The sequence below is a fragment of the Ensifer adhaerens genome, from assembly GCF_002007205.1.
Lineage (GTDB): Bacteria > Pseudomonadota > Alphaproteobacteria > Rhizobiales > Rhizobiaceae > Ensifer > Ensifer adhaerens_D.
Map to the genome: position 1 here is coordinate 564,777 of NZ_LAZS01000006.1, position 113,595 is coordinate 678,371.

Consider the following 113,595-nt stretch of genomic DNA (forward strand, 5'->3'; position numbering starts at 1 on the left):
CATCCGGAACTCGGACTGGAGGAGACGCGAACTGCCGCCTTCATTGCGAGACACCTGGAAAGCCTCGGCTACGAGGTGACGACAGGGCTTGCGAAAACCGGTGCCGTCGCAACGCTCAGGAACGGAACCGGCACACGCTCGATCGGTATCCGCGCCGACATCGATGCGCTTCCGATCCTCGAGGAGACCGGGCTCGACTATGCCAGCAAGACCTCCGGGCTGATGCATGCCTGCGGCCATGACGGACACACGACGATGCTGCTCGGTGCTGCCCGCGCGCTTGCCGAGCGCCGCAATTTCGACGGCACGATCCACCTGATCTTCCAGCCGGCCGAGGAGAATTTCGGCGGCGCCAAGATCATGATGGACGAGGGCCTGTTCGATCAGTTTCCTTGCGACGCCGTGTTCGCGCTTCACAACGAGCCCGGCCTGCCCTTTGGCCAGTTCGCCCTGAGAGAAGGCCCGATCATGGCCGCCGTCGACGAGGCGCGCATCACCGTGCATGGACGCGGCGGGCATGGCGCGGAGCCGCAGGAAACAGCAGATCCCATCGTCTGCGGCGCCTCGATCGTCATGGCGCTGCAATCGATCGTCTCGCGCAACATCCATCCGATGGACCCGACCGTCGTCACCGTCGGTGCCTTCCATGCGGGCTCGGCCAGCAACATCATCCCGGAGCGCGCCGAGATCGTCGTCGGCATCCGCTCGTTCGAACCTGATGTCCGCGACGAGCTCGAGCGTCGCATCCGCATGATCGCCGAAGCGCAGGCGACCAGCTTCGGCATGCGCGCAACCGTCGACTATCAGCGCAGCTACGACGCGACGATCAACCACAAGGACGAGACGGATTTCGTCCGCGAGCTTGCGGTTCGGTTTGCCGGCGCCGACAAGGTGGTCGATCTTGTCCGTCCCTTCATGGGCAGCGAAGACTTCGCCTATATGCTCAAGGAACGGCCGGGGACCTACTTCTTCCTCGGTTCGAAGGTCAGCGACGACGACAAGCCGCTGCATCACCCCGGCTACGACTTCAACGACGACCTGCTGCCGATCGGCGCCGCCTTCTGGACGGAGCTGGCGGAAACCTATCTCGCGCGCCGCTGATATCCCCTTCGTCCTTCGCCAATATGCCGCAGCGCAACATTGCCGCAGTGTGACAACGTGGCGGACGCGCCGTCATTGACGTTTGGCAATTTTGGCGCAGATTCAAGCGCATGCTGAAAAGCCGCTGCAATCCAGGGATTTGCTGCGGCCGGAGGCCAAGAAACGTCCCGAGGTCGGACCCCGACCGAAGAACGATTATGCAGCAGCCAAAGCGCTACGGTCCGCGTGTCGTCCTGACAGGCCGCGCCCGTATGTCTGAAAGGATTGCGCCCGTGTTTGAGAGTTTCGATGCGACCCTGCTCGCTCGCTTCCAGTTTGCCTTCACCGTCTCGTTCCACATCATCTTCCCCGCCTTTTCCATCGGGCTTGCCAGTTACCTGGCGGTGCTGGAAGGCCTCTGGCTCTGGAAGAAGGACGAGGTCTATCTCGAGCTCTTCAATTTCTGGAAGACGATCTTTGCGGTCGCCTTCGGCATGGGCGTCGTCTCCGGCATCGTGATGTCCTACCAGTTCGGCACCAACTGGAGCGTCTTTTCCGACAAGGCCGGGCCGATCATCGGACCGCTGATGGGCTACGAGGTGCTGACCGCCTTCTTCCTCGAGGCGGGTTTCCTCGGCGTCATGCTTTTCGGCCTTAACCGCGTCGGGCCGAAGCTGCACTTCTTGGCAACGCTGATGGTCGCCATCGGCACGCTGATTTCGGCCACCTGGATCCTTTCGGCGAACTCCTGGATGCAGACGCCGACCGGGTTTGCCATGAACGAAGCGGGCCAGTTCGTCCCGGTCGACTGGTGGGCGATCGTCTTCAACCCCTCCTTCCCCTACCGCCTCACGCATATGGTGCTGGCGGCCTATCTCACGACGGCCTTCGTCGTCGGCGCCTGCGGTGCCTGGCACCTGATCCGCAAGACCGCACCGCGGCGGGCGCGAAAGATGTTTTCCATGGCGATGTGGATGGCGGCGATCGTCGCACCGATCCAGATCTTCGCCGGCGACATGCATGGCCTCAACACGCTGGAGCACCAGCCGGCCAAGGTGATGGCGATGGAAGGCCACTACCAGAGCCATCCGGATGGCGCGCCGCTGATCCTCTTCGGCATCCCGAACTCGCCGGAAAAGCGCGTCGACTATGCGATCGAGATCCCGAAGCTCTCCAGCCTCATCCTGAAGCATGATCTGAACGCGCCTCTCGCCGGGCTCGATACGATCCCGGAGGAACTGCACCCGCCCGTCGGTATCGTGTTCTGGTCATTCCGGGTGATGGTCGGCCTCGGCTTCGCCATGCTCGGCATCGGGCTCTGGTCGCTCTGGTGTCGCTATCGCGGCACGCTCGACAGCAATGTCTGGCTGCACCGCGCCGCGATCGCCATGGGGCCTGCAGGCTTCGTCGCCGTGCTTGCCGGCTGGGTCACCACCGAAGTCGGCCGCCAGCCCTACACGGTCTATGGCCACCTGCTGACCGCAAACTCGGTGGCGCCAATCGCGGCACCCGCGGTCGCCGCCTCGCTGATCGCCTTCATCATCGTCTATTTCTTCGTCTTCGGTGCCGGCACCTTCTACATCCTCCGGCTGATGGCGCGATTGCCGCGCGATCCGATGCCGGAGCTCGGCGAAGGACCATTGCGCAGTTCCGGCATCATGCCGGGCCCCGCCATCCACAGCAGCCATGCAAACATTAAGGGAGGCCACCATGGAGCTTGATCTGCCGTTCATCTGGGCCGGCATCATCGCCTTTGCGGTGCTCGCCTATGTCATTCTCGACGGCTTCGACCTCGGTGTCGGCATCCTCTTCCCGTTCTTCCCGGAGAAGCACGACCGCGACGTGATGATGAATTCCGTCGCCCCGGTCTGGGACGGCAACGAGACCTGGCTGGTGCTCGGCGGCGGCGGCCTGATGGCCGTGTTTCCGCTGGCCTATGCGACCATCCTGCCAGCACTCTATGCACCCATCATCGCCATGGTGATCGGCCTCATCTTCCGCGGCGTCGCCTTCGAGTATCGCTGGCGCACGCGGCGGGCCGAGTATCTCTGGAACTGGGCCTTTTCCGGCGGTTCGATGCTTGCGGCGCTTGCCCAAGGGATTACGCTCGGCGCGCTCGTCCAGGGCATTCCGGTCGAGAACCGTGCCTATGTCGGCGGTTGGTGGGACTGGCTGACGCCATTCTCGATCATGACAGGCATCGCTGTCGTCGTCGGCTATGCGCTGCTCGGCGCCACCTGGCTGGTCATGAAGACCCATGGCGATCTTGCCGATCGGGCCCGCGACCTCGCGCTCAAATGTTCCTTCGGCACCGTCGCCGCCATGGGCATCGTCAGTCTCTGGACGCCGTTCCTGGAGCCGCAATATCTGGAACGCTGGTTCGGTTTTCCGACGGCGATCTTCAGCGTCATCGTGCCGGCCCTCGTTCTCGGCTGCCTCTATGCCCTGATCACGGGCATTCGCAGCCGGCACGACAGCCGCCCCTTCATCGCCGCCCTCGGTCTCTTCGTGCTCGGTTATGCCGGCATCGGCATCAGCTTCTACCCCTATATGGTGCCGCCTTCGATGACGATCTGGGACGCGGCCGCGCCTGAGGAAAGCCTCTCCTTCCTGCTTGCCGGCGCGCTGGTGCTGGTGCCGATCATTCTCGCCTACACCGCCTATTCCTACTGGGTGTTCCGCGGGAAGGTCGATCCGGAGGAGGGCTACCATTGACTGGTGAAACGGGAACCGGCCGCAAGCTTCTCTGGTTCGTTGGCCTCTGGTGCGCCGGGGTGGCGACCGTCACCGTCGTCGGCCTCGCCATCAAGCTGATGATCGGAACGTGATGGGTTTCCGAGCGAGATCAAGGGGAAAGCGATACATGCTTCCTCCTTGGTCCGCTCTAACTAGCCTCGCTCAAGCTTGGCCGGCTAAGTTCTCTCAACACGTCAGCAGGCGATCGCCGCAGACGGAGACAGGACCGCACCCTCCTCCCCTGCAGAGCGATCGCCTGCTGAGGTGACCACAGGACCGTCGCCTTGCTGCGACCCTGTTGCCCCTTCCAAGAGAGCTCGCCGTTTGTTAGCAGTGCGCCACAAGAGCGCCCCGCTTGCTGAGAGCCGAGGGACGCTCGAACATCCTGGATCGGCCGGAAGGCCGCGCTTCGGGCAATCGGACGAGACAGATGCAGAAGACCCCCGCACAATGCACCACCATGGCCGACGTGCGTGCCGAGATCGACCGGCTCGACCAGGCGCTGATGTCGCTGTTTGCCGAACGCTGGGGCTATATCGACCGGGCGGCCGAGATCAAGGCGCCGCTGAAGCTGAAGGCCGACATTCCGGCGCGGGTGATGGAAGTGCGCGAGAACGCGCGCAAGAACGCTCAGAACTTCAATCTGGACCCCGATTTTTACGAGGATATCTGGGCGCGGCTGATCGGTCATGCGATCGCCCATGAGCAGAAACTGCTCGGCGAGACCGGCGACGAATAACGTCGCCAAGTCCGATCTTGCCGTCTGTGGCCGTCAGCGCCCGAGGATGTAACCCTGCAGGCGGTCCGCCGCTTCCTTCACCTGGCCCGGATCGCGCAGGAAACAGGCGCGCATGAACAGCGAGCCGCCGTCCCCAAACGCGGTTCCCGGCGCCAGGCCGACACCGGTCTTGTCGACGATGTCGATCGCGGCAGCGCGCGAATCGGTGACGCCGTCGATCTTCAGGAACGCATAGAGCGCACCGTCGGGTTTGAGCGTTTCCACCCGGTTGGTGGCGATCAGCGCGTCGCAGAAAACGTCACGGTTCGTGGCCGCCTTAGCGACATTAGCGTCGACGAAGGCATCGCCCTCATCGAGCGCCACGACGGCGCCGCGCTGCATGAACTGAGCGACGCCCGAGGTCGAATATTGCACGAGATTTTCGAGCACCTGGCCGATCTCGGGCGGAGCGACGATCCAGCCGACGCGCCAGCCGGTCATCGACCAGTTCTTAGAGAAGGAATTGACGAAGAGGATCCGGTCGCCTTCCTCCATCACGTCGAGGAAGGACGGCGCCCGTGCGCCGCCATAATAGTAAAGCGCATAGATCTCGTCGGCGATGATCCAGAGCCCGTGCCTGCGCGCCAGCGCCAGGATCGCGGCCAGCTCTTCGCGGGTCGCGGACCAGCCGGTCGGGTTCGACGGCGTGTTGATGAACAGCGCCCTGGTCTTCGGCCCGATCGCGGCTTCGAGCCGCTCAAGGTCGAGCTGCCATTTGCCGTGTTCGAAGCGGAGCTCGACAGAAACCGGCCGGACGCCGGAGAGATCGGCGGCGGCGGCAAAGTTCGGCCAGGCCGGCGTCAGGAGCACCATTTCGTCCCCCGGTGACGCGATTGCCTCGATCGAGAGCTTGATCGCCTGCATGCCGGAGCCGACGACGTAGAAATTTTCAGGCGCGAGGGTCTTATGGAAACGGCGCTGATAATAGCGCGACAGCGCCTCGCGCAGGGGCGGGATGCCGCGCTGCCAAGTGTAGAAGGTCTCTCCGGCGGCAAGCGCGTCGCGCGCGACATCGCTGATGAAGGCCGGCGTCGGCAGGTCGCCTTCGCCGACCCAGAGCGGAATCAGGCCATCGCGCCCGCGGGCATAGTTGACCACCTCGACGATGCCGCTTTCGGGTGCCGAAAGCGCGCGGGGGCTGATCGTGCTGAGGATGGTCATCGGCGGGCTCCGGAGGCACGACACACCTGGGCCGGATCACCCGAGATCATCGCGAAGAATTCCAATGGATTGGAGCGGAAATCAACCGCTCCAGCTTGCCCGTCGCTTCTAGCCGCTTTCGCTTGCCCGATCACGCGACTTTATCTGACCGGTTTATCGATTTCTGTGATGTTTCGCGGCCCCGGCGAAGCCAGGGCCGCGAGGAAAATCACGCGCGCTGCTTCAGCAAGTCGCGGATTTCACCGAGAAGCAGAATGTCTTCCGGCGGCGGAGCGGCCGGCGCCTCGTCCTTCTTTTTCTCGATCGACGCGCGCATGCGGTTCACGGCCTTGATCATCAGGAAGATGATCCAGGCAAGGATCAGGAAGTTGATGAACACGGTGATGAAGTTGCCATAGGCAAAGACCGCGCCCTGCTGACGGGCAGCGGCGAGAGACGTCGCCGTCACGTTGGCCGAGAGCGGCAGGAAATAATTGGAGAAATCGAAACCGCCGCCGGTGAGCGCACCGACGACCGGCATCACCAGGTCTTCAACGACCGACGTCACGATCTTGTTGAAGGCGGCGCCGATGATGACACCGACCGCGAGATCCATCACGTTCCCGCGGGCAATAAACTCCTTGAACTCATTCAGCATAAATCTCTCCGTATTATCCCCGTTTGAAAACGGCCGGCGGCGCTGTCCCGCGCTGCAAGCGTTTACGGAAACTAAACCAAAGCGGGCAACGAGAAAACCTTTCTTTGCCTTTGGTCAATTAGCAGCGGATGGAGCAGGAACGAGGAAAGGGCGTGCGACGCATGCCGATTTCTCGTGTCGAGTTTCTCGTGTCGGGCCTTGAACTTAAGACTCATGCGTGGGCAATTCTCAACCCGGTGGACTTGTCCTATGCTCCGCCCTGGAGGAGTGAGGCATGCTTTCGGGTTCGGTCATCTTTGCCTCGGCCTTCGCCTATCTGCTGCTGCTCTTTGCAGTGGCAAGCTATGGCGACCGGCGGGCCAGGAGGAACAGCGCTGCGCTGAAGGGCAGACCGCTCGTCTATGCGCTCAGCCTCGCCATCTATTGCACCTCCTGGACCTATTTCGGCGGCATCGGGCTTGCGGCCGAACGCGGGCTTGAATTCACAGGCATCTATATCGGCCCGATCCTGATGTTTACGCTCGGCATGCCGCTGATCCGCAAGATCATCCGCCTTGCCAAGACCGAGAAGCTGACATCGGTGGCCGACTTCATCGCTGCGCGCTACGGCAAGAACCCAGCCGTGGCCGCGATCGTCGCGCTGATTTCGCTGGTCGGCGCCATTCCCTATATCGCGCTGCAGCTGAAGGCGATTTCGAGTTCGGTCGCCGCCATGATCAACACCAGCGACTACGGCATCGGCGCGGGGCAGAGCTTCATCGATCTCCCCCTGCTCGTCACCCTGTTCCTCGCATGTTTCGCCATCGTCTTCGGCACACGCCACACCGATGCGACGGAGCACCAGGACGGGCTGATCCTCGCGATCGCAATGGAATCGGTGGTCAAGCTCGTGGCGCTCGTGACCGCCGGCTTCTACATCGTCTTCGTCATTTTCAACGGCCCCGCCCATCTCTGGTCGCTGGCGGCAGAAAGCCCGGCTGTGCAGTCGGCGCTTTCCTACGAGACCCCGATCGCCCGCTGGGTGCTCTTGATCGTCACCTCGGCCTTCGCGATCATCATGCTGCCTCGGCAGTTCCATGTGACCGTCGTCGAGAACCGCACTGAAGGCGAGCTTCGCACCGCCGGCATTCTCTTTCCGCTCTATCTGATCGGCATCAATCTCTTCGTGCTGCCGATTGCGATAGCCGGCATCCTCACCTTCTCCGGCTCCGGCGACGCGGATCTCTATCTCCTGACGCTGCCGCTGGCCAACGGGCTGCCGGTGCTGACGCTGATCACCTTCATCGGCGGCTTTTCGGCGGCGACCGCGATGGTGATCGTCGCATCCGTGGCGCTGTCGATCATGATCTCCAACGATATCGTCATGCCGGTATTCCTGCGCCGCAATCTCAGCCAGCGCGGCGGCCTGCAGGAGAACCTGGCCGGCACGCTGCTCAACATCCGCCGCTCGGCGATCTTCGTCGTGCTTCTGCTTGGCTATGGCTACTACCGCTCCGCCGATATCAGCGCCGGTCTCGCCTCGCTCGGGCTTCTCTCCTTCGTCGCCATCTCGCAGATGGCGCCGGCGCTGCTCGGCGGTCTCGTCTGGCGACAGGCCAATGCCCGCGGCGCCATCACCGGCATGGTCTCGGGCTTCCTCGTCTGGGCCTATCTGCTCTTCCTGCCGAGCCTCGGCGGGCCCGACAACTCCCATGTGGCGACGACGGTCTTAAGCTTTCTTCTGCCCTTCACCGATATGTTCTCGGGCCCCAACGCCGATCCGCTGGTCAACGCCACGGCACTCAGCCTGCTCGTCAACTGCGCCACCTATGTTCTCGGATCGCTGACGCGCACGCCGAAACCGATCGAGCGCTTCCAGGCCGGCGTGTTCATCACCCGGCGATCGCGAACCGAAGGCGCCTTTCGCGGCCGCAAGACCAAGGTCACCGTGCGCGACCTCAAGGCGACGATCGCGCGCTACATGGGCGCCGAACGCATGCAGCGCTCCTTCCATACCTATGAGCGCCAGACCGGCCGCTGGCTGGACGACAATGCGCCTGCCGACATGGCGGTCGTGCACTTCTCCGAGCAACTGCTCGGCAGCGCCATCGGCTCGTCCTCGGCCCGGCTGGTGCTTTCCCTGACGCTGCAGCGCGGCGACGACACATCGTCCGAAACGGCCTGGCTGCTCGACCAGGCAAGCGAGGCACTGCAATACAACCAGGATATGCTCAACACCGCGCTTGCGCAGATGGACCAGGGCATCGCCGTCTTCGACAATGCCAACAACCTGATCATCTGGAACCGGCGCTTCCGCCAGCTTCTCGACCTGCCGGAGGCCGCCGGCCAGGTCGGCTTCCCGCTTGCCGACATCGTCGCCACCCTCACCAGGCGCGGCGACATCCGCAAGGAACAGGAAAAGGGGCTGATCGCCAACTTCCTAACACTCGACAAGCCTTTCCTGCTCGAACTCGGCAATGGTGAGCGCATCATCGAAGTGCGCACCAACGCCATGCCCGACAAGGGCATCGTCACCACCTATACCGACATCACCCAGCGGGTCGCCGCCGACATGGCGCTGAAGCAGGCGAACGAGACGCTGGAACTGCGCGTCGCCGAACGCACCGGCGAACTCACCCGCGTGAACCGGGAGCTTGCCGAAGCGCGCGCAGCCGCGGAAGAGGCAAACATAGGCAAGACGCGGTTCTTCGCCGCCGCCGGCCACGACATCCTGCAGCCGCTCAACGCGGCGCGGCTTTACTCCTCGTCGCTGGTCGAACGGCTCGGGGAGTCCGACAACAGCACGCTGGTCGAAAACATCGATTCCTCGCTGGAATCGGTCGAAGCCATTCTCGGCGCCGTGCTCGATATTTCGCGCCTCGACACCGGCGCCATGAAGGCGCGGATACAATCCGTCCCCCTCAACGACCTGCTCAGAAGGATCGAGACCGACTTTGCGCCGATGGCGCGTGCCAAGGACCTCGAACTCGTAATCATGCCGACATCGCTCGTCGTGCGCAGCGATCCCAATCTGCTTCGCCGCGTGGTGCAGAACCTCGTCTCGAACGCGATCAAGTACACTCTGGCCGGCAAGGTGCTGGTCGGGGTGCGCAGGCGCGGTGCGATGGCGACGATCGAGGTGCTCGATTCCGGCATCGGCATTCCGTCTTCCAAGTTCCGCACCGTCTTCAAGGAGTTCGCCCGGCTCGACGAAGGCGCCCGCACGGCTTCCGGCCTTGGCCTCGGCCTCTCGATCGTCGATCGCATCTCGCGCGTGCTCAACCATCCGGTCAGCCTGCAATCGACGCCCGGCAAGGGTACGGCCTTCAAGGTGACGCTGCCCCTCGACGCGAGCGCCGGCGAACGGGTCGCTGTCCGTCCGGTGCCGCAAAACAAGGCGAGCGAGGCACTCTCCGGCCTGCGCGTGCTGTGCATCGACAACGAACCCCGGATCCTCGAGGGCATGCGGGTGCTGCTTTCCGGCTGGGGCTGCATCGTCAGCACGGCGGAATCGCTTTCTGCCTGTTCCGAATTCGGCATGCAGCCCGGCGAGAAGCCACACGCCGTCATCGCCGATTATCACCTCGACGACGGAACCGGCATCGAGGCGGTCGCCCGCATTCGGGCATCGACCGGCGAAGCGACGCCGGCGCTGCTCGTGACGGCCGACCGCTCGCCGGAAGTGCGCGCCGCGGCCGAACGCGACGGCATCGCGATCCAGAACAAGCCGGTGCGCCCGGCGGCGATGCGCGCCTGGCTGACGCAACTTTCGACGGCGGCACGAACGGCTGCGGAATGAACGGCTCCCACGTTGTGGGGCCGCCTGGGACGAGAGAAAATCACAAAGCCAAGGCTGGCCGCATCAGGCGGCGGCGACGGTGCCGATCTTCGAAAGCTGGATGACCGCCTGGGTGCGGCTGTCGACATTGAGCTTCAACAGGATCGCCGAGACATGCGCCTTGATCGTCGCCTCGGACACGCCGAGTTCATAGGCGATCTGCTTGTTGAGCAGGCCCTCGCCCAGCATGCTCAGCACGCGCGACTGCTGCGGCGTCAACGTCTGCAGGCGCTGGAGCAGGTCGGCGACCTCAGGCTCGTATTCCTGTGCTTGGTCGTAGCCGGCGGGAACGAAGACCTCGCCGGCCATCACCTTCTCGATACCCTCGCGGATTTCCTCGATGCCGGCCGATTTCGAAAGAAAACCTGACGCGCCAAGGTCGAGCGCGCGATGGATCGTCGCCGGATCGTCATGGGCGGACACCACCATGACAGGCAGGCTCGGAAATTCGGCGCGAAGCGCAATCAGGCCGGAAAGCCCGCTGACGCCGGGCATGGTCAGGTCGAGCAGCATAAGATCGGCATCCGGACAATCGGCCGCTGCCTTGCGGGCGGCTGCGAAATCGCCTGCCTCGACGATTGCGGGTGCGCCGTCCATGCCACTGAGCGCCTGGCGCATCGCGCCGCGAAACAGCGGATGGTCGTCCGCGATGATGATGGTCATGTCCGGTGTCATGCTGCTCCCTCCCAAGAGCCCGGGCTGAAATCTGCGCGCCCCCACGCGCCGACCTGCATCCCGCATGGTCGATCCGGCAGCTCAGGTCTTCTGCGGCTCCTGAGCGGGGTCGCTGCCTTCGAGATCCTTCACGATATCCATGAACCTACGCATCATTCTTTCCATGATGCCCATTGCGCGGTCAATCTCTTCCTCAGGCGGAAGGTCCTGTTTTGCGACACTTTCACCGGCTTTGACCGCCTTTTCCAAGACCTCGACCCGCTTGCTCAGAAGGTCCAATTCCTGTTCGAAGGCGGCGCGTTCGTCGGCCGCCATGCGGCAGACAAGCTGCCCGTCCTTTTCCTGGCAAAGCGATACTTCGCCCGTCTGTGTGTCGAGCCGGGCGATGCCGGTCTCGGACTTCTGCATGCTGTAGCGCCCGGGCGCCGGGTCCTGCGCGCTGGCGCCGCCGGCGAGTGCCAGTCCGGTACCCAACAGAAGTATGGCAGCAGCGTTTTTCATGACATCTTCTCCGTTACGATCCTTGTCGGAACATCACATGTGCGCGAACGAGAAGAGCGAAATCGGTCTTCACCGCGGATTATGCGCGAATCGTCGTCCTTCCGCGATGGACAATCGCCGATATTTACGGCAAGGCCACGACAGAAAATTACGGGGACAGACGGGCACCATGGGTTCCATCATCTACAAGATCGTTCCGGCCTCGCTGTGGCAGGAAGCCAAGCGTAGCGGACGCTTCGACGGAGCACCCGTCGATCTCGCCGACGGTTACGTCCATTTTTCGACGGCCGAGCAGGTCGTCGAGACGGCGGCGCGCTATTTCGAGGGACAGGAAGGCCTGCTTTTGGTCGCCGTCGACGGCGACGCACTTGGCGAAGAGCTGGTCTATGAACCGTCGCGCGGCGGCGCCCTCTTCCCGCACCTCTATGCCCCGCTTTTCCTCTCGGCCGTGGTCTGGGAAAAACCGCTGCCGCTCGGCGCCGACGGCGCGCATGTCTTCCCGGAACTTGACGCATGAATCCGCTTGCCAGTCTTGCCCGCCGCGGCCTCTTCCTCTTCGATCCCGAGGCAGCACACGGCCTGTCGATCAAGGCCTTGAAGACCGGGCTGGTGCCGAACTGTCCCGCCAAGGCCGACAAGCGGCTTTTCCAGACAGTTGCCGGCATAGAATTTCCGAACCCGATCGGCATGGCGGCAGGCTACGACAAGAACGCCGAGGTGCCGGAAGCGCTTTTGAAGATCGGCTTCGGTTTTACCGAGATCGGCACCGTGACGCCGAAGCCGCAAGCGGGCAACGACAAGCCGCGCATCTTCCGCCTGGTCGAGGACGAGGCCGTCATCAACCGGCTCGGTTTCAACAATGAAGGCCATGGCGCAGCGCTGGCACGGCTGAAAGCCTGCTCGCGCCATGCGCTGATCGGCGTCAATATCGGCGCCAACAAGGACAGTGCCGATCGCATCGCCGACTATGTCGGCGGCATCCATACGTTCTATTCGGTCGCCCGCTATTTCACCGCCAACATTTCCTCGCCGAACACGCCCGGCCTGCGCGACCTGCAGGCGCGCGAAAGCCTCGCAGCGCTGCTGTCCGCCGTGCTTGCCGCGCGCGACGAAGAAGCGCGGCGCAGCAACCGGCGCGTTCCCGTGTTCCTGAAGATCGCGCCGGACCTCACCGAAGAGGGCATGGACGACATCGCTGCCGAAGTGCTGGCCCACGATCTCGACGGCCTGATCGTCTCCAACACGACGCTGTCGCGCGACGGTCTCAAGGACCAGCGCCAGGCAAAGGAGACCGGTGGCCTCTCGGGCAAGCCGCTCTTTGAAAAGTCGACGGCGGTGCTTGCCCGCATGCGCAAGCGCGTCGGCCCGAAGCTGCCGATCATCGGCGTCGGCGGCGTCAGCTCGGCGGAAACGGCGGCAGAGAAGATCCGCGCGGGCGCCGACCTGGTGCAGCTCTATTCCTGCATGGTCTATGAGGGCCCGTCCCTTCCCGGCCGCATCGTGCGCGGCCTCTCGGGCCTCTGTGACCGCGAACGGCTGACCTCGATCCGCGATATCAGAGACAGCCGCCTCGACTACTGGGCCGGCCGGAACGTCTGACGCGCCTTCACAGGGATCCGCGACAGCAGGAACAGGCCGCGCATCAACAGAAAGAGATTGAGACCCGCCCACAGGCCGTGATTGCCGAAGGCGGGGACCAGCACGGCGAGCGCTGCAACATAGGCGACAAAGGCAGCGACCATCATGTTGCGCATCTCGCGCGACCAGGTGGCGCCGATGAAGACGCCGTCCATCAGGAAGGCAAGCGCGCCGGTCATCGCCGTAACCGCCGCCCAGGGCAGGTACTCATAGGCCGCCGCACGAACATCCGGCGCCGTCGTCAGGAGATCGATGAGCCCGCCACCAAACAGCAGGAAGGCAGCGGTCGTCACCAGAGCGAGCCCCAGCGACCAGGCGGCCGTGAGCCGCAGCGCTCGATCGAAGGCCGGGCGGTAGTGAGCGCCGATCGAGCGGCCGATCAGCTGTTCGGCAGCATTGGCGAGACCGTCGAGATAGTAGCCGGCAACGAGGAAGATCGTCATCAGCACGGCGTTCGCCGCAAGCGTCACCGGCCCGAAGGCCGTGCCGATGCGTGTCATCAGCGTGAAGGCGGCCAGAAGCACGAAGGAACGGATCATGATGTCGCGGTTGAGGCCGAAGAGCGGCTTAAGCCGTTCGCGATCGAAGATCTCTGCCCAACTCGGCGCATCCTTGCGGTCGAAGCGGCCATAGACGATGGCAAAGCCGGCGAGCGCACCGACGATCTCGCCGGTGACGGTGGCAAGCGCGACGCCGATCACGCCCCAGCCTAAGACCAAACCGAGCAGGATCGAGAGCACGATATTGATGCCGTTGATCAGCGTCTGCAGCATCAGCCCGATCGTGCCCTCGCCGCGGCCGAGCACGAAGCCGAGGATGGCGTAGTTGGCAAGCGCCGCCGGTGCCGAAATGATGCGACAGAGAAAATAGGTGCTGGTGACATCCGCCACCTCCGGCTCCGGCCCCATCAGCCAGAGGCCGCCGGACAAGAGAAGCGGTGAAACGAGAAGGCTGACCGTGCCGCAAATGAGCGCGATGATCAGCGATCGCCAGAACACCGCCTGCTGCTCGCGCCGGTCGCCGCGGCCATAGGCCTGGGCAACCAGGCCCGTGGTCGCTGCCCGCAGGAAATTGAAGGTGGTGAAGATCAGGTCGAACAGGATCGCGCCGACGGCAAGACCCGCGAGAAGCGTTGCCTGCCCCATGCGACCGACGACGGCGGTATCGACCAGGCCGAGCAAAGGCGTCGTCAGGAAGCCGAGCGTCATCGGTAGCGCAATCGCCAGGATCAGCCGGTGGGTGACGTGAAAGGGGCCGGCGGGATCGCCCGGCGAGACGGAAGAGGCGGTCATCGAACGGTCCGGGCGTGATGGGCGGGCGACGATCGTTTTAGGGAATAAGCATAGGCCGATGCAAGTGCGCCGTGCAGCCGTGGCGATAAACGCCTCAGTGCGGCAGAGCCCCTCACCCTAACCCTCTCCCCGCCTGCGGGGAGGGGGGACGAGCCAAGCCGCAACGCCGTACCCCGAGCTGCGATCGGATTAGCCGTCTAGGAGCAGCCGTCCAAACGAACGGTAGTTGCGGGAAGGTGCGGCTGCGGCAAGCCACCTTCTCCCCGCCTGCGGGGAGAAGGTCCCGGCAGGGGGATGAGGGGCCAAACCAAACTGTAAGCTGAACCGAGCGCTTAGCCCGAAAGTACCATCGCCCAGAAGGGGCGGTTTCCCGAAGCGGCGTTCTGGGCGACGGCAACGCCGAGGCCACGGTAGTTGCCGAGCATGTTTTCGAGATGCTTCGGCGACTTGTACCAGGCGTCATAGGCGCGCTCGGCATCGTCCTGGCCCATGGCGATGTTTTCGGCGGCCGGAAGCGTCACGCCCTGGCCCTTCATGCGATCGTAAAAACTGTCGTTCCAGCCGATCAGGTGCTGCATCTTGCCAGCCTTGGCCATGCGTGCCGCCTGGTTCATGGCGGCGACCGAGGCCGCGTGGTCGGCAACGAGTTCCGTCAGCCCCTTGCCCTTGCGAAGCTTGTTGACATAGCCGAGGCTCGGCTCGGTCTGGTCGCTGCCGGTGCCGCTCGCGGGTGTCAGCACCTGGGACGTGGTACAGCCGGCGAGCGCGCCGAGCGAGAGGATGGCGGTGGCGTGCAGAAGGCCGCGGCGCTCGATCAGAAGAAAACGATCCTGCATCATCAGCGCCGGTAGTTCAGGACACGCAGGATGACGAAGGCCGGCACGACGATCACGGCACCGAGCAGCAGGTAGTCGCCGACGCGGCCAAGGGCTGCAAAGCCCGTGTACCAGAGGTCGAGCAGGAAGTTGCGGACGGCGAAGTAGATATCGGTCGGATACCAGCCGAACATCCTCATCACGAAGCCGACGAGGATCGACACGACGATGAGCTTGACCAGCACGCGCAGCGGCGAGTCACCCAAGAACCTGTTCATTCCGTCCGACATCCGCGAACTTCTCCTGTTTGTCTTCACATAAGCCGCGATCGGCAGCGTCGCAAGTCACCGACCCCTGGCGAGCGGGGCCCACTCTTTCGATCGCGCCAGATTCCGCTTGTGTTTTGCGGCATCCGGCGTCAGAAGCGCTGATCGCAAACAACATCTCACATTGATGACGCTCAACCAGCTCTCCTCCGGCGACCTGATCGCCGACCGCCGCGCCGACTACGCAAAAATGCTTGCCGAGGGCGGTGAGCCCGCAAGTGCGGCCGAACTCATGGCGCAAGCGCTGGAACAGGCACCCAACTGGGCAGCCGGCTGGTTTCGGCTCGCGGACTATGAAGAAAAATCTGGCCGTAAAGAGGCGGCGATCGACGCGCTTCGAAAAACACTGGCACTCAACCCCGAAGACATCTTCGGCGCCGGTCTGAAACTGGCGCTGCTTGGCGCGGCCGCCATGCCGGAGCAGCCGCCGAGCCTCTATGTCGAGCGGCTCTTCGACGACTATGCCGACCGCTTCGACAAGGCCCTGGTGGAGAAGCTCGGCTATACCGTGCCGCAGAAGCTCGCGGCGCTCATTCAAAGTCATATGGGGCAAAGCCATACGGGAGGCCTCATCTTCGAGCATGTGACGGATCTCGGCTGCGGCACCGGCCTCTTCGGCGAACGCATCCGGGATCAGGCACAGTTCCTCGAAGGTTTCGACATCTCCATCAACATGCTCGCCAAGGCCGAGGCGAAATCCACCTACGATCGGCTGGCCCGCGCCGATCTTTCGCTTTCCCCTGATGCCTCCGGCATCTTCGGCAATTTCGCCCCTGCCCGGGCCGATCTCGTCAGCGCCGCCGACGTTCTCATGTATCTCGGCAATCTCGACAGCGTCTTCGACATTACCCTCCGCCTGCTTGCCCCCGGCGGTCATTTCGCCTTCTCGGTCGAGGAAGCGGGCGATGACCTGGATTTCCTGCTGCGCCCTTCACTGCGCTACGCCCACAGTGAAGCCTATATCCGCGGACTGTGCTCCGCGCATGGGCTCACTCTGCTTTCCATCGAGCGCACGGCCATCCGCATGGATGCCGGTGAACCGGTTTTCGGCATCCTGTTCCTGGCGCGCAAGCCTGCATAAAACGCAAGGCAGAGTCGCAAAAATAGGTCAGCATAACTGACATATTTTTCTTGATTGTTGTTGTGCGTTGCAGCATTGCTCAGGCCATCGCAATCGAGGTTTTGCCATGGCTCAGATCAGCAGCGTTTTCGGTCTCTGGAATACCAGCCCAACCCGGCACTCGGCCGTCGAGGACCTGCAGGGCATCTTCACCGGCAGCCTGATTGCAGCACTCGGTCTCTATTTCCTCGCAAGCGCCGGCTTTTTGACCGGCAGCACCGCAGGCGTCGCCTTCCTCCTGCACTACGCGTTCGGCGTCAACTTCGGCCTCGCATTCTTCCTGCTCAACCTGCCGTTCTTCTATCTGTCGCTGAAACGGCTCGGCACGGCCTTCACGGTGAAGACCTTCATCGCCATCGGCCTGACCTCGTTCCTCACCGACATCCAGTCACGCCTCTTCCAGATCGGCACGATCCAGCCCGCCTGGGCGGCACTGCTCGGCGGCCTGCTGCTTGGCTACGGCTTGCTTGCGCTTTACCGCCACCGCGCCAGCCTCGGCGGCGTCGGCATTCTCGGCATTTATCTGCAGGAACGCTTCGGCATTCGCGCCGGTCTCGTGCAGCTGGCGATCGACATGGTCGTGCTCGTCTTCGCCTTCGGCGTAACCTCGCCCGAGGTCGTCGCCTGGTCGGTGCTCGGCGCGGTCGTGCTCAACCTGTTCGTTGCCATCAACCACCGCGCAGACCGCTACATCGCGCTCTAGAGCGCCGTGCGTTCATAGGAACGCAAAGGACCCTCCAGCGCGACGCAGATAGCCCCGAAGCGGACCTCGGGGCTATCTGGACTTTCACTCACGCGACGTTCAGGCAGCCATGACCGGCTGATCGACCGGGTGCTGCGACCGCAGGCCGACGGCGACGCGGTTCCAGACGTTGATGACGCCGATCGCCATGGTGATCTTGGTGATCTCGGCCTCGCTGAAATGCTCGCGCAGCGGCTCGAAGTCCGCGTCGGGCGCGCCGGTCTGGGCAAGGTTGGTCAGCGATTCCGTCCATGCGAGCACCGCACGTTCGCGGGCGTCATAGATCGGCGATTCCCGCCAGGCGCAGATCAGGTGGATCCACTGTTCGCTCATGCCGGTATGGCGCGCCTCTTTCACATGCATGTCGATGCAATAGGCGCAGCCGTTGATCTGCGAGGCCCTGAGCTTGATCAGGTGGATCAGGCGCGGCTCCAGGCCCGATTCCTTGATGATGTAGCTATCGAAGGCAGCGGCCGCCTTATAGGCATCGGGAGCGGCTTTGACGAAGTTGAAACGCGGCTGCATGGACTTCTCCTTGGGTTGAACGAGGGTGATTGATCAGACGCTGGCGGACGACTTGCGTTCGTTGATCGCCAGAAAAGCTTCGGTTCGTGCCGATACGCTGCCGTCATCCTTGGCATTGAGATCGTCCAGGATGCTGGCGATGGTCACGCGCCGGAGTTCGGCGCGGTAGGCCTGCTCGGCCTTCAGCATCGCGACATTGATGGTGCAGGGCGCGGTCGGCTTGCAGGCATAAGGATTGGGACCGCGAAGCCGGATTTCGTTGCAGCGGAACGCCGGTTCAGGGCCCTCGACCGCAAGCACGATGTCGAGCAGGGTGATCTTCTCCGGCGTGCGCGCAAGACGATAGCCGCCCTTGGGGCCAGGCACGGCCTCCAGCAATCCGGCTCCGGACATCGCCTGCAGGTGCTTCAAGAGGTAGCTGGTGGAAACGCCATGGAACTCGGCAAGCGCTGCCGCCGACAGGGTGCTGCCCGGCTGCAGACAGCTCAGCATCGTCACGCTGTGAATGGCCTGCTCGACCCCGTCACCGAGTTTCATGGGCGCCTCCCTAATCGTGGATATTTTTTATCTACGATATGAACAGGAGTCAATAGGCGCTGGCGTGGGTTGCAGGCGGGCTTCTCTTTTGCCGGATTTGATCTACCTTTGTTCTCCGTGAACAGGATCGATTCCAGAGAGCCGCAGGGCGATGCCCTGACCCTGCCCGCTCCCTTTCTGCGCTGGTTCGGCGAGAAGGGCTGGCGGCCGCGTGCGCACCAGCTGGAGCTGCTCGCCCGCGCCGAGGCCGGGGAAAGCACGCTGCTGATCGCGCCGACCGGCGCCGGCAAGACGCTTGCCGGCTTCCTGCCGTCTCTGGTCGATCTCACCCGACGCGGCAAGATCCCGCCGGGCGCAGCCTTCGTCGGCATCCACACGCTCTACATCTCGCCTCTGAAGGCGCTCGCCGTCGATATCGAGCGCAACCTGATGAAGCCGGTCGGGGAAATGGGGCTTCCGGTGCGGATCGAAAACCGCACCGGCGATACGCCCACGGCCAAGCGCCAGCGGCAGAAGCTCAATCCGCCTGACATTCTGCTGACGACGCCAGAACAGCTGGCGCTGCTGCTGGCCAACGGCGAGGCGCAACGCTTCTTCAAAGACCTGCGCTATGTCGTTTTCGACGAGCTGCATTCGCTGGTCACCTCCAAGCGCGGCCATCTTCTTTCCCTCGGTCTGGCGCGGCTGCGCCGGCTGGCGCCCGGCCTGCAGACGATCGGCCTTTCGGCGACCGTCGCCGACCCGATGGATCTGCAGCGATGGCTGGCGCCGCAACAGCCGGACGCGCGCAATCATGCCGGCCTCGTCCAGGTCCAGGGCGGCGCCAAGCCGCAGATCTCCATTCTCAAGACCGAGGAGCATGTGCCCTGGGCCGGACACTCGGCGCGCTATGCGATCGCCGACGTCTACGAGGCGATCAAGGAGCACGGCACCACCCTGCTCTTCGTCAATACCCGCAGCCAGGCGGAGCTGCTTTTCCAGGAGCTCTGGACGATCAACGACGACAACCTACCGATCGCGTTGCATCACGGCTCGCTCGATGTCGCCCAGCGCCGCAAGGTCGAGGCGGCGATGGCGGAGAACCGACTGCGCGCGGTCGTTGCGACCTCGACGCTCGACCTCGGCATTGACTGGGGCGATGTCGACCTCGTCGTGCATGTGGGCGCGCCGAAGGGCGCGAGCCGTCTTGCCCAGCGCATCGGCCGCGCCAACCACCGCATGGACGAACCGTCGAAGGCGATCCTGGTGCCGGCCAACCGCTTCGAGGTGATGGAATGCCAGGCAGCACTCGACGCCAACTATATCGGCGCGCAGGACACGCCGCCCGTCGGCAAGGGCGCGCTCGACGTGCTCGCCCAGCATGTGCTCGGCATGGCCTGCGCAGCCCCGTTCGATCCGCTCGCGCTCTTCGATGAAATCACCACGGCCTCACCCTACGCGACGCTTGCCTGGGAGACCTTCGAGCGCGTCATCGATTTCGTCGCGACCGGCGGTTATGCGCTGAAGACCTATGAGCGCTATGCCCGCATCCGCAAGACCAAGGACGGGCTCTACCGCGTCTCCAATCCGCTGGTGGCGCAGCAGTACCGGTTGAACGTCGGCACCATCGTCGAATCGCCGATGCTCAACGTGCGTTTGGTCAAGCGCAACGCCCGCGGGTCGCTCGGCCGCGGCGGCATGCCGCTTGGCAAGGTCGAGGAGTACTTCCTCGAAATGCTCTCGCAGGGCGACACCTTCATGTTCTCCGGCAAGGTGCTGCGCTTCGAGGGCATCCGCGAAAACGAATGCCTGGTCAGCCAGGCCTTCACCTTCGACCCGAAGGTGCCGAGCTATGCCGGCGGCAAGTTCCCGCTCTCGACCTATCTTGCCGAGCAGGTGCGCAGGATGCTCGCCGACCCGGCCCGCCGGGCAGCGCTGCCAGAACAGGTGCGCGACTGGCTGTCGCTGCAGAAGGACGTCTCGATGCTGCCGCGCGAGGACGAACTTCTGATCGAGACCTTTCCACGCGGCAGCCGCCATTACATGGTCATCTACGCTTTCGAGGGACGGCTGGCGCACCAGACGCTGGGCATGCTCTTGACCCGCCGGCTCGACCGCGCCGGGCTGAAACCGCTCGGCTTCGTCGCCACGGATTACTCGCTGGCGGTCTGGGCGCTCGACGACCTCGGCGCCACCTTCGAGCTCAGGCGCGGCGCGCTTGCCGATCTCTTCGACGAGGACATGCTCGGCGACGACCTGGAAGCGTGGCTGAATGAATCGTTCCTTTTGAAACGCACCTTCCGCAACTGCGCCGTCATCGCCGGGCTGATCGACCAGCGCCATCCCGGCAAGGAAAAGACCGGCCGGCAGGTGACGGTCTCCGCCGACCTCATTTACGACGTATTGCACGCGCACGAGCCCGATCACCTGCTGCTCGAAGCGACCCGCAACGACGCGGCAACGGGGCTTTTGGACATCGCTCGCCTCGGGGATATGCTGAAGCGAATCAAGGGCCACATCACCCACAGGCGGCTCGACCGGATCTCTCCGCTGGCGGTGCCCGTCATGCTGGAGATCGGCAAGGAAATGGTTCAGGGCGAGGCGCAGGACTTCCTGCTTTCGGAAGCCGCCGACGACCTGATCCACGAGGCGATGGGCGGCCTGGATGTGGATTGACAGGAAAGACGTTTAAGGATGAGCGGTCTGTCGCATCGGGTGGATTACCCTCCTCTGGAGGCCTTGTCGCGTCCGGCGGCATACCCCCCTCTGGCCTGCCGGCCATCTCCCCCACAAGGGGGGAGAATACGTGCGGCTCGCTCCGCATACCCATGCGAACATACACCTGCTGCACGAATGTTCCTGGTGGAGCGAGCGGCCAGCCGCGGCTCGATCTCCCCCCTTGTGGGGGAGACGGCCGACAGGCCAGAGGGGGGTGCTGGGCCGCTCAATCCTCAGCTCAGCAGGGTGGCATGACCATGCACCGCCTCGCCCTCTCGGCCCAGACGACTGCCCCTCTCCTTAACGCCCAGACAATCATCAATGGCGTCACGGCGATCTGCGATCCGCTTGGCAGCCTCTATCTGCCGGAGACCGGAACGCTGGTCGTTTCCGACCTGCATCTGGAAAAGGGCTCGGCCTTTGCCCGGCGCGGCATGCTGCTTCCGCCCTATGACACGCTGGCGACGCTGCGCGTGCTCGAAGCGGCGATCACCCGCCACGACCCGAAGCTCGTCATCAGCCTCGGCGACAATTTTCACGATCGCGTCGGCTCGGCGGTGATGCCGGACGCCTTTCGCCACATGATCGCGGCCATGGCGCACGGGCGCGAATGGGTGTGGATCAACGGCAACCACGACCCGGACGGCGCTTTCGGCTTGCCGGGCGCCTCGATGGACGAACTTAGGCATGCGGGCCTGATCTTCCGGCACGAGCCGAAGCGCGGCGAGGCCATCGGCGAAATTGCCGGCCATCTGCATCCGGCCGCAACGGTGGTGAGACGGGAAAGAGCCGTGCGCCGCGCCTGCTTTGCGACCGATGGCACGCGCATGCTGATGCCGGCTTTCGGCGTCACCACCGGCGGGCTCGATCTCAGGCACCGGGCCATGACCGGCCTCTTCGATCGCAGCAAGCTTGTCGCCCACATGCTCGGGCGCGACCGGATCTACTCGGTGCGGTTTGCCAATCTGATCGCCTGACGAGAGCGGCGAAAACGACGCGGCCCTCCCGCGCCGAGGATCCGCTTGCGGTCAGAATGCGTTGAAGGTCAGCGTCGTCAGCGAGCGCGAAATGCCCGGCACCGTGGCAATGTTGTCGTTGATGAACTTGCCGATGTCCTGGCCTTCTTCGATGTAGACCTTGATGATCAGGTCATAGTCGCCGCTCGTCGAATACATCTCCGAAACGATCTCCTTGCGGTAGATCTCGTCGGCGACCTCGTAGGTCTTGCCGGGAGCGCACTGCAACTGGACAAAAATCGGTTTCATCGAGCTTCCTCTGTTTTTTATTTGCGGCGGCATGCGCTGATGAAACGCATGCGGCATGCCTTTCCATAGCGCTCCGGCGCGCAAAAGGAAACGTCAGCGAAGATCACCCGTCACTATTCCTTGCGGAAAATCAGGCTCGCGCCCCAGCCGGTGATGACCGCGAGCAGCACCGCCATGAGACCGTAGAGCAGCGGCTGCTGGTGTGCCGCCTGGGTAATGAACTGTTCGAGGCCGGTCTTGACGACACGCAGCGGCAGCGCCTTGGCGGCGACGAAGACGCCGTCGCGGAACAGATAGGCGCGTACCACATGCACGCCGTTCGGCACGTTCGCCGGCAGGCGCACCGACGCCTTGAACAGACTGGAGCTGATGAACTGCACGCCGCCGGGATCGCGCTCGTAGACGCCGCTGGTCTCGCGGATGCGGCGGAAGGCGTTGCGGAACTCGCCGAGATTGCTGCCGTCGCCGACGAAGCCGAGCGGCACGAGCCGCATGTGATCGACGCCGATGCCCATATTGCCCATCTCGCCGGGCGGCGCGATCGTCTCGATATCGCGCGTCGACGACAGCGAATAGGATTCCGGCACCAGCTCGAAGGTCATGGAGCTGGTGTTCACCCATATGCCGAAGACGCGCTCCTTCTTGCGCACCGTCGCATTGTCCTTGGGGCCCTCGAGACTGACGACGATGTTGTATCGGCCCTGCGCGAGCAGGCTCTGGTCGAAGCCGTCGACGGCGCCGAAGATCGTCAGGTCCGCGCCGCGAAAATCGGAGGTGATGGCGATCTCGTCGGTCGAGATGCCGATCTCCAGCTTCTCGGTGAAGTCGGCGTTCTCGTCCTGGATCGCCGCGAGGGCCGACGCGGCAAAGACGAGCGCCAGTAGAGCAAGAGCTGTGCGGGCGAAGCGGCGCATCAGAAGCCGAACCCCGCGGATACGACCGAATAGATGTCCTTCGGCGGAATGATGAGCTCGATCGCCAGACGAATGCCAACGGCAAGAACAAGCAATGCCAACAATGCGCGCAGCTGTTCGCCGCGCAGCTTCTGGCCGACGCGCACGCCATACTGGGCACCGATGACGCCGGCGATCATCAGCACGAAGGCGAGCACGATATCGACGGTGTAGTTGGTCGAGGCCTGGACGATGACCGTGTAGGCCGAGACGAAGATAATCTGGAACAGCGACGTGCCGACGACGACATTGGTCGGGATGCGCAGGAGATAGATCATCGCCGGCACCATGATGAAGCCGCCGCCGACGCCCATGACCGAGGTCAGGATGCCGATGCAGAAGCCGAGGCCGGCGACCGGGATGACGCTCAGATAGATCTTCGATTTCTTGAAGCGCATCTTCAAGGGCAGGCCGTGCACCCAGTTGTGCTGGCCGGGGCGACGCAGGGTGGTCTGCTGGTTCTTGGCCGCCTTGCGCATGGCGGTGATGCTCTCCCAGAGCATCAGTCCGCCAACGGTGCTGAGCAACACGACGTAGAGCAGGGAAATGACAAGGTCGAGCTGACCGATGCGGCGCAGCAGCGAGAAAAGCCAGACGCCGATGGTGGCACCGGCAAGACCGCCGCACAGCAGCACCGTGCCAAGCTTAATGTCGATCGTGCCGCGCCGGAAATGCGTAATCGCACCCGAGATCGACGAGGCCACCACCTGGTTGGCACCGGTTGCCACCGCCACGACGGGAGGAATGTTATAGAAGATCAGGAGCGGGGTGATCAGGAATCCGCCACCGACGCCGAACATGCCGGACAGAAAGCCGACGGCAGCGCCCATACCGAGAATGATGAGTATGTTCACCGACAATTCTGCGATGGGCAGATAGATCGTCACGCCGGATCCTCGATATGCCAACGGCCCGCGATGCGGGCGAACCAGTTAGTGTGGCAAGCAAATCACCACGATTGAGGGATTATTCGAAGGGCCGGCACCTCTCCCGAGGGCGAGGCGGCCTCCGTCATGCACTCCTGCAGCGTTGCGCTTCCGCCAGGACGTGCCAAGGCCACAAATCGGACCTTGATTGCTGCATCGGTTCTTCCTTAGCCCGATTCCGATTAAGGAATTATGCAGCAGCCCGAGATTTCAACCTTTTCAGCCACATGGCGGATGGCTTCGCCACCCGCAACCCGTGTCGCCCGGCTCTGCGGCTTTATTACGGCGCTGGGCCCAAGGGTCAGGAATTGCGTTTCAGCAATTCCTTGACCAGCTGCTCGGTGATTTCGCCCGTCGGCTCCTGGCCGACCGACTTCTGGAAGGCCTTGATGGCGGCGACGGTCTTCTTGCCCATCTGGCCATCCGGCTTGCCGGCGTCGAAGCCGTTGTTGTTGAGGATCGCCTGGATGTTGCGAACCGCCTTGCTCATGTCGACGCTGGCAGTCTTGTTGGCCGGACCGACCCAGGCATCCGGAACGTCGACGCTGTTCGCCTTGGCGTCGACCGGCTCGGCCTTCCAGGCTTCCGCCTTGGCCTTGGCGCTTTCGAGCTGCGCCGGCTTCATCGCCTTGGCAACTTCGTCGCGCTTGGCGCCGGCATCGAGATCGCCTTCGCGGGCAGCGGCCGAGAACCACTTGTAGGATTCCGTCAGGTCCTGCGGCACGCCGTTGCCACGGGCATAGAGGACCGCAAGGTTGAACTGGCTGTCGCGGATGCCGAGTTCGGCAGCCTTCGCAAACCACTTCGTTGCCTCGTTAAAGTCAGGCGCGCCATCGCGGCCGCTTGCCAGCATGACCGCGAGGTTGTGCATGGCGCTGGCGTTGCCCTGGCCGGCGGAGGCGAGATAGAGCGCCTTCGCCTTGGCCGCGTCGCGCGTCACGCCGGTGCCCTTCTCGTAAAGGGTTGCGAGGCGGTACTGTGCCGGCACCACACCGGCATCGGCGGCGCGCTGATACCATTTCGCGGCTTCCGCCATGTTTTCCTGCACGCCGCGGCCCTCGGTGAAGCGCACGGCGATCTCGTAGAAGGCGAGCGGGTCGCCACCCTTGGCGGCCGTCACCAGCGCGACCGGACCGAAACCTTCCGGCAACACGATGTCGGCGGGTACAGCTGCAGCGGCTGTCGTCGACGGGGTCATCGCGGCGCCAGCGGCCGGCGCGCTTGCGAGCGAAGCGTTCGCCACCGGCGTCGCAGCGGCCGGAGCCGGCTGGAACTCGGTGACCGGCGTCTTCGTCTCGGCGACCGGCGCAAGCATCGGCGCCTTGCCTTCCGTGGGCGTTGCAAAAGTGGTCGTCGGCACTGTCGTCGCGGTCACCGCGATCGAGGCCTCGGGGGTCTTCGCCGGCGTTTCGACGGAATCGAGCGGCGCCGCGACAGCCGTTTCGGACGCGGTAACCGGTGCTTCCTGTGCCGTGACGGGTGCGCTCGGCGTCAGCTGGTCGTCGGCGGCCTTGAACTCTGCTGCCTGCGGGGTGACCGTCTGCTCGATGACCGCCACCGGTTCGGCCGACATCTCCTTCTTGTTCAGCATCGAGCTGACCATCGGGTAGGACATGATCGCCAAAAGAACCGCGCCGACGGCCATGAGGATCGGCCGGCGATGGCGGGCAAAGGCGCCGCCGATACCGGCCGTCGCTGCCTTGTCGCCGGTCTTGTTGAGCGTGTCGGCCTCTTCCACGGCAAGCTGGGCGGCGCGGCGGGCAGCGGCGATGAAGTCCGACTTGTCGCCGTCGGCCGGCTGGATGCCCGCCTTGTTCATCTGTCCGGCGCGCACGCGCTCCAGAATCTTCTTGACGTCGGGAACACCGGAGCCCGGCTCGAGCAGCTGGTTGGCTTCTTCCGGCGCCAGCATTTCGGAGGGATCGATCGACGGGGCCGGCTCGACGAGCTTGCGCGCCTCACCCGGTGCCTGTTCGGAGCGCTTGCCGGAAAAGCGCCGGGTGAGGCCGGCGAGCAGGCCCGTGCGCGACGGAGCCGCCGGTTCGCGCGGCTCTTCGAGTTCGACGGTCGAGACCTGCGCATCGTCGGCAAAGGCCGTTGCCGGTTCGGCGGCCTGGGCTGCGACGGCCTGGTCCTCCGCCTGGAGGGCACGGACATTGCGCTGCAGATCGTCGTAGCGATCATCGAGATCGCCGCTGCCGAACGGGTCGCTGAACTCCGGCTGGGCGGCGCGCGGCATCTCAACCGCTTCGCGCGTCACCGCCATGGCAGGCTGGGCCGCCATCGCCGGCTCGCGGTTTTCAATCCGCTCCAGTTTGTCGGCGATGTGAACGAGGGTTTCGTGCAGCGCCTCAAAGGTGCGCGCCGTCCGCTCTTCGCTCGAGCGGCTCAAGTCCTCAAGCGTCCTCAAGTCTTCGGCAAGCGCCGAGATCGCGGCCAGGTCGCCACCGGAGGTTTGCGCAGGGCTATTCTTGGAATAGGCTTCCATGACCGCTTCGGCTGCCTGGCGGGCGGCTTCGACGATGTATTCGTCGCTGGTCGAGAAATAGTCCTCAAGCGCGGTCATGCGGCTTTCGAAGTCGACGGGCATGGCGCCCTGCGCGACGTCCGCCCGCGGCTGGCTGACCAGCGTCGACAGGTTGGCAATCTGGGCTTCAAGGTTCTGAAGTGCTGCGCGGTCGTCGAACGGCGCGGCGTAGGTCTCTTCGAGACGCTGGGCGATACCGACGAGGCGATCTTCCAGGCGGTCGAAACGCGGATCGGAAACAGGCTGGGCGCCATGGGCGTCAAGCTCGTCGATCCTGCGGGCGAGATAGTCCAACCGCTCAGCCAGAGCATCGTTGACGCTGCCCTGGTCGAGGGCCTCGATCTTGCGGGAGATGTCCGACAGGTAATCGTTGAGGTCCGACTGCGCGGTCCTGTTGCTGCGCTCCATCATCAGCGAAAGCTGGTCGAGGCGCTCTTCCAGGCGGGCGGCCGCCTTTTCGCTGGCGAGATCCTCGACCCGGACGGTCAGGGCTTCCAGGCGGGCGCCGAGGCCACCGTCGTTCGGACGCGACAGGTTGTCGATCTGAAGGGAGAGGTCGCCGAGCCGGCTTTCGAGCCGATTGACGAAGCCGCTATCGAGGCCCGGGGTCGTGCGGCTGCTGGCGGCGATGGCGCGGCTGATTTCGTCGAGCCGGCTGTCGAGATCGGCAAATTGCGAGACGAGGCGACGATCGTCCGGCTGGATCTGGCGGCTCAGCATCTCGATCGCCTGGGCGACCGCGATCAGCTTGTCTTCGAGCGCGTCGACGGCGGAACTGCCCTGGAGCGCGCCGATCTGCGACTTGATCTCGTCCAGCCGATAGGCGAGCGCGACCAGCTCGTCGTCGCGGTTCTGATCAAAGGCCATCAGCCGGTCTTCGACACCGCTCCAGCGGTTTTCCATGCGGCGCATGCTGTCTTCGCGCGCAAGACCGTCGATCATCGCGCGCAGTTCGTCGAAATCGCCGCGCAACGCATCGGCCTGAGCGGGCGACGCCTGGCGGCCAAGATGCTGGATGCTGTCGGCAAGGCGCTGCATGTCGCCGCGCACGTCTTCGGCAAAGCTGTGATCCTGCGCCTGGGCCTTGATGCCGCGAATTTCGGAGCGCAGCGAATTCATCTCGCGCGTCAGGCCGTCGGTGATGTCGCGCTTCAGGTCCTGGCGCAAACCGACGAGCGCTTCGGCGATTTCGCTGACGGCCGCGGACGGGCGCTGCGGCTGGCTATGAAGCTGGGGGCGCGGCTCCTCGACGAAACGGTCGGCGACGGGGCGTTCAGGGGCATAACGTTCCGGCTCGCGCTGCGGCAGCCGGTCGCGAAGCGACGGACGCTCGCGCGACGCGCTGAGGCTGCGCTGGCGCTGCATGATTTCTGCGACGGCGTCACGGGGCTGTACCGGTTCGCGGATCGGTTCGCGGGCGGGCTGGCGCTCGCGCTCGGGCGATCTTGGCGCCGGGTCGCGGGCCGTGCCGCTCATCAGGCCTTCGATCCGCGCCTCCAATCCCTCGATGGTGCGGTTCAAGGCGTCGAGCGACGGCCGCTCGCTATAGGACTGGCTGCCTGCGCGCTGAGGATTTGATCGCAATCCGCTCATGGTGTTCTTCGCCCCTGTCGTCGGCCATCTCGAAAGTCGTCACGGAAGAAAACTGCTTTCTTCACCCCTGTGGCGCTTCCGACGCGGGCAAAACTACAACGATGCGACGCCAGGACAGGTTGCAGCTTTGACCATCTCAACACGCACCTTTCACGAAACGTGGTAAACAAGCGGTTAACCTGCGGATGATTTTTTAACGATTTGGCAGGATCGTGCGTCGGATGCGCTCGGACCGCGTAGAATCTCCAGGAAAGGCCGGCCCGCCAACGAAATTGCACGTCGCACAATTTTTGACGTTTACGCAAACGTCAAAATTTCGTAGCATCCGGCCAACGATGCGAGACCGCCCCGGCGGCATCCCTCTTTCCCGTGGAGCCACGGGAGGGGGAAGATGCCCTGGAATCAATGAGGATGGCGGCGCATCCGGCATCCTGCAACCGGGCGTCGACGACGAGACACGGCGGCCCGAAGCACCAAAGGCGAGGAAAGAATGCCCATCTACAAGGCCCCGGTCGACGATACCCTCTTCATCCTGAACGACGTGCTCGGCATCGAGCGCTACAACAACCTGCCCGGTTTTGCCGACGCGACGCCCGACATGATCGAGGCGATCGTCGGCGAGGCTGCCAAGCTTGCCGAGGAGGCCCTGTTTCCGGTCAATCTTTCCGGCGACCAGGAAGGCTGCAAGCGCCGCGACGACGGTTCGGTGAGCGTGCCGAAGGGCTTCAAGGAAGCCTTTGATCTCTACCGCGAAGGCGGCTGGCTCGGCCTTGCCGTGCCTGAGGAATTCGGCGGCCAGGGACTGCCCTATACGCTGCACACCGCCGTCGGCGAATATATGTCGTCGGCCAACATGGCGCTGACCATGTATCCGGGTCTCACCCAGGGCGCGATCGCCGCGATCCTCGTCCATGGCACCGACGATCAGAAACAGGCCTATCTGCCGAAGATGGTTGCCGGCACCTGGACCGGCACGATGAACCTGACCGAGCCGCATTGCGGCACCGACCTCGGCCTGCTGCGCACCAAGGCGGTGCCCACTGGCAACGGCGCCTACAAGATCTCCGGCCAGAAGATCTTCATCTCGGCCGGCGAACATGACATGTCGGACAACATCATCCATCTGGTGCTTGCCCGCATCGAGGGCGCGCCGGAGGGTGTGAAGGGGATTTCGCTGTTCATCGTACCGAAGTTCAAGCTCGATGCCGCCGGCGAGCCGGGCGAACGCAACGGCGTTTCCTGCGGCGCGATCGAGCACAAGATGGGCATCCACGGCAACTCGACCTGCGTCATGAATTATGACGAGGCCGAGGGCTATCTCATCGGCGCGGAGAACAAGGGCCTCAACGCCATGTTCGTGATGATGAACGAAGCCCGCCTCGGCGTTGGCCTTCAGGGCCTGTCGATCGCCGAAATCGCCTACCAGAACGCCGCCAACTATGCGCGCGACCGCATCCAGGGCCGCTCGCTCTCCGGCCCGAAAGCGCCGGACAAGAAGGCCGACCCGATCATCGTGCATCCGGACGTGCGCCGCACGCTGATGACGATCCGCGCCTTCAACGAGGCCGGCCGCGCCTTCACGCTCTGGACCGCGCTCAAGTCCGACATCGCCCACCGCTCCGACAATGACGCCGATCGCCAGACGGCCGACGACATCCTCGGCCTGATGACCCCGATCCTCAAGGGTGTGATGACCGACAAGGGCTTCGACCACGCCGTCATGGCGCAGCAGATGTTCGGCGGCCACGGCTACATCGAAGAACACGGGATGAGCCAGTATGTCCGCGACGCCCGCATCGCGATGATCTACGAAGGCGCCAACGGCATCCAGGCGCTCGACCTCGTCGGCCGCAAGCTCGGCCTCAACGGCGGTCGCGCCGTCATGGCGCTGTTCAAGGAGATCGGCGACTTCTGCGAGGAAAACCGCAGCAACGAAAAGCTCGCCGCCTATACCAAGGCGCTGAAGAAGGGCCTCAACGACCTGCAGGCCGCCACCATGTGGTTCATGCAGAACGCGATGGCCAAGCCCGACAATGCCGGTGCCGGCTCCACCGACTACATGCACCTCTTCGGCCTCGTCGTTCTTGGCTACATGTGGGCAAAGATCGCCAAGACGGCCGAGGAAAAGCTTGCCTCTGGCGAAACGGCGCGCGCAGACTATCTGAAGAACAAGCTGATCACCGCGACCTTCTTCATGGAAAGGATCCTGCCGGAAACGGCCCTGCGCAAGGCTCGCATCGAAACCGGCGCCGATACGCTGATGGCGCTCGACGCGGCCGCTTTCTGAGCCGTTCGATTTCTAGTGTTATGACGGGCAGCACCTGATGGTGCTGCCGAAAGGGAGATGAGACATGACGAAAGTCTTCGTTTACGACCACGTGCGCACGCCGCGCGGCCGTGGCAAGAAGGACGGATCGCTGCACGAAGTGCCGTCCGTCCGCCTCGCCGCCAAGATGCTGGAAGCAGTGCGCGACCGCAACGACCTCGACACCGCAACCGTTGACGACATCATCATGGGCTGCGTCGATCCGGTCATGGACGCCGGTGCGGTTATTCCGAAGGCGGCCGCCTTCGAAGCCGGCTATTCCACCCGCGCGCCCGGCATGCAGATCTCGCGCTTCTGCGCCTCCGGCCTCGACGCCATCAACTTCGGCGCGGCCAAGATCGCTCAAGGCGCCGACGACATCGTCATTGCCGGTGGCGTCGAATCGATGTCGCGCGTCGGCCTCGGCATGTCCGGCGGCTCCTGGTTCATGGACCCCTCGGTCAACCTGCCGGCCTTCTTCATGCCGCAGGGCGTTTCAGCCGACCTGATCGCCACCAAGTACGGCTTTACCCGTGACGACGTCGACGCCTATGCGGTGGAAAGCCAGAAGCGCGCAGCGCATGCCTGGGAAAAGGGCTACTTCAAGAAGTCGGTCGTACCCTTCAAGGACCAGAATGGTCTGACCATCCTCGACCGTGACGAGCACATGCGTCCGGGCACCGACATGCAGGCGCTCGCCTCGCTCAATCCGTCCTTCCAGATGCCGGGCGAAATGGGCGGCTTCGAAGCCGTCGGCATCCAGGCGCATCCGGAAATCGAGAAGATCAACTACGTGCACCACGCCGGCAACTCTTCCGGAATCGTCGACGGCGCCGCCGCCGTGCTGCTCGGCTCCAAGGCCGGCGGCGAAAGCATGGGCCTGAAACCGCGCGCCCGCATCCGCGCCTTCGCCAATATCGGCTCCGATCCGGCGCTGATGCTGACGGGCCCTGTCGACGTCACCGAAAAGCTCCTGAAGCGCGCCGACATGAAGCTGTCGGACATCGACCTCTTCGAGCTCAACGAAGCCTTCGCCGCCGTCGTGCTGCGCTACATGCAGGCCTTCGAGATCCCGCACGACAAGATCAACGTCAACGGCGGCGCGATCGCCATGGGCCATCCGCTGGGTGCAACCGGCGCGATGATCCTCGGGACCGTGCTCGACGAACTGGAACGCCGCGACCTCAACACCGCGCTCGTCACCCTTTGCATCGGCGCCGGCATGGGCACGGCCACGATCATCGAAAGGGTCTGACGATGGACGTGATGCGCCGCACCCTTCTCGGACTGATGGGCCTGGGGCTGCTTGCAGCCGCCGGCTGCGTCTCCGACGAGGAGGAAGGCGGCAACAGCTTCACGCTCACCGGTGCGATCTCCAATGTCGCGAGCGGCCCGGTTCCGGCCGGCACCGTCACGATCCGGCTCGAGGAGCAGGGCGTGATGGACATCGCCGCCAAGCTGATCGCCGAGACTTCGGTTGTCAGCGACGGCAAGGCCACCCGCGTGCCCTTCGTGCTGCAGGTGCCGAAGCCCGAACTCGACAAGGCTGTCGATGCGGGCTTCAGCATCCGTGTCGAGCGCGACGGCCGGCTGATCGCCACCAACACCAGCAAACAACGTTACAGCGGCGGATCGAACGTCTCGCTGCAGATCGAACCCATTCTCTACTGAGGGGGAGAACCATGACGAATTACACCAATTTCAAGATCGAGACCGACGCCGACGGCATCGCGCTTATCACCTGGGACATGCCCGAGAAGTCGATGAACGTCTTCACCCAGGAGGTGATGGAAGAGCTGAACGCCATCGTCGACCAGACCACCGCCGACACAGCGGTCAAGGGCGTCGTCTTTACCTCCGGCAAGTCGAGCTTCTCCGGCGGCGCTGATCTCTCGATGATCAAGTCGATGTTCACCTTCCAGCAGGAAGAAAAGAAGAAGGATCCGGATAACGCCGCCCAGAAGCTTTTCGACCTCGTCGGCCGCATGACCGGGCTCTTCCGCAAGCTCGAGACTTCGGGCAAGCCCTGGGTCTCGGCGATCAACGGCACCTGCATGGGCGGCGCCTTCGAGCTGTCGCTCGCCTGCCACGGCCGCGTCGCCTCGAATTCCAAGTCGGTGAAGATCGCACTTCCGGAAGTCAAGGTCGGCATCTTCCCGGGCGCCGGCGGCACCCAGCGCGTGCCGCGCCTGACCAATGCGCAGGACGCGCTGCAGATGATGACGACAGGCTCGTCGCTGACGGCAGTCCGCGCCAAGGCGCTTGGCCTGGTGCATGAGGTCGTCGATGCCGACAAGCTGGTCGACGCGGCCAAGGCGATGATCAAGAACGGCCTGAAGCCGGTCCAGCCCTGGGACGAGAAGGGCTACAAGGCTCCCGGCGGCGGCATCTGGACGCCGGCCTCGGCCCAGCTCTGGCCGGCCGCTTCCGGCATCCTGCGCCGCGAGACCTACGGCAACTATCCGGGCGCCATCGCGATCCTGAAATGCGTCTATGAAGGCCTGCAGGTGCCCTTCGACACCGCACTCAAAATCGAGCAGCGCTACTTCACCGAGATCCTTCAGACGACCGAAGCCTTCTCGATGATCCGCTCGCTGTTCGTCTCGATGCAGGAACTCGGCAAGGGCGCCCGCCGTCCGGCCGGCGTGCCGAAGTCGGAATTCAAGCATGTCGGCGTCGTCGGCGCCGGCTTCATGGGCGCCTCGATCGCCTATGTGACGGCTGCTGCTGGCATTGCGGTGACGCTGATCGACCGCGACATGGAAGCGGCCGAAAAGGGCAAGGCACATTCCGAAGGCCTGGTGAAGGATTCGGTCGGCAAGGGCCGCCTGACCAAGGAAGAAGGCGAAGCGCTGCTTTCCCGCATCACCCCTTCGGCCGACTACAATGATCTGAAGAGCGCCGGCCTCGTCGTCGAGGCGGTGTTCGAGGATCGCCAGGTCAAGAAGGACGTGATCGAGAAGGTGGAAGCCGTGATCGGCGAAGACACGATCTTTGCCTCCAACACCTCGACGCTGCCGATCACCGGCCTTGCCAAGAACTCCAAGCGCCCCGGCCAGTTCATCGGCATCCACTTCTTCTCGCCGGTCGAGAAGATGATGCTGACCGAAGTGATCCTCGGCAAGGAGAGCGGCGACAGGGCGCTCGCCACGGCACTCGACTATGTCGCTGCGATCAAGAAGACGCCGATCGTCGTCAACGACACCCGCGGCTTCTACGTGAACCGCTGCGTCTTCCGCTACATCCACGAAGCCTATGACATGCTGATCGAAGGCGTGCCGCCGGCGATGATCGAGAATGCCGCCAAGATGGCCGGCATGCCGGTCGGTCCGCTGTCGCTCAACGACGAAGTCGCGATCGATCTCAGCCAGAAGATCCTGAAGGCCACCGTCGCCGATCTCGGCGAGAAGGCTGTCGATCCGAAGCATCTGGCGCTGATCAACAAGCTCGTCGACGAGCTCGACCGCCGCGGCCGCAAGAACGGCAAGGGCTTCTACGAGTACCCGGCAAAGCCCGCCAAGAAGTATCTGTGGCCGGAGTTGAAGACGCTTTATCCGCAGAAGAACGCCGACACGATCGACGTCGAGGTGCTGAAGCAGCGGTTCCTGGCGACGATCGCGCTCGAAGCGGCCCGCACCATGGAAGAGGGCATCGTCACCGATCCGCGCGAAGCCGACGTCGGCTCGATCCTCGGCTTCGGCTTCGCGCCCTATACCGGCGGCACGCTCTCCTACATCGACGGCATGGGCGTAAAGGCCTTCGTCACGATGTGCGAGAAACTTGCCAAGGACTATGGCGACCACTTCAAGCCGACGGCACTCCTGAAGGAGATGGCCGAACGCGGCGAGACCTTCTACGGCCGCTTCGACCCCTATGGCGAGAAGAAGCAGGCGGCGTAAGTCCACGCCCACCGCATTGGAAGCAGGCCCCTTGGGGCCTGTTTTCGTTTGGGCACGCCGGTCCGGGACCTTGGCCAAAACGACGCCCGCCATCACTCTGTTACAGTTGCGGTGCTAGGCCTGCGCGGATTGAACCGCGCCCCGTGACGAAGCCATGACGAAAATCACTCTCCGCCCCGCCATCGCCGGTGATGAACCCTATCTGCACTGGCTCGAAGAAGCCTGCATGCGCGACTATGCCATCGCGCTCTGGGGCGACTGGCGGCCGCGGCCGGTGGACGCGCTGATCCTCTCCGAACACCGCCTTATGGTCGCGGACGGGGAGGATGCCGGCTGCGTTTCGGTGACGCGGCGTGGGGACCATCTCTGGGTGAACAAGCTCTACGTCGCGCCCAAACATCAGAAGCGTGGCCATGGCGCTTTCGCTCTGAGGCAGGTGCTTGCCGAGGCGGCATCGATCGGCCTGCCCTTGCGGCTCAGCGTGCTGACGACCAACCCGGCGGTTGCCTTCTATCGCCGTGAAGGTCTTGTGATCTATGAAGAAACCGCCGAGCGGCGCTTCATGACGTCTGACGCGCGTTAAGCTTATCAGCATCTTCTGATTGACGCTCTTCGCGCGCAGGCGCATCCTTCGCAAGGTCAGAGGGGGACACGCCATGAGCGAGCCTGATCTCTATCTTCTTGGGCGCGCCGGGCCCGAAGAAGAACGCCTGAAACGACAGATTGCCAATCTCGCCCCTGATTCCGACCAGCAGCTCGAACGGGTCGGCATCCGGCCGGGCGAACGCGTCGTCGATCTCGGCTGCGGCCCCGGCGGCGTGCTGCATCTGCTTGGCAAGCGCGTCGGGCCGACCGGCTCGGTGCTCGGCGTCGAACGCGATCCGAATTTCGTCGAACTCGCCCGCCGCTTCGTCGCCGGCCATGCGCTCCCCCAGGTGGAAGTGCGCGAGGGCGATGCCTATGCCACAGGCCTGCCGCGCCGCTCCTTCGACGGCGCCCATATGCGGCTGGTGCTGGTCAACGTGCCGCGGCCAGAGCTGATCGTGCTCGAAATGGTGTCATTGGTACGGCCGGGTGGCTGGATTGCGAGCTTCGAGGCCGATTTCCTCGGACATATCTGCGATCCGCCGCTTGCCGCATGGGATCGGCTGCTGTCCGCCTACGTCGCCTATTCCGCCGCGAGAGGCATCGACCTCAATATCGGTCGCCGGCTGCATCGTCTGTTCCGGAACGCCGGTATCGAGGCGATATCCGTCGACGCTGTCGAGCATGTCTATCCGCCGGGTCACGACCGCCGGCCGATCCTTCGGGATTTCATCAACAATGTCCGCGGCGGGCTTGTCGCCGAAGGCTTCATCGGCCAGGCCGAGCTCGATGCCGATCTGGAAGCACTCGACCGGCATCTTTCCGACCCAAACGTGCTCGTGACGTCACACATGTTCTTCCGGCTGACCGGCCGCGTGCCGGAGGCGCTCGTCATCAAAACGTGACGACGGTTTCCATCCGTCCCGTATCTTTAGGCCGCGGCTCCGGCGCGCCGGTGCGCCAGGCGTTCGCCGACGATGATCAGCAGGCCGGCCGCAAAGATCAGCCCGGCGCCGGCAAAGACGTTGGTGGCCGGAACGTCGCCCCAGATCAAGAAGCCGAGCCCAAAGGCCCAGACGAGCGAGGTATATTCGAACGGCGCGATCACCGAGATCGGCGCGCGACGCATGCCCTCGAACAGCGCGTACTGGGCAATGCCGGCGATGACGCCGGTGCCGGCCATCAGCGCGACGTCGAAGAGCGCCGGCGGCGTCCAGAAGAAACCGACCGCAAGCCCGGTCATGGCGATGAAGAAGACGTTGGAGATCGTCATCTGCACCAGGGTCGCCTCCTGCAGTGCGGTCTTGCGCAGCATCACCGTGCCGATCGCCCAGAAGACGGCGGCAAGCAAAGCCAAGAACACCGGCAGCGACAGTTTCATGCCGGTGCCGAGCGGATCGCAGGCAATCAACACGCCGACGAAGCCGATGAAAACGGCGAACCAGCGGATCGGCGGTACGTCTTCCTTCAGGATCGGCACGGCGAGCAACGTCACGATGATTGGCGCGGCGTAGTAAAGGGTCGTCATCTCGGCGAGGCCGAGGTCACGCGCGGCGTTGAAATAGGAAAGCCAGGCGGCAAGCAGCAGGAGGTTGCGCACGAACAGCGGCTTGATCACCGGCGAGGAGACAGCATTGCGCACCAGCTTGCCGCGGCCGATCACGAGGCAAAGCACGAGAATGGTGATGCTGCGGGTAAACAGGATCTGCCAGACCGAATAGCCGACGACCAGCCATTTGACCGACGCATCCTGCAGCGAAAACAGGAAATAGGAAAACGTCGTCATGACGATGCCTGACAGGACAGTCTTGTTCATGGAAGCCTCGATCACGCCGGCGGGAAGAGGAGCGGCGGAGCCCGTCTGATAGCGCGGCCGCGGCAGCCGCGGAAGGGGCATGCCGGGGTGGCGCTGTGGCGATTTCTTGGGGTGGCTTGCACCACGATCGGGAGCCAGGCTTGATGGAGATCAAGAACCGGCGCTTGCGCCGCTGCTAGAAGGCAGCGATAACGACCACGTAACCAGGTCCAACGACATGCAGCCGCTTGCCTTCGCCCTTGCCGCCCTCGTCCTGCTCGCGACACCAGGACCGACGAACACGCTGCTCTGGCTCTCCGGCGCATCGGCCGGCTTCCGCCGCTCGTTGCCCCTGCTCATCGGCGAGCTCGGCGGTTATCTCGCCGTGATCATCCCGTCGGTCGCGCTTCTCGCGCCATTTCTCGCCGCGCACCCGCAGCTCGGCCTGGCGCTCAGGCTCGTCGCCGCCGGCTGGGTTCTCTATCTCGCCTATGCGCTCTGGACCACGGATGCCGAGCGCAGCGAGGGCGCCGTCATTTCCATCCGTCAGGTCTTCATCACGACGCTGCTCAATCCGAAGGCGCTGATCGTCGCCCTGGTGCTCTTGCCGCAGACTGGACTTGCAGTCGTCTGGCCCTGGATCGTCGGCTTCTCGCTGTTGGTCGTCGCCGTCGGATCGACCTGGATTGGCGCCGGCGCCATGCTGGTGCAGATGTCGAAAGGCCTGTCGGCCTCGCATCTGCCGCGCCGGATCGCCGCCGTCTGCCTCACGCTGTTTTCGATGGGAATTGCCGGCAGCGCGATCGCTGCCATGCACTAAAAAATCCCGGAGAACCAGCAAGGGTGCGCCGGGATATCGATCGCTATACGCGGCTAATCGTTGTGCCTCAGGCAGCGACCGCCTCGCCGAGTTCCTTCGCCAGCGCCCCCATCAACTCTTCCCAGCCTCCGCGCCTGTATTCGAGCTTGTCCAGCCCGTCGAGGAAGGCCACCTGCTCGGTAAAGACGAGGTGCGTGCCCGTGCCCTCAGGCCGGATATCGACCGTGGCGACGGAGGCGGAAATCCTCCTGTCGTTCTGCGTCATCGTGTAGGCAAAGATGATCCGGCGGTCCTCGATGATATCGAGATAGACGGTGTCGTCGTAGTAGGTCGTCCCGTCGTCCTGACTGAAGCGGCCGCTCTCGCGCCCGCCGACGCGGAAGTCATGGGTGATTGTGGCACCGGCTTCGACATTGACGAACCAGCGCTCCTTGGCGGCCGGCTCGGAGAAAGCCTTGAACACCTGCTGTGGCGTCGCCTTGAAGCTGCGCTCGATGGTGAAGCTTGAATGTTCCACGGATCTGTCAGTCATGTCTTGCCTCCTCTGGGTCGGAAAACCGCCTGTTTACGCTAACTGGTTTCCATTATGAACTGCTATAATTTTGAAATCAGTTGAACGTTAGCGCCAGTGATGCGATAATGCAAGCGGTTTTAAAGAGGTGCCAATGAAGGACGACATGCGCTCGGGTTGCCCGATCAATCTCTCGCTCGAAGTGTTCGGCGACAAATGGAGCCTGCTGATCATCCGCGACATGATCTTCGGCGGTAAGCGGCACTTCCGCGAGTTGCTGCGATCCCAGGAGGGAATCTCGTCGAATATCCTGGCGGACCGGCTGAAGATGCTGGTCGAGCAGCGGATGTTGACGAAGCGCGACGACCCCACACACAAGCAGAAGGCAATCTACAGCCTGACGGAGATGACGATTGCGCTGGTGCCGATCATGGCCCAGCTCGGCGCCTGGGGACGGCGCTACCTGCCGGTCAGCGAGGAGTTGAGCATTCGCGCCGAGCTCATGGAGAACGGCGGCCCTGCGCTCTGGGACCGCTTCATGGACGAGCTGCGGCACGACCACCTCGGCGCCCCGCTCGACGGTCCGCCCCGGGTGCGCGCCACGCTCCAGGCCGCCTATGAGGAGGTGGTCGCCAGGAAAGCTCGCGAAAAGGCGACGGCCTGACGCCAGAGGAACGGGCTCGTCATCCGCTCAGAGCCCGATCACCGACAGCATGACGAAGGTGGCGAACAGCACGAAATGCGTCATGCCCTCGATGGCGTTGGTCTGGCCGTCGTTGAGGTTGATCGCGGCAACGATCAAAGTGATCGCCACCATGACCGTCTGCACCGGCGACATCGCCATCAGGAAGGGCTGGCCTGTATAGAGCGCGATCGCCTCCATCACCGGCACCGTCAGGATGACGGTCGAGAGCGAGGCGCCGAGGGCGATGTTGACGACCGCCTGCATGCGGTTGGCAAGGGCCGCCCGCATCGCGGTCATGATCTCCGGCGAGGCCGAGATCGCCGCCACCACGATGGCGGCAACGGCCGGCGGCGCGCCACTGCCCTTGAGGCCCGAGGTCAGCAGCGCCGACATTGTTTCTGCCAGCACGCCGATCACGACGATGCCGAAGATCAGGGTGAGGATCGAAGGCAGCACCGGCTGGTCGTCGGCATCCTGCAGAACGCTGCCCTCGCCCTTGGCTTTCGGATAGCTGTAGCTGAAGAAATAGCTGTGCACGCCCACCTGCATGCGCAGGAACAGGGCGTAAAGCGTAATCATCGCGCCGATGGTGAAGGCCGAATAGTAGTGCCATTTCGCCGCCGGCACGAACTCCGGCACGATCATCGAAATCCCCATCGCCGTCAGGATCATCACGCTGTAGGTGCGCGCGGAATCGTCGTTGTAAGGCTGCTCGCCGTGCTTCAGGCCGCCGAGCAGGGCCGCCAGGCCGAGGATGCCGTTGATGTCGAGCATGACGGCCGCATAGATCGTGTCGCGCACCAGCGTCGGCGAGGCCTCGCTCGTCATCATGATCGCCAGTACGACGACTTCGACCAACACGGCCGAGAGCGTCAGGATCATCGTGCCGTAGGGATCGCCGACCTTGGACGCCAGCACCTCGGCGTGATGCGCCACGCGCAGCGATGCAAGCACGATCGCGACCACGAGACAACCGGCACCGAGAAGCGTCGCGAAGCGCCCCATCTCGAGAAGCCGGTCTTCGAGCGCAATCCCGGCGACCGCGGCAAGCACGGCGACGATCAGCAGGCGTTCCGCTTTCATGCGCATCAACAAAAACGCCCTCCACCGAAAGCCGGTCCCGCCCGTCATCCGAACTATAGGGGCCGCGTCCTTCAAAGCAAATGACGGGAAGAGGACTATTTTCCTCCCGATTCTTTACCGCCTCGCGGCGTTTCGGTAGTGTAACCGCGAACAAAAGCAGCAAGCGGCCGCCTGCCCGGCCTGGATCCTTCGTCATGTTGTCTCACGGCACGATCTGGCACGCTATCGATACCCTAGCCGAGCGCCATCAGCTCTCGCCGTCCGGTCTGGCGCGGCGTGCCGGCCTCGACCCGACCTCCTTCAACAAATCCAAGCGCCGCTCGGCCGACGGGCGGGAGCGCTGGCCCTCGACGGAATCGATCGCCAAGGTGCTGGAGGCGACCGGAGCCACCATGGACCAGTTCACAAGCCTGCTGCACCCGGATGAAAGGCAGGCATCCTCCGAGCCGGCGCCAGCCGCGACGATCCCGCTGATCGGTTTTGCCCAGGCAGGCGCGGGCGGCTTCTTCGACGATGGCGGCTTTCCCGCCGGCCAGGGCTGGGATGTCATCGATTTTCCGACTGATGCGGAGAAGCGCAGCGGCACCTATGCGCTCGGCGTCCAGGGCGACAGCATGCTGCCGCTCTATCGCGACGGCGATATCCTGATCGTCGACCCCGGCGCGCCGATCCGGCGCGGCGACCGGGTCGTGGTGAAGACGCGCGAAGGCGAAGTCATGGCCAAGGTGCTGACGCGCCAGACGCCGCGCATGATCGAGCTTCTGTCCCTCAATCCCGAACATCCGAACCGGAGTTTCGAGACCAGCCAGATCGAGTGGATCGCCCGGATCATCTGGGCCAGCCAATAGGACGTTCTTCCTGATGCGGCAGCATTTGTACACCCTTGCCGGCGGCATCGCCGCAATCGCGCTATTCACCGGCATCCTCTATGCCGGAGCCGTCGCCATCCGCGACCGCGAGACCGCCGCCACACCGGAACTGGTTCTCGAAACGCCCGACATGGCGGAAATCGAAACGGCGCCGGACCAGGCCGACGACGATGTTCCGCTCGACCTCGGCCCGCCCCCGGACGGCGCGGCTCAACCCGACGCGGCGGCGACCGATGAGCAACCGCAGGCCACCACCACGACGGAAAAGGCCGCGCGCGCCATCGAGCCGCAACAGTTCGGCCTGCCCGACACGGTCACCAGCGCACCGCTCAAACGGTTAGAACCGCGCGCGCCGCTGTCGGAGCCGAAGAAGGAAGCGAAGGCTGCGGGGCCGTCCGTCCTCTATCGCCCGGTGGCGGTCGCTGCCGGCGTCATCCAGTTCGACAAGCTGACGCTGCAGATCGACGGCATCGAGCCGGAACAGGCGGAGAGAACCTGCGAAAGCGGCGGCAAGAGCTGGCCCTGCGGCATCGTCGCGCGGACCGCCTTCAGAAACTTCCTGCGCGCACGCGCGGTCAGCTGCGATCTGCCCGAGGGAAGCGTCGGCCCTTCGGCCACGGCATCCTGCACGCTCGGCGGCCAGGATCTCGCCACCTGGCTCGTCGACAATGGCTGGGCGACGCCGGTTGCTGGCTCGCCCCTCGAGAAACGCGCCGACGCGGCGCGTCAGGCGAAGCTCGGCTTCTTCGGCGGCGACCCGCGCGACCTCAGCCACAAGCCGATGACATTCGACGACCCGACCCTCGGCATCGAGATGGACACCCCGCAGCCGGACTTGTAAACAGCCGCGACAATACCCAGCTCTCAGCCGTTTCGATGACACCGCCGGAAAGCCCCATGCTCCCTAGCCTCAGCCACCACGAAGCCCTCGTCTATGTCATGGTGATGATGTCGGCGGTCGATCGGGAGATGAGCGACGACGAGTTCGCGCGCATCGGCCGGCTGGTGCAGTTCCTGCCCGTCTTCGACGACTTCGAAGAGGACAGCCTCATCCATATCGGCCACGAATGCTCGGCGCAGCTGGCGGCGCCCGAGGGGCTCGACATCGTACTCGAGATCGTGCGCGAAGCGCTGCCGGAAAAGTTCCACGAGACGGCCTATGCACTTGCCGTCGAGATCGCCGCTGCGGACCAGCGCATCCGCAACGAAGAAATCCGGCTGCTGCAATTGCTGCGCGACCGTCTCGGCCTCGACAAGCTGACTTGCGCGGCCATCGAGCGCGGGGCGCTTGCCCGTTTCCGGCGTTAAACCGGTAAACTTGCCGTCGATCGCGCCGCGATATCCCGGCGCTCAGTAGATCCCGTTCGGGAAGTAGCGCAGGTAGATTTCCTCCAACCGGCCGCTGCGCGACAATGCCAGCAGTGCGTGATCGATCGCCTGGGTCAGAGCCGGCTCGGACTTGCGGTTCATGATCGTCAGGCCTTCGCCGAGGAAGCGCTGCGAGAAATAGGCGCCGTCGACGAGCGCACAGCAGCCGCCCGCGGTCGTGCCCGAGATCCAGAAGGAAAGCTGCATGCCGTCGGAGAAGACCGCCGGCACTTCACCCTTCCTGAGCGCCGTCAGCATGGCGTCGCGATCGGGAAAGACCTTGGCTTCGATCTTCGGGAAAAACGCCTTGAACATCGCCTCATGCGTGGTTCCGGCGACGACACCGACCGCTTTTCCCTTGAGATCCTTCGGCGCGGCGACGGCGCCGGCCGCCTTGGTGTTGACGGCGAAACGCGCCGGAAGCCGCATGAAGGCGCGCGAAAAGCCGAAACGCTGGCGCAGTTCCGGACCGACGGCGATGCCAGCGGCCACCGCCTCGCCCTGCCCCTCCTCCAGCGCGGGCAGCAGTTCCGCATAGGTCACCGCCTGGATCTGGCACTTGGCTTCGATGTCGAGCTCACGGCAGATCTCGCGCACGAGATCGACATGAAATCCCGAAAGCTTGCCGGACTGGTCGATGAAGTTGAACGGCGGAAAGTCCACCGTCGTCAAGAAACGCAGGCGCGCCAGACCCGTGAGATCGGGCTTGGCGATGCGTTCGCGCGCGTCGAACAGGAGCGGCAGATCCTTAGCCTCGGCCGCAAGCGGCGTCACGATCAAGGATGCGCAAAGGGCGAAAAGGGAAAGAACTTTCATGGGGCAGCGGCCGGCACGTCTCATGTGGCAGGGGCGGCCTTGGAACCGCGGTGATTCATCGAGCCGTAAAGTAACCGGCCGCAGCGCAGCTGACCATAGTCCACCACGAGAACGCGGTAACACAAGGAAAGGGACGAGAAGAATGGAGCGGGTGATCGGGATCGAACCGACGACATCCAGCTTGGGAAGCTGGCGTTCTACCGCTGAACTACACCCGCGGTGCCTGCGAAATTTCCCGAACCGGGGCGATCTGTCAAGGACCCTTGCGCGCGATCGCGTAAGGTCGCTGCGAAATCCCCTACTCGGCGCGGAAATGCTTCGACAGCTTCAGGCCCTGCGCCTGGTAGTTGGAGCCGACGCCGAGACCATAGAGACCGTCCGGCCGTTCCAGCATGTGTTCGTAGATCAGGCGGCCGACGATCTGGCCGTGTTCGAGGATGAACGGCACCTCGTGGCTGCGTACTTCCAGCACCGCACGGCTGCCAGTGCCGCCAGCGGAAGCGTGGCCGAAGCCCGGATCGAAGAAGCCGGCATAATGCACGCGGAACTCACCCACCAGCGGATCGAACGGCGTCATCTCGGCGGCAAAGAGCGGCGGAACATGCACCGCTTCGCGCGACACCAGAATGTAGAACTCGTCCGGATCGAGGATCAACTCGTCGCGGCCGCGGCTATAGAGCGGCTCCCAGAAATCGAAGATCGCATGCTGCGCCTTCTTGTCGACGTCGATGACGGCGGTGTGATGCTTGCCGCGATAGCCGATCAGGCCTTCAGGCCCGGTGCCCTTGAGGTCGATCGACAATGCGATGCCGCCACCGCTGACATTGGGCTTGTCGCTCGCCACCAGCACGTCGCTCTCGTGCAGCGCCTGCAGTTCCTGTTCCGACAGGATCGACTGGCCCATGCGGAAGCGGATCTGCGACAGGCGCGAGCCGCGGCGCACGACGATCGGGAAGGTGCGCGGGCTGATTTCGAGATAAAGCGGACCGCTGTAGCCGGCCGGAATCTTGTCGAATTCCTGGGCCCGGTCGGTGATGACGCGAGTGAAGATGTCGAGGCGGCCCGTCGAGCTCTTCGGGTTGGCCGAGGCCGACATGCCCTCAGGCAGTTCCAGCCTTTCCATCAGAGGCACGATGTAGACGCAACCCGTCTCCAGCACCGCGCCCTCGGTCAGATCCACGACGTGCAGCTTCAGCCGGTCGAGCTTGTCGGCAACGAGATGAGACGGGCCCGGCATGAAGCTCGCGCGGACGCGGAAAGCCTTGGCGCCGAGGCGCAGGTCCAGGCTTGCCGGCTGGATCTGATCGTCATCCAGCGGCTTCTCGCTTTTCAGGCGTCCCGATTCGAACAGCGCGGCGATCGCGCGATCGGCCAAAATCCCAGTGTCGCGGCCCATTGCAGTCCTCTTTTCAGTTGCGAGACAAAACCAAACTCCGGGAATTGACGCAAGCGTACCCTGGCAGTATTGAAGCTTTATCCCGTGGTGATTTGGCCGGTCGGCTTGCAGCCACGTTAAACAAGTAGCTAAAAAGGCCGGGTGTCAAACCGGCCCTTCACGCGGCCGGTTTTTTTGTTTTTGAAAGTGACCGTCACATGAGCAAAAACTGGCGCCCCGCAACGCAACTGGTCCATGGCGGAACCACCCGCTCCCAGCACGGCGAGACCTCGGAAGCGATCTTCCTCACCCAAGGCTTCGTCTACGAGACGTCGGAAGCTGCGGAAGCCCGTTTCAAGGGCGAAACCGACGGCTTCATCTATGCCCGCTACGGTAGCCCGACCAACGACATGTTCGAGAAGCGCATGTGCATGCTGGAAGGTGCGGAAGACGCGCGCGCCACGGCCTCGGGCATGGCCGCCGTTTCCGCGGCAATCCTCTGCCAACTCAAGGCCGGCGATCACATCGTCGCCGCCCGCGCCCTCTTCGGTTCCTGCCGCTGGGTGGTCGAGACGCTGGCGCCGAAATACGGCATCGAATGCACGCTCGTCGACGGCCGCGACCTTAGCAATTGGGAAAAGGCGATCCAGAAGAACACCAAGGTCTTCTTCCTGGAAAGCCCGACCAACCCGACGCTCGAAGTCATCGACATTGCCGGTGTGGCCAAGCTCGCGAACCAGATCGGCGCCAAGGTCGTCGTCGACAACGTCTTTGCAACGCCGCTCTTCCAGAAGCCATTGGAACTCGGCGCCCATATCGTCGTCTATTCCGCCACCAAGCATATCGACGGCCAGGGCCGCTGCCTTGGCGGCGTCGTGCTTTCCGACAAGGAATGGATCAACGAGCACCTGCACGACTATTTCCGCCATACCGGCCCGGCGATGTCGCCGTTCAACGCCTGGACGCTGCTGAAGGGTATCGAGACCCTGCCGCTGCGCGTGCGCCAGCAGACGGAAACCGCCCGCCGTGTCGCCGATTTCCTGGCGGAACAGCCGCAGGTGGCCAAGGTCATCTACCCCGGCCGCAAGGATCATCCGCAGGCCGACATCATCGCCAAGCAGATGACCGGCGGCTCGACGCTCGTCGCCTTCGAACTGAAGGGCGGCAAGGATGCCGCCTTCGCGCTGCAGAACGCGCTCGAGATCGTGCGCATCTCCAACAATCTCGGCGACAGCAAGAGCCTGATCACCCATCCGGCCACGACCACGCACAAGAACCTTACGGACGAGGCGCGCGAAGAACTCGGCATCTCCGCCGGCACCGTGCGCTTCTCCGCCGGTATCGAGGACAGCGACGACGTCGTCGAAGATTTCGCGCGCGCGCTGAGGGCCGTGAAGGCCTGATTTTACGAAGACACGGCCGCCGTGACCAACGGCGGCCGACGCCCTTTGCCGGCAGTCACGAAATGGCTTCCGGCGGCCCAGCGCCAAGGCGCCCGGCACATTTCACCCTTCCGATCGCGCCAGCACGTCCGTCCGTCCCATCATGGGACCGCACAATCTTGCCGTTATTCTTGACGAAACCATCTTGCTGTAGAATACCCTGAAAGACCTGAAGCAAGGTGATGCCCATGTATCGCGCTTTGACCCGCGACATAGAAGTTACGGTGGAGCCGTACTATCTCGAAGAGCAATCGGATCCGGATGACGGCCGCTATGTCTGGGGCTATCGCATCGTCATCTCAAACCACTCGGACGCGTCCGTGCGGTTGATGACGCGCTACTGGCACATTACCGACGAGAACGGGCAGGTCGACGAAGTCAGCGGTCCGGGCGTCATCGGCGAGCAGCCGCTGCTCAATCCCGGCGATACCTACGAGTATTCCTCCGGGTGCCCGCTGGATACGCCATCCGGCGTCATGTTCGGTCATTACAGCATGGAATCGGAAGGCGGAGAGACCTTCAACGTGGCCATCCCCGCCTTCTCGCTCGATTCACCCGGTCTCGTGCGCACGCTCAACTAGTTGTTCGGCACGCGCCACGCCGCGAAGGTCGCAGTTTCGTCCTTACTGCGGACGAACCTCGTTCGCCTCGAAGCGATAGGTCGTCGAGCAGAACTCGCAGGTCACCTTGACTTCGCCATCGTCGATGGTGCTTTCGAGGTCGTCCGTGCTCAGATTGGACAACACCGACTGAAGCTTCTCGCGCGAGCAGCTGCAACGGTCATAGACTGCCTGCGGTTCGTAGACGCGGACGCCGCGCTCGTGGAACAGGCGATAGAGCAGCCGCTCGGTTCCGACCATCGGATCGGTCAACTCGTCCATGTCGATCGTTTCGACCATCACCTTGGCCTCGGCCCAGAGATCGTCATCCTCGAACGCGTTTTCTCCATCATCGCCGTCACCGCCCGAAAGGTCGGGCTGGCGCATGCGCTCCGGCGCTTCCGGCAGGAACTGGGCAACCATGCCGCCGGCACGCCAGCGGTGGCGCGGCTTGCCGTTTTCGTCGCGATCCAGGAGCTCGGCCACGCCAAGGCGCACCTTTGTCGGGATCTGCTCCGACTGGCGGAAATAGACGCCGGCGATTTCCTCGAGCGTCGCGCCGTCGAGCGCGACGATGCCCTGATAGCGCTGGGTATGGGCGCCCTGGTCGATGGTGAAGGCGAGCACGCCCTTGCCCAGCAACTCATGCGAAAGGGTCCGGCCGTCCTTTTCGGCGGCCGCCAGCGCTTCCTGATCGTAGCGGGCATAGGCGCGCACGCGATCCGGCGTCGAGAAATCGGCAACCACCAGATCGACCGGGCCATCGCCCTGGGTCTGGACGATCAGCTTGCCTTCGAATTTCAGCGACGTTCCGAGCAGAACCGTGAGCACGACTGTTTCGGCAACCAGGCGCGCGACCGGCAGCGGATAATTATGGCGCTCGAGAATAGCGTCCAGCATCGGGCCGAGCTGCACGGCGCGGCCGCGCACGTCGAGGCCTTCCACCTGGAAAGGCACAACGTGATCGTCACCGGCAAAGTCGAACTCACCAAGCCCTGGCGTCATGTCGGTCATGTCTTGCTCCTTGCCTCAGCCAACCAAGCTGCACAAGGAACATCTCTATCCCCGCGCAAACCTGCCCGCTGCCTTAATTGATCCCGCGATGAACGGATTGTCCATCAGGCCTGTGCCATTCGCCCATTGCGCCGCACATCACCGATGACGGTTGGCGCTGCACTGGTCCTCAGGAGCGCGCCCCGCTTGCCGCCTAGATCGTGTCGCCGATCGGCAATGTCAAGAGGTGCCCGACGGCGGCTCAGACGAGGCCCATGCACCAGGCGATGACCGATTTCTGCGCATGCAGCCGGTTTTCCGCCTCGTCGAAGACCACCGATTGTGGACCGTCGATCACGTCGTCGGTCACCTCTTCGCCGCGGTGCGCCGGCAGGCAGTGCATGAACAGCGCATCGGAGGCCGCGTGCTTCATCAGCGCTTCGTTGACCTGGTAGGGCTGGAAGACGTTGTGGCCACGGGCGCGATGTTCCTGGTTCATCGAGATCCAGGTGTCGGTGACCACGCAGTTGGCATCTGCGACCGCCTGCTCGGCGTCGTGGCACAAGAGGATCTCGCCGCCATTGTTGCGCGCCCAGTTGAGGAACTTGTCCTGCGGCTCGGAACCGAGCGGCACCGCCATGTTCATGCGGTAGCCGAAGCGCGCCGAGCCTTCGATCAGCGAGTGCAGGACATTGTTGCCGTCGCCGGTCCAGGCGATCGTCTTGCCCTTCACCGGTCCGCGATGCTCCTCGAAGGTGAGGATATCGGCCATGATCTGGCAGGGATGGGTGTCGTCGGTGAGGCCGTTGATCACGGGGACCGTCGCATGCTCGGCCAGTTCCAGTAGGCGGCGGTGGTCGGTGGTGCGGATCATGATCGCGTCGACATAACGCGACAGCACTTTTGCCGTGTCGCCGATCGTCTCGGCGCGGCCGAGCTGCATTTCCGTGCCGGACAGAAACAGCGTTTCGCCACCGAGCTGGCGCATGCCGACATCGAAGGAAACGCGCGTGCGGGTCGAGGGCTTTTCGAAGATCATTGCCAGCATCTTGCCGGCGAGCGGCTTCTCGGCGGTTCCGGCCTTGGTCGCCGCCTTTCGGACGCGCGCATCGTCGATGATCGTCCGGAGGTCGGCGGCCGTCATGGCCGAAAGATCGAGAAAATGTCTGGTGCCTGCCATCGTACTCGGTTCCTCAAAAAATCGAACCCTGGTGCGCCACGCAGTGGCGTGAACGCACGTAGGTCATTCTAACATCCTGGGTCAGTCCTGGCCCGATCGCTCAGGCCGCAGCGTTGCCACTTGCCTTGCGCACCGCCTCCGCCGCGCGCTCGATGCGTGCGAGGCCCTCGCGGGCTTCCTCCGCCGTTATCGTCAATGGCGGCAGCAGGCGCAGCACGTTCTCCCCGGCCGGCACGGCCAGCAGTCTTTCCGCGCGGATTTCCTTCAGCAGGTCGGCCGAAGGACCCTTCACCTTGATGCCCAGCATCAAACCGTCGCCGCGGATCTCCTCGATGACATCGGGGAAGCGGTCCTTGAGCGATGCGAGGCCCTGGCGGAAGACCAGGGCAACGTCGCGCACATGCGTGAGGAACCCGTCGGCGAGAACGACGTCAAGCACGGCGTTGCCGACGGCCATCGCCAGCGGGTTGCCACCGTATGTGGAGCCGTGCGTGCCGGCCACCATGCCGGACGCGGCCTCCTCCGTCGCAAGGCAGGCGCCAAACGGGAAGCCGCCGCCGATACCCTTGGCAACCGCCATGATGTCGGGACGGATATCCGCCCATTCATAGGCAAACAGCTTGCCGGTGCGGCCGACGCCGGTCTGGACCTCGTCGAGGATCAGGAGCAGGCCGAACTCGTCGCAGAGCGCGCGCAGTTCCTGCATGAACTCCTTGGTCGCCGGGCGGATACCACCCTCGCCCTGGATCGGTTCGATCAGGATCGCTGCGGTTTCCTCTGTGATCGCGTTCTTGACCGCGGCGATGTCGCCGAACGGAACCTGGTAGAAACCCGGAGCCTTCGGCCCGAAGCCCTCGATGTACTTCTGCTGACCGCCGGCTGCGATGGTCGCGATCGTGCGGCCATGGAACGCGCCCTCGAAGGTGATGACGTGGAACTTCTCCGGGTGGCCCTTGGAGAAGTGGTAACGCCGTGCCGTCTTGATGGCGCATTCCAGCGCTTCCGCACCCGAATTGGTGAAGAACACCTTGTCGGCAAAGGTCACCGCCGTCAGCCGGCGGCCGAGGCTTTCCTGGCCCGCAATTTCATAAAGGTTGGACAGGTGCCAGACCTTGTCGGCCTGCGCCTTCAGCGCCTCGACGAGGTGTGGGTGCGCGTGGCCGAGCGAGTTCACGGCAACGCCGGCACCGAAGTCGAGATAACGCGTGCCGTCTTCAGCAATCAGCCAGACGCCCTCTCCTCGCTCGAAACGCAACGGCGCGCGCATGTAGGTATCGTAAAGCGGCGTGGTTGCAGTCATGCGAGGCTCTCCTTCACTCCAGATCGACATCGATCCCGCGCCTCACGCGGGTCGATAAAAATCAAAAATGCCGCCTTTCGGCGGCGCAGGCACTATTCCCATTTCGCGCTGCAATGTCAACAAAACCAAGCCTTGCAGCGCAACATGAAGGGTCGATTCCCAGGGGCAGAAAAATCGTCCGGGAGGGCTTGCAAAAATGCAACGCTGGCCGAGCAAGTTGGGGAAAACTACGAAATCGATTCGGCCTGATTCCCGGGACTCTTGCCACAGAGTCCAGCGGTCAGTACGTTAACATTCAATTACTAGACGCATGCGGCGGACCTAGTCACCAAAAGAGTTATCGCGTTTGCAACCCCGGGGTTCAGCCGGGGTGCGGTGAGGGATTCTGCCATCCCCAACGCTGAGAACGGAGAGTGCAGAAATGAACTGGACTGACGAGCGGGTGGAGAAACTGAAGAAGCTTTGGTCCGAGGGCCTGAGCGCGAGCCAGATCGCGGCACAGCTCGGCGGCGTCAGCCGTAACGCTGTCATCGGCAAGGTTCACCGCCTGAGCCTGCCAGGTCGCGCCAAGGCCGGCGGCAGCACCACGACGGCGGCCCGTCCGAAGCGCCCGACTTCGGCACCGCGCGCGCCGAACTACGCGTCGCGCGTTTCGACCCGCCCGGTTGCACGCGCGGCCGGCGCTGTTGTTCTCAAGGAAGAAATTGAAGTCGATCTCGTTGCCGAGCAGGATTTCAGCACCCGGACCGACGTTGTCGTGCCGATGTCGCGCCGCCTCGAGCTGACCCAGCTCACCGAGCGCACCTGCAAGTGGCCGATCGGCGACCCGCTGAAGGAAGAGTTTCACTTCTGCGGCAACGATTCCCCGGAAGCCTCGCCTTACTGCACCTTCCATGCGCGGCTGGCCTACCAGCCGTCGGGGGAGCGCCGCAGGGCCCGCTAAGAAGCTGGACCGCATCAACAAAAAAAAGGGGCCGATCGGCCCCTTTTTTGTTGGCGATTTCCAAACCGCTCAGCTTTCGAGCGAATAGCCAGCGCCGCGAACGGTGCGGATGACGTCGGGCATGTTCGAGAAGTTCAGCGCCTTGCGCAGGCGGCCGACATGCACGTCGACGGTGCGTTCGTCGACATAGATGTCATGGCCCCAGACGCCATCCAGAAGCTGCGAGCGCGAGAAGACGCGGCCTGGCGAGGACATCAAGAACTCCAGCAGACGGAACTCGGTCGGTCCGAGGCGCACTTCGCGGCTGCGGCGGTGAACGCGGTGGGTCTCGCGGTCGAGTTCGATGTCGCCGCAGCGAAGCAGCGTCGAGAGCACCTCGGGCTTTGCCCGGCGCAGCATCGCCTTGACGCGCGCCATCAGCTCCGGCGTCGAGAAGGGCTTGACCACATAGTCGTCTGCACCGGTCGCCAGACCCCGGACGCGCTCGCTTTCCTCGCCACGCGCCGTCAGCATGATGATCGGCAGGCGCTCGGTCTCCGGGCGCTGGCGCAGCCGGCGGCAAAGCTCGATGCCGGAAACACCGGGCAGCATCCAGTCGAGGATCAAGAGGTCAGGCAGGCGCTCTTGCAGACGGATCTCCGCCTCGTCACCCCTGAGGATCGTATCGACATCGAAGCCTTCGGCTTCGAGGTTGTAACGCAGCAGAACGCTCAGCGCCTCTTCGTCTTCGACTACGGCGATTTTTGGCAACATCAGGTAACGTCTCCTTACCGCAAGCGCCGCGCAGCCTCTCAGACCGCAAGGGCGCTCAGACACTCTAAATCTGGAGCACAGCCGCCATTTTCAAAGGCGGTGCGAAAACCGCGTGCTTCAGATACAGGAATTCGGGGCCGCGACCGAAGCCGCGACCGGACTAGATTTCAAAGGGCATGCATGCTTACGGCGCGCTTGGCGCTCAGTCGTTGACCGAGCCCAACGTCGACGTGTTGTCATCCTTCGGACGCTCGCCTTCCGGCTGGGCGCCCGTCGCCATGTAGTAGATCGTCTCGGCGATGTTGGTCGCATGGTCGCCGATGCGCTCGATGTTCTTGGCGCAGAACAGAAGATGCGTGCAGGGCGTGATGTTGCGCGGATCTTCCATCATGTAGGTCAAGAGCTCGCGGAACAGCGAGGTGTAGATCGCATCGATCTCCTCGTCGCGCTCGCGGATGCTGTTGGCCTTTTCCGGCGAACGCGAGGCGTAAACGTCGAGCACTTCCTTGAGCTGCACCAAAGCGAGCTCGGCGAGGTGTTCGAGACCACGAGCGAGCTTGCGCGGGATGCCGGAGCCGGCGACCGCGATCACGCGCTTGGCCGTGTTCTTGCCGAGGTCGCCGACGCGCTCGAGATCCGAGGCGATGCGGATCGAGCCCATGATCTCGCGCAGGTCGGCAGCGACCGGCTGGCGCTTGGCGATCGTGACGATTGCCTTCTCGCCGATCTGACGCTCGGCGTCGTCGAGGACGGTGTCGTCCGAAATCACCTTCTGCGCCAGTGCCAGGTCGGAATTGACGAGCGCGCGAACGGACTCGGCGACCATCTGCTCGGCGAGGCCGCCCATCTCCGAGATGCGGCGCGTCAGGTACTTCAGTTCTTCGTCATAGGCAGACATGATATGCATGGACATGATCGTCGATCCTTACAGGCGCTTTCCAGTTGCAGTCGGAGCTCTATCCGGCCTCAGCCGAAGCGGCCCATGATGTAATCCTGGGTGCGCTGGTCATCCGGATTGGTGAACATCTTGTCGGTGTCGTTCTCCTCGACGAGATTGCCGAGGTGGAACATGGCGGTGCGCTGCGAAACACGGGCGGCCTGCTGCATCGAGTGGGTCACGATGACGATCGTGAAGTTCGTGCGCAGTTCGTGGATGAGTTCCTCGACCTTGGCGGTCGCGATCGGATCGAGCGCCGAGCAGGGCTCGTCCATCAGGATGACTTCCGGGCTGACGGCGACCGCACGGGCGATGCAGAGGCGCTGCTGCTGACCGCCGGAAAGACCGGTACCCGGCTCCTGCAGGCGGTCCTTCACCTCGTTCCACAGACCGGCCTTCTGCAGGCTGGTTTCGACGATCTCATCGAAGTCCGCCTTGGTGCGGGCAAGGCCGTGGATGCGCGGACCGTAGGAAACGTTGTCGTAGATCGACTTCGGGAACGGGTTCGGCTTCTGGAAGACCATGCCGACACGGGCGCGCAGTTCGACGACGTCGATGGTCGGATCGTAGATGTCGTCCGTGTCGAGCGTGATCTTGCCGGTAACACGGCAGTTCTCGATCGTGTCGTTCATGCGGTTCAGCGTGCGCAGGAAGGTCGACTTGCCGCAACCCGAAGGACCGATCAGCGCCGTGACCGTGTTCTCGCGGATGTTGAGGTTGACGTCGAAAAGCGCGCGCTTCTCTCCGTAATAGACCGACACATCCTTGCCGATCATCTTGTAGGGCACGGTGTTCATTTTCTGATCCAAGGCTTTCTCGACGGCTGCTTCTGACATGATGTTCATAGTAATTACCTCACTACCAACGGCGCTCAAAGCGACGTCGCAACAGAATGGCGCCAAGGTTCATGACGACGAGGAAGATGAGAAGAATGATGATCGCACCGGATGTGCGCTCGACGAAGGCGCGTTCGGCCTCGTTGGCCCACATGTAGATTTGCACCGGCAGCGCCGTCGACGGTTCCATCGGCGAACCGGGATAGTCGACGACGAAGGCGACCATGCCGATCAGGAGCAGCGGCGCGGTTTCGCCAAGCGCGTGGGCAAGGCCGATGATGGTGCCGGTCAGGATGCCCGGCATTGCCAGCGGCAGCACGTGGTGGAAGATGGTCTGCATCTTCGACGCGCCGAGACCGAGGGCTGCCGCGCGGATCGACGGCGGGACCGCCTTCAACGCCGCGCGGGTGGCGATGATGATCGTCGGAAGCGTCATCAGCGTCAGCACGAAACCACCGACGACGGCCGCTGAACGCGGCATGCCGGCAAAGTTGATGAAGACGGCGAGACCCAGGAGACCGTAGACGATCGACGGAACGGCCGCGAGGTTGTTGATGTTGACCTCGATCAGGTCGGTCAGCCGGTTCTTCGGCGCGAACTCCTCGAGATAGATCGAGGCGGCAACGCCGATCGGAAGCGACAGCACCAGCACGATCAGCATCATGTAGAACGAGCCGAGGGCCGCGACGCCGACGCCTGCAGCTTCCGGACGGCTGGAGGCGCCGAAGGTGAAGATGCCGGTGTTGAAGCTCTTCTTCAGCACGCCTGCCTCAGCAAGCTGGTTCATCCAGGTGACCTGCTGGTCCTTGACCTTGCGCTTGCTCTCATCGACCTTGAGGTCGATCTGGCCCTTGAAGGCGGAATCGATGTTGGCTTCGGCGAGCAGCGTGACGGGGACCGTCTTGCCGATGATCGACGGGTCGGCCACGACCAGGTCGCGCAGAAGCGTGCGGGAGCTCGCAGAGATCATGTCGGTCGCCTGCTTGACCTGCGGCCGCTTGCTCGCATCGAGGCCGAGCTGCTTGACGAGCGCGTCGCGCACCAAGAGCGGATAGTTGGCGGTCAACAGCACCTTGCCATCGGTCGCGCGTTCGCCCTTGGGGTCGACGACCTTTTCGGTGAACTCGATCGGCAGCGTGATCGTCGTCTGCTGGAATGCGGTGTAGCCGTTGGAAATGACGGTCCACAGCAAGAGCGCCAGGAAGAAGAGACCGGTGCTGATTGCCGCCATGCCATAGAAGCGGAATCGGCGTTCGGCAGCATAGCGACGCTTGATGCCGATATCGCGCTTTGCGGTTTCGGGACGGGCGGAGATCCGGACGGTCGAAGAAGCGATGTCGGTCATTCGTACTGTTCCCGGTATTTGCGCACGATGTAGAGCGCGTAAATGTTGAGGCCGAGCGTGATGACGAAGAGCGTGATGCCCAGCGCGAAGGCCACCAGCGTCTGCGGCGAGGTAAACTCGAGGTCGCCGGTCAGCTGGTTGACGATCTTCACGGTCACCGTCGTCATCGGCTCGAAGGGATTGATCTGCATGCGGGCTGCAACGCCTGCGGCCAGCACCACGATCATGGTTTCGCCGACGGCGCGCGATGCGGTCAGGAGAAGAGCGCCGACGATGCCCGGAAGGGCTGCCGGAAGAATGACCTTCTTGACCGTCTCCGAGCGGGTCGCACCAAGACCGAGGGAGCCGTCACGCAGCGCCCGCGGCACCTGGGTGATGATGTCGTCCGACAGCGAGGACACGAACGGGATCAGCATGATGCCCATGACGATACCGGCGGTCAGAACGCTCTGCGCCTGAATGAAGTTCTGGTAGTCGCCGGTGACGAGACCGTTCAGCTGGGCGGAGATGTCGCGCAGGAACGGACCGACGGTCACCAGCGCGAAGAAACCGTAGACGATGGTCGGGATGCCGGCGAGCACTTCGAGCAACGGCTTGGCCGTCGAGCGCAGCCGCGGGCTGGCATACTCCGCCATGTAGATGGCGGCGAAGAGGCCGATCGGCACGGCAAAGAGCATGGCGACGAAGGCGATGTAGAGCGTGCCGGCGAGAAGCGGGATCAGGCCGAACTGACCGGAAGCGCCACCGCTGCCGGCAGCGGCAAAGCGCGGATCCCAGACGGTGCCGAAGAAGAACTCGAAGGGCGAGACCATGGTGAAGAAGCGGCCGGCTTCCGACAGCATCGAGGCGACGATGCCGACCGTCGTCAGAATGGCGATGGAAGACGCGACGATCAACGAGCCGAGAATGACCCGCTCAACCTGGTTGCGCGCGCGGAAGCGGGCGGCGACGTTGCGGATGGCGTAGATGCCGCCGACAATCGCAATCAGCAACACGACCGCGCTCTTCAGCCAGAGGTTGGTCGCAGTCATCGCGTTGAAATGCTTTGCAGCGGCGATCATGTAGGGCTCGCCTTCGCCGGCGAGGGCAACCCCCTTGGACGCGAGCGTCGCGCGCAGATTGGCGGCGCCGCTCTCAAGGGCTGCAAGCTCCTCGCCGCTCAGGCGCAGCAGGCCGCCGGCAACGGATTTGACCTGACCGAGCGCGAGCTGCACGGCGGCAGGGCCCTGGCTCTGGACGGTATCCGGCAGGGTCGCGCGCGTGCTTCCGTCGATGTAGACGGGAGCGGTAATGAGCCAGGCGCCGAGAACGAGAGCAGCGGGCAGCATCGCCCAGATGGCGACGTAGCTGCCGTGATAGCCCGGCAGGGAATGAAGGTTGGAGAGCTTGCCGCCGGACAGAGCCAGCGAACGGGCGCGGCCGGCAAAATAAGCAATGAAACCAATAACAACAATGAACAAAAGAAGGAGCGAAGTACTCATCGGCACGTCTCCCCGGCATCGCCCGTCATGGGTGCCGGCCAATCGAATGAAGGCATGCCCCGGCGCGAAGACTTCGCGCCGGGGCTTGTCGTTATCAGAGCATGTTGCCGGCCGAGAAGGCCTTGCGGATTTCTTCGCGCTCAGCGTCCGGAGCGGCAACCAGGCCGTACTCGGCGAGCGGGCTGTCCGGGCCGATCATCTGGTCGTCGAGGAAGAATTCAACATATTCCTTGAGACCCGGGATAACGCCGAGATGCGCCTTCTTGACGTAGAAGAACAGCGGGCGGGAAACCGGATACTCGCCGGAAGCGATCGTTTCGGTCGACGGAACGATGCCGTTGACGGTCGCGACCTTCAGCTTGTCGGCGTTGTTTTCGTAGAAGGACAGGCCGAACACGCCGATGCCGTTCTTGTTGGCAGCGATGCGGGCGAGCGTCTCGGTGTAGTCGCCGTCGATGTCGACAGCCATGCCGTCCTTGCGGACTGCGACGCACTTGCTGTGCTGCTGCTTTTCATCGGCAACGGCAGCCTTGATCACGTCAACCGCGCCGGCGTTCTTGCAGCCTGCAGCGAGGATCTTCTCTTCGAAGACTTCGCGGGTGCCGTGCTTTTCGCCCGGGATGTAAGCGGCGATTTCGACGGCCGGAAGGGCGGCGTTGACGTCCGACCACTTCTTGTAGGGGTTGGCGACGATCTTGCCGTCGACGACGACTTCGGCAGCGAGCGCCTTGTAGAGGTCTTCCGGCTTCAGGGCGAGGTCGGCATTGCCGGCGTCGGTCGCGAAGACGATGCCGTCATAGCCGATCTTGACTTCCTGGATTTCGGTCACGCCAGCGGCCTTGCAGGCCTCGACTTCGCTGTCCTTGATCTTGCGCGAGGAGTTGGCGATGTCGATGGTGTCAGGGCCGACGCCCTTGCAGAATTCCTTGAGGCCAGCGGACGAACCGCCGGATTCGACGACCGGGGTCTTGAAGTCGGGGAAGGTCTCGCCGAACGTCTCGGCGACGATCTTGGCGTAGGGAAGAACGGTCGAGGAGCCAGCGACCTGAACCTGGTCGCGAGCGGCGGCTGCGCCGGCAAATGCGACGGACGCTACCAGCGCCGCGACAGTGAGTTTAAGAGCTTTCATAAAAGTTCTCCCGGAATGGGCTTGTGTTGGTGTGCGCCAAGCGTTGCAGCGCTCTTCGCCGTCTTATCGGCTGCCCCTAGTTAGCTGCCGATGGCCACACCTTTTATGTCAGTTTGACGAAACATTTATGACAGCTCATGTCATTGAAAATGCTAATGAAAAATAAACAGTCCCGGGTTTTCCCGCGCCAATATGTCAGAAGCGGACCGTAAAAGTCGTACCTTTGCCGACCTCGGAATGGATGAGGAGCCGGGCACGGTGCCGCGTGAGAATGTGCTTGGCGATGGCAAGGCCCAGCCCGGTGCCCTTCTTCGAGCGGCTGGCCTCGACATTGACCCGGTAAAACCGCTCGGTGATGCGCGGCACATGCTCGGCCGGAATGCCCGGGCCAAAATCCTTCACGACGACTTCGGCCTCGCCCTCCTCGCCGCCGCGCAGGGTCACCTCCACCCTTTTTCCTTCCTGACCGTACTTGCACGCATTCTCGATCAGGTTCTCGAAGACCTCGATGAGTTCGTCGCGATCGCCGCGAACGACCACGGGTTTGTCCGGAACGACGAGCGAGACGGTGACGTCCAGATCCGTTGCGAGCGGCAGCAGGCTGTCGCGGACATGCCCGAGCAGCGGCGCCAGATCCACGGCGTCATCGGGCGCGATATGCGAGCGCAACTCCAGCCGCGACAAGGACAGCAGATCGTCGACAAGCCGGCTCATGCGCGTCGCCTGCTCATGCATGATGCCGAAGAATTTTTCCTGCGCTTTCAGATCGTTGCGCGCCGGGCCCTGAAGGGTCTCGATGAAGCCGCGCAAAGACGCCAGCGGCGTGCGCAGCTCGTGGCTGGCATTGGCGACGAAATCCGAACGCATGCGGTCTATGCGGCGCGCCTGGGAGATGTCGCGATAGGTCAGCAGGAATATCCGCTTGACCGGCCCGTCGCCCGGAATTTCCGCCGGAGCGACACGCACCACATAGACGGCATCGGACGGCAACTGCTCGTTATGCTCGATCTGGTTCGCCTTGCCTGTCGCCATCGTCTCGCGGACCATGTCGAGGATACCGGGCGAACGCACCCTTGCTGCAAGATAGGTGTTTGGCGGGATGGTGCCAAAGGCCTTCTCGGCAGCGATGTTCTGGAACACCACCGTCTCGTCGGCGGCGATCACCAGGACCGGCATGTCGAGCGCATTCAGCGCGGGCACGAGCGGATCGCTCGCCGGGCCGGCAGCGACCACCGCCTTGGCCGGGCTTAGAATAACCGAGGCCGGCGCGCTCCGGTTGAGCAGAGCCGCAACGAGGACGATCCAGAAGGGCAGGACAATGAGGAAATGGATGCCGGCGACGGTCGCGAGGATGGCCAAAAGCACGGTGAGCCCCAGAAGCCAGCGCTCCGCCTTCAGCCGCGGCACCAGGTCCCGCCAGAACGCTTTCGAACCGTCCACCTCGACATCCTCGTGAATCACTTTCTTTTCCTCCCGGACCAAAATGGCCGAGGAATAGCGATCCTTCATGACATGATTTTCACGACCGGCTTGAATCCGCAACGCAATTATGGCCTCCTCCAACGAAATCGGGTCGCAAGCGCTCTGCTCGTCCGGCGGCGTGCGCGGGTCCGAAAGTTTGAAAACGCGCATGATCCATCCGATGATCGAAGCCGGTTTTCGGACCCCTGCGCCAAGCCGAAAGGGCGAACCGATGGCGGTAACGGAAACGACGGACAAGGCGGAAAATCGCGCTGTGGAACTCGAAATAGACGGCAAGAGCCGCGTTTTCGACATCGACAATCCCGAGTTGCCGAAGTGGATCGACGACGCGGCCTTCGCCTCGGACGACTATCCCTACAAAAAGAAGCTCGACGAAGAAGAGTACACCGAGACGCTGGAGGCGCTTCAGGTCGAACTGGTCAAGGTTCAGCTCTGGCAGCAAAAGACCGGCAAGCGCATGATGGCGCTGTTCGAGGGCCGCGACGCCGCCGGCAAGGGCGGCGCCATCCACGCGACAATGGGCAACCTGAACCCTCGCTGGGCGCGCATCGTCGCGCTGACCAAGCCGACGGAAACCGAGCGTGGGCAATGGTATTTCCAGCGCTATGTCGCGACCATGCCGACAGCAGGCGAATTCGTGCTGTACGACCGCTCCTGGTACAACCGTGCCGGCGTCGAGCCGGTCATGGGCTTCTGCACGCCCGATGAGCACAAGCAGTTCCTGAAACAGGTGCCCCGCTTCGAAAAGATGATCGTGCACGAAGGCATCCAGTTCTTCAAATTCTGGATCAGTATCGGCCGCGAAATGCAGCTCAAGCGCTTCCACGATCGTCGCCACGATCCCTTGAAGATCTGGAAACTGTCGCCGATGGACATCGCCGCGCTCAACAAGTGGGACGACTACACCGCCAAGCGCAACGAAATGCTGAAGGCGACCCACACGGATCATGCGCCATGGACGGTGATACGCGGCAACGACAAGCGGCGGGCGCGGCTCAACCTGATCCGCCACATCCTCTCCTCGCTCGATTACGACGGCAAGGACAAGGGCGCGATCGGGGAGGTCGATGACAAGATCATCGGATCGGGCCCCGGTTTCCTGAAATAGACAAGCCCCATCGGGACCGGCCGAGCCGACCGGCCGGCAGATTTTCCTGCCGCCCGGCCTGCTAAGTTGCGGCAGCCGGCTTATTGCCCCGGCAGAACGCGGATGGCGTAGAGGCTCAGGCTTTTGCCCTCGCCGCTGATATCGCTGTTGATCACGATCTGGCCGGGGGAGTTCGGCGCCAGGCTACGGTCGAAGGTGATCTTGAACAGCATGTCGAGCCGCTCGTCATGTACGGTGAAACGGTGGCGGCCGCATTCGCCGAGCGAGGAGAAATTGCATTCGACCGCGAATTCGGTGGTCTTGCCCGGCTGCGCCTGCACCGTCAGCGCGAGCGTCGACGTCTTGCCGGAAAGCTCCGCCAGGACCGTCGCCGGGATTTCGATGGTGATATCCCCTTCCGCGTCGCCGACCGCCGATGTCAGCTGCACGCGTCGTCCGCCTTCGTCGTCCACGGGCTCGACCTTTGCCTGCGCACCGGGCGCGATCGCGCCGGTTTCCGTGGGCGTGAAGACCTCGACCCAATCACCGGTAAAGCCCTGCTGCGCGCCGAGCGTCCGCAATCCGGCGGCGCCATCGAAGTCTTCCGAGGCGACCGACGCCGGAGGATTGGCGACATTCGTGTCGCGTTCGGCGGCGGATTTCAGGAGGTCATTGGTCTGCACCCACCAGACGGCAGCACCGACCGCTGCCGCAAGCGTGACGACGACCATGGTGAAGGACAGAAAACGGCTGCGCTTGCGCCGGCGTTTGCGCGTATCTCCACGCACCGCGGGCGCGGCGCTGGCCGCTTCGCCGGCATTCGTTGTGCTTTCGGCGGCAGCCCGCGTCGATACCACCGGACCGTCCCGATCGACGCGCAGACCGCCGAGCCCGCCATCGTTCACCGCCTGGCGCGGCGCGTCGGCGGCAAACCCGGGCTCCCGACGACCAGCCGCCGGGGTCTGTGGTTGGCTCTGGGGCGGCGTCTGGGTTTGAGGTTGCGGTTGGGCCTGCGTTTGGGGCTGCGACCGGACTTGCGGCTCAACCCGCGGCTGCGCCGGCCCGCGCGCCGCGCGCGCGGCATCGTCGAGGCCCACCACCGGCGGTGCGGGCTGCCGCGTCCTTAGGGCCGCCCTCTCCTCCGTTTCGATGGCGTGGATGACGGCTTCGAGCCGATGACGCTGCTGGGCGATGACGTTGCCGTCCTCGATCCCCTGTTTCTGCAACCCGGTTTCGAGCGCCTGACGGGCCGATTGATAGATGCGCGCCCGCGTTTCCGCATTGGCGCGATCGGAGCGCTCAAGCGCATTTCTGATCGCAGTCTCAAGTCCGCTCACATCAAGTCCTTCTGTGTAGGCAGGGCTTTGGACCTGCCGGCGCGCCGCAGTTGACCGCCACTCTCGATCCAACCGCAAGGGCATAAGGGTTAAATCTGGAGGCACGCCGTTGGTTTTGTTAACAATTGCGTAACCGCTGCTGTCCGAATCCGCAAGTCCGCCGAAGGGCGCGACCGGCCAAGGCCGGGGAAAACGCCGTCCTTCGCCGGACCTAGGCGCAAAAGCGGCGGCGATATCGCGGCCAAACCGCCCTTTGCAAGCGGCAAACTTGCTGCTATCTATTTTTGACGTTTACGCAAACGTCAAAACTTTGGCGCGACCTACCGAGGGATGGAGAAACCGATGCCGCTTCCGCCAATTCTTTCCGGAACGACGAGACTGCCGGTCGTCGGCGCCCCCCTGTTCATCATTTCCAATCCGAAGCTGACGATCGCGCAGTGCAAGGCCGGCGTCATCGGCGCTTTCCCGGCGCTCAACGCCCGTCCGCAATCCCAGCTCGACGAATGGCTGGCCGAGATCACCGAAACGCTCGCCGACCACGACGCCAAGAATCCGGGCCGTCGCGCCGCACCCTTTGCCGTCAACCAGATCGTGCACAAGTCCAATGCGCGGCTCGAACAGGACCTGATGCTCTGCATCAAGTACAAGGTTCCGGTCGTCATCTCCTCGCTCGGCGCCGTGCCGGAGGTCAATGCCGCCATCCATTCCTATGGCGGCATCGTGCTTCACGACGTCATCAACAACCGCCACGCCAATTCGGCGATCCGCAAGGGCGCCGACGGCCTGATCGCGGTTGCCGCCGGCGCGGGCGGTCATGCCGGAACGCTGTCTCCTTTTGCGCTCATCCAGGAAATCCGCTCCTGGTTCGACGGGCCGCTGCTTCTCTCCGGCGCGATTTCGACGGGTGGCGCCATTCTGGCGGCCCAGGCGATGGGCGCCGACATGGCCTATATCGGCTCGTCCTTCATCGCCACCGAGGAAGCCCGTGCCAGCGACGCCTACAAGCAGATGATCGTCGACAGCAACGCCGCCGACATCGTCTACTCCAACTATTTCACCGGCATTCACGGCAACTACCTGAAACCCTCGATCTCGGCCGCCGGCATGGATCCGGACAACCTGCCCGAGGCCGACCCGTCGAAAATGGATTTCGGCGCGGCGACCGACGGCGCCAAGGCCTGGAAGGACATCTGGGGCTGCGGCCAGGGCATCGGCGCGGTCAAGGAAGTGACGTCGGTTGCCCGCCTGGTCGACCGGCTCGAGCGCGAATACGACGCGGCGCGCACCCGCCTCGGCCTGAACGCACTGCCCGTTGCGACCACCAACAAGGAATTTTCAACTTCTCGAAACTGATGGCTTGAAATCTTGGCGCTTTGCGTTTATCAGCGCCTCACATTCGTTCCGCGGGCTTCCGCGGAACCGCCTCCGGGCCGCTTTAGCTCAGTCGGTAGAGCACATCATTCGTAATGATGGGGTCACGTGTTCGAGTCACGTAAGCGGCACCATTTCTCCCATCGTTTATTTGACGAAGCGGAACGTTGTAGCGAATTCGCGAGACGTCAGGCGACGTTCCCCTCCCTGCGCTCCGTTGGGCATCCCAAACGGTAGGGCAAATGAGCGACAGCCTGGCACAAGACCCCGACCTTAGGAGCGGCACAATCAATTTTCAGGTGTGCCTATGTTAAGTCTTAGACAAACTCTCGCGTTGTGGGGATCTCAGCCCATCCGTCCGATCCCAGATACCATGTTCAAGTACGCTGACGTTTCGAACGCAACGGCTGCATTGAACCCTGCGATAGAGGGTCGAACTGCATCTCTGCATGTTGGGAGTTTGCCAATGCTTCGCATGAGGCTTCGCCTCTACAACGATAGGGCCCAGGTGTCAGCTGAGGCCACACGGCAAATGAGAGTCGCCTTTCGCTTTCTGCGCGCTGACGGATTTGAGAATATTGCGGTTACCGGGCCCCTTGTCAGAGACCACTTTGGAACGCGCGGAAAACTCCATCTCCACAATTCTCCAATCATGACGGCCTTGGCATCCGTAGCTTACCTTTGCCTCAGCTTGTTATCGCTCCTCGTACTCACCGTCGGCCTTTCGTGCCGCCTCGTGTGGAATCTTTTACACAATCTTCAGCGCCTGGCTGTTCTGACCGCGCGTGCCCTGCCAGGATATTCAAATCACCAAATCATAAGCCTTAGTGCTAAACCTAAGGCGCGAAATAGGTGAACTTCTTTCAAACCCAGCTACTAAACAAACGAACCAAGAGAAACCTGCGTTATCACGCGTGAACCTTCCAGCCATGGAGAGGGCTCACCAGCATTTCCGGCCCCTTCACGCCCTCCAGGACAATCTCCAAGCCGCGCGCACTCGGCAGCTGACGCCGTTCCGGAAACCAGGGCCGGTTTGGTGCGACCACGATGAGAAGCCCCTCATCGTCACCGATTGCCGCAAAGCTGGACGAGGCTGGCCCGATCGTTCCGACGCCGAACGTCCAGGCGGCCTCGGCCACCATGCCGTCGACATCATCGGATGGAACGCCGACCTCGCTGAGACAGGATAAGTCAGCCCCGCTGAATGGTCGGTTCCTGGCACTATCGCGCAGCCTGCGGCGGCCAATCAGTTCCAACACGGCGTTGTCGGGGCCGTCGAAGTAGATCGACCTTGATTGCCAATCCCCTTCAAGGGCAAAGCACTCGCCCCCATCCGGCTCCCTTTGGAGGGATGTCCGCCCCTTCAACCAAGCGACGGCCGTGTCAAAGCGCTCATAGGGTACGTTGAAGGCCAGATGCACGCCGCGCGGCGCTTCTTCAACCGCGGGGATCAGCTGGATTTCGCTCCGCCCCACCTGGATGGAATTCCCGTCTGTCGGCAGCTCGAGGACGTCGCGAAAGAAGGCTGCGCTTTTGGAGACATCCGATGCCGGCAGTATCAGTCTGGAGATGCGCATGAAGTCCGATCCGTCGCATGACAATTGGCTCTATCGGACAGGTGATACGACCTCAACTTTAGTTGAGGTCAATAGGCTTGCCGATCCTGGCCACGAGCAGCCGGATTTTCTGTTTCGAACGTCACCGCGACAATCTCGGTCAAATGGGCTGAGCTCGATCGGCGCATGCTCCCGGACAAAGCATCGAAGCGTCCGCATCAAAGCAGCAACAGCTTCTTCAACACCGAAAACACTTCCTTGTAGGGCAGCCTCGTCGCCCCAGCGACGGCGAAGGGGATGAGGGCGGCGGCGGCGACCGGCACGACGGCGTCGCGGCTGATGAGCATGGTCGAAAGCTTCTTCGTCGCGTCGAACAATTTGCCGGGGTCGGCCACGTCGTCGTCGGGTTCTTCGGTCGCATCGGCTGCCACGTTGCGGCCGAGCACCTTGCGCTCTGCTGCGCGCTGGAAGCGGGTCGCCTGCACGCCGAACATCAGGAGCCCGGTTTCCTTCAGCTGCGCGAGCGGCTTGGAAAAGGCCGACAACGGATAGGCGAAGAAGGCGATCACGATCGCCAGCCACCCGCTCATGATCATGCTGAACGTCGTCATCGACAGCGTCTCCTGCAGCAGGTGCTTCATGACTGCGGCCGCGATCGCGGCACTCATGCCGAAGACGAAGAACATGTAGGCGTTCGGATACTGCGACAGAAAGCCGAGGCCACCCTTGCCGTCGGGATGGGCGGCGACGAGGCGAAGCTCCAGTTGAGCGATCTTGCGCAAAAGTCGCGCCCAGACGAGGTGCCGCCATACGCCGCGCAGGAACAGGAAGACGAAGAGCGGTAGGCTGACGCAGATCGACCACCAGCCGGCAGCGGTAATCCTGTTGCCCTCGGCCGCGTGCCCGACGGCCCAGAACGAGGCGTCTGTCGTATGGAAGTTCAGGAACGAAAGCAGCGCTGCGACCGCGGCCAGTGCCAGGCAGACGGTTTCCGCCAGCCCGGAATCGCGTTGTTTCAGCGCGTTGGAAATCGCGCGCGCGGCTGATGGCATCGAGGTCGGCGCGATGAGCGGCGCTCGCGAAAACTGTCCGAGCTTGATGCGAAGCCCCCGCTCGACCTGCTGTTCGGCCAACACGAAAGCGGCAATCGCGACGAAGAACTTTGCCCAGACGCCCGGATCGGTCAGATAGGCGCCCTGGCTATGGTCGAGCGACAGACTGTCGGGCAGGCCAAGCAGAAAGGGAACGCCCCAGGCAAGCGCGACGAAAAGCATAGCCCGTTTTCCCGACTGCAGCGCGTTCGCACGCAACAGCTTCAGCCTTGCCTGCAGCTCGAAGAACGGGCCGCCATGGGAGGCGAGGTACTCGGCGATCTTTCCCTGCCGAGCCGCCGGCGCGGCATCCGCCGCGTCGCCGCCGGATGCCTTGTCGCCTGGGTCCGCTCCGCTCATGGCGCTCAATCCCCCACGACCTGCCAGTTGTCGTTGGGGTTGAACTGCCGGATGCCTTGAGCAACGCTCTCGGTCCTGTCGCCGAGATCGGCCTGGTAAACGGTGCCGTTGCGGTTGACGACGAAGCTGTGAACGCCCGTGGCGCCGTATCTCACCGGCCAGGCGACCAGCGCGAAGCCGGCGATCATGTTGCCGTTGATGATGTAGTCGAACTTGCCGCCGGCGATGTTGTCGCCCTGGCTCGTCAGCACGCGATAGCGATAGCCGAAATAGCCCTTGCCAGCCTGCGCCTTGGCAAGCACTGCGCCATCGGCGAGCGCTTCGCCGGCCGGGCTCTGTGGCTGGCCCTCGCCCGCGGGCCAGTAGAGCCCGTCGGCTTTGCCCTCGCTGCTGATCAGCTTCTGCGCGTATTCGAGCACGCTGTCGCCGTCATGATCTTCGAGCGCATACTCCTCCTGCGCCTCGACATAGGCGCGGACCGTCGCGATCGTGTCGAGTTCGTTGCGGCCGACCAGGCGATTGGCGATCTCCTCGAGACCGGTATAGGTGTCGAAGGCCCATTTTCCGTCGTCGCCCTTGGCGATCGGGAACGGGAAGGGCCAGAGCACCTCGCCGATCTCCAGTACCTTTCGGTTTTCGACGTCCTGTACGGCCACCTTCTTCTTTACGCCCGCCTGGATATCGGCGTAGGCGTCCATCACCCCGTCGCTGGTCTTGGCCTTGGCCGCATCCAGCCCCACCAGGTTTGCGAGCTTGTCGAAATCGCCGGAAGCAACAGTCGACTTGAAGGCGTCGACCGCCTGTTCCGCAGTATCGAACACCGGCGGATCGCTTGCGGCCGCATAGTCGGAAAGCGGCGTGGGCGCCGCCGCATCCTGGGCAAAGGCGACCGCCGCGAAACCACCGGCGAGCACGGCGGCGACGAAAGAGGACAGGAGCAGGCCGTCTACGAGCTTGGTCATTTTCGTTCTCCTCCCTTGGGTTACCGATGCCGTCCGCCGCCACCACGCCTGATCTCGCGGTGCGGCTGGCCACCGCCGCGCTGGCCGCCACCAAGCGCCTGCCGGCCGCGGTCCGACTGCATCTTGGTCACCCGTCCGCTCTGGACCTGACCAAGGGCGGATGGTTTTCCGCCACCGCCGCGATCGATCTTGCCGCCCGGTTTCGGCTTGGCGACCTGGCGATCGGCCCTGGCCGCGGGCTTGGCATTGCCGATCTTGTCGGCGCCCGCCGGTCTTGCCTTGATCTGGTTGCCCGGCTTGCGATCGCCGGGGCCGATATCGCCCCGCCCGAGATTTTCCCGCTGGCGCGCCTCGACCTTGCTCTTGCGCACATCGTCCACCGAAACCCCGCTACCGGCCCTGTTTGCCGCCGTGCCGATCTGGTCGGTACGCGCCACCTTCGCCCGGTTGGCGATGTTGTTGCCTTTCGCCGACTCGAAGTCCCGCTCCATCGAGGTGCGATCGATCTTGGCGAACTGGTTCTTGTCGAAGCTGATCTTGCTGCGATCGACATTCTTCCAGTCGATGTCGTTGAATTTCACCTTGCCGTTGATGTTGTTGAAGCAGTTGTTGCAGTCGATATCGACATCGCCGCCGTTCCAGCGTCCGCCCCACACACCCCAATCGTCCCAGTCGACGACGGCGGCAAAGGCAGCACCCGTAACCACGCCGGCAAAGAAGGTCGCCGTCGGATAGTAGTAGTTCGGATAGGGCTCGGGATAATAGGCGATCGGAGCCGGCTGATAGCCCGGATCATAGAGCATCTGCGGCTCATACTGCGGGACGTAGATTTTCTCCGGGTTCGCAGCCTGGATCACGACGTTGTCGTTTTCCTGCTTCACCACCACCTTGTCGTCCGACTTGATGACGCCTTCGGCGACGGCCTTGTCGCGCAATTGCTGGATGGCGACGAGCACATCTTTCTGCTGGTAGGCGAGCGCATCGCTGAGCGACTGGGTCCAGTCGAGGTCGTCGCTCATCATCTTGACGATCTGAGGATAGTTCAGCAGCGAGACGATGCTGCCGTCCCAGCTGTCCTTCGGCTTCATGTCCTTCTTGGTCTTCGAAGTCTCGAGAAAGCGCTCCGCCTCGACGATCTGCAGCGGGTAGAGCGACGCCGAGGTCACGAGCGCGACGAGTTCGTCGGGATAAAGCGCGATGCGTGCTACGAGGACTTCAAGTTCGTCTTCGCTGAGCGGTTGCGGCGCCTCTTCAGTCGGCGCCTGGGTAGCGGCCTGCTCCTGCGCCAGCGCAGTGCCCACCGCAAACGAACCCGTCAGCATGGCAAGCAATGCCACCGTCGGCGCACGCAAAGAACGAGGTCGGTCGAACATGGTCTCTCCTATCCAGGCACAACGATCAACAAACGAGCCCGGGAGGTCCCCCGGCTTGGACGTCACGGCGCCGGCCTTAGGGGGCCGGCGGGGCAATCGCGAGAATTCCCATTCGCTGTCATCGACGTCCCCTTCCGCAAGACGGACGCTTGCGTAAAGAACCTGGTCGCTTGTCAGAAAGCCGAATGGGACAATCAGGAAGAGCGGCATGAGCACCGGCAGCCAGCTTACCAGCTGCCGGAGAATTTTAGCCATGAGAAACAGAACGCCCGGCAATTGCAACCGGAAAATGAGGACGTGCGAGCGCGCACGCCGTCTTTGCCTGCGCGAGAGCCGGGGCCGAAGCCTGTGCCTGCCAGCCACGAACGACCGGGATCAAGGGCCGTCGGCATCGGCCCCGTGCATCATTTCAGGCTGCCGTCACCGCTTCGATCCGCGGTTTTGAAGTCCGCCATCACCCGATCCAGAAACTCGTTCCGGCTGATCTTGCCGTCGCTGTTGGCGTCGGTGGCGGCAAACTGCTGAGCGTTCAGCGCCTGCTTCGTCTCGTCGGACGTAAGGTTTCCGTCCTTGTTCTTGTCGAGATTGGCGAAGGCGCTCGCCATGAAGGCCTCGTACTCGGACCGCTCGACCGCGCCGTCCTTGTTGCTGTCGAGCGCGCTCATCTGTCCCTGGTTCATCGTCGCAGCTTGCTGCGCGATCGCCGGTGTGATCTGGCCGAGCGCAAGCACGCTCATAAGAACGATTTTCTTCATTCTGCTCTGTTCCTCGATCAATAGTAGCGGCATGTCAGCGCGTTGCCGGCAGCAGCGCCGAGTGTCGCTCCACCACCAACGGCCCATAGCTGACCGGTGCCCGAACCGATCGTCGAGCCGATCAGGCCGCCGACGATTGCACCACCGACGGTTCCGGCAATGCAGCCGAACTCGTTGCCGGTCGAACCGCTCTTGGACATATAGGCCGATTGGCACCCCGATAAGGCTAGGGCGCCGGCAAGAATGATAGTTATGGTCTGCTTGCTCATCTTATCCTCCAATATGGCCGTCTGATTGCAATAGAGATCGGCGGAGGCGCCATTGAGTGGCGTCGGATGTAAATAAGCTTCCGAATATTCTCCCGGAATCGGGGAGACTCTTCTGTTCGATCAGAAGCAGCTCGCGGATTAGACATGCAGTCTGGCAACAACAGGGCCTTGAACTGCCGGCAAATACTACGCCCGAGCGCCCGCAATGACAACGGACCACGCAATTTTATGGAGCGCACCGCGCCAGCGCCCCTCCCCGTCGCCTTTTCGACCTCTGGAAATCGTCTCCCGCGCGGCGACATCTCACCTTAGATTTTCTAGGGTCTCCCTCGAAATATCGTCATTTGTGCCGTCGGGCGGGGCGGTCTAGCTCTTTGCCGTCCTGTTGGACAATTCTTGCAGGGTCTCCGTGGCCTGGCGAGACATGGGCCGGCGAAGCGCCAGCCCGGACCCGACACACCATCTCCGACCGTGGCCGGCCGCCCTCCCACGCCGGCGCCACCGACAGCATACCTATCGAGAGAGAACACATCGAATGGATAGAATGGCGACAATTAAATTAGGTCTTTCTACTGCAATCCTTGCAACCCTGGCGTCCAGCGCCTTTGCCGAAGGCGGCGAGCGGGCGCAGATTGCCGCTGCCGTGGACAAGGCGATCCGCCCTATCATGCGCGAACACAAGGTGCCGGGCATGGCCGTCGCCGTCACCGTTGAAGGCCGGCACTATTTCATGAACTACGGCGTCGCTTCCAAGGAAACGAACGCACCGGTCACCGAGAATACGCTGTTTGAACTGGGCTCGATCAGCAAGGCCTTCGCCGCGACACTGGCATCCTATGCGCAGGTCACCGGCAAGCTCTCGTTCGACGATCATCCCGGCAAGTACACCCCGGCCTTTGCGGGCACGCCGATCGACAAGGCGACCCTCCTGCATCTTGCCACCTATACCGCTGGCGGGCTGCCGCTTCAGTTTCCCGATGCGGTCAAGAGCGACGCCGACATGGTTGGCTATTTCAGCACATGGAAACCGGACGCCAAGCCCGGGAAGACACGCCGCTACTCCAATCCGAGCATCGGCCTCTTCGGCCACACCGCGGCATTGGCGATGGGCGGCAGCTTCAGCGCGGTTCTCGAAAGCGAGATCTTTCCCAAGCTCGGCCTGAAGCACAGCTATGTCCGCGTTCCCGACGGCCAGATGGGCAGCTACGCCTGGGGCTACGGCAAGGCCGACAAGCCAATTCGCGTCACTGCCGGTACATTCGACGCGGAGGCCTATGGGGTAAAGTCATCGACCACAGACATGATCCGCTTCGTCGAGACCAACATCCAGCCTGAACTTCTCGACGGCGCGATCCGCAAGGCGGTCGAAGGCACCCATGTCGGATATTTCGACAGCGGCAAGATGGTCCAGGGCTTGGGCTGGGAACAATACCCCTACCCCGTTTCGCTGGAGCGGCTGCTCGACGGCAATTCGCGCGACATGGCTCTGAAAAGCAACCCGGTCAAGGCATTGGATCCACCGAAGCGCCCCGATGGTTCGACGCTTTACAACAAGACCGGCTCAACCAACGGCTTCGGCGGCTATGTCGCCTTCGTGCCGGAGAAGAAGATCGGCATCGTGCTGCTTGCCAACCGCAACTACCCGAACCCCGAGAGGATCAAGGCTGCTCACGCGATCCTGAAGTCGCTGGAAGCGGCGGCGAAGTAACGACAGATCGCCCGCATCGGTTTCGTGTCGCGGCAAGCCCGCGACACGGGAAACGACATCCATCAACAACTCTATAGCGAATCTTCAATCAGCGCCTGCTTGCATATTAGCGCCGAGTATTGTCATCTGCGTTTCGCGAAAGCGCTATCAGATGCAGTCGAGTTCAGGCGTAATGTGGGGATGCCGATGTTCGAATGGGTGGGAGTTCAGGGTTCGTTACATCGGGGAGGCGCAGGCAGGGGGCGGACAATGTTCGTGCTTGCAGCGCTGACGCTGCTTGCCGGCTGCGGCGGCCATGCCAAGGGTGTGATGGCGCCCGTCGCGCTCACCGCTCCGGTCCCGGGCGCGTCCACCGTCGACATGCTTGTCGCGACCACGCGCGAACCCTCCGGCGACCCGGCAACGCTCTTTTCCGGCGAGCGCGACGCCAATACCTTCCTTACCGATGTCGCTGTCTCGATCCCGCCGGAAACGGCACGCAAATCGGGCACAGTGCAATGGCCGCGCAAGCTGCCGCCAGATCCGGCCAAGGAATTCGCCGTTACGCGGGTGAACGAGCTCAGGTCGCTCGATGAAGCCAAATCCTGGTTCCTGCAGCACGATGTCGGCGGCAATGCCTTCGTTTTCGTGCACGGCTTCAACAACCGCTATGAGGACTCGGTCTACCGGCTGGCGCAGATCGTCCATGACTCGGATGTGCAAGCGACGCCGGTTCTCTTCACCTGGCCTTCGCGCGCCAACGTGTTCGACTACAATTACGACAAGGAAAGCACGAACTATTCGCGCACGGCCCTTGAAGACATTCTGAAGAAGCTTTCCGACGCGCCGAAGGTCAAGAGCATCACCATCCTCGCCCACTCCATGGGCACCTGGCTGACGATGGAATCGCTCCGGCAGATGGGCATCCGCGACGGCAACGTCCCCTCCAAGATCGAGAACGTCATTCTCGCTTCGCCCGATATCGACCTCGACGTCTTTGCCAAGCAATTCGTGGAAATGGGTAAGAAGCGGCCGAAGTTCACGATCTTCGTTTCGCAGGACGACCGTGCGCTGGCGCTTTCGAGCTTCATCTCCGGCGACGTCTCCCGCCTCGGCGCGATCGATCCGTCGGCAGAACCCTACCGCACCCAGCTGGAGCGAGCCGGCATCACTGCCATCGACCTGACAAAGGTTAAGTCTGAGGACGGCCTGCACCACGGAAAGTTTGCCGAAAGCCCCGAAATCGTCCAGCTGATCGGCCAGCGGCTCGCCACCGGGCAGACGCTCACCGATTCCGACATTTCGGTTGGAACCGGCATTGCCGCGGTCGTCGCCGGCACGGCGAGAAACGTCGGCAACGTCGCGGCCGTCACCGTCTCGGCGCCTGTGTCGATCCTCGAAAACCCGCAGCCGGCGCGAAAGAAGAAGGTGGTCGTCGGAGACACGCTCGCGACCGACACGCCGACGCCGGTGAAGATAAACTAAGGGCTTGGCGGCAGGCTGCCGTCAGCCCTCGTCGCCGACGAAGCGATAGCCGACGCCCGGCTCCGTGCGGATGATCTTCGGATCGGCCGGATCGCGCTCGATCTTGCCGCGCAGCTGGCCGATGAAGACGCGCAGATAATGCAGGTCTTCGCCATGGGCGACGCCCCAGACCGAGGTTAAGAGCGTCTTGTGGGTGACGACGCGGCCGGCGTGATGCGCCAGCATTACCAGCAGGTCGTATTCCTTCGGCGTCAGGCGCACCGGTTCGCCGTCCTTCGTCACCACCCGCTTGATCGTGTCGATCGCCACGCCATCGGCGGACAGCTGCGTCTGGCCGCCTTCCATCTGCACCCGGTGGCGAAGGGCCGCGCGGATGCGGGCCGTCAGTTCGCCGATACCGAAGGGCTTTTCGATATAGTCGTCGGCGCCGAGATCGAGTGCTGCGATCTTTTCGCTTTCCCGGTCGCGCGCCGACAGGATGATGATCGGCACCTGCGACCAGCCGCGCAGGTTTGCGATGACCTCCTTGCCGTCCATGTCGGGCAGGCCGAGATCGAGGATGACGACATCCGGCGCCATCGTCGCCGCCGCCTTCAACGCCTCGGCGCCGGTCATCGCCTCGCGAACGTCATAGCCGGCAGCGCTCAGCGCGGGTTTCAGGAAACGCTGGATCTGGGGTTCGTCGTCGACAACGAGGATGCGCTCCACGCTCATGCACGGTCCTTTTCGGAGATTTCAGCCTTGGCGGCGGGAAAGCGCATGGAAATGCGCGTGCCGCGGCGGCGAAGCGCCGGGCTTTCCGCCTTGATCTGCCCGCCCATGGCCTCGACGAAGCCCTTGGCAATCGAAAGCCCGAGCCCGGTCCCCGGCGTGCGGCCATCCGCCTTGCCGCGGCGGAAGAATTTCTCGAAGACCTGCTCGAGATCCTTGGGTGGGATGCCTTTGCCAAGGTCGGTTACCGACAGCACGATGTCGTTGCCGTCCGTACGGGCATAGATGCTGATCGGCTCGTCGCCGCCATACTTGTTGGCGTTGTCGAGCAGGTTGAAGAGCACCTGGCCGAGCAGCACGCTGTCGCCCCGCATCAGCGGCAGGTCGGACGCGATGCTGGTTTCGACCTCGCGATCCGGGAAGTATTTGCGGGCGCGATCGACGGCCGCCCGCACCACGTCGGCGACATCGACCCAATCGCGCTTGGCATTGACGGTGCCGGCCTCGATGCGGGTCATGTCGAGCAGGTTGGCGACAAAACGCGTCAGCCTGCCGCCCTCCTCCTCGATCGACTGCAACAGGTCGTCGCGACTTTCCGGCGGCATGCGATCACCGAGCTGGCGCAGGCTGGTAACGGCGCCGGTGATGGTCGCAAGCGGGGTTCTCAGATCATGCGAAATGGACGACAGGAGGGCGGCGCGAAAGCGCTCGCCTTCGAGTTTTGCCGCCTGGTCGAGGCTTTCGCGTGACAGCCGGGCCCGGTCGACGGCGATCGCCGTCTGGTCGAGGATCGCTGCCAGCGCCCGCTCCTCGTTGATCTCCAGCGGCTTGTCGGCCTGGACGAAGCCGCAGACGCCGACGACGCCGTGCGGGCTCGTCAGCGGCCGGAAATGGAAGGGGCTGTTCGGCAGCGTGCCCGTGCCGTTGCCGGCCGGTTCCTTTTTGTCCATCGCCCAGCGTGCCGCCATGATGTCGGTGACGTCGAGTTCGGTGTCCGGCGGCCAGGCAGCCTTCAATTGCAGGTCGCCGTCTTCCGGCAGGAGCAGCGCCGAACTACGTTTCAGCGTCGACTGCATCTGCGTCACCGCCGCCCACAGCACGTCGTCGGCCTTGGCCGTGCCTGAGAGCTTGCGGGAAAAATCGTAGAGCGCCTGTGTCGCGGCCGCGCGCTGGCGTGCCGATTTCGCCTGCTCGCGCACCCGCGAGGCGAGGCTGCCGGCAAGAGCGGCCGCGACCAGGAAGATCACGAGCGCGAACACCTCATGCGGCTCCGCGATGGTGAAGGTGCCGGTGGGTTTAATGAAGAAGAAATTGTAGGCGAGCACCGAAAACAGCGCCGCTGCGATTGCCGAGATGTGGCCGGCATAGGTCGCGGACGCGAGAACCGCAAGCAGGTAAAGCAGCGAGATATTGGGCAGGACAATGAAATGGCCAAGCAGCAGACCGACTGCCGTTGAAGCGGTCACGGAGGCCGCGGCGATGGCGACGGCGCGCCCGGTTCCGGGCGGCAACGTTCTTTTGCCCGTGGATTTCCGCTTGACCGGCACCGTCTCGCGATCGGTGACGAGGTGGATGCCGACCTCGGATACACGCTCGGCCAGGGCGTCGGGAAGCGACTGGCGAAACAGCCGCATCGGAAAGGACTGGCGGCGTATGCCGATGACGATCTGCGTCGCGTGCTCGCGACGCGCGAGCTTCAATATCTCCTCGACGAAATCGTTGCCGATGATACGACGCGTCTCGGCACCGAGCTGCTCGGCAAGGCGGAAGGTCTCGTCGAGCCGGCGCACATCCTCGCCGTCGCCGCTTTCGCGGTCCGCGCGCTCGATGAAGACGACGATCCAGGGAGCGTTCAGGCCCTCGGCGAGCCGGCTCGCCGTGCGCACGACCTTTTCGGAGAGCGGATCGGAACCGATGCACACGAGTAAGCGCTCGCCACTCGCCCAGACGCCTTCGATCGCGTTCTGCTTGAGGTAGTCGACCATCTGGTCGTCCACCCGGTCGGCCGTGCGACGCAGAGCCAGCTCGCGCAGCGCCGTCAGGTTGCCCAATCGGAAGAAGCGATCTGTGGCGCGCTTGGCGCCGTCGGGCAGATAGACCTTGCCTTCCTTCAGGCGCTCGATCAATTCGGCCGGCGGCAGGTCGACGAGAAGCACTTCATCGGCACGTTTCAGCACCGTATCCGGCACCCGCTCGCGCACCGGCACGCCGGCGATCTGCGCAACCACGTCGGAGAGGCTTTCCAGATGCTGGATGTTGAGCGCGGTCCAGACATCGATGCCGGCGGCGATCAGTTCCTCAATGTCCTGGTAGCGCTTCGGGTGTCGGCTATCGGCCGGATTGCTGTGGGCCAGTTCGTCGACGACGATGATTTTCGGCCGGCGCGCAAGCGCTGCATCCAGGTCAAACTCGGGAAGCACACGGCCGCGATGGTTCACATCGCGGCGCGGAAGAATTTCCAATCCATCGATAAGTGCCGCAGTCTCGCTGCGGCCATGGGTTTCGACGAGCCCGATGACGATATCGACCCCATCCTGTTTCAGGCGGCGCGCCCGGGTCAACATCGCGTAGGTCTTGCCGACGCCGGGGGCAGCGCCGAGGAAAACGGTCAGTTTTCCTCGGCGATCCTGCGCGGCAAGGGCCAATAGCGCGTCTGGGTCGGGGCGACTTTTGGCGTCGCGATCACTTTCGGGCATTCAATGTCTCAGGCGTGGGGTCTCAGGTTCGGGGCGCATCCAGGGCCAGGTTGAGTTCTAGCACATTGACGCGCGGCTCGCCTACGACCCCGAGCAGCCGATCCTCGGTCGCCTTGTCGACCAGGGCGGCGACGTCTGCTTCGCTGAGACCACGCGCCTTGGCAACCCTGGCGACCTGCGCCTGAGCGAAGGCCGGGGTGATATGCGGGTCGAGACCGGATCCGGAAGTCGTTGCCGCATCGGCGGGAATTTCACCCGTGAAGCCGGCGCCCTTCAGGCGCTCGACATCGGCTGCGACACGATCCTTAAGCTTGACCGAGGTGGTGCCGAGGTTGGAGCCGCTCGATGCCCCGGCGTTGTAGGCTTCCGGCCCGGTCGCGGACGGACGCGGCCAGAAGTATTTGTCGGAGGTGAAGTTCTGGCCGATCAGTTCGGAACCGATCAAGGCACCGTCCTTCTCGATGAGGCTGCCGTTTGCCTGTGCCGGCATCAGCACTTGCGACATGCCGGTGATGGCGAAAGGATAAGCAAGGCCGGTGATCGCAGTCAGAAGCACGATCATCACGATGGCGGGGCGAATTTGGTTCAGCATGGTTACACCAGATTGAGTGCGTTGACGGCGAGGTCGACGAGCTTGATGCCTGCGAAAGGCAGGAGAATGCCGCCGAGACCGTAGACAAGGAGGTTGCGGCGCAGAAGCGCTGCCGCACCGACCGGCCGGTACTTGACGCCCTTCAGCGCCAGCGGGATCAGCGCGACGATGATAAGCGCGTTGAAGATCACCGCCGACAGGATTGCCGATTGCGGCGAAGCCAGGCCCATGACGTTGAGCGCGGCAAGGGCCGGATAGGTGGTGATGAACAGCGCCGGGATGATGGCGAAGTACTTTGCCACGTCGTTGGCGATCGAAAACGTCGTCAGCGAACCGCGGGTCATCAGCAGCTGCTTGCCGATCTCGACGATCTCGATGAGCTTCGTCGGGCTGGAATCGAGGTCCACCATGTTGGCGGCCTCGCGAGCGGCCTGCGTGCCGGTCTGCATGGCGACGCCGACATCGGCCTGGGCGAGCGCCGGGGCGTCGTTGGTGCCGTCGCCGCACATGGCGATGAGACGGCCACCCTGTTGCTCCTTGCGGATATAGGCGAGCTTGTCTTCAGGCGTTGCCTCCGCAAGGAAGTCATCGACGCCGGCTTCAGACGCGATTGCCGCGGCGGTTACCGGGTTGTCGCCCGTCACCATGACGGTGCGAATGCCCATGGCGCGAAGAGCGGCAAAACGCTCCTTGATACCTGGCTTGACGACGTCCTTCAGATGGATGACGCCGAGCAGGCGCGGACCGTCGGCGACGGCAAGCGGCGTGCCGCCGGTGCGCGCGACCTGGTCGACGGCGCGGCGGAACTCGCTCGGCACGTTCTCGTCGCGGATGCCGGTAAACTTCAGGATCGAGTCGACAGCGCCCTTGCGCAGACGGCGACCGCCGAAGTCGACGCCCGAGAGCCTCGTTTCCGCGGCAAAAGGGATGACCGCGTCGATCCGCGTTGCACCGGCCTGGCTGGCGCCACCACCGACGGCAAGCGCCACGACCTCGCCCTTGCCCGCTTCGGGGAGCGAGACATTGGGTGCCTGGCGGCCGAACTCGCCGGTCGCAAGGGCGGCGATCGAGCGGCCCTCGGGCGTTTCGTCGGCAAGGCTCGCAAGCAGCGCCGCATCGGCAAGCTCCGCTTCGCTGACACCGGGCACCGGCATGAAGTCGGCGGCCATGCGGTTACCGAAAGTGATCGTGCCCGTCTTGTCGAGCAGCAGCGTGTCGACGTCGCCGGCGGCCTCGACAGCGCGCCCGGAGGTGGCGATGACGTTGAAGCGCACCAGGCGGTCCATGCCGGCGATGCCGATGGCCGAAAGCAGGCCTCCGATCGTGGTCGGAATCAGGGTTACGAGCAGGGCTGCGAGCACGGTGACCGAGAGGACAGTACCGGAGTAACCGGCGAGACCCCAGAGCGTGACGACGGCCACCAGGAAGATCAGCGTCAGGCCCGAAAGCAGGATCGACAGCGCGATCTCGTTCGGGGTCTTCTGGCGCTGGGCGCCTTCGATCAGCGCGATCATGCGGTCGACGAAGGTGTTGCCGGGTGCCACGCCGATGCGGACCTTGATCCAGTCGGAAAGCACCTGCGTGCCCCCGGTGACGGCCGAGCGGTCGCCGCCGGATTCGCGGATAACGGGCGCGGATTCGCCAGTGATGGCGCTTTCGTTGACCGAGGCGACGCCTTCGACGACCTCGCCGTCACCGGGGATCAGTTCGCCTGCCTCGACGAGCACGAGATCGCCGACCTTCAGCGACGTCGCCGGAATCGTCTGGGTCTCGCGGCCCTCAGCGGAGACGAGCTTGTGCGCCGTCAGCTCGGACTTGGTGCGGCGCAGGCTGTCGGCCTGTGCCTTGCCACGGCCTTCAGCGACGGCTTCGGCGAAGGTGGCAAAAAGCACCGTGAACCACAGCCAGGCGGCGATCTGCCCGGAGAAGAGCGGGCTGCCGGTGCCGGTGGCGATATCGCGGATGAAGAGGCCGGTGACAACGGCCGCAACCACCTCGGTGACGAAGATCACCGGATTGCGCACGAGCTGGCGCGGGTCGAGCTTCACGAACGCCGCCTTGACCGCCGGCAGGAGGATCGCCGGGTCCAGAAGACTTGGAGCAACTGGTTTGGAAGACATGTGTCGAATTCCTTTAGAAGGTCTGGCCGGCAAGCATCGAGAGATGCTCGACGATGGGACCGAGAGCGAGCGCCGGGAAGAACTGCAGCCCGCCGAGAATGAGGATGATGCCGACAAGCAGGCCGACAAAAAGCGGCGTGTCGGTCGGGAACGTGCCCTTGGACGCTGGCACGCGGGTCTTGACCGCGATCGAGCCGGCGATCGCCATCACCGGAACGGCGTAGGCGAAACGGCCGAGCAGCATCGCAAGGCCAAGCGTCGTGTTGTACCAGGGCGTGTTGCCGGTGAGACCGCCAAAGGCCGAGCCGTTGTTGCCGGCAGCCGAGGTGAAGGCATAGAGGATTTCCGACAGACCGTGCGGGCCCGCAGTACCGATGCTCGCAACCGCAAAGGGCAGCATGGCGGAGACCGCGGCAAAGCCGAGGATCGTCACCGGCAGGATGAGAACCGCGAACATCGCGTATTTCATCTCGCGGCTCTCGATCTTCTTGCCGAGCAGTTCCGGCGTGCGGCCGACCATCAGGCCGGCAACGAAGACGGCGAGGATCGCAAAGACCACCATGCCATAGAGGCCGGAGCCGACGCCGCCGGGCAGAACTTCGCCAAGCTGCATCAGGAACATCGGCACAAGACCGCCGAGGCCGGTCAGCGAGCCGTGCATGCCGTTGACGCCGCCATCCGAGAGGCCGGTGGTGACCGCCGCATAGAGCGCCGTCATCGCCTGGCCGAAGCGCACTTCCTTGCCTTCCATGTTGCCCTGGACAGCATCGAGGCCAAGCGCGGTCAGGATCGGGTTGCCCTGCGTTTCCGCCCAGTAGACGACCGCAACACCCGAGATCAGAAGGATCCCGGTGACGGCGATGAAGGCCCAGCCCTGGCGGCGGTTACCGACCATCTGGCCGAAGGTGTAGACGAGTGCCGCCGAGATCGACAGCATCGCGAAAATGTTGAGATAGTTGGAGAACGCGGTCGGGTTCTCGAACGGATGGGCGGCGTTGACGTTGAAGAAGCCTCCGCCATTGGTGCCGAGCTGCTTGATCGCCTCCTGGCTTGCGACCGGGCCGACGGAGATCGTCTGCTTGGCGCCTTCAAGCGTGGTTGCGGTGAGGTCGGCGTGGAAGGTCTGCGGCAGGCCGGTCCAGACCATGGCAAGGGCCATGACGACGGCGATCGGCAGAAGCACGTAAAGCGTCGAACGGGTGAGATCGACCCAGAAATTGCCGACGGTCGAGGCATTCGAGCGGGCGAAGGCACGGGTGACGGCGAGCGCCATGGCGATACCGGTCGCGGCCGACACGAAGTTATGCACCGTCAGGCCGGCCATCTGGCTGAAATGGCTGAGCGTGGTTTCGCCGCCGTAGTTCTGCCAGTTGGTGTTGGTGACGAAGCTGACCGCCGTGTTGAAGGCGAGATCGGAGGGCATGCCGGCGAAACCCTGCGGGTTCATCGGCAGATAGGCCTGCAGCCTTAGGATCGCATAGAGCGAGACGAAGCCGGCGAGGCTGAAGGCGAGCATCGACATCGTGTAGGCGAGCCAGCCCTGTTCCTTCTTCGGATCGACGCCGGCGGCGAGATAAAGGCCGCGCTCGACGGGACCGAGGACGGGCGAAAAGACGTTGCGTTCACCGGAAAAGACCCGCGCCATGTAAAGCCCCAGTGGCTTGATGACAATCAGGACGGCGATGAAAAGGAGGCTGATCTGCAGCCACCCGATGATAGACATGAGACTTCTCCGCTAAGGGCGACCGGACGGCGCAAAGGCGCCCGGCTGATGCGAAAGGCCAACGGTCCGATCCCGTAGACCGGGTCAGAACCGTTCCGGGCGAACGAGGGTGACGACGAGGTAGGCCGCAAGCGCAACGGCGACTGCGAGACCGATCAGGGCTTCGAACATGACGCCCTCCTAAAGCCGGCTCAGCGCGCGCGCATAAAGCGCGAACACGACAAAGCCGCCGATGCCGGCGGCGAGGAAAAGAACATCGGACATGCAAATACTCCGGACTGTTGAAGTCCGGATCTTGCTCCCGCAGCGGGTCAATTATCGATTGCGATGGTCGGAAGGAGGCATAAGGAAAAGATAAAGACGCCCGCAAAGATCCGTTCGGGAGCGCGGGAAGCGACCTTCATAGGCGCAGAACCGGTCCGGTACGGCCTATCTGCCACAAGCTGAAGATTTCCCGAGGCCGCCCGTATGCGACCGCCGGTTCGGCAAAAGAGCACCTAGCCCTTGATAATCTCGTTCACGCTCGTTTCGGTGGGCGTGGTAGCTTCGCGCATCCATTCGCGCCAGATCGCAACGAGCAGCGCCATCAGCACCGGACCGACGAAGAGGCCGAGGAAACCCATGGTCTTCACGCCGCCGACGAGGCCGAAGAAGGTCGGCAGGAAGGGAAGCTTGATCGGGCCGCCGACGAGGCGCGGACGCAGCGTCTTGTCGACGATGAAGAGTTCGGTCGTGCCCCAGGTGAACAGCGCCAGGCCGTGAATGGGCGAACCGCTGGCGACGAGATAGACCGAGACCAGCGTGAAGCAGAGCGGCGCGCCACCGGGGATCAGCGCCATCAGGCCGGTGATGATGCCGAGCGTGACCGGCGACGGCACGCCGGCAAGCCAATAGGCGACGCCAAGCACGATGCCTTCGCCAATGGCGATGATGCCCATGCCGGTGACCGTCGAGCTGATCGTCAGCGGCACGACGCGCGACAGCCGTTCCCAGCGCATCGGGAAGATGCGCTCGCCGAGCTTGTCGAGCTGGCCGGAGAAGGACTGCCCATCGCGATAGACGAAGAACAGCGTGATCAGCATGAACAGCAGCGTCAGGAAGGCATGGAACGTCGAGGCACCGACGACCAGAACGCCGCGGTAGATATTGCCGATGTTGGAGCCGCTGACGAGTTGGACCAGTTCGCCGAGCGCGCCCGGATGGCCGATATGCTTGACCCATTGCTCGCCAAGCCAGACACCGGCGATCGGAATGCTCGACAGCCACGCGGGCACGACGGCACCGTTGGCATTGGTCTCGACGGCCCAGACGACCCAGTCGCGCACTTCGTCGACCGCATAGACGGCCGCAATCGAGATCGGCACGACGATGAAGGAGATGACGCAGACGATCGCGATGGTGGCGGCAAGCGTCCGGTTGCCGTTCACACCGGCGAGCAGCCGGCGATAGATCGGCCAGCTAGCAAACCCGATGACGACAGCGGCCAGAACCGGAACGACGAAACCATGGAAGAAATAGACGCCGGCAAGCAGGACGAAGACCAGCATCCAGCGGGCAGCGGTCATGGGGCCGACAAGGGCATGGCGCGAAATGGCAGTGTGCCCGAGGAGCCGTGGCTCCACGGCAAAATTCTCTCGTTCGCGATTGCCCAATTGCACCAATGATCCTCCGTCTTCCGACGAGCTTACAACAAACCCGCGGCCTTGCCATCCTATCTGACGCCGCGCGCCGCCCCTTTGCCCCTGCTTTACGGTAGTTTCAGGGCCGTGGCCGACGCTAGCGGCGGGACATGACAGAAAAATTTAGGAGGGTTCAAGAGCACCCGGCTTTCTTTCGATAAAGCCGGTCATTCCGCCGCAGGTTTTGCAGCCATACGCACAGGCTGTGCGCGGTCGACGAAGACCGAGGCGAGAAAGATACCGAAGCCGGCAACACCGAGGACGGCACCGACGAGACCGGTGGAGGTCCAGCCGTAACCGGCAGCGATCGAAACCCCGCCGAGCCAGGCGCCAAGCGCATTGGCGAGATTGAAGGCGGAGTGGCTAAGGGCAGCAGCCAGCGTCTGGGCCTCGCCGGCGACATCCATCAGCCGGGTCTGCACGCCCGGGACGACGGCAAAGCCACCGCCGATGAAGAGCACGTTGACGATGGCGATCCACGGATTGCCCATGGTGAAATAGAAAAGCACATAGGCGAAGATGTTGAAGACGATGGCGATACCGATCGCCGGCATCAGCGCCCAGTCGGCAAGCCGCGCCCCGACGATGTTGCCGAGGATCATGCCGGCACCGAAGACCGAAAGCATGATCGGCACATTGCCAAGCGAAACACCTGCGACTTCGGTCAGCGCCGGCGTGATGTAGCTGAAGACGGCGAACATGCCGCCGCAGCCGATGGCGCAGATGCCGAGCATCAGCCAGACCTGCAGCTTGCCGAGCGCACCCAGTTCGCGAAGCGGCGTCGCCTTCGGGTTGCCCTTGTCCCGCGGTACGTGGGCAAAGGTGAGCGCCATGGTCAGGAGGCTGATGGCGCCGACGATGGCAAACGCGGAGCGCCAGCCGAGCGCCTGGCCGAACCAGGCGACGAGCGGCGTGCCGAAGAGGGTGGCGATGGTCAGCCCCATCATCACCCGGCCGACGGCGCGGGCCCGCTGGTGCGGCGCGGCAAGGCCGGCAGCCACCAGCGCGGCGACGCCGAAATAGGCGCCATGCGGCAGGCCCGTGAAGAAGCGCCCGGCAATCAGCGTGTAGAAATCCGGAGCGATGGCGCTCGCAAAATTGCCGATAGCAAAAACCAGCATCAGCACCAAAAGCACCCGGAAGCGAGAGAAGCGGGCTGCGAGCACCGCGATCAGCGGCGCACCGACGACGACGCCGAGCGCATAGGCGCTGATGACCCAGCCGGCCTGTGGCACCGAGACCGATACGTCTTCGGCAACCTGCGGCAGGAGACCCATGATCGCGAACTCGCCGGTGCCGATCCCGAAGCCGCCAACGGCGAGCGCCACTTCGGCGGCGGAAACGCGGGCCCGGCGCGGATTGACGGCAGAAGAAAAGGCTTCGTCACACATGGGTTCGCTCATGGGCAATGGCCAGTGTCGCCGGACCTTGCGGCCGGAGAAAAATCTGGGGGATATGTCGGCGGATGTTGGATTGGACCAACAGGGATATGCTGCAATGCAATACAGGGTTTTCCGAGGCCAGGCAAAGCTTTTGCGGTTCTCGTCATACTTTTTCGCAGACGCCGCCGGCGCCTGTTAACCGTAAGCTCAGTTGACGTTTACGTCAAAGTTATATAATCCCGAATCTCAGCTTGAAGAGGTGTCGCAAAAGCATCATCTTCATCGGCATGAGAGGATCAGGAGGGATTTTCTCAGGCCGCGATCAGGCCAGCCTGTGGCGACCAGAGGGAGAGAGGTCATGGCGGAAGTCAGCGCACAACAGACGGGTATCAGCCCAGGCAAGATCTGGCTGAAATCCTATCCACCCGGAATAGCCGCCGAAATCGGCCCCCTGCCCTACAAGTCGATCGGCGAATTCTTCGACCACGCCGTGGCCCGCTATTCGAGCCGTCCGGCCTTCACCTGCATGGGCAAGACGCTGAGCTTTGCCGATCTGAACGCGCAGTCCGCCAGGATCGGCGCCTGGCTGCAATCGCTCGGCCTTGTCAAGGGCGACCGCGTCGCGGTGATGATGCCGAATGTCCTGCAGAACCCGGTCATAGTCTACGGCATCCTCAGGGCCGGTTTTACCGTCGTCAACGTCAACCCGCTCTACACGCCGCGCGAGTTGCAGCACCAACTCACCGATTCCGGCGCCAAGGCGATCTTCGTTCTGGAAAATTTCGCTCACACCGTGCAGCAGGTGGTCGACAAGACCTCGGTCAAGCACGTCGTCGTCGCGACCATGGGCGACATGCTCGGCCTGAAGGGCGCGATCGTCAATCTGGTGGTCCGCCGGGTCAAGAAGCTTGTTCCCGCCTGGTCGATCCCCGGCCACCTCTCGTTCAAGGACGTTCTTGCCAAGGGCGGGCGAGCCAAGCTGACGAAGCCGAACGTCGCTTCCAGCGACGTCGCCTTCCTGCAATATACCGGCGGCACGACCGGCGTCTCCAAGGGCGCGACGCTCACCCATTCGAACCTTCTGTCGAACATGGCGCAGATGGAAATCTGGTTTCAGACGGCGTTCCGCTCGCGCGCCCGGCCGGACAATCTCGTCTTCATGTGCGCGCTGCCGCTCTACCACATCTTCGCGCTGACGGTGAATTCGCTGATGGGCCTTGCCACCGGCGGCAACAACATCCTGATCCCCAATCCGCGCGACATTCCGGGCTTCGTCAAGGAACTCGGCAAGTACAAGACCAATATCTTCCCGGGCCTCAACACTCTGTTCAACGCGCTGATGAACAATGCGGAGTTCCAGAAGCTCGACTTTTCGTCGCTGATGCTGACCTTTGGCGGCGGCATGGCGATCCAGCGTCCGGTGGCGGAACGCTGGAAGCAGATGACCGGTTGCTCGATCGCCGAAGGCTACGGCCTGTCGGAGACCTCGCCTGTGGCAACAGCCAACATCCTCGACGCAACCGAGTTCACCGGCACGATCGGCATGCCTATCCCGTCCACCGACGTGGAGATCCGCGACGACCAGGGCAGTACGCTGCCGATCGGCGAAGTCGGCGAGATCTGCATTCGCGGCCCGCAAGTGATGGTCGGTTACTGGCAGCGGCCGGACGAAACCGCCAAGGCGATCTCGCCGGATGGCTTCTTCCGTTCGGGCGACATCGGCTTCATGAACGCCGACGGTCTCGTCAAGATCGTCGACCGCAAGAAGGACATGATCCTGGTTTCGGGTTTCAATGTCTTCCCGAACGAGATCGAGGAAGTAGCGATGACCCATCCGGGCATTCTCGAATGCGCTGCGATCGGCATTCCGGACGAGCATTCCGGCGAAGCGGTGAAGCTTTTCGTGGTCAAGAAGGATCCCTCGCTGACGGAAGAGGAGGTCAAGCGCCATTGCGCCGCCAACCTCACCAACTACAAGCGCCCGCGTTTCGTCGAATTCCGCACCGAACTGCCGAAGACCAATGTCGGCAAGATCCTGCGCAAGGACCTGCGCGGGTAAACTACTGCAAAATTCAAACGATTTAAAAAATCCTGAAAACCGCCGCCTTGGCGGTTTTCCAGTCTTGATTTGGTCCACTTAAAGCGAATAGCTACGCAGGCGATTGTCCGACACCCCTGTCCGACCAAGGAGCCCCGCGATGAAAGCGCTTGTCGACCAACTCAAAGCAACCGCCGCCGAGACCAACGCAACCGATATCCGCGCGGCCTTCGCCGCCGACGCAGAACGTTTCGCGCACTTCAGCACCACGCTCGGTGACCTGCTGTTCGACTATTCGAAATGCGCCGTCAACGACAGGGTGCTGGATGGCCTCGAGGCGCTCGCCAAGGCCGCCAAGGTTGAGGAAAAGCGGGATGCCATGTTCCGCGGCGACATCATCAACATCACCGAGGAGCGCGCCGTGCTGCATACGGCGCTGCGCAACCGCGGCAACCGTCCGATGCTCGTCGACGGCAAGGACGTGATGCCCGACGTCAACGGCGTGCTTGCCGCCATGGGCGCCTTTGCCGACGGCATCCGCTCGGGCGCACTGAAAGGTGCGACAGGCAAGAAGATCACCGATGTCGTCAACATCGGTATCGGCGGCTCCGACCTCGGCCCGGTCATGGCGACGCTGGCGCTCGCCCCCTTCCATGACGGCCCGCGCCTGCACTTCGTTTCCAACATCGATGGCGCCCATATCGCCGATACGCTGAAGCTGATCGATCCGGAAACGTCGCTCTTCATCATCGCCTCGAAGACGTTCACGACCATCGAGACGATGACCAATGCGGCAACCGCCCGCGCCTTCATCGCCGGCAAGCTCGGCGAGGCCGCTGTCGGCCATCACTTCGCCGCGGTTTCGACCGCACTCGACAAGGTCGCCGCCTTCGGCATCGACCAGGCCCGCGTCTTCGGCTTCTGGGACTGGGTCGGCGGCCGCTACTCGATCTGGTCGGCGATCGGACTGCCGCTGATGATCGCCGTCGGCAAGGAGAATTTCGGCCGCTTCCTCGACGGCGGCCATGCCATCGACGAGCATTTCCGCACCGCCCCGATCCGTCAGAACATTCCGGTGCTGCTCGGCCTTCTCGGCTTCTACCATCGCAACGTGCTCGGTTACCCGTCGCGCGCGATCCTGCCCTACGACCAGCGCCTGTCGCGCTTCCCCGCCTACCTGCAGCAGCTCGACATGGAATCGAACGGCAAGGCGGTGACGCTCGACAGCACGCCGGTCGAGTATTCGACCGGTCCGGTCGTCTGGGGCGAGCCCGGCACCAACGGCCAGCACGCCTTCTACCAGCTCATCCACCAGGGCACGGACGTCATTCCCGCCGAGTTCATGATCGCCGCCAACGGGCATGAAAAGGATCTGCGCCATCAGCACGAGCTGCTGATCGCCAACTGCCTGGCACAGTCGGAAGCGCTGATGAAGGGCCGTACGCTCTCGGAAGCCAAGGCGCAGCTCACCGCCAAGGGCATGGCCGATGCCAAGGCCGACAGGATCGCGCCGCACCGCGTCTTTTCCGGCAATCGCCCGTCGCTGACGATCGTCTACGATCAGCTCGATCCCTTCGCGCTCGGCCGCCTGATCGCGCTCTACGAGCACCGCGTCTTCGTCGAAGGCGCGCTCTTCAACATCAACTCCTTCGACCAGTGGGGCGTCGAACTCGGCAAGGAACTGGCAACGGGCCTGCTTCCTGTCGTCGAAGGCAAGGAGAGTGCAGCCGGCCACGATTCGTCGACAGCAGGGCTGGTGGCAGCCCTGCTGAAGGCGGCCCGTTAAACGGTTCAACCGGAACCGCACCGCTGCAAACGATCAAGGCCCGAGGCGCTCGTCGCTCCTCGGGCCTATCACATTGTGCAGGCTGGCAGCGCCGTACGCCCGCCGGGATCAGAACCTGCAGCAGTCGCAGAGGCTGGAACGAAACCAAAATCGCAATTGACGAGAATTATTTATCGTTTTACGATAAAAATAGAAGTCGATCGATAGAGGATTTTTTATGACGGACCCCGCCAGGAGGCTGCGCAAGCTCAGCCGCTTCATGAAGGTCATGATCGTCCTGGGCGGCGCGCTGTTTTGCTCCGCGATCGTCTACATGCACTGGCAGATTCTTTTCGACCGGCAAGGTTTCGAACAGGGCATTCGCGATGTCGTCTTCCCCCGCCTGGGAGCGATCACCCTTTCCTACCGCGCCATCGCCACGGTCGTCTTCCTGACGGCCATCAACAATGCGCTCATCATTGCCGGCCTCGCCTTTGCCTGGCAGCTTTTCGACAGTTTCCAGCGCGGCGAAATCCTCTCCGGCCGCAATGGCGTTCTGTTGCGCCGGGTCGGGCTGACTGCGCTCGCCGGCGCGCTCTGCATGACCGTCAGCAACGGGATCGGCATTCTGGCCGTCACCTACGACAATCCGGGCGAAACGGGGCATGCGGTGGTCTTCGACATCAACGGCGGCACCATGATCGTGCTCTTGATGGCAGGCCTCGTCGTCGGTCTTGGCCACGTGATGGTCATTGCGTCGGAGGTCGAGGCGGAGAACAGGGGCTTCGTCTGACGCATGCCGATCGTCGTGAACCTCGATGTCATGCTGGCGAAGCGCAAGGTCCGCTCACGCGATCTCGCCGAGCAGGTGGGCATCACCGAGCAAAACATCTCGCTGCTGAAATCTGGGAAGGTGAAGGGCGTGCGCTTCGACACGCTGGAGAAGATCTGTGTCGCGCTCGATTGCCAGCCGGGCGATATCCTGGAATACCGCCCGGAACCGGATGAGTAGGAAACGGCTCAGAGCCCGATTTCGTGCTTCCACGGCGGGTTTGCCCCTGCCCTCGAAACCGTCACGGCCGCCGCCTTGGCGCCAAGCGCCAAAGCGTTGCGAACGGCGGTCTCGCCAAGATTGGCGACATCGGCCTTGGTCAGGAGGCCGGCGAGCTTCAGCGACGCCAGAACGCCGGCATCGAAGGTGTCACCGGCGCCGACCGTATCGACCACCGTGACCTTTTCGCCGGCGACCTCGACCTTGTGGCGCGCCGTGTAGCCGACGGCGCCGTCAGCGCCCTTGGTGATCAGCACCAGTTTCGGTCCATGCGTCAGCCATTCGGCGGCGAGATCGTCGTGGCTGCCTTCCATGCCGAACCAGGCAAGGTCCTCGTCGGAGAACTTGATGATATCGGACATCGCCGCCATGCGGTTCATGCGGGCGAGATGGGCGTCCCTGTCCTTGATGAAACCGGGGCGGATGTTCGGGTCGAAGGAGATCACCCGCTTCTCACATTCGCGCGTCATCAAGGCTTCATAGGTCGAGCCGCAGGGCTCGGGGATCAGGCTGATGGCGCCGAAGTGCAGCGCCTCGCAGAAATCGCCGAGCGCCGGCAGGTGCTCCCGGGTGATCATGCGGCCCGCCGTGTTCTCGTCGAAGAAAGCATAACTCGCATGGCCATTCACAAGCTTGACGAAGGCAAGCGTCGTGTGCAGCGAAAGCGTCGCGCAGGGACCGAAATCGACATTCGCCGCCTTCAAGGTCTCGCGCAGGATATCGCCGAACATGTCGTCGGAGAGGCCGGTGAAGAAGCCGGTCTGGATGCCGAGGCGTCCAAGCGCGATCGCCGTGTTGAAGATCGCGCCGCCGGCATAGGGCGCAAAGGCGCTTTCCCCAGCGGTGGTATCCCGTGGCAACATGTCGATCAGCGCTTCACCGCAACATACGATCATCGGCTTCTCCTCCTCGATGGAATTTCAATCGATTTAAACAGAATAGCTCATGCGCCACGAAGCCCCGGCAGAACCGGGCCCTCGTCAGGCGTTATGCGAGGGCAGTCACACCGCCGTTGCGGCCCGACCAGGCAAGCGGCGCGTTGAGGAAGGCCTCGACTTCGCCGAGCGTCTTCTCGTCGAACAGCTTCTGCTCACGGGCGACCGCAAGCACATTGCGCCAGGTGGCGATCCAGTGCAGGTCGACGCCCTTGGCCTTCATCTCGCCGACCGCTTCCGGGAAGATGTCGTAGTAGAAGAGCGCAATGCCATGGTCGACGATGCCGCCAGCCGCACGAATGGCGTCGATGAACTTGAACATCGAGCCGCCGGCGGTCGTCAGGTCCTCGATGACGAGAACGCGCGCGCCCTCGGGCATGTGGCCCTCGATCTGGGCGTTGCGGCCGTGCCCCTTCGGCGCCTTGCGCACATAGATCATCGGCAGGCCTAGGCGTTCGGCAAGCATTGCGGCGAAGGGGATGCCGGCGGTCTCGCCGCCGGCGACCACGTCGAACTTCTCGAAACCGGCTTCACGCAGGATGCTGGCTGCGGCGAAATCCATGACCGCCGAGCGGATCCGCGGATAGGAAATCAGCTTGCGGCAGTCGATATAGACGGGGCTCGCCATGCCGGACGAGAGCTTGTAGGGCTCGTCGGCGCTGAAGTGCACGGCCTTGATCTCCCAGAGCATCTTGGCGACCAGCTCGGCCATCACGGCCTTGTCGGTGAACGCGTTGGAAAACATCAATCTCTCCTTCAAAACTCTACAGCGCCGCGGGTCCGTTCAGACGCGCACAGGTCGCCGTACCATTTTTAACTGCTGCATAATTTTGTCCTTGGATCCGTCCGATCCAAGGAATTATGCAGCGGCGATCAGACGACGGCCCAGTGCAGCGGGAACATCGGATCGAACACGGTGACCGGACCGGCGCCGGTCTCGATCTTCTTCGGATAGGTGACGGCGTCCGCCTGCTTCCTGAGCGTGATCGTCTCCTCGTTGACCGGCAGGCCGTACCAGGCGGGACCGTTGAGCGAGGCGAAGGCTTCGAGCTTGTCGAGCGCGCCCTCCTCCTCGAACACATGCGCCAGGCAGCTCATGGTGTTGATCGAGGTGTAGATGCCGGCGCAGCCGCAGGCACATTCCTTCAGCGGGTCGACATGGGGTGCCGAGTCAGTGCCGAGGAAGAAGCGCTTGTCGCCGGAAACGGCAGCCGCGCGCAGTGCCAGGCGGTGGTTCTCGCGCTTGGCGACCGGCAGGCAGTAGTAGTGCGGCTTGATCCCGCCGACCAGAATGGCGTTGCGGTTGATGATCAGGTGATGGGTGGTGATCGAACCGGCAAGGTTCGCCTTCGACGCCTTGATGTAGTCGATGCCGTCCTTGGTGGTGACGTGCTCCATCGTCACCTTCAGCTCCGGCAGGCGCCTGCGCAGGGGCTCGAGCACGGTTTCGATGAACACCGCCTCGCGATCGAAGATATCAACATCCGACGCGGTGACTTCGCCATGCACGCAGAGCGGCAGGCCGATCTTTGCCATGCGCTCCAGCACCGGCATCGCCTCGTCGATGTTGCGCACACCGCTATGCGAATTGGTCGTGGCGCCCGCCGGGTAGAGCTTGACCGCCTTGACGAGGCCGCTTCTGTGGCCAGCCTCGACATCGTCGGGATTGGTGCCGGCGGTGAGATAAAGCGTCATCAGCGGCTCGAAGCGGTCGCCCGCGGGAAGAGCCGCGAGAATGCGCTCGCGGTAGGCGCTGGCATCCGCTGTCGTGACGACCGGCGGCACCAGGTTGGGCATGATGATCGCGCGGGCGAAATGACGGCTGGTATCGGCGATAACGCCCTTCAGCATGTCGCCGTCGCGAAGGTGAAGGTGCCAATCATCCGGGCGGCGGATAACGAGGTCTTGCATGGTCAGCGTTCTCCTAGGTCGGAGCAGGATGCGGGCGAACAACCGCCGCAGGTATCCCTCTCCGGTGCTCGCGCCCGATCCGCGCGCGCAGCTTTGCGAGCCGGCGGGTGCGCGGGTGGCGGGCGGTTACTCATGTGGTGGAACCGCGTCTCGATAACACCAATGCCCCCGGAAACACAATCCGCAATCCGACCATCGTTCAGAAATCCGTCAGCACCAGATCTGCTGGCCTTTGATGGTCGACCACACGGTGCGCGTTCGGGATGTCGTTGCCTTGGGCTTTGCGCTTGGCCGCCGCCTCGTCATAGCCGAGATCGTACCAGCGTTTCAGCAACCGCCGCTCCAGTTCCTCGATGCCCGGATTGATGAAGATCGAGAAATCGAAGGCGCCTTCGAGCCTGTCCCACGGCGCCTCGTCGAGCAGCAGGTAGTTGCCCTCGACCAGGATGATGCGGGTCTCGGGCGCGACGATGCGGGCCGAGGCGATGGCGATCTCGCGCGTGCGGTCGAAGACCGGAACCAGCACCTCGCCGTCATTGGCGCGCACCGCTGCGACCGTCGAGAGAAAGGCCCTGACGTCAAATGTCTCCGGCGCACCCTTGCGGGCAAGCAGACCCTTTTGTTCCAGCACGGCGTTGTCCATGTGGAAGCCGTCCATCGGCAGCACCGCCGCCTTCTCGCCGCCGGCCGTCAGCGTCTCCGCCAGCGCGTCCGACAACGTGGACTTGCCGGCGCCGGGCGGGCCGGCAATGGCGACGACGAAACGGGCAGCACCGGCCGCCCGTTTCAGGATCTCGTTGGCGATCGGCTCGACGTTCATGCCGCAAGCGCCTCGCGCGGCGGCTCCTTCGCCCCGGTCATGAAGGCGACGGCGTCCGACATCGTGTGCTCCTTCGGATTGATGACGCAGAGCCGTTTGCCGAGGCGGTGCACGTGGATGCGGTCGGCCACCTCGAACACATGCGGCATGTTGTGCGAGATCAAGACGATCGGCAGGCCGCGCGAGCGCACGTCGAGGATCAGTTCCAGCACCCGCCGGCTTTCCTTGACGCCGAGTGCCGCCGTCGGCTCGTCCATGATCACCACCTTGGAGCCGAAGGCTGCAGCCCGCGCCACGGCGACGCCCTGGCGCTGGCCGCCCGAAAGCGTTTCCACCGCCTGGTTGATGTTCTGGATGGTCATCAGGCCCAGTTCGGACAGTTTCGCCCGCGCCCGCTTCTCCATTTCCGCGCGATCGAGCGTGCGGAACAGCTTGCCCATGATGCCCGGTTTGCGGATCTCGCGGCCGAGAAACATGTTGTCGGCGATCGACAGCGCCGGCGACAGCGCCAGGTTCTGGTAGACCGTCTCGATGCCGGCAGAGCGCGCATCCATCGGCGAGCGGAAGTTGACCGGCTGCCCCTCGAGCTTGATCTCGCCTTCATCGGGCGTGATGGCGCCGGAGATGGCCTTGATCATCGAGGACTTGCCGGCGCCGTTGTCGCCGATCACGGCGAGGATCTCGCCGGGATAGAGATCGAAGTCGGCATGGTCGAGGGCAGTGACGCGGCCGTAGCGCTTGACGAGACCGCGGGCGGTGAGAATGGGTTCCTGTGTCATCAGGCAGCTACCTTTCTGATCCACTGGTCGATCGCGACGGCGGAGATGATCAGCACGCCGGTGAGGAAGACCTTCCATTGCGGGTCGGCGCCCAGCATGTTGAGGCCCATGGAGACGACGCCGACGATCATCGCGCCGATCAGGGTGCCGAGGATCGAGCCGCGGCCGCCGAAGAGCGAGATGCCGCCGATGACAGCTGCGGTGATGGCCTGAAGGTTGTAGTCGGTGACGGCAGCGGACGGCGAGATCGAGCCATTGCGGCCGATCGAGACCCAGGCGGCAAGGGCTGCGATCAGGCCGGCCAGCGTATAGGCGCTCAAGAGCACGCGGCTGGTGCGGATACCGGAGAGTTTGGCCGCTTCCGGATCGTCACCGACCGCATAGAGATGCCGTCCCCAGGCGGTGTGATTGAGCGCGTACCAGAGGCCGAAGACCAGCACGACCATCATCACCACGCCGAGCGTGAAGACGGCGGAGCCCACCTTGAAGCTGACGCCGAAGAGGTGGAGCATCTGGGTGACGGCCGTCACGTCGGCCTCGCGGATCGTCGCATTGGCCGAATAGATGAAATTCGTCGACATGATGACATACCAGGTGCCGAGCGTGACGATGAACGGCGGAAGCTTGACCCTGGAGACGAGGAAGCCGTTGAGGAAGCCGCAGGCGCCGCCGACGACGAAGCCGATGAAGATCGCGATCGGTGCCGGAAGGCCATAGGTGACGGCGCAATTGCCCATGATCACAGCCGACAGCACCATGATAACACCGATCGAGAGATCGATGCCGGCGGTCAGGATCACCAGCGTCTGCGCGGCACCAAGGATACCGACGATGGCGATCTGCTGGAGGATGAGGGTCAGGGTGTAGGACGAGAAGAACTTACCCCCGATGGCGATGCCGAAGATCAGGATCGCGGCAACGAGCACGATGAACGGCACGGCGGCCGGCGTCGAATGCAGGAAATGCTGGATCCTCTGGATCGCGGTCTTGTCATGCGTGTCGAACGACGCGACCTGCGTCGAACTGTTGACCAGGACTTTCTCGAATTCCTGGGATGGCTGCGCGGCTGTGTTGGGCTCGCCCATGGACCTTCCTCCCGTGAACCCCACTCCCAAGGGGTTGCGATGGTGTCGTGCACAGCCCGCCCACCATGACGCGGGCAATAGCACTCTCTCAAAAGCTGCGCGGTTTTCTGCGCCTTGTCAAAGACGTCGGCGCTTACGCGAAGGGCGGCCGGGGCCGCCCTTCCGTTAATAGCTCATGCGCTCGAAGAGCTAAGGCGATCAGCCCCAGCACTTCTCCGTGCCGACCTTGACGTCGATCGATTCGACGCCAGCAGCCGGCTTGTCGGTCACCAGCGAAACGCCGGTGTCGAAGAAGTCCTTGCCTTCGGTCGGCTTCGGCTTTTCGCCGGTATCGGCGAACTTCTTGATCGCCTCGATGCCGAGTGCGGCCATCATCAGCGGATACTGCTGCGAGGTGGCGCCGATGACGCCTTCGGCGACCGACTTGACGCCGGGGCAACCGCCGTCAACCGAGACGATCAGCACGTCCTTCTCCTTGCCGACGGCCTTCAGCGCCTGATAGGCGCCGACGGCGGCCGGCTCGTTGATGGTGTGGATCACGTTGATTTCGGGGTCCTTCTGCAGAAGGTTTTCCATGGCCTTGCGGCCGCCTTCTTCGTTGCCATTGGTGACGTCGTGGCCGACGATACGCGGATCGTCCTCATCGCCGATCTTCGCCGGATCCTTCGGGTCGATGCCGAAGCCGATCATGAAGCCCTGGTCGCGTAGCACGTCGACCGTCGGCTGCGACGGCGTCAGGTCGAGGAAGCCGATCTTTGCGGTCTTCGCATTTTCGCCCATCGTCGCGGCGGCCCACTGGCCGATCAGCTTGCCGGCAAGCAGGTTGTCGGTGGCAAAGGTCGCGTCGGCAGCAGTTGCCGGATCGAGCGGCGTGTCGAGCGCGATCACGAGCAGACCGGCTTCCTGGGCCTTCTTGACCTGATCGACGATCGCCTTGGTGTCGGAGGCGGCGATCAGGATGCCTTTGGCACCGTCTGCGATGCAGGATTCGACCGCAGCCACCTGGCTGTCATGATCGCCATCGATCTTGCCGGCATAGGCCTTCAGCGTCACGCCGAGCTCCTGCGCCTTAGCGGTCGCGCCTTCCTTCATCTTGACGAAGAAGGGATTGGTATCGGTCTTGGTAATGAGGCAGGCACCGACGTCGGCAGCCTGCGCCGGCCCGGCGAAGACGACGCCAAGCGACAGCGCGCCAAAGGCAGCGGAAAGAACAGTCTTCTTCATGAAATCCTCCCAAGGATTGAAAATCGTGCCGGCGGACCGGCCCAGGCCACGCCGCCGCAGCATTCTCCTCCGCTGCAATTGGCGCTTCCGAGACAAAAACAAACACTAAATTTCCGGGGTGTCAATAAATAAATCAAATTGAATTATTATTTCGATGTGGCATTCTTGGAGTGACGGCGCGTGAACCCATGAATGAAGCGCCGCACAAATTGACAGACCCGCGACAAGCGGAAACAACAGACCCGCGACAAGCGGGCACCAGTGCCAACGGGAGGAGACGGTGGCATGTCACTGACAGACGGTCCTGATCGGGGACCGACACAACCTGAGGTCATCGACCCGAGCGGCGGGGCGAACCAGACGCGCGTGCGCGCCTATAACGAGCGGCTCGTCATGTCGCTTGTCCGGCGCCATGGCGGTCTTTCCAAGGCCGACATCGCCCGGCGCTCCGGCCTGTCGGCACAGACTGTGTCGGTGATCATGCGGGCGCTCGAAGGCGACGGCCTCCTGGTCAAGGGCGATCCCGTCAGAGGCAAGGTCGGGCAACCCTCGACGCCGATGCGGCTCAATCCGGACGCGGTCTACTCCTTCGGCGTCAAGATCGGCCGACGCAGCGCCGATCTGGTGCTGATGGATTTCGTCGGCACCATCCGGCTGCATCTCCACCATGTGCATCCTTATCCGTTGCCCGGCGATCTCGTCGACTTCATCATTTCGGGCATGGCCAAGCTCGAACAGCAGCTTATCCCCGACCAGCGCAAGCGGATCGCCGGCATCGGCATCGCCACCCCCTTCGAGCTCTGGAACTGGGCGGAGGAAGTGGGCGCGCCGCGCGAAGAGATGAACAAGTGGCGCGATGTCGACCTGCAGGCGGCCGTCGCGGCCCGCACCACCTATCCGGTCTTCCTGCAGAACGACGGCACCAGCGCCTGCGGCGCCGAGCTCGCCTTCGGCGTCGGCGCCAGCTATCCGGATTTCGTCTATTTCTATATCGGCTCGTTCATCGGCGGCGGCGTCGTCTTGAACTCCGCGCTCTTCTCCGGGCGAACGGGGACCGCCGGCGCCGTCGGCCCGCTGCCGGTCTCGGGCAAGGACGGCAAGACCGTTCAGCTGCTCAAGATCGCTTCGGTCTTCGTGCTCGAGAACCTTCTGCGTGAGCGCGGCGTCGATCCGCGGCCGCTCTGGTATTCGGCCGACGACTGGATCGATTTCGGCGAACCGCTCGACATCTGGATTGAAGATTGCGGCGCAGCGCTCGCCCAGGCCGTCGTGTCCGCCGTGTCGATCGTCGACTTCTCCGCCGTCGTCATCGACGGTGGCTTTCCGCCCTGGGTGCGGGCGCGGCTGCTGGCCGCTACGCGCAAGGCGCTCAACGAACTCGACCTTCAGGGCGTGACCATTCCGGAACTGGTGGAAGGTTTGGTCGGCAGCCATGCACGCGCCATCGGCGGCGCGAGCCTGCCGCTTTTTTCCCGCTATCTGCTCGACACCAATGTTCTCTTCAAGGAGCTCGGCTGATGCTGAAAGGCCTGAACCCGATCCTCAGCCCCGAGCTGCTCGCAACGCTCCGAGCCATGGGCCATGGCGACGAGATCGCGCTGGTCGACGGCAACTATCCCGGCCAGGAGCATGCGCGCCGCCTTGTCCGGCTCGACGGGCATGCGCTGATCCCGGTGCTCGACGCCATCCTGAGCGTGCTGCCGATCGATGATTTCGTGCCCGAGGCGATCTTCCGCGCCACGGTCAAGCAGGACATAGACGCGCTCGACCCGGTGCATCGCGAGATCATCGATTGCTGCGGCCGGCATGAGCCGAACAGCCGCGTCGTGCCCCTCATCGGCGCCGATTTCTATCCGCGCGTCAGGGCTGCCCACACGCTGGTCCAGACCAGCGAGCCCCGACTTTACGGCAACGTCATCCTGCGCAAGGGCGTGATCTATCCCTGACACTACCGTCATAACGCAAAAACCCGCCGGCATGAGCCGGCGGGTTTTGTTTTAAGGAAGGAAGGGGCCTCAGGCGCCGCGCTTGTCGATCGACAGGGCGCCGGGGCCGAAGGCGGCGAGCACCAGGAAACCGCCGGCGATCGCGATGTTCTTCATCATCATCAGGCCGTTGAAGACGGTGAGAAGGCCATTGGCTTCCGGCGGGAAGGTCGGAATGTTGATCGCGCCGCTGTGGAAGGCGAAAGCGGTGACCAGGCTGAAGGCGGCGAGCAGATAGGCGGCAATCTTCGTCTGGAAGCCAACGATGACGGCAAGACCAGCAACGAGTTCGAAGAGGCCTGCGAGGTAAGCAAGTGCGGTCGGAGCCGGCCAGCCGGCGCCGGTGATCATCTGGGCGGTGCCCGACGGATCCATCAGCTTGCTGAAACCGGACATGACGAACATGATGGAGAGCAGGACGCGTCCGACGAGGACGACAACATTCTGAGGCATGGAAGGCTCCTGTGAGAAACGGTTTGTTGGCGACAGAAGTATCAGCATTTTCAGAATCATCTAGCCGCTCCGCGAGCGACAGATCGTTCACAAAAATGAAACGCCCACGGCACATCGTCAACCGTCCATCAGCGGGATCTCGATACAGAACCGCAAGGGAATACGGAACCACATCGGCGTCGCTTCGTTCTTTTCTGTTGCAAGGACGATGCGGCTGCGCGAAGAATTTCGGCGCGGCTGGGGAACGCCGCGCGGGGGCATGACATGAACGAAATCAACCGGAGCCCGACATTCTGGCGCTCGTTTCCGATCTTTGAAGAATTCGACAAGAGCTCGATTGCCGAGCTTGCCGATATCGCAACCTACAGGAAATGGCCTGCCGGCACCGTGATCTTCCAGCGCGGCGACGAAGGCAATTACATGATTGTCGTCATTTCCGGGCGCATCAAGCTTTCGCTGATAACCCCGCAGGGGCGCGAATTGATGCTGCGCCAGCATGAAGCCGGCGCGATCTTCGGCGAGATGGCCGTGCTCGACGGCCAGACCCGTTCGGCCGATGCCACGGCGATGACCGCGTCAGAAGGCTACGTGATCGGCAAGAAGGCTTTCCTCGATATCGTCACCAATCGGCCGGAGGCGACCGAAGCGGTCATTCGCTTCCTTTGCGCCCAGCTTCGCGACACGACGGAGCGGCTGGAAACCATCGCACTCTACGATCTCAACGCCCGGGTGGCGCGCTTCTTCCTCGCAACCCTCCGGCAGATCCACGGCAACGAACTGCCGGAAAGCGCCAATCTCAGGCTGACCATGAGCCAGACGGACATCGCCGGCGTGCTCGGCGCCAGCCGTCCCAAGGTCAACCGCGCCATCCAATGGCTGGAGGAGAGCGGCGCGATCAAGCGGAACGAAGGCATCATCGCCTGCAAGGTCGGGCGCCTGCAGAGCATCGCCGATCCCGAGGAGGACTAGACCGCATGGCCGCTGAGCCGCGCCGGCGTTTGCGCTTGCCGCCGCTGGCCGGCGGTTGTCTCACGAGCCTGCTCGCAGCCATCGCACTCTATTTCTACGCCGGACCGCTGTTCGAAACACAGCGCGAACTGTTCTTCGACAGCCTGACGCAATGGGTTCCGGCGCCCCGGTCGCCCGACATCGTCGTCGTCGATATCGACCGGCAGGCCCATCAGTCGCGCCCATCGGGCGAATGGGACCGAACGGCAACCGCCGATCTTCTGTCGCGGCTCGCCGCGGCCGGCGCCAAGGTGATTGCCGTCGATTTCGTCTTCAGCGCCGACTGCAACCCCAACTTCGACGGCAACCCGGCGCTTACCGACGCGCTCTCGAAGACTGCCGTCGTTCTGGGTTTCCTCGTTGCCGATACTGTGCAGGAACGGCCGCGTCCAGTACCGCCACTGGCGCTCAGCCGCCCTTTCACCGCGCCTGAACTGTGGTTCCTCGACGGCGCCGAAACCTCGTGCCCTGCCTTCATGGATCAGGCGAGCGCGGCGGCCGCCTCGTTTCTCGTCGGCGACGAGGACGCGCGCATTCGGCGGGTTCAGGCCTATGCCATCCTCGGCAACGATGCCTATCCGACGCTGGCAATCGAAGCGACGCGGCTGATGCGGGGCGGCGGCACGCCGATCCTCGGTGGCCAACCGGCCTGGGTACGCATCGACGGGCAGACGATCTCGCTCGACGACACCGGAAGCCTGCGTTTCGTCGCCAGCCCGCAGGAACGGCTGGGCGAACGAACGGTTTCGGCGGCCGACGTTTTGTCCGGCAAGGCTCCGGCCGGGCGTTTCGCCGGCAAACTCGTGCTGATCGGAAGCAGCCTGCCAAGCCTCGGAGGTTTGCGGCCCAGCGCCTCGATGCCGCTCGAACCCTCGGTGCAGATCCACGCCGACATCGCCAACGCCATCCTGACCGGCTTCATGCCGCAGCGCGACGGCCGTTTGCCACTTGCAGAAGCCGCTGCCGCTCTTGTCGCCGGCCTCGGCGTCGCCTTTGCCGCCACCCGCCTGCGGCCGCTGGCATCGGCGGCACTCGGCCTTGGCGCCGTCGCCACCGCCGTCGCGGCCGCCGCCGTCATCTACGATGGCAGCGGCTGGCTCATCGATGCCGTCAGCATCTGCGCGGCGCTTGTTGCCGTCCTCGTCGCGACGAGCCTTCTGCAATTTGCCCGCGTGCGGCGCGCCGAAGCCACGGCCCGGCAGAAGTTCTCGCAATACCTGCCGCAATCGGTGGTCGCCCGTTACATCGACAATCCGGAGCTTGCTCGCGTCGGCGGCGAGGAGCGCCAGGTGACGGCGCTCTTCACCGACATCGAGAGCTTTTCCACCCTGTCGCAACGGCTGAAACCTCGGGACCTCATCGCCCTGCTCGACATCTATTTTGCCGAAGTCAACGCGCTGGTGGCCGACCATGGCGGCATGGTCGACAAGGTGGTGGGCGATGCGGTGCATGCGTTCTTCAACGCCCCGGAGGATCTGCCTCAGCATGTCGACAGGGCCATCGATTGCGCCAGAGCGATCCACGCACTGACGGAAGAGATGCGCAGGCGTCCGCAGTTTGCAGCCAACGTTTTCGGCCGGACGCGGATCGGGATCGAGACCGGGCCGGCAGTCGTCGGCGAAGTCGGCGCCGGCGGCAAGCTCGACTACACAGCCCATGGCGATGCGATCAACCTGGCGGCGCGCCTCCAGGAGGCAAACAAGTTTCTCGGCACCGCGATCTGCGTCGGGCCCGCTGCCGCTCAAGAAAGCAAACGGCCGCTTCGCCCGCTCGGCAGCCACGAGATCCGCGGCTTTGCGACGATGGAATTGTTCACGGTGGCGGACTGAGACGGCAAGCGCTGAGCGCGCTCAGCTGAGCGCCGACAGACAAAGACTGGTTTCTGGTCGCCGCAAATCAGCGCGCCAGGCCGACGCTCGCATAGGCTTCCTTGATGCGTGCCTCGCCCCAGTCGATCGGCTCGCTCGGGGCATCACCACGGTGCTGAAACTCCACCCCCTGCCCCGCAGCGACGACCTTGGTTACGCCGCCACGCGCGACCGAAACGCTGCCATGCTCGACGAAGACGGCAAAGGCGGCTCGGCTCGGTCCGCAGAAGAACTTGGTGCCGCGCACCCCGATCATGCCGAAGGCGGTGCGCACGGCCACGTCGACCTTTGGCAAGCCTTCGGGCCGATCGAAAACCATGCGGCCCGTTCCGAGTTCGAGCGTGCCGCCCTGTCCGGCGATGAAGCTATCGACAAGCAGGTCGGTTTCTGCGCCCAGAAGCACGCGCGTATCCGTGCCGAGCTGCAAGGTTGCAAAACTCTCGGCGTTCGTGTGCACACGGTCGTTCTCGAATAGCTGGCCGCCGACGGCGAGTGGCCCGTCCTTTTTCGCCTGCCGCAGCCGGACGTCACCGCGGACTTCCGTTGCCTCGCCAAGGGCTGAGCCTGCCCAAGCGGGGGCAGCACCGCCGCCGACCGCCGTCAGCAACAGGCCACCGACGACGACGCGCCGGCTCACCAGCATCTTGTGCATCGGCGCTGCACGCTTTTCCATCGTCTCTCTCCCGTTTGTGCGTTGCCGCCATACGAGGATAGCCCCGGCATGACCGGATGCAAGCCGGCTCTAAGGCCTGCCTGATGATCTTCCCTCACTTCGCCAGAGCTTTCGCCACCGGGCTGTTCCCGCCGGAACAGCCGTCTCCCAAAGGCAGGGATAAGTTCATCGTCAAGAGATGGGAGAGCATCATGGAAAATCGCAGCGCATCCGGCACCCGCGTCGTCAACGCCATTCTGCTGGCGATCGTCAGTCTGTTGGCTGTGGCTGCCATCGCTCTTCCTTCAGCGCGTGCTGCCGACCTTTCCACCGCCGAGATCTGCGACCGCGAAGCGGGCAGCATCTTCGACCTGCAGCGCAATCAGGCCTTCCCGGCGGTTGCCACCGAGGACATCAAGATCGGCGTCGCCCTTTCCGCCTGCCGCGAGGCCTATAACCAGAAGAGTGGCGCCCGCACCGAGTTCCAGCTGGCCCGCGTCCTCGACAAGGCCGGCCAGAAGATCCAGTCGCAGCGCATCCTCGGCGAAGCTGCCGAACATGGCCACGCGCTGGCGATGACCAGCTATGCGGTGCTCGTGGGCGAAGAAGGCGACACCGCCACGGAATTTGCGCTCAACCAGAAGGCTGCCGCCGCCGGCAACATTCTCGCCGCCTACAATCTCGGCGTCTCCTATCGCGACGGCATGGGGACCGCGGTCAATGGTGCCCTGGCGCTGGAATGGTTCGAACGGGCTTCGCTTGCCGGCGACGACGTCGCCGCCTTCAACCTCGCGGTGATCCTGGACGAGGGCAAGCTGGTGCCGGAAGACAATGGCAGGGCAGCCAGGTTCTATCGGCTGGCCGCCGAGCGCGGCAATGTCGATGCCATGGTCAATCTCGGCCTGATGCTCGAGAACGGCGAAGGCATCAAGAAGGATATCCCGGCCGCCCGCGAAATCTTCCGTAAGGCCGCCAACGAAGGTGACGTCTTCGCCGGTCAGAAGCTCGCCGAGCTCACCGTAAGCGATGGGTTTGAGACAGCCATGCTCCCCAAGGCCAGCCGCATCAAGTAATCGAACACGCCTCCCAAGGGCCACGCGGGTCGGAGATCCCATGATCTTCGGCCCGCGTTTTCGTTCCAGACAATGCCGCAATTCCGGACGGAAAACCGCTTCGCACTTTTCCTGGAATTGGCCTGATCCTTCGCAATTCCGGACGGAAAACTGCTACGCACTTTTCCTGGAATTGGCCTGATACTTCGCAATTCCGGACGGAAAACCGCTACGTACTTTTCCTGGAATTGGCCCGATCCTTCGCAATTCCGGACGGAAAACCGCTACGCACTTTTCCTGGAATTGCTTTAGCGGATCTCGCCGGCCTGCGGCCCCCATGTATCGGTGAGCGCGAACCCCTCAGCCAGCGGATCGAAGGGATCGAGCGCCACCTGATGCAGCCCGAAGGTCCAGCCACGTCCGGCAATCGTCGGAATGATCGCCTCGCGGTCGGCAACCGTCGTCACGCCTTCGAGGCCGACTTCGAATTCCGATCCGATGATCGAACGGCTTTTCAGCACGTCGCCGACCTTGACCTTGCCGCGCGCATGCAGCGTCGCGAGGTTGGCCGAACTGCCGGTGCCGCAGGGCGAGCGGTCGACACGGCCCGGCCACATCGTGGTGCAGGTCCGGATGGTGCCGTCGGCCTCGACATCGCGGAACATCACATAGGCGACGCCCTTGATCTCAGGGATCTCAGGATGAACGACCGGGATGGTGCGGTTGACGATGTCCTTCAGGATCATGCCGGCTTCGACGATCTCGCGGGCGTTGGCCTTGTCGATCGTGGTGCCGATCTGGCCGACATCGACCAGCGCATAGAAAATGCCGCCATAGCAGAGGTCGAGCTTGATCTTGCCCCACTTCGGCGTGTCGACCTCGACGTCGAGTTCGTGCACGAAGGACGGGACCATCGTCAGCTTCACCTTCTCGCAGCGCCCGTCGCGGCAGGTAGCGGTGGCCTTGACGAGGCCCGAGGCGGTGTCGAGCATCACCACGGTCTCCGGCTCCTTCATCTCGATGATGCCGGATTCGAGCAGCGCAGTCGTCACGCAGATCGAGTTCGAGCCGGACATGGCATGGGCCTGGTCGGCCTGCAGGATGATGAAGCCTGCATCGGCTTCCGGCCGCTTCGGCGGCACCAGGAGATTGACCGAACCGATCGAGCCAGAGCGCGGCTCCAGGCACAGGAACCGGCGCAGGCTGTCGTCGACCGTATTGATATGGTTGAGCTGCTCGGCGATCGAGTTGCCCGGGATCTTCGGCACGCCGCCGATCGCGACCTTGCCGATCTCGCCCTCGCAATGAACGTCCAGCAACTGGATCGTGCGCTTCCACCGCATGCCGTTTCTCCAACGCGTTTGCCATTGCCGTAGCGGCGATCATGGCTGATATATCAGATGCGCTTGCCATAGCGCTTTCCGCAGGCGCCCGCAACAAAAACCACCGGGCTGACCTCGTCGGTTAACCCCAAAGATGCGGCTTGACGCACGCCCACCAGCGCGACAGCTTGGGCCAATCCCGGCGCAACCTTCTGGAACTTCATGACAAAGCTGATCATCTTCACCGACCTGCACATGGTGCCCGAGGGCACGACGATCATCGGCCTTGATCCCTACCAGCGGCTTGCCAATGGCATCGCGCATGTCAACCGTTACCATTCGGACGCCGACCGGGTGATCTTCATGGGCGACCTCACCCACCACGGCGATCGTCCCTCCTATGAACGACTGAAGCAGCTCATCGATCAGCTTCAGCCGTCGGTTGCCATCACCGTTGGCAATCACGACCGACGCGAGGTGTTCCTCGAGGTCTTTTCCGGCACACCGACCGACGAGAACGGCTTCGTGCAGCAGGTGATCGATTTTGCCGATTGCCGCGCCATCCTGCTCGATACGCTGTTTGCCCCGCCCTATGATTATCCGACCAGCCATGCGGGCGTGCTCTGCGCCAGGCGTCTCGCCTGGCTCGACCGGCAACTGGCCGAAGCCGCCGGCAAGCCGGTGCTACTCTTCATGCATCATCCGCCGCACAGGACTGGCTTCACCGCCATCGACATGATCCGGCTCGTCAACGAGAGCGAATTTTACGACCTCGTCAAACGGCATGGCAACGTCCGCCATATCTTCGCCGGCCATGTGCACCGCACGATCAGCGGTTCCTGCCGCGGCATTCCCTTCTCGGTCTTCAAGAGCCCGGTGCACCAGCAGCCGATGCCCTTCGATACGCCGGACGCTTCCCTATCGGTCGACGAGCCCGCCGCCTATGGCATCGCCGTCGTGACCGGCGATGGCGTGCTGGTGCATACGGAGGACTACGAGATCGCCCATCGGGATGCAGCCATCGCGTAAGGGCCATTTCGAACCGCCGGCCTTCATGCTAGTTTGGGGCATGACCGAACCGACCTCCATCGATGAGAACTTCGACTGCCAGAGCTGCGGCGCCTGCTGCGCCTATTCGGCCGACTGGCCGCGCTTCTCGCTGGAAACGGACGAGGAGCTCGACCTGATCCCGGCGGAATATGTGTCCGCCGACCTTGGCGGCATGCGCTGCGAGGATGACCGCTGCTCAGCGCTTGGCGGCAGGCTCGGCGAGCACGTCGGCTGCAAGATCTACGCCATCCGGCCGATCGTCTGTCGCACCTGCATGCCTGGCGACGACGAGTGCCTGATGGCCCGCGAGAAGCATTTCGGCAAGGCCGCCTGACACCGGATCATCCGGCGATTTTATGAACATTCCGCATTCTCTGCGGCGCTCTGCGCGCGGAACGGTGAAACATTCCGTCAAAGACAAAATTTGCCGGATGGATACACGGCGGAAGGAGGCGTATTTTCCGCCCACGATCAGGGGTGCGCCGCGCCCTTAAAAACCGCTTCCCGGAGGATAGCGCTCGATGAGCCAGACACCGCTTCACAAGACCACTGCAGAGACCGGCGCGCCGCAGGCTCCGTTTGCCGAGTTCGCTCCGCCGGTCCGACCGCAGAGCACGCTGCGTCAGGCGATCACCGCCGCCTACCGCCGCCCGGAAACGGAAGCGCTGCCGGCGCTGATCGAAGCGGCGACGCTCGACGCCGCCACCCGCCAGGCTGCCGCCAAGACCGCCCGCAAGCTGATCGAGGCGCTTCGCGCCAAGCACAAGGGCTCGGGCGTCGAAGGTCTGGTACAGGAGTACTCGCTCTCCAGTCAGGAAGGCGTGGCGCTGATGTGCCTTGCCGAAGCGCTGCTGCGTATTCCCGATACCGCGACACGGGACGCGCTGATCCGCGACAAGATCGCCGACGGCGACTGGAAGTCGCATATCGGCGGTGGCCGCTCGCTGTTCGTCAACGCCGCCACCTGGGGTCTCGTCGTCACCGGCAAGCTCACCTCGACGGTCAACGATCGCAGCCTTTCGGCAGCGCTCACCCGCCTCATCGCCCGTTGCGGCGAGCCGGTCATCCGCCGCGGCGTCGATATGGCCATGCGCATGATGGGCGAGCAGTTCGTCACCGGCGAAACCATCGACGAGGCGCTGCGCCGGTCGCGCGCGCTCGAACAGAAGGGCTTCCGCTACTCCTACGACATGCTCGGCGAAGCGGCGACGACGGCTGCCGACGCGGAGCGCTACTACCGCGACTACGAGCAGGCGATCCATGCCATCGGCAAGGCATCGGCCGGCCGCGGCATCTATGAAGGCCCCGGCATCTCGATCAAGCTCTCGGCGCTGCATCCGCGCTACGCCCGTTCGCAGGCCTCGCGCGTCATGGAAGAGCTGCTGCCGAAGGTGAAGGCGCTCGCCGTCATCGCCAAGAAGTACGACATCGGCCTCAACATCGACGCCGAGGAAGCCGACCGCCTCGAACTCTCGCTCGACCTGCTCGAAGAACTCTGCCTCGACAAGGACCTCGCCGGCTGGGAGGGCATGGGCTTCGTCGTCCAGGCCTATGGCAAGCGCTGCCCCTACGTGCTCGACTTCATCATCGACCTTGCCCGCCGCGCCCAGCGCCGCGTCATGGTGCGCCTCGTCAAGGGCGCCTACTGGGACGCCGAGATCAAGCGCGCCCAGCTCGACGGTCTCGAAGACTTCCCGGTCTATACCCGCAAGATCTACACCGACGTCTCCTACATCGCCTGCGCCAAGAAGCTGCTGGCGGCAACCGACGTGATCTTCCCGCAGTTCGCGACCCACAACGCCCAGTCGCTGGCGACCATCTACGAAATGGCCGGCAAAGACTTCAAGGTCGGCAAGTACGAGTTCCAGTGCCTGCACGGCATGGGCGAGCCGCTCTATGACGAGGTGGTCGGCAAGGGCAATCTCGACCGTCCCTGCCGTATCTACGCGCCCGTCGGCACCCATGAGACGCTGCTGGCCTACCTCGTACGCCGCCTGCTCGAAAACGGCGCGAACTCCTCCTTCGTCAACCGCATCGCCGACCCGAAGGTCTCGGTCGACGAACTGATCGCCGATCCGGTCGAAATCGTTCGCGCCATGCCCGTCGTCGGCGCGCCGCACGACCAGATCGCGCTTCCCGACAACCTCTTCGGCGAAACGCGCCGCAACTCCGCCGGTCTCGACCTTTCGAACGAAGCGGGCCTGACTTCACTCACCGCAGCGCTGCAGGCAAGTGCGACCGTCGACTGGAAGGCCGTTCCGCAGCTTGCAACGGGGCCCGCCTCCGGCGAAACCCGCGCCGTCGTCAACCCCGGCGACCACCGCGACGTCGTCGGCTCGGTCACCGAGGCATCGGAAGCCGACGCCCGCCAGGCAGCAACCCTTGCCGCCAAGGCGGCTGGAAGCTGGGCCGCCGTCTCGCCGGCCGAGCGCGCCGCCTGCCTTACGCGGGCTGCCGACCTGATGCAGGCGCGCATGCCGACGCTGCTCGGCCTCATTGCCCGCGAAGCCGGCAAGTCGCTGCCGAACGCCATTGCCGAAGTGCGCGAGGCGATCGACTTCCTGCGCTACTATGCCGAACAGACCCGCCGCACGCTCGGCCCGGCCCACAAGGCGCTCGGCCCCATCGTCTGCATCAGCCCGTGGAACTTCCCGCTGGCGATCTTCACCGGCCAGATTGCCGCGGCACTCGTTGCCGGCAACCCGGTGCTGGCAAAGCCGGCGGAGGAAACCCCGCTGATCGCCGCTGAAGGCGTGCGCATCCTGCATGAGGCCGGCATTCCTGCCGACGCGCTGCAGCTGCTGCCCGGCGACGGCCGCATTGGTGCTGCGCTGGTGGCAGCACCCGAGATTGCCGGCGTGATGTTCACCGGCTCGACCGAGGTCGCCCGCCTGATCCAGGCGCAGCTTGCCGACCGTCTTTCTCCGGCCGGCCGGCCGATCCCGCTGATTGCCGAGACCGGTGGCCAGAACGCCATGATCGTCGACAGCTCGGCGCTTGCCGAACAGGTCGTCGGCGACGTGATCGCCTCGGCCTTCGACAGCGCCGGCCAGCGCTGCTCGGCGCTGCGTGTTCTCTGCCTGCAGGAAGATGTGGCCGACCGCACGCTTTCGATGCTGAAGGGCGCGCTGCACGAGCTGAAGATCGGCCGCACCGACCGTCTCTCGGTCGATGTCGGCCCGGTCATCACCGCAGAAGCCAAGGGCATCATCGAAAAGCACATCGACGCCATGCGCGGCCTTGGTCGCAAGGTCGAGCAGATCGGTCTTGCCTCCGGAACCGAACAGGGCACCTTCGTGCCGCCGACGATCATCGAGCTCGACAAGCTCGCTGACCTCAAGCGCGAAGTCTTCGGTCCGGTGCTGCACGTCATCCGCTATCGCCGCGACGATCTCGACCGGTTGATCGACGATATCAATGCCACCGGCTACGGCCTCACCTTCGGCCTGCACACGCGTCTCGACGAGACCATCGCCCACGTCACCTCGCGGGTGAAGGCAGGCAACCTCTACGTCAACCGCAACGTCATCGGCGCAGTCGTCGGCGTTCAGCCGTTCGGTGGCCGCGGCCTCTCCGGCACCGGACCCAAGGCCGGCGGTCCGCTCTATCTCGGCCGCCTCGTCGCCACAGCCCCGGTTCCGCCACAGCACAGCTCGGTTCACACCGATCCTGTTCTGCTCGACTTCGCCAAGTGGCTCGACGGCAAGGGTGCGAAGACTGAGGCCGAAGCTGCCCGCACCGCCGGCAGCAACTCGGCTCTCGGCCTTTACTCCGAGCTTCCGGGCCCCGTCGGCGAGCGTAACCTCTATGCGCTGCATCCGCGTGGCCGCGTGCTCCTGGTACCGGCCACGGAGACCGGCCTCTACCACCAGCTGGGCGCTGCCCTTGCCACCGGCAATACCGTCGTCGTCGACGCCGCTTCCGGCCTGCAGGCCTCGCTGAAGGATCTGCCGGCGAGCGTCTCCGCACGCCTTTCCTGGTCCAAGGACTGGGCGGCCGACGGCCCGTTTGCAGGCGCCCTCGTCGAAGGCGACGGCGCCCGGGTGCGTGAGGTCAGCAAGGCGATCGCCGGCCTGCCGGGCCCGCTCGTCCTCGTCCAGGCGGCCTCGAGCGAAGAGATCAGCAAGAACCCCGACGCCTATTGCCTCAACTGGCTGCTCGAGGAGGTCTCGACCTCGATCAACACGGCGGCTGCCGGCGGCAATGCCAGCCTGATGGCGATCGGCTGATCGAAACCCGCCTCCGATAAGAATGCCTCTCCCGAACGCGGGAGAGGCGATGAAGAGGCTGAGGCTTCACCCAGCGGTGATGGCCGTACTCTCTCCACCTCATCCCTGTGCCCCGTCACAGGGATCCAGCCGCGCCGCGTCGGCGGCACGAAAAACATGCCGCAGCAGATAGAGAGTCTTCTCACGGCGCAGACGCGCCGTGATTGGATTCCTGCGACAGGCACAGGAACGACGGGGGAGAGGCATGCGGGCCCCATTCATTGGGCGCGTGGCACCGAACCAGGCCCGGTACCCGCACCGATCCAAACCGTTGTGGCGCCCTTGCGCGCAATCCGTTATCAGCGTCTGAGAAACGGAAGCGGCCATGTTCACCCTCAAGCGCATCGAAACGGCAACCCAGGACATCAAGAAGAGCCGTTTTCTGGCCTTTGCCGCGCCGATTGCCGATGAACAGGCGGCAAAGGAATTCCTCGCCTCCCACTCCGACCCCACGGCCAACCACAATTGCTGGGCATGGCGCATCGGCCAGGCCTACCGCTTCAGCGACGACGGCGAACCGAGCGGCACGGCCGGAAAGCCGATCCTCGCGGCCATAGACGGCCAGGAACTCGACCGCGTCGCGGTCGTGGTCACGCGCTGGTTCGGCGGCATCCTGCTTGGCAGCGGCGGCCTGGTGCGCGCCTATGGCGGCACGGCGGCCTTGTGCCTGCGGGCGGCGGAAAAGATCGAGATGATCGAGACGGTGCGCGCCACAATCGCCGTCGATTTTTCCGACATGGCGCTGATCAAGGCGCGGCTCCTTGCCCGCGACGTGACCATTGCGGGCGAAAGCTTCACGGACAAGGGACCGATCCTGACGGTCGATCTGCGCAAGGACGAGGCCGACGCGATCCTTGCCATGGTCGTCGATCTCAGCCGCGGCAAGGCCGTGGTGTCGCTCGACGACTAACGCCCGGCGCGCCCGCGCTCCAGAAGCTCTGACCTGCGGTCGAGACCGGGTTTCTCAAGTGGGTTTCTGAAGCAGCCTTGGGAAAAAAGTGTGCGCGGCTCTCTCGTCTTTATCCTGCTCTAATTTACGCGCTTGAGCCCGTCATATTAGAAGCGCTCCACGCAGCCTATGATCGACGACGCACAACAGGAGACGGCACGATGAAGACGAGAGTTCTTGGCAAGACCGGCGCAACCATATCCGAGATCGGCTTCGGCGCCTGGCAGATCGGCGGCTCCTGGGGCGATGTCAGCGAGGCAGACGGCAAGCGGGCGCTCAATGCCGCGCTCGACGCCGGCGTGACCTTCGTCGACACCGCCGACGTCTATGGCGACGGCCGTTCCGAAAAGATCATCGCGGCGGTGCTGAAGGAGCGCGGTGGTGACAAGCCCTTCGTCGCCACCAAGGCCGGCCGTCGGCTCAACCCGCATGTAACCGAAGGTTACAACGGCGCCAACATCGAAGCCTTCATCGACCGGAGCCTCACCAATCTCGGCGTTGAGACGCTCGACCTCGTGCAGCTCCATTGCCCGCCGACTGAAGTCTACTACCGGCCGGAACTGTTCGGCGCACTCGACCGGCTCGTTGCCAAGGGCAAGATCCGTCACTACGGCGTGTCGGTCGAAAAGGTCGAGGAAGCGCTGAAGGCGATCGAATATCCGGGTGTTGCGACCGTGCAGATCATCTACAACATGTTCCGCCAGCGGCCGCATGATCTGTTTTTCGCCGAGGCGCAGAAGAAGAATGTCGGCGTCATCGTACGCGTGCCGCTCGCCTCCGGCCTGCTCTCCGGCAAGATCACGCGGGAAACGGCTTTTGCCGCCGACGACCACCGCAGCTTCAACCGCCATGGCGAAGCCTTCGATGTCGGCGAGACCTTTGCCGGCGTGCCGTTCGAGGCCGCACTGGAAGCCGTCGAGCAGTTGCGACCGCTGGTGCCTGAAGGCGTGCCGATGGCGCAGTTCGCGCTGCGCTGGATCCTTGAGCAGCAGGCGGTCTCGGTGGTCATCCCCGGCGCCCGCAACGAGACGCAGGCGCAATCGAATGCCGCCGCCAGCGCGCTTTCCGGTATCGGCGATGAAACCAAGGCGGCGATCGCCGCGGTTTACGAGCGGCTGGTGAAGGTTCATGTTCATCACCGCTGGTAATTGACGCCCCGGTCGAAGGGCGGCCAAGGGAGGCAGAGCCATGACCGACCCCTTCGATCTGCAACGGTTCGTCACTGCCCAGGACCGCGTCTATGCCGCGATTCTGGATGAACTGCAGCAAGGACGCAAGCAGACGCACTGGATGTGGTTCGTCTTCCCGCAGCTCGCTGGGCTGGGTCATTCACCGATGGCCGAACGCTATGCGATATCAGGGCTCGACGAAGCGTCGGCGTATCTCGTCCACCCGGTGCTTGGCGCAAGGCTCCGGGAATGCACGGAACTGGTCAATTCGGTTTCGGGAAGATCGGCCCATGACATCTTCTCCAGCCCCGATGACATGAAGTTCCGGTCATCGATGACGCTCTTTACCGAGGTCGAGAAAAGCGGGAGCCCGTTCGGGGAGGCGCTTGAGCGCTATTTCGCGGGAGAAAAGGATCGGCGCACTATGGATTTACTGGCGCAGCGGCTTTGATGCCGGCGTTCAAGCACTGAGGAAACGCCCTTCGGCGATAGTCAGAGGCTGGGCGTCGAATTGATCAAAAAGAACAGGATCGTGAAGGCGCAAACCGAAAGGCCAGCAACAATCACCAGCAGTTCTTTCATCATGTAGCGATACATCGGCACCTCCTTCCTTCAGCGGCCCTTTCCTCCTTCATATAGGAATCCGAAGGGCCAATTTTCACACGCCGGCGTCAAAAGATCGTGAAGCCATTGCAGCTTCCGTGCTCGGGCTCGTCATCGCCGCAGTCCGACTACCGACGCACTCGGGCATGTAAATCATTATATGCCAACGTATATTAATGTCTCCTAATCCTTTCGAAGGGCAGCTCTGCGAAGGGGCAAGGCGGCGCGAGCGAAAACAAACTCTACAACCGCAGTTGACGAACGGTAGACCACTCCCTAAATCTACACCCAACGTCAGGTTTAGATAGGTACCGCATTGTCATCGCTCATGCAGATTGGAGAATTGTCGGAACGTGCCGGCGTCAGCCACCGCACGATCCATTACTACGAGCGGCTGGGGTTGGTGGAGCCGGCCGAGCGCGAAGGGGCCGGCTACCGCTACTATGACGAGACGGCCTTGAAACGGCTGGAGAAGATCGCGGCGCTGAAGCGCCTCGGCCTCAGCCTCGACGAGATCGCCGCTGTCATCGACCTCTATTTCGAGGATGCAAGCGGCATCAGGGGCAAGGAGCGCGTGCTGGAAATCCTGCAGGCCCAGCTCGACAAGGCGAACGCCCAGCTTGACGAACTCTCCGCGTTCAAACGCGACCTGGAAAACAACATCGCCCGCATGCACGGCCTGATCGCGCAGGCGCGGCAAAAGTAGGGGCGACACGGACAGGAACCGGCACGCGCACAATCTACACTTAACGTCAGGTTACATTATATTCGCCGTCGCCTTTCAACTTCTCGCTCGTGCTCTGCTTCCGCTGTTGGCGGCGCCACCTATCCCCTCCCCTGCGCTTGGCCATCCACGATCGCGACGCGCGACTTCATGACCACCTTCCCCCAACCAGACAAAAGGAGCTCTGGACATGCCGCATACACGCTCTCTCGCGGTGCTTACCGCCCTCGGCCTTGTCGCCGGCGCGGCAACCGCAAACATTGCCCTGGCAGAGACGGTGACGACCGCTGCGGCCCGTAGCGGCCAACCCGCGGCCACCACCATCGACGCCGTCATGCCGGCCGGCTACCGCGAGGCGGGCCGCCGCACCGCCGTCGTCGATAGCGAAGGCGCGGAACTTGTCCGCTACCAGCGCGCGGACGGACGCAATGCCGCGCTCGGCGGCGAACATTTCAGCACCATCATCGCCGACAATGGCCGCCTCAAGGGCTTCGCCCGGATCGATCTCGATCTCGTCGACGGCCAATTGCCGACGCGCGAGGAAGCGCAGGCGATCGCCATGGATTTCCTGCGCAAGGCGGCGCCAGACCTTCTGCCCGGATTGAGGATCAGCTGGATCGACCCGCATGACGAACCGCTGCGAGTTACCCGCAACGGGCGCGCCCAGGACCTCACCCTCACCGGCATGAAGGTCAAGATGCGCAATGAGGCCGACGGTCTCTGGATGTGGGTTATCGTCGGCGCGGACCGCAAGGTCATGGTCTTCGAGCGCGACATTCACTGGATCAGCTTCCCCGGTCGCCGCGGAACGGAAAAGTGGCTCCACGATGCCTGGCTCGTCGAGAAGGGATACAGCGTCGGCCAATCCTGAAAGCTGGAACGCTGGCGGAACGCATCGCGGTCTCCACGGATCGCGGTGCGCAGCACACAGGCGCTTCCTAAAATGTCGGCACGCCAAAAGCCGACGGCCACGTCGCTCGGTGTTTGGATGAGTGGCGCGCGGATCGCTGAACACTACCGACGGATGCCCGCGCGGGGCAGTGACTGCGACAGGGGGGCTATTGCCACACCATTTCCTTGGCAAAATCAGGATCGGCCTTTGAATCTGCCGCCAGCTTGCAGGCGCCGTCTGACATCGCGGTCAGCTCCCCGCCGACCAGGATCCCGTATATGACCAGAAGGTGTTTTTCGTGATAGTCCTTCTGCTCCGCCGTGAGTTTGTCAGCACCGGCGGGTGCAAGTCCCTCGAAAGCCTTCGAGACTTTTTTGTCGTCCAAAACAAACCCATCACAAACCGCCGCGATCGCTGCCTGGTGAGCGATCAGTTGCAGAGTTGCGATTTGCTCTGTGTTCAGCGCGCCTTCCAAGAGGTCGATGGCGTGCAGGCGCACAAAGCTCGTCGCCGGGTCCTTGGCAATGGCCGAGACGGATGTGAGGCAGAAGGCCGCGCCCACAGCGAATGAAAGCCAGAACTTCATGATGAAATCCTTCCGGGTCAGAAAACGCGGCTTGTCCAGGCGGGGAGATAGGTCCCGCTGTTGTTGTAACAGGCGACCTGGTTCGGATAGCAAATCACGCCAGCGGAAGGGCTGAAGGGCGCACCACCGTAGGAAGGCCGAGGCCCAACATATTGGTTCTGATGGTGGTGGTCATGCGAGGATGCCGCAGCCGCGACGCCACCGAGAAGCAGCCCTCCGACCAGTGCAGCCGTATCGTCGGAGTGCCAGCTGCGTGCAGAGGCGGAGCCCACCGCAACACTCAGGCAAAAGCTGGCCA

At 63.6% G+C, this 113,595-nt stretch carries 101 protein-coding genes, 2 tRNA genes, 1 pseudogene and 1 riboswitch (1 of these 105 cut by a window edge); of the genes and pseudogenes, 48 read left to right on the top strand and 56 right to left on the bottom strand.

What is annotated here, in order from left to right:
* The 4 genes from XB14_RS15385 to XB14_RS15400 form a co-directional block, all read left to right on the top strand.
* Positions 1-1,101, top strand: the 3' portion of a protein-coding gene (locus tag XB14_RS15385) for a M20 aminoacylase family protein (protein WP_077962448.1). It extends 69 nt beyond the left edge of the window; the window shows 1,101 of its 1,170 coding nt (coding positions 70-1,170); the start codon falls outside the window, past its left edge; its stop codon occupies positions 1,099-1,101.
* A gap of 272 nt (positions 1,102-1,373) precedes the next feature.
* Complete coding sequence (locus tag XB14_RS15390; RefSeq protein ID WP_143348394.1) at positions 1,374-2,801, top strand: cytochrome ubiquinol oxidase subunit I; 1,428 nt, start codon at positions 1,374-1,376, stop codon at positions 2,799-2,801.
* The gene (gene cydB / locus XB14_RS15395) at positions 2,791-3,795 is read left to right on the top strand and encodes a cytochrome d ubiquinol oxidase subunit II (protein ID WP_077962450.1); all 1,005 of its coding nucleotides are present in this window, start codon (positions 2,791-2,793) and stop codon (positions 3,793-3,795) included. The genes XB14_RS15390 and cydB overlap by 11 nt, the downstream gene beginning before the upstream one ends.
* Positions 3,796-4,246: 451 nt before the next feature.
* Positions 4,247-4,555: a chorismate mutase family protein gene (locus tag XB14_RS15400; RefSeq protein ID WP_077962451.1), complete on the top strand. Its 309-nt coding sequence runs from the start codon at positions 4,247-4,249 to the stop codon at positions 4,553-4,555.
* Between the two features lie 33 nt (positions 4,556-4,588).
* On the opposite strand, the gene XB14_RS15405 is transcribed toward XB14_RS15400, so the two are convergent.
* Both XB14_RS15405 and mscL read right to left on the bottom strand, forming a co-directional pair.
* Positions 4,589-5,755, bottom strand: a complete 1,167-nt coding sequence (locus tag XB14_RS15405; protein ID WP_077962452.1) for a pyridoxal phosphate-dependent aminotransferase — start codon at positions 5,753-5,755, stop codon at positions 4,589-4,591.
* 208 nt (positions 5,756-5,963) lie between these two features.
* The gene (gene mscL / locus XB14_RS15410; protein ID WP_077962453.1) at positions 5,964-6,392 is read right to left on the bottom strand and encodes a large conductance mechanosensitive channel protein MscL; all 429 of its coding nucleotides are present in this window, start codon (positions 6,390-6,392) and stop codon (positions 5,964-5,966) included.
* Positions 6,393-6,666: 274 nt separating this feature from the next.
* Here mscL and XB14_RS15415 point away from each other — a divergent pair, with 274 nt between their 5' ends.
* A complete protein-coding gene (locus tag XB14_RS15415) occupies positions 6,667-10,170 on the top strand; it encodes a PAS domain-containing hybrid sensor histidine kinase/response regulator (protein ID WP_077962454.1) in 3,504 nt (1,167 codons plus the stop codon).
* 63 nt (positions 10,171-10,233) lie between these two features.
* Here XB14_RS15415 and XB14_RS15420 read toward each other — a convergent pair whose 3' ends face one another.
* Positions 10,234-10,884: a response regulator gene (locus tag XB14_RS15420; protein WP_077962455.1), complete on the bottom strand. Its 651-nt coding sequence runs from the start codon at positions 10,882-10,884 to the stop codon at positions 10,234-10,236.
* A gap of 81 nt (positions 10,885-10,965) precedes the next feature.
* On the bottom strand, positions 10,966-11,385 hold the full coding sequence (locus XB14_RS15425; protein WP_077962456.1) for a hypothetical protein: 420 nt from the start codon (positions 11,383-11,385) through the stop codon (positions 10,966-10,968).
* Positions 11,386-11,554: 169 nt separating this feature from the next.
* Between XB14_RS15425 and XB14_RS15430 the strand changes: the two genes are divergently transcribed.
* Positions 11,555-11,902: a DUF952 domain-containing protein gene (locus XB14_RS15430; protein ID WP_143348395.1), complete on the top strand. Its 348-nt coding sequence runs from the start codon at positions 11,555-11,557 to the stop codon at positions 11,900-11,902.
* Complete coding sequence (locus XB14_RS15435; protein WP_077962457.1) at positions 11,899-12,984, top strand: quinone-dependent dihydroorotate dehydrogenase; 1,086 nt, start codon at positions 11,899-11,901, stop codon at positions 12,982-12,984. The genes XB14_RS15430 and XB14_RS15435 overlap by 4 nt, the downstream gene beginning before the upstream one ends.
* On the opposite strand, the gene XB14_RS15440 is transcribed toward XB14_RS15435, so the two are convergent.
* The 3 genes from XB14_RS15440 to XB14_RS15450 form a co-directional block, all read right to left on the bottom strand.
* Positions 12,960-14,315, bottom strand: a complete 1,356-nt coding sequence (locus tag XB14_RS15440) for an MATE family efflux transporter (RefSeq protein WP_077962458.1) — start codon at positions 14,313-14,315, stop codon at positions 12,960-12,962. The genes XB14_RS15435 and XB14_RS15440 overlap by 25 nt on opposite strands.
* A gap of 332 nt (positions 14,316-14,647) precedes the next feature.
* Positions 14,648-15,151 carry a CAP domain-containing protein gene (locus XB14_RS15445; RefSeq protein ID WP_077962940.1) on the bottom strand — a complete coding sequence of 168 codons (504 nt, stop codon included), beginning with the start codon at positions 15,149-15,151 and terminating at the stop codon, positions 14,648-14,650.
* A 2-nt stretch (positions 15,152-15,153) separates the two neighbouring features.
* Entirely contained in the window at positions 15,154-15,420 is a 267-nt protein-coding gene (locus tag XB14_RS15450) for a DUF6460 domain-containing protein (protein WP_077962459.1), read from the bottom strand.
* A 163-nt stretch (positions 15,421-15,583) separates the two neighbouring features.
* Between XB14_RS15450 and XB14_RS15455 the strand changes: the two genes are divergently transcribed.
* Together XB14_RS15455 and XB14_RS15460 are read left to right on the top strand one after the other, a co-directional pair.
* A complete protein-coding gene (locus XB14_RS15455; RefSeq protein WP_077962460.1) occupies positions 15,584-16,537 on the top strand; it encodes a methyltransferase in 954 nt (317 codons plus the stop codon).
* Between the two features lie 106 nt (positions 16,538-16,643).
* Positions 16,644-17,279, top strand: coding sequence for a YitT family protein (locus XB14_RS15460; protein ID WP_077962461.1), 636 nt, complete (start codon positions 16,644-16,646; stop codon positions 17,277-17,279).
* Positions 17,280-17,378: 99 nt separating this feature from the next.
* Here XB14_RS15460 and XB14_RS15465 read toward each other — a convergent pair whose 3' ends face one another.
* Positions 17,379-17,843 (bottom strand): carboxymuconolactone decarboxylase family protein, encoded by a 465-nt coding sequence (locus XB14_RS15465; RefSeq protein WP_077962462.1) that lies wholly within the window; start codon positions 17,841-17,843, stop codon positions 17,379-17,381.
* Positions 17,844-17,876: 33 nt separating this feature from the next.
* Entirely contained in the window at positions 17,877-18,380 is a 504-nt protein-coding gene (locus XB14_RS15470; RefSeq protein ID WP_077962463.1) for an Rrf2 family transcriptional regulator, read from the bottom strand.
* 108 nt (positions 18,381-18,488) lie between these two features.
* On the opposite strand from XB14_RS15470, the gene XB14_RS15475 reads away from it, so the two are divergent.
* Positions 18,489-21,035 carry a ligase-associated DNA damage response DEXH box helicase gene (locus tag XB14_RS15475; RefSeq protein WP_077962464.1) on the top strand — a complete coding sequence of 849 codons (2,547 nt, stop codon included), beginning with the start codon at positions 18,489-18,491 and terminating at the stop codon, positions 21,033-21,035.
* A gap of 293 nt (positions 21,036-21,328) precedes the next feature.
* Positions 21,329-22,054: a ligase-associated DNA damage response endonuclease PdeM gene (gene pdeM / locus XB14_RS15480; protein ID WP_143348396.1), complete on the top strand. Its 726-nt coding sequence runs from the start codon at positions 21,329-21,331 to the stop codon at positions 22,052-22,054.
* A gap of 51 nt (positions 22,055-22,105) precedes the next feature.
* On the opposite strand, the gene XB14_RS15485 is transcribed toward pdeM, so the two are convergent.
* The 4 genes from XB14_RS15485 to XB14_RS15500 all read right to left on the bottom strand — a co-directional run bounded on the left by XB14_RS15485 (position 22,106) and on the right by XB14_RS15500 (position 28,341).
* A complete protein-coding gene (locus XB14_RS15485) occupies positions 22,106-22,342 on the bottom strand; it encodes an Lrp/AsnC ligand binding domain-containing protein (protein ID WP_034797129.1) in 237 nt (78 codons plus the stop codon).
* 113 nt (positions 22,343-22,455) lie between these two features.
* Positions 22,456-23,256: a TIGR02186 family protein gene (locus XB14_RS15490; protein ID WP_077962465.1), complete on the bottom strand. Its 801-nt coding sequence runs from the start codon at positions 23,254-23,256 to the stop codon at positions 22,456-22,458.
* Positions 23,256-24,182, bottom strand: a complete 927-nt coding sequence (locus tag XB14_RS15495) for a sulfite exporter TauE/SafE family protein (protein WP_077962466.1) — start codon at positions 24,180-24,182, stop codon at positions 23,256-23,258. The genes XB14_RS15490 and XB14_RS15495 overlap by 1 nt, the downstream gene beginning before the upstream one ends.
* Before the next feature lie 340 nt (positions 24,183-24,522).
* Positions 24,523-28,341: a peptidoglycan-binding protein gene (locus tag XB14_RS15500; protein WP_077962467.1), complete on the bottom strand. Its 3,819-nt coding sequence runs from the start codon at positions 28,339-28,341 to the stop codon at positions 24,523-24,525.
* A gap of 490 nt (positions 28,342-28,831) precedes the next feature.
* Here XB14_RS15500 and XB14_RS15505 point away from each other — a divergent pair, with 490 nt between their 5' ends.
* The 6 genes from XB14_RS15505 to XB14_RS15530 all read left to right on the top strand — a co-directional run bounded on the left by XB14_RS15505 (position 28,832) and on the right by XB14_RS15530 (position 36,035).
* On the top strand, positions 28,832-30,628 hold the full coding sequence (locus XB14_RS15505; RefSeq protein ID WP_077962468.1) for an acyl-CoA dehydrogenase C-terminal domain-containing protein: 1,797 nt from the start codon (positions 28,832-28,834) through the stop codon (positions 30,626-30,628).
* Positions 30,629-30,692: 64 nt separating this feature from the next.
* Entirely contained in the window at positions 30,693-31,901 is a 1,209-nt protein-coding gene (locus XB14_RS15510; RefSeq protein WP_077962469.1) for an acetyl-CoA C-acetyltransferase, read from the top strand.
* An 11-nt stretch (positions 31,902-31,912) separates the two neighbouring features.
* Positions 31,913-32,317: a YbaY family lipoprotein gene (locus XB14_RS15515; protein WP_179119598.1), complete on the top strand. Its 405-nt coding sequence runs from the start codon at positions 31,913-31,915 to the stop codon at positions 32,315-32,317.
* A gap of 11 nt (positions 32,318-32,328) precedes the next feature.
* Positions 32,329-34,545 (top strand): FAD-dependent oxidoreductase, encoded by a 2,217-nt coding sequence (locus tag XB14_RS15520; RefSeq protein WP_077962471.1) that lies wholly within the window; start codon positions 32,329-32,331, stop codon positions 34,543-34,545.
* A 154-nt stretch (positions 34,546-34,699) separates the two neighbouring features.
* The gene (locus tag XB14_RS15525; protein ID WP_077962472.1) at positions 34,700-35,128 is read left to right on the top strand and encodes a GNAT family N-acetyltransferase; all 429 of its coding nucleotides are present in this window, start codon (positions 34,700-34,702) and stop codon (positions 35,126-35,128) included.
* A gap of 73 nt (positions 35,129-35,201) precedes the next feature.
* The gene (locus XB14_RS15530) at positions 35,202-36,035 is read left to right on the top strand and encodes a methyltransferase domain-containing protein (RefSeq protein WP_077962473.1); all 834 of its coding nucleotides are present in this window, start codon (positions 35,202-35,204) and stop codon (positions 36,033-36,035) included.
* Positions 36,036-36,061: 26 nt separating this feature from the next.
* Here XB14_RS15530 and XB14_RS15535 read toward each other — a convergent pair whose 3' ends face one another.
* Positions 36,062-36,946, bottom strand: a complete 885-nt coding sequence (locus tag XB14_RS15535) for a DMT family transporter (protein ID WP_077962942.1) — start codon at positions 36,944-36,946, stop codon at positions 36,062-36,064.
* 217 nt (positions 36,947-37,163) lie between these two features.
* Between XB14_RS15535 and XB14_RS15540 the strand changes: the two genes are divergently transcribed.
* Positions 37,164-37,745 (top strand): LysE family translocator, encoded by a 582-nt coding sequence (locus XB14_RS15540; RefSeq protein WP_077962474.1) that lies wholly within the window; start codon positions 37,164-37,166, stop codon positions 37,743-37,745.
* Positions 37,746-37,812: 67 nt separating this feature from the next.
* On the opposite strand, the gene XB14_RS15545 is transcribed toward XB14_RS15540, so the two are convergent.
* Entirely contained in the window at positions 37,813-38,277 is a 465-nt protein-coding gene (locus XB14_RS15545) for an SRPBCC family protein (RefSeq protein ID WP_077962475.1), read from the bottom strand.
* A gap of 133 nt (positions 38,278-38,410) precedes the next feature.
* Between XB14_RS15545 and XB14_RS15550 the strand changes: the two genes are divergently transcribed.
* Complete coding sequence (locus XB14_RS15550) at positions 38,411-38,920, top strand: winged helix-turn-helix transcriptional regulator (RefSeq protein ID WP_077962476.1); 510 nt, start codon at positions 38,411-38,413, stop codon at positions 38,918-38,920.
* Between the two features lie 27 nt (positions 38,921-38,947).
* Here the strand turns inward: XB14_RS15550 and XB14_RS15555 are convergent, their stop codons facing one another.
* On the bottom strand, positions 38,948-40,030 hold the full coding sequence (locus XB14_RS15555) for a calcium:proton antiporter (protein ID WP_419178592.1): 1,083 nt from the start codon (positions 40,028-40,030) through the stop codon (positions 38,948-38,950).
* 188 nt (positions 40,031-40,218) lie between these two features.
* Between XB14_RS15555 and XB14_RS15560 the strand changes: the two genes are divergently transcribed.
* Genes XB14_RS15560 through XB14_RS15570 form a run of 3 tightly spaced genes read left to right on the top strand, consistent with a single transcriptional unit; the run spans position 40,219 to position 42,201 of the window.
* Entirely contained in the window at positions 40,219-40,872 is a 654-nt protein-coding gene (locus XB14_RS15560) for a S24 family peptidase (RefSeq protein ID WP_077962478.1), read from the top strand.
* Positions 40,873-40,885: 13 nt separating this feature from the next.
* Positions 40,886-41,734 carry a thermonuclease family protein gene (locus XB14_RS15565; protein ID WP_077962479.1) on the top strand — a complete coding sequence of 283 codons (849 nt, stop codon included), beginning with the start codon at positions 40,886-40,888 and terminating at the stop codon, positions 41,732-41,734.
* A 56-nt stretch (positions 41,735-41,790) separates the two neighbouring features.
* Complete coding sequence (locus XB14_RS15570; RefSeq protein WP_077962480.1) at positions 41,791-42,201, top strand: tellurite resistance TerB family protein; 411 nt, start codon at positions 41,791-41,793, stop codon at positions 42,199-42,201.
* 42 nt (positions 42,202-42,243) lie between these two features.
* Here the strand turns inward: XB14_RS15570 and XB14_RS15575 are convergent, their stop codons facing one another.
* From XB14_RS15575 to XB14_RS15585, 3 genes are all read right to left on the bottom strand, one after another.
* Positions 42,244-43,077, bottom strand: coding sequence for a transporter substrate-binding domain-containing protein (locus XB14_RS15575; RefSeq protein ID WP_143348397.1), 834 nt, complete (start codon positions 43,075-43,077; stop codon positions 42,244-42,246).
* Between the two features lie 143 nt (positions 43,078-43,220).
* Positions 43,221-43,295: transfer RNA gene (locus tag XB14_RS15580), tRNA-Gly, on the bottom strand.
* 80 nt (positions 43,296-43,375) lie between these two features.
* Positions 43,376-44,473 carry a 2'-deoxycytidine 5'-triphosphate deaminase gene (locus tag XB14_RS15585; protein WP_077962482.1) on the bottom strand — a complete coding sequence of 366 codons (1,098 nt, stop codon included), beginning with the start codon at positions 44,471-44,473 and terminating at the stop codon, positions 43,376-43,378.
* Positions 44,474-44,547: 74 nt separating this feature from the next.
* A riboswitch (SAM riboswitch) is annotated at positions 44,548-44,626 on the top strand.
* A gap of 44 nt (positions 44,627-44,670) precedes the next feature.
* Here XB14_RS15585 and XB14_RS15590 point away from each other — a divergent pair.
* Together XB14_RS15590 and apaG are read left to right on the top strand one after the other, a co-directional pair.
* Positions 44,671-45,855 (top strand): O-succinylhomoserine sulfhydrylase, encoded by a 1,185-nt coding sequence (locus tag XB14_RS15590; protein ID WP_077962483.1) that lies wholly within the window; start codon positions 44,671-44,673, stop codon positions 45,853-45,855.
* A 227-nt stretch (positions 45,856-46,082) separates the two neighbouring features.
* A complete protein-coding gene (gene apaG, locus XB14_RS15595) occupies positions 46,083-46,475 on the top strand; it encodes a Co2+/Mg2+ efflux protein ApaG (RefSeq protein ID WP_034797159.1) in 393 nt (130 codons plus the stop codon).
* A gap of 42 nt (positions 46,476-46,517) precedes the next feature.
* Here the strand turns inward: apaG and XB14_RS15600 are convergent, their stop codons facing one another.
* The 3 genes from XB14_RS15600 to XB14_RS15610 form a co-directional block, all read right to left on the bottom strand.
* Positions 46,518-47,507 carry an Hsp33 family molecular chaperone gene (locus XB14_RS15600; protein WP_077962484.1) on the bottom strand — a complete coding sequence of 330 codons (990 nt, stop codon included), beginning with the start codon at positions 47,505-47,507 and terminating at the stop codon, positions 46,518-46,520.
* A 241-nt stretch (positions 47,508-47,748) separates the two neighbouring features.
* Positions 47,749-48,666, bottom strand: a complete 918-nt coding sequence (gene argF / locus XB14_RS15605; RefSeq protein ID WP_077962485.1) for an ornithine carbamoyltransferase — start codon at positions 48,664-48,666, stop codon at positions 47,749-47,751.
* A 100-nt stretch (positions 48,667-48,766) separates the two neighbouring features.
* On the bottom strand, positions 48,767-49,966 hold the full coding sequence (locus XB14_RS15610) for an aspartate aminotransferase family protein (RefSeq protein ID WP_077962486.1): 1,200 nt from the start codon (positions 49,964-49,966) through the stop codon (positions 48,767-48,769).
* A 421-nt stretch (positions 49,967-50,387) separates the two neighbouring features.
* Here XB14_RS15610 and XB14_RS15615 point away from each other — a divergent pair, with 421 nt between their 5' ends.
* On the top strand, positions 50,388-50,909 hold the full coding sequence (locus XB14_RS15615) for a GcrA family cell cycle regulator (RefSeq protein WP_034797167.1): 522 nt from the start codon (positions 50,388-50,390) through the stop codon (positions 50,907-50,909).
* Between the two features lie 69 nt (positions 50,910-50,978).
* On the opposite strand, the gene phoB is transcribed toward XB14_RS15615, so the two are convergent.
* From phoB to phoR, 7 genes are all read right to left on the bottom strand, one after another.
* A complete protein-coding gene (gene phoB, locus XB14_RS15620; protein WP_034797168.1) occupies positions 50,979-51,662 on the bottom strand; it encodes a phosphate regulon transcriptional regulator PhoB in 684 nt (227 codons plus the stop codon).
* A 202-nt stretch (positions 51,663-51,864) separates the two neighbouring features.
* Positions 51,865-52,578, bottom strand: a complete 714-nt coding sequence (phoU, locus tag XB14_RS15625; RefSeq protein WP_093231848.1) for a phosphate signaling complex protein PhoU — start codon at positions 52,576-52,578, stop codon at positions 51,865-51,867.
* A gap of 50 nt (positions 52,579-52,628) precedes the next feature.
* The gene (gene pstB, locus XB14_RS15630; protein ID WP_077962487.1) at positions 52,629-53,444 is read right to left on the bottom strand and encodes a phosphate ABC transporter ATP-binding protein PstB; all 816 of its coding nucleotides are present in this window, start codon (positions 53,442-53,444) and stop codon (positions 52,629-52,631) included.
* Between the two features lie 13 nt (positions 53,445-53,457).
* Positions 53,458-54,780, bottom strand: a complete 1,323-nt coding sequence (gene pstA / locus XB14_RS15635; protein ID WP_077962488.1) for a phosphate ABC transporter permease PstA — start codon at positions 54,778-54,780, stop codon at positions 53,458-53,460.
* Complete coding sequence (gene pstC, locus XB14_RS15640; protein WP_077962489.1) at positions 54,777-56,261, bottom strand: phosphate ABC transporter permease subunit PstC; 1,485 nt, start codon at positions 56,259-56,261, stop codon at positions 54,777-54,779. The genes pstA and pstC overlap by 4 nt, the downstream gene beginning before the upstream one ends.
* A gap of 94 nt (positions 56,262-56,355) precedes the next feature.
* Positions 56,356-57,390, bottom strand: a complete 1,035-nt coding sequence (locus tag XB14_RS15645; protein WP_077962490.1) for a substrate-binding domain-containing protein — start codon at positions 57,388-57,390, stop codon at positions 56,356-56,358.
* 195 nt (positions 57,391-57,585) lie between these two features.
* On the bottom strand, positions 57,586-58,899 hold the full coding sequence (gene phoR / locus XB14_RS15650) for a phosphate regulon sensor histidine kinase PhoR (RefSeq protein ID WP_419178593.1): 1,314 nt from the start codon (positions 58,897-58,899) through the stop codon (positions 57,586-57,588).
* A 184-nt stretch (positions 58,900-59,083) separates the two neighbouring features.
* Between phoR and ppk2 the strand changes: the two genes are divergently transcribed.
* Positions 59,084-59,980 (top strand): polyphosphate kinase 2, encoded by an 897-nt coding sequence (ppk2, locus tag XB14_RS15655; protein ID WP_077962944.1) that lies wholly within the window; start codon positions 59,084-59,086, stop codon positions 59,978-59,980.
* Positions 59,981-60,060: 80 nt separating this feature from the next.
* Here the strand turns inward: ppk2 and XB14_RS15660 are convergent, their stop codons facing one another.
* Positions 60,061-61,296, bottom strand: coding sequence for a biotin transporter BioY (locus XB14_RS15660; RefSeq protein WP_077962491.1), 1,236 nt, complete (start codon positions 61,294-61,296; stop codon positions 60,061-60,063).
* Between the two features lie 342 nt (positions 61,297-61,638).
* Here XB14_RS15660 and XB14_RS15665 point away from each other — a divergent pair, with 342 nt between their 5' ends.
* Together XB14_RS15665 and XB14_RS15670 are read left to right on the top strand one after the other, a co-directional pair.
* The gene (locus XB14_RS15665; protein ID WP_077962492.1) at positions 61,639-62,649 is read left to right on the top strand and encodes an NAD(P)H-dependent flavin oxidoreductase; all 1,011 of its coding nucleotides are present in this window, start codon (positions 61,639-61,641) and stop codon (positions 62,647-62,649) included.
* 76 nt (positions 62,650-62,725) lie between these two features.
* Positions 62,726-62,801, top strand: a tRNA-Thr gene (locus XB14_RS15670).
* A gap of 774 nt (positions 62,802-63,575) precedes the next feature.
* Here the strand turns inward: XB14_RS15670 and XB14_RS15675 are convergent.
* The 6 genes from XB14_RS15675 to XB14_RS15700 all read right to left on the bottom strand — a co-directional run bounded on the left by XB14_RS15675 (position 63,576) and on the right by XB14_RS15700 (position 69,033).
* Positions 63,576-64,244 (bottom strand): VOC family protein, encoded by a 669-nt coding sequence (locus XB14_RS15675; protein WP_077962493.1) that lies wholly within the window; start codon positions 64,242-64,244, stop codon positions 63,576-63,578.
* Positions 64,245-64,441: 197 nt separating this feature from the next.
* A complete protein-coding gene (locus tag XB14_RS15680; RefSeq protein WP_077962494.1) occupies positions 64,442-65,674 on the bottom strand; it encodes a hypothetical protein in 1,233 nt (410 codons plus the stop codon).
* A 5-nt stretch (positions 65,675-65,679) separates the two neighbouring features.
* On the bottom strand, positions 65,680-66,636 hold the full coding sequence (locus XB14_RS15685; RefSeq protein ID WP_077962495.1) for a DUF2950 domain-containing protein: 957 nt from the start codon (positions 66,634-66,636) through the stop codon (positions 65,680-65,682).
* Between the two features lie 20 nt (positions 66,637-66,656).
* Positions 66,657-67,958 carry a DUF3300 domain-containing protein gene (locus XB14_RS15690; RefSeq protein WP_179119606.1) on the bottom strand — a complete coding sequence of 434 codons (1,302 nt, stop codon included), beginning with the start codon at positions 67,956-67,958 and terminating at the stop codon, positions 66,657-66,659.
* Between the two features lie 455 nt (positions 67,959-68,413).
* Positions 68,414-68,764, bottom strand: a complete 351-nt coding sequence (locus XB14_RS15695; protein WP_077962497.1) for an EF-hand domain-containing protein — start codon at positions 68,762-68,764, stop codon at positions 68,414-68,416.
* 17 nt (positions 68,765-68,781) lie between these two features.
* Positions 68,782-69,033, bottom strand: coding sequence for a glycine zipper 2TM domain-containing protein (locus tag XB14_RS15700; protein WP_077962498.1), 252 nt, complete (start codon positions 69,031-69,033; stop codon positions 68,782-68,784).
* Between the two features lie 535 nt (positions 69,034-69,568).
* Between XB14_RS15700 and ampC the strand changes: the two genes are divergently transcribed.
* Positions 69,569-70,741, top strand: coding sequence for a class C beta-lactamase (ampC, locus tag XB14_RS15705; protein WP_077962499.1), 1,173 nt, complete (start codon positions 69,569-69,571; stop codon positions 70,739-70,741).
* 249 nt (positions 70,742-70,990) lie between these two features.
* Positions 70,991-72,205: an alpha/beta hydrolase gene (locus tag XB14_RS15710; RefSeq protein ID WP_234804053.1), complete on the top strand. Its 1,215-nt coding sequence runs from the start codon at positions 70,991-70,993 to the stop codon at positions 72,203-72,205.
* Positions 72,206-72,226: 21 nt separating this feature from the next.
* Here the strand turns inward: XB14_RS15710 and XB14_RS15715 are convergent, their stop codons facing one another.
* From XB14_RS15715 to XB14_RS15755, 8 genes are all read right to left on the bottom strand, one after another.
* Positions 72,227-72,919, bottom strand: a complete 693-nt coding sequence (locus tag XB14_RS15715; RefSeq protein WP_077962500.1) for a response regulator — start codon at positions 72,917-72,919, stop codon at positions 72,227-72,229.
* Positions 72,916-75,612, bottom strand: a complete 2,697-nt coding sequence (locus tag XB14_RS15720; RefSeq protein ID WP_077962501.1) for a sensor histidine kinase — start codon at positions 75,610-75,612, stop codon at positions 72,916-72,918. The genes XB14_RS15715 and XB14_RS15720 overlap by 4 nt, the downstream gene beginning before the upstream one ends.
* A 22-nt stretch (positions 75,613-75,634) precedes the next feature.
* Positions 75,635-76,204, bottom strand: coding sequence for a potassium-transporting ATPase subunit KdpC (kdpC, locus tag XB14_RS15725; protein WP_077962502.1), 570 nt, complete (start codon positions 76,202-76,204; stop codon positions 75,635-75,637).
* Positions 76,205-76,206: 2 nt separating this feature from the next.
* Positions 76,207-78,324, bottom strand: coding sequence for a potassium-transporting ATPase subunit KdpB (gene kdpB / locus XB14_RS15730; RefSeq protein WP_077962503.1), 2,118 nt, complete (start codon positions 78,322-78,324; stop codon positions 76,207-76,209).
* Between the two features lie 13 nt (positions 78,325-78,337).
* A complete protein-coding gene (gene kdpA / locus XB14_RS15735) occupies positions 78,338-80,047 on the bottom strand; it encodes a potassium-transporting ATPase subunit KdpA (RefSeq protein WP_077962504.1) in 1,710 nt (569 codons plus the stop codon).
* Positions 80,048-80,131: 84 nt separating this feature from the next.
* Positions 80,132-80,218: a K(+)-transporting ATPase subunit F gene (gene kdpF / locus XB14_RS33940; protein ID WP_057248082.1), complete on the bottom strand. Its 87-nt coding sequence runs from the start codon at positions 80,216-80,218 to the stop codon at positions 80,132-80,134.
* A 326-nt stretch (positions 80,219-80,544) separates the two neighbouring features.
* Positions 80,545-81,705: an AI-2E family transporter gene (locus XB14_RS15750; protein WP_034797607.1), complete on the bottom strand. Its 1,161-nt coding sequence runs from the start codon at positions 81,703-81,705 to the stop codon at positions 80,545-80,547.
* A 188-nt stretch (positions 81,706-81,893) separates the two neighbouring features.
* Positions 81,894-83,129, bottom strand: a complete 1,236-nt coding sequence (locus XB14_RS15755; protein WP_143348398.1) for an MFS transporter — start codon at positions 83,127-83,129, stop codon at positions 81,894-81,896.
* A 337-nt stretch (positions 83,130-83,466) separates the two neighbouring features.
* Between XB14_RS15755 and XB14_RS15760 the strand changes: the two genes are divergently transcribed.
* The 4 genes from XB14_RS15760 to XB14_RS15775 all read left to right on the top strand — a co-directional run bounded on the left by XB14_RS15760 (position 83,467) and on the right by XB14_RS15775 (position 87,923).
* Positions 83,467-85,167, top strand: a complete 1,701-nt coding sequence (locus XB14_RS15760; RefSeq protein ID WP_077962506.1) for a long-chain fatty acid--CoA ligase — start codon at positions 83,467-83,469, stop codon at positions 85,165-85,167.
* A 139-nt stretch (positions 85,168-85,306) separates the two neighbouring features.
* Positions 85,307-86,932 (top strand): glucose-6-phosphate isomerase, encoded by a 1,626-nt coding sequence (gene pgi / locus XB14_RS15765; RefSeq protein WP_077962507.1) that lies wholly within the window; start codon positions 85,307-85,309, stop codon positions 86,930-86,932.
* A 217-nt stretch (positions 86,933-87,149) separates the two neighbouring features.
* On the top strand, positions 87,150-87,704 hold the full coding sequence (locus XB14_RS15770) for a DUF2975 domain-containing protein (protein ID WP_077962508.1): 555 nt from the start codon (positions 87,150-87,152) through the stop codon (positions 87,702-87,704).
* A 3-nt stretch (positions 87,705-87,707) separates the two neighbouring features.
* Entirely contained in the window at positions 87,708-87,923 is a 216-nt protein-coding gene (locus XB14_RS15775) for a helix-turn-helix domain-containing protein (protein WP_077962509.1), read from the top strand.
* Positions 87,924-87,931: 8 nt separating this feature from the next.
* Here the strand turns inward: XB14_RS15775 and XB14_RS15780 are convergent, their stop codons facing one another.
* The 7 genes from XB14_RS15780 to XB14_RS15810 form a co-directional block, all read right to left on the bottom strand.
* A complete protein-coding gene (locus XB14_RS15780; RefSeq protein ID WP_077962510.1) occupies positions 87,932-88,858 on the bottom strand; it encodes a carbohydrate kinase family protein in 927 nt (308 codons plus the stop codon).
* 91 nt (positions 88,859-88,949) lie between these two features.
* On the bottom strand, positions 88,950-89,642 hold the full coding sequence (locus XB14_RS15785) for an orotate phosphoribosyltransferase (protein WP_077962511.1): 693 nt from the start codon (positions 89,640-89,642) through the stop codon (positions 88,950-88,952).
* Between the two features lie 128 nt (positions 89,643-89,770).
* The gene (gene pyrC, locus XB14_RS15790) at positions 89,771-90,808 is read right to left on the bottom strand and encodes a dihydroorotase (protein WP_077962512.1); all 1,038 of its coding nucleotides are present in this window, start codon (positions 90,806-90,808) and stop codon (positions 89,771-89,773) included.
* 199 nt (positions 90,809-91,007) lie between these two features.
* Complete coding sequence (locus XB14_RS15795) at positions 91,008-91,628, bottom strand: nucleoside triphosphate hydrolase (protein WP_077962513.1); 621 nt, start codon at positions 91,626-91,628, stop codon at positions 91,008-91,010.
* Positions 91,625-92,407 carry an ATP-binding cassette domain-containing protein gene (locus tag XB14_RS15800; RefSeq protein WP_077962514.1) on the bottom strand — a complete coding sequence of 261 codons (783 nt, stop codon included), beginning with the start codon at positions 92,405-92,407 and terminating at the stop codon, positions 91,625-91,627. The genes XB14_RS15795 and XB14_RS15800 overlap by 4 nt, the downstream gene beginning before the upstream one ends.
* Positions 92,407-93,492 carry an ABC transporter permease gene (locus XB14_RS15805; protein WP_077962515.1) on the bottom strand — a complete coding sequence of 362 codons (1,086 nt, stop codon included), beginning with the start codon at positions 93,490-93,492 and terminating at the stop codon, positions 92,407-92,409. Before XB14_RS15805 ends, XB14_RS15800 begins: the two co-directional genes overlap by 1 nt.
* A 198-nt stretch (positions 93,493-93,690) precedes the next feature.
* The gene (locus tag XB14_RS15810; protein ID WP_077962946.1) at positions 93,691-94,716 is read right to left on the bottom strand and encodes a sugar ABC transporter substrate-binding protein; all 1,026 of its coding nucleotides are present in this window, start codon (positions 94,714-94,716) and stop codon (positions 93,691-93,693) included.
* Between the two features lie 285 nt (positions 94,717-95,001).
* Here XB14_RS15810 and XB14_RS15815 point away from each other — a divergent pair, with 285 nt between their 5' ends.
* Both XB14_RS15815 and XB14_RS15820 read left to right on the top strand, forming a co-directional pair.
* Positions 95,002-96,234, top strand: coding sequence for an ROK family transcriptional regulator (locus XB14_RS15815; RefSeq protein WP_077962516.1), 1,233 nt, complete (start codon positions 95,002-95,004; stop codon positions 96,232-96,234).
* Positions 96,234-96,662, top strand: a complete 429-nt coding sequence (locus tag XB14_RS15820; RefSeq protein ID WP_077962517.1) for an RbsD/FucU family protein — start codon at positions 96,234-96,236, stop codon at positions 96,660-96,662. The genes XB14_RS15815 and XB14_RS15820 overlap by 1 nt, the downstream gene beginning before the upstream one ends.
* Positions 96,663-96,731: 69 nt before the next feature.
* Here the strand turns inward: XB14_RS15820 and XB14_RS15825 are convergent, their stop codons facing one another.
* On the bottom strand, positions 96,732-97,154 hold the full coding sequence (locus XB14_RS15825; RefSeq protein ID WP_077962947.1) for a DoxX family protein: 423 nt from the start codon (positions 97,152-97,154) through the stop codon (positions 96,732-96,734).
* A 264-nt stretch (positions 97,155-97,418) separates the two neighbouring features.
* On the opposite strand from XB14_RS15825, the gene XB14_RS15830 reads away from it, so the two are divergent.
* Together XB14_RS15830 and XB14_RS15835 are read left to right on the top strand one after the other, a co-directional pair.
* Positions 97,419-98,123 carry a Crp/Fnr family transcriptional regulator gene (locus tag XB14_RS15830; protein WP_077962518.1) on the top strand — a complete coding sequence of 235 codons (705 nt, stop codon included), beginning with the start codon at positions 97,419-97,421 and terminating at the stop codon, positions 98,121-98,123.
* Between the two features lie 5 nt (positions 98,124-98,128).
* Positions 98,129-99,991, top strand: coding sequence for a CHASE2 domain-containing protein (locus XB14_RS15835; protein WP_077962519.1), 1,863 nt, complete (start codon positions 98,129-98,131; stop codon positions 99,989-99,991).
* Between the two features lie 67 nt (positions 99,992-100,058).
* Here the strand turns inward: XB14_RS15835 and XB14_RS15840 are convergent, their stop codons facing one another.
* Positions 100,059-100,682 carry a FecR family protein gene (locus tag XB14_RS15840; RefSeq protein ID WP_077962948.1) on the bottom strand — a complete coding sequence of 208 codons (624 nt, stop codon included), beginning with the start codon at positions 100,680-100,682 and terminating at the stop codon, positions 100,059-100,061.
* A gap of 212 nt (positions 100,683-100,894) precedes the next feature.
* Here XB14_RS15840 and XB14_RS33840 point away from each other — a divergent pair.
* A pseudogene (locus tag XB14_RS33840) lies at positions 100,895-101,440 on the top strand (sel1 repeat family protein); the annotation flags it as partial.
* The gene (locus tag XB14_RS33845) at positions 101,417-101,755 is read left to right on the top strand and encodes a tetratricopeptide repeat protein (protein ID WP_327326644.1); all 339 of its coding nucleotides are present in this window, start codon (positions 101,417-101,419) and stop codon (positions 101,753-101,755) included. The pseudogene XB14_RS33840 and the gene XB14_RS33845, both read left to right, overlap by 24 nt.
* Before the next feature lie 287 nt (positions 101,756-102,042).
* Here XB14_RS33845 and XB14_RS15855 read toward each other — a convergent pair whose 3' ends face one another.
* Both XB14_RS15855 and XB14_RS33265 read right to left on the bottom strand, forming a co-directional pair.
* On the bottom strand, positions 102,043-103,077 hold the full coding sequence (locus tag XB14_RS15855; protein ID WP_077962521.1) for a proline racemase family protein: 1,035 nt from the start codon (positions 103,075-103,077) through the stop codon (positions 102,043-102,045).
* Between the two features lie 53 nt (positions 103,078-103,130).
* Positions 103,131-103,295 (bottom strand): hypothetical protein, encoded by a 165-nt coding sequence (locus tag XB14_RS33265; RefSeq protein WP_179119599.1) that lies wholly within the window; start codon positions 103,293-103,295, stop codon positions 103,131-103,133.
* Here XB14_RS33265 and XB14_RS15860 point away from each other — a divergent pair.
* From XB14_RS15860 to XB14_RS15895, 8 genes are all read left to right on the top strand, one after another.
* Positions 103,279-104,085, top strand: a complete 807-nt coding sequence (locus tag XB14_RS15860) for a phosphodiesterase (protein WP_077962522.1) — start codon at positions 103,279-103,281, stop codon at positions 104,083-104,085. The two genes, XB14_RS33265 and XB14_RS15860, sit on opposite strands and share 17 nt — an antisense overlap.
* A gap of 40 nt (positions 104,086-104,125) precedes the next feature.
* Positions 104,126-104,440, top strand: coding sequence for a YkgJ family cysteine cluster protein (locus tag XB14_RS15865; RefSeq protein ID WP_077962949.1), 315 nt, complete (start codon positions 104,126-104,128; stop codon positions 104,438-104,440).
* Positions 104,441-104,627: 187 nt separating this feature from the next.
* Entirely contained in the window at positions 104,628-108,335 is a 3,708-nt protein-coding gene (gene putA, locus XB14_RS15870) for a trifunctional transcriptional regulator/proline dehydrogenase/L-glutamate gamma-semialdehyde dehydrogenase (RefSeq protein ID WP_077962523.1), read from the top strand.
* A gap of 364 nt (positions 108,336-108,699) precedes the next feature.
* On the top strand, positions 108,700-109,284 hold the full coding sequence (locus tag XB14_RS15875; RefSeq protein ID WP_077962524.1) for an IMPACT family protein: 585 nt from the start codon (positions 108,700-108,702) through the stop codon (positions 109,282-109,284).
* A 200-nt stretch (positions 109,285-109,484) separates the two neighbouring features.
* Positions 109,485-110,471, top strand: coding sequence for an aldo/keto reductase (locus tag XB14_RS15880; RefSeq protein WP_077962525.1), 987 nt, complete (start codon positions 109,485-109,487; stop codon positions 110,469-110,471).
* Between the two features lie 40 nt (positions 110,472-110,511).
* On the top strand, positions 110,512-110,943 hold the full coding sequence (locus tag XB14_RS15885; protein ID WP_077962526.1) for a DUF1810 domain-containing protein: 432 nt from the start codon (positions 110,512-110,514) through the stop codon (positions 110,941-110,943).
* Between the two features lie 480 nt (positions 110,944-111,423).
* Entirely contained in the window at positions 111,424-111,801 is a 378-nt protein-coding gene (locus tag XB14_RS15890; RefSeq protein ID WP_077962527.1) for a MerR family transcriptional regulator, read from the top strand.
* A 208-nt stretch (positions 111,802-112,009) separates the two neighbouring features.
* Positions 112,010-112,690: a hypothetical protein gene (locus XB14_RS15895; RefSeq protein ID WP_077962528.1), complete on the top strand. Its 681-nt coding sequence runs from the start codon at positions 112,010-112,012 to the stop codon at positions 112,688-112,690.
* Positions 112,691-112,877: 187 nt separating this feature from the next.
* Here XB14_RS15895 and XB14_RS15900 read toward each other — a convergent pair whose 3' ends face one another.
* The gene (locus XB14_RS15900) at positions 112,878-113,297 is read right to left on the bottom strand and encodes a hypothetical protein (protein ID WP_077962529.1); all 420 of its coding nucleotides are present in this window, start codon (positions 113,295-113,297) and stop codon (positions 112,878-112,880) included.
* Between the last annotated feature and the right edge of the window lie 298 nt (positions 113,298-113,595).

Excerpts from the sequence above, each read along its gene's own strand:
- XB14_RS15490 (WP_077962465.1), bottom strand. The coding sequence starts at position 23,256 with ATGCGCCGCTTCGCCCGCACAGCTCTTGCTCTACTGGCGCTCGTCTTT.
- XB14_RS33265 (WP_179119599.1), bottom strand. The coding sequence starts at position 103,295 with ATGATCAGCTTTGTCATGAAGTTCCAGAAGGTTGCGCCGGGATTGGCC.
- XB14_RS15805 (WP_077962515.1), bottom strand. The coding sequence starts at position 93,492 with ATGGGCGAGCCCAACACAGCCGCGCAGCCATCCCAGGAATTCGAGAAA.
- XB14_RS15785 (WP_077962511.1), bottom strand. The coding sequence starts at position 89,642 with ATGTTTTCCAACGCGTTCACCGACAAGGCCGTGATGGCCGAGCTGGTC.
- XB14_RS15715 (WP_077962500.1), bottom strand. The coding sequence starts at position 72,919 with ATGAGCGTGGAGCGCATCCTCGTTGTCGACGACGAACCCCAGATCCAG.
- XB14_RS15530 (WP_077962473.1), top strand. The coding sequence starts at position 35,202 with ATGAGCGAGCCTGATCTCTATCTTCTTGGGCGCGCCGGGCCCGAAGAA.
- pstB (WP_077962487.1), bottom strand. The coding sequence starts at position 53,444 with ATGAACATCATGTCAGAAGCAGCCGTCGAGAAAGCCTTGGATCAGAAA.
- apaG (WP_034797159.1), top strand. The coding sequence starts at position 46,083 with ATGTATCGCGCTTTGACCCGCGACATAGAAGTTACGGTGGAGCCGTAC.
- pgi (WP_077962507.1), top strand. The coding sequence starts at position 85,307 with ATGAAAGCGCTTGTCGACCAACTCAAAGCAACCGCCGCCGAGACCAAC.
- XB14_RS15695 (WP_077962497.1), bottom strand. The coding sequence starts at position 68,764 with ATGAAGAAAATCGTTCTTATGAGCGTGCTTGCGCTCGGCCAGATCACA.
- XB14_RS15830 (WP_077962518.1), top strand. The coding sequence starts at position 97,419 with ATGAACGAAATCAACCGGAGCCCGACATTCTGGCGCTCGTTTCCGATC.
- argF (WP_077962485.1), bottom strand. The coding sequence starts at position 48,666 with ATGGCAGGCACCAGACATTTTCTCGATCTTTCGGCCATGACGGCCGCC.
- XB14_RS15810 (WP_077962946.1), bottom strand. The coding sequence starts at position 94,716 with ATGAAGAAGACTGTTCTTTCCGCTGCCTTTGGCGCGCTGTCGCTTGGC.
- XB14_RS15560 (WP_077962478.1), top strand. The coding sequence starts at position 40,219 with ATGTTGTCTCACGGCACGATCTGGCACGCTATCGATACCCTAGCCGAG.
- XB14_RS15460 (WP_077962461.1), top strand. The coding sequence starts at position 16,644 with ATGGCTCAGATCAGCAGCGTTTTCGGTCTCTGGAATACCAGCCCAACC.
- XB14_RS15575 (WP_143348397.1), bottom strand. The coding sequence starts at position 43,077 with ATGAAAGTTCTTTCCCTTTTCGCCCTTTGCGCATCCTTGATCGTGACG.
- XB14_RS15440 (WP_077962458.1), bottom strand. The coding sequence starts at position 14,315 with ATGACCGCCTCTTCCGTCTCGCCGGGCGATCCCGCCGGCCCCTTTCAC.
- XB14_RS15815 (WP_077962516.1), top strand. The coding sequence starts at position 95,002 with ATGTCACTGACAGACGGTCCTGATCGGGGACCGACACAACCTGAGGTC.
- XB14_RS15445 (WP_077962940.1), bottom strand. The coding sequence starts at position 15,151 with ATGCAGGATCGTTTTCTTCTGATCGAGCGCCGCGGCCTTCTGCACGCC.
- XB14_RS15820 (WP_077962517.1), top strand. The coding sequence starts at position 96,234 with ATGCTGAAAGGCCTGAACCCGATCCTCAGCCCCGAGCTGCTCGCAACG.
- XB14_RS15840 (WP_077962948.1), bottom strand. The coding sequence starts at position 100,682 with ATGCACAAGATGCTGGTGAGCCGGCGCGTCGTCGTCGGTGGCCTGTTG.
- XB14_RS15900 (WP_077962529.1), bottom strand. The coding sequence starts at position 113,297 with ATGAAGTTCTGGCTTTCATTCGCTGTGGGCGCGGCCTTCTGCCTCACA.
- putA (WP_077962523.1), top strand. The coding sequence starts at position 104,628 with ATGAGCCAGACACCGCTTCACAAGACCACTGCAGAGACCGGCGCGCCG.
- XB14_RS15665 (WP_077962492.1), top strand. The coding sequence starts at position 61,639 with ATGCCGCTTCCGCCAATTCTTTCCGGAACGACGAGACTGCCGGTCGTC.
- XB14_RS15645 (WP_077962490.1), bottom strand. The coding sequence starts at position 57,390 with ATGAAAGCTCTTAAACTCACTGTCGCGGCGCTGGTAGCGTCCGTCGCA.
- XB14_RS15510 (WP_077962469.1), top strand. The coding sequence starts at position 30,693 with ATGACGAAAGTCTTCGTTTACGACCACGTGCGCACGCCGCGCGGCCGT.
- XB14_RS15880 (WP_077962525.1), top strand. The coding sequence starts at position 109,485 with ATGAAGACGAGAGTTCTTGGCAAGACCGGCGCAACCATATCCGAGATC.
- kdpB (WP_077962503.1), bottom strand. The coding sequence starts at position 78,324 with ATGTCTTCCAAACCAGTTGCTCCAAGTCTTCTGGACCCGGCGATCCTC.
- phoR (WP_419178593.1), bottom strand. The coding sequence starts at position 58,899 with ATGAAGGATCGCTATTCCTCGGCCATTTTGGTCCGGGAGGAAAAGAAA.
- XB14_RS15520 (WP_077962471.1), top strand. The coding sequence starts at position 32,329 with ATGACGAATTACACCAATTTCAAGATCGAGACCGACGCCGACGGCATC.
- XB14_RS15555 (WP_419178592.1), bottom strand. The coding sequence starts at position 40,030 with ATGCGCATGAAAGCGGAACGCCTGCTGATCGTCGCCGTGCTTGCCGCG.
- XB14_RS15540 (WP_077962474.1), top strand. The coding sequence starts at position 37,164 with ATGCAGCCGCTTGCCTTCGCCCTTGCCGCCCTCGTCCTGCTCGCGACA.
- XB14_RS15500 (WP_077962467.1), bottom strand. The coding sequence starts at position 28,341 with ATGAGCGGATTGCGATCAAATCCTCAGCGCGCAGGCAGCCAGTCCTAT.
- XB14_RS15415 (WP_077962454.1), top strand. The coding sequence starts at position 6,667 with ATGCTTTCGGGTTCGGTCATCTTTGCCTCGGCCTTCGCCTATCTGCTG.
- XB14_RS15720 (WP_077962501.1), bottom strand. The coding sequence starts at position 75,612 with ATGCCCGAAAGTGATCGCGACGCCAAAAGTCGCCCCGACCCAGACGCG.
- XB14_RS15675 (WP_077962493.1), bottom strand. The coding sequence starts at position 64,244 with ATGCGCATCTCCAGACTGATACTGCCGGCATCGGATGTCTCCAAAAGC.
- XB14_RS15685 (WP_077962495.1), bottom strand. The coding sequence starts at position 66,636 with ATGACCAAGCTCGTAGACGGCCTGCTCCTGTCCTCTTTCGTCGCCGCC.
- XB14_RS15825 (WP_077962947.1), bottom strand. The coding sequence starts at position 97,154 with ATGCCTCAGAATGTTGTCGTCCTCGTCGGACGCGTCCTGCTCTCCATC.
- XB14_RS15865 (WP_077962949.1), top strand. The coding sequence starts at position 104,126 with ATGACCGAACCGACCTCCATCGATGAGAACTTCGACTGCCAGAGCTGC.
- pyrC (WP_077962512.1), bottom strand. The coding sequence starts at position 90,808 with ATGCAAGACCTCGTTATCCGCCGCCCGGATGATTGGCACCTTCACCTT.
- XB14_RS15550 (WP_077962476.1), top strand. The coding sequence starts at position 38,411 with ATGAAGGACGACATGCGCTCGGGTTGCCCGATCAATCTCTCGCTCGAA.
- XB14_RS15435 (WP_077962457.1), top strand. The coding sequence starts at position 11,899 with ATGAATCCGCTTGCCAGTCTTGCCCGCCGCGGCCTCTTCCTCTTCGAT.
- XB14_RS15535 (WP_077962942.1), bottom strand. The coding sequence starts at position 36,946 with ATGAACAAGACTGTCCTGTCAGGCATCGTCATGACGACGTTTTCCTAT.
- XB14_RS15800 (WP_077962514.1), bottom strand. The coding sequence starts at position 92,407 with ATGACACAGGAACCCATTCTCACCGCCCGCGGTCTCGTCAAGCGCTAC.
- XB14_RS15875 (WP_077962524.1), top strand. The coding sequence starts at position 108,700 with ATGTTCACCCTCAAGCGCATCGAAACGGCAACCCAGGACATCAAGAAG.
- XB14_RS15885 (WP_077962526.1), top strand. The coding sequence starts at position 110,512 with ATGACCGACCCCTTCGATCTGCAACGGTTCGTCACTGCCCAGGACCGC.
- XB14_RS15515 (WP_179119598.1), top strand. The coding sequence starts at position 31,913 with ATGCGCCGCACCCTTCTCGGACTGATGGGCCTGGGGCTGCTTGCAGCC.
- XB14_RS15400 (WP_077962451.1), top strand. The coding sequence starts at position 4,247 with ATGCAGAAGACCCCCGCACAATGCACCACCATGGCCGACGTGCGTGCC.
- XB14_RS15775 (WP_077962509.1), top strand. The coding sequence starts at position 87,708 with ATGCCGATCGTCGTGAACCTCGATGTCATGCTGGCGAAGCGCAAGGTC.
- cydB (WP_077962450.1), top strand. The coding sequence starts at position 2,791 with ATGGAGCTTGATCTGCCGTTCATCTGGGCCGGCATCATCGCCTTTGCG.
- XB14_RS15485 (WP_034797129.1), bottom strand. The coding sequence starts at position 22,342 with ATGAAACCGATTTTTGTCCAGTTGCAGTGCGCTCCCGGCAAGACCTAC.
- XB14_RS15545 (WP_077962475.1), bottom strand. The coding sequence starts at position 38,277 with ATGACTGACAGATCCGTGGAACATTCAAGCTTCACCATCGAGCGCAGC.
- XB14_RS15780 (WP_077962510.1), bottom strand. The coding sequence starts at position 88,858 with ATGATCGTATGTTGCGGTGAAGCGCTGATCGACATGTTGCCACGGGAT.
- XB14_RS15760 (WP_077962506.1), top strand. The coding sequence starts at position 83,467 with ATGGCGGAAGTCAGCGCACAACAGACGGGTATCAGCCCAGGCAAGATC.
- XB14_RS15755 (WP_143348398.1), bottom strand. The coding sequence starts at position 83,129 with ATGAGCGAACCCATGTGTGACGAAGCCTTTTCTTCTGCCGTCAATCCG.
- XB14_RS15855 (WP_077962521.1), bottom strand. The coding sequence starts at position 103,077 with ATGCGGTGGAAGCGCACGATCCAGTTGCTGGACGTTCATTGCGAGGGC.
- XB14_RS15570 (WP_077962480.1), top strand. The coding sequence starts at position 41,791 with ATGCTCCCTAGCCTCAGCCACCACGAAGCCCTCGTCTATGTCATGGTG.
- XB14_RS15860 (WP_077962522.1), top strand. The coding sequence starts at position 103,279 with ATGACAAAGCTGATCATCTTCACCGACCTGCACATGGTGCCCGAGGGC.
- mscL (WP_077962453.1), bottom strand. The coding sequence starts at position 6,392 with ATGCTGAATGAGTTCAAGGAGTTTATTGCCCGCGGGAACGTGATGGAT.
- ampC (WP_077962499.1), top strand. The coding sequence starts at position 69,569 with ATGGATAGAATGGCGACAATTAAATTAGGTCTTTCTACTGCAATCCTT.
- XB14_RS15600 (WP_077962484.1), bottom strand. The coding sequence starts at position 47,507 with ATGACCGACATGACGCCAGGGCTTGGTGAGTTCGACTTTGCCGGTGAC.
- XB14_RS15455 (WP_077962460.1), top strand. The coding sequence starts at position 15,584 with ATGACGCTCAACCAGCTCTCCTCCGGCGACCTGATCGCCGACCGCCGC.
- XB14_RS15420 (WP_077962455.1), bottom strand. The coding sequence starts at position 10,884 with ATGACACCGGACATGACCATCATCATCGCGGACGACCATCCGCTGTTT.
- XB14_RS15430 (WP_143348395.1), top strand. The coding sequence starts at position 11,555 with ATGGGTTCCATCATCTACAAGATCGTTCCGGCCTCGCTGTGGCAGGAA.
- XB14_RS15680 (WP_077962494.1), bottom strand. The coding sequence starts at position 65,674 with ATGAGCGGAGCGGACCCAGGCGACAAGGCATCCGGCGGCGACGCGGCG.
- ppk2 (WP_077962944.1), top strand. The coding sequence starts at position 59,084 with ATGGCGGTAACGGAAACGACGGACAAGGCGGAAAATCGCGCTGTGGAA.
- XB14_RS15890 (WP_077962527.1), top strand. The coding sequence starts at position 111,424 with ATGCAGATTGGAGAATTGTCGGAACGTGCCGGCGTCAGCCACCGCACG.
- XB14_RS15795 (WP_077962513.1), bottom strand. The coding sequence starts at position 91,628 with ATGAACGTCGAGCCGATCGCCAACGAGATCCTGAAACGGGCGGCCGGT.
- XB14_RS15710 (WP_234804053.1), top strand. The coding sequence starts at position 70,991 with ATGTTCGTGCTTGCAGCGCTGACGCTGCTTGCCGGCTGCGGCGGCCAT.
- kdpC (WP_077962502.1), bottom strand. The coding sequence starts at position 76,204 with ATGCTGAACCAAATTCGCCCCGCCATCGTGATGATCGTGCTTCTGACT.
- XB14_RS15405 (WP_077962452.1), bottom strand. The coding sequence starts at position 5,755 with ATGACCATCCTCAGCACGATCAGCCCCCGCGCGCTTTCGGCACCCGAA.
- XB14_RS15610 (WP_077962486.1), bottom strand. The coding sequence starts at position 49,966 with ATGACTGCAACCACGCCGCTTTACGATACCTACATGCGCGCGCCGTTG.
- kdpF (WP_057248082.1), bottom strand. The coding sequence starts at position 80,218 with ATGTTCGAAGCCCTGATCGGTCTCGCAGTCGCCGTTGCGCTTGCGGCC.
- XB14_RS15450 (WP_077962459.1), bottom strand. The coding sequence starts at position 15,420 with ATGTCGGACGGAATGAACAGGTTCTTGGGTGACTCGCCGCTGCGCGTG.
- XB14_RS15505 (WP_077962468.1), top strand. The coding sequence starts at position 28,832 with ATGCCCATCTACAAGGCCCCGGTCGACGATACCCTCTTCATCCTGAAC.
- XB14_RS15700 (WP_077962498.1), bottom strand. The coding sequence starts at position 69,033 with ATGAGCAAGCAGACCATAACTATCATTCTTGCCGGCGCCCTAGCCTTA.
- XB14_RS15835 (WP_077962519.1), top strand. The coding sequence starts at position 98,129 with ATGGCCGCTGAGCCGCGCCGGCGTTTGCGCTTGCCGCCGCTGGCCGGC.
- XB14_RS15690 (WP_179119606.1), bottom strand. The coding sequence starts at position 67,958 with ATGCTGACGGGTTCGTTTGCGGTGGGCACTGCGCTGGCGCAGGAGCAG.
- XB14_RS15585 (WP_077962482.1), bottom strand. The coding sequence starts at position 44,473 with ATGGGCCGCGACACTGGGATTTTGGCCGATCGCGCGATCGCCGCGCTG.
- XB14_RS15770 (WP_077962508.1), top strand. The coding sequence starts at position 87,150 with ATGACGGACCCCGCCAGGAGGCTGCGCAAGCTCAGCCGCTTCATGAAG.
- phoB (WP_034797168.1), bottom strand. The coding sequence starts at position 51,662 with ATGTTGCCAAAAATCGCCGTAGTCGAAGACGAAGAGGCGCTGAGCGTT.
- XB14_RS15470 (WP_077962463.1), bottom strand. The coding sequence starts at position 18,380 with ATGAAACTCGGTGACGGGGTCGAGCAGGCCATTCACAGCGTGACGATG.
- XB14_RS15590 (WP_077962483.1), top strand. The coding sequence starts at position 44,671 with ATGAGCAAAAACTGGCGCCCCGCAACGCAACTGGTCCATGGCGGAACC.
- kdpA (WP_077962504.1), bottom strand. The coding sequence starts at position 80,047 with ATGTCTATCATCGGGTGGCTGCAGATCAGCCTCCTTTTCATCGCCGTC.
- XB14_RS15425 (WP_077962456.1), bottom strand. The coding sequence starts at position 11,385 with ATGAAAAACGCTGCTGCCATACTTCTGTTGGGTACCGGACTGGCACTC.
- XB14_RS15465 (WP_077962462.1), bottom strand. The coding sequence starts at position 17,843 with ATGCAGCCGCGTTTCAACTTCGTCAAAGCCGCTCCCGATGCCTATAAG.
- pstA (WP_077962488.1), bottom strand. The coding sequence starts at position 54,780 with ATGACCGACATCGCTTCTTCGACCGTCCGGATCTCCGCCCGTCCCGAA.
- XB14_RS15615 (WP_034797167.1), top strand. The coding sequence starts at position 50,388 with ATGAACTGGACTGACGAGCGGGTGGAGAAACTGAAGAAGCTTTGGTCC.
- XB14_RS15895 (WP_077962528.1), top strand. The coding sequence starts at position 112,010 with ATGCCGCATACACGCTCTCTCGCGGTGCTTACCGCCCTCGGCCTTGTC.
- pdeM (WP_143348396.1), top strand. The coding sequence starts at position 21,329 with ATGACCATGCACCGCCTCGCCCTCTCGGCCCAGACGACTGCCCCTCTC.
- XB14_RS15525 (WP_077962472.1), top strand. The coding sequence starts at position 34,700 with ATGACGAAAATCACTCTCCGCCCCGCCATCGCCGGTGATGAACCCTAT.
- pstC (WP_077962489.1), bottom strand. The coding sequence starts at position 56,261 with ATGAGTACTTCGCTCCTTCTTTTGTTCATTGTTGTTATTGGTTTCATT.
- XB14_RS15565 (WP_077962479.1), top strand. The coding sequence starts at position 40,886 with ATGCGGCAGCATTTGTACACCCTTGCCGGCGGCATCGCCGCAATCGCG.